Raw genomic sequence first — 115,343 nt, forward strand, 5'->3', positions numbered from 1 at the left:
TCATATTATTTAATCTTAATTCTATAGGAGATGAAAAATGCCAAAATATATCATCGAACGCGACATTCCTGGCGCCGGTTCCCTGACGTCACAGGATCTTCAGGCTATTTCACAGAAATCCTGCAGCATCCTGAACCATATGGGCTCACAAATTCAGTGGCTGGAAAGTTACGTAACGGACGATAAGGTTTATTGCCTCTACATCGCGCCCGACGAGGCTACCATCAGAGCGCATGCTGAACAGGGTGAATTTCCCGCTAATCGCATTTCTCGAATCCATTCCGTGATTGATCCCACTACTGCGGAGAATTAATTCTTGGGAGCGCAGAAATAAAATGTTCATGCTCATAAAAAATACCTACTAAGGAGGTAACGTTCATGCAACTCCGTGTCATTCATTCAATGATCATCAGCCTGACCCTGACCGTTGCAAGTGTTTCCAGCGCATTCGCAGAGACTGGCGAGGCGGCTTCGGCCAAAAAATACGAAGCGGCTGCAGGATCTGCAGGTGGCCACAAGCATGCTGCACCATCCGGTAGAGCGGATAACCCAGGCTCGGATGGTCAGCTTGCGCCAAGTTTGCAGAACCTGGGTTCTCATACATTTCCGGTCAGTACACGTAACCAATTAGCGCAACAGTACATCAACCAAGGCTTGAATCTCGCTTATGGATTCAACCATGCGGAAGCGCGCCGCGCATTCCGGGAAGCAGCACGGCTTGACCCCGCGCTGGCTATGGCTTATTGGGGCCAGGCGCTGGTGCTCGGCCCCAACATCAACGCACCCATGGATCCGCAGGATGAAGCGCAGGCTCTGGAACTCGTTCAAAAGGCTGTAGCAACCGCGGCTGAAGCGTCACCGCGGGAGCGGGCGCTTATCAGCGCGCTCGAGAAGCGCTATACAGGAAAGCCTGAGCAGCGCGCAGCAAACGACAAAGCCTATGCGGATGCAATGCGGGATGTGCACCAGCGTTTTCCGGACGATGATGATATTGCGACACTCTATATCGAATCGATGATGAACATCCATCCTTGGGATTATTGGATGCGTGATGGTTATTCGCGAGAAGGAACAACTCAAATCGTCGCACTCACTGAGAAAGTGATACAGCGCAATCCGCGGCATCCGGGCGCGCTGCATATGTATATTCACCTCGTCGAAGCAACAAATACACCGGAACGCGCAGAAAAGGCGGCTGATACGTTGCTGACGCTGATGCCCGCAGCAGGGCACATGATACATATGCCCTCGCACATCTATCTGCGCGTGGGTCGATATGCCGACGCGATGAAGAGCAATCAGCTTGCCATTGCTGCGGACGAGAATTACATCGCGCAGAGCCGCGCGCAGGGAATTTATCCGCTGGTCTATTATCCGCATAATCTCCATTTCCTGTCGTTCGCTGCGACGATAGATGGCCAAAGCAGGATTGCAATCGAATCAGCACGAGAGGCGGCCAGCAGAATAGACGATGCCACACTAAAAGATTTGCCGCTAACCGCACTGTTCCGCATGCAGCCATACTGGGCGCTTGCGAGATTCGGGCACTGGCAAGCGATCTTTGATGAACCTGCGCCGCCGTCTACCAACGCATTTCTGAAAGGAAGCTGGCATTATGTACGCGGCCTCGCATTTGTCGCTACAGGACAATTGCAGCAAGCCGGGCAGGAGCTGGAGGCGTTGCGCGAGATCATGAAAGACTCATCGCTGGGCGGTCCGCTATTGTCGAAAAATACCCCACGCACCGTGCTAAGCGTCGCGCCTGAAGTGCTCGCAGGCGAAATCGCCGCCGCGCGTGGACAGTTCGACCAGGCCATTGCACACCTTGAACGCGCGGTTCGCCTTGAGGATGCCCTAGTGTACACGGAACCATTGGAATTTCACTTTCCACCCCGGCTGGCACTGGGTGCTATTCTGCTGGAGTCAGGGCGCCCGGACGAAGCGGAAACAGTCTATTGGGAAGACCTGAAGAGGAATCGCAACAACGGCTGGGCGCTTTATGGCTTGATGCAGGCGCTACGCGCACAAAAGAAGGATGATCAGGCGGCGCTTATCGAAGCGCGTTTCAAAAAGGCTTGGGCGCGCGCCGATGTGGAACTCAATGCATCCCGCTTCGGACGTCAAGCTGTAAAGAGGTAAAACCTGTCCACATTTTCAATTCTTCTACCAAGGAAGCCTCTGATAATCTCTCGCTTCGCGGTTCGTTCAGAGGCTCAGAGGCTTTCTAGCCCGAATATTTCATAAATTCGCGTGATGATCACGCAGGATTTTGATTAGTCGGGAAGTTTTGAGAAGGAAGGGTCTAGTGATTCATACACCCGACTGAGCAAAATCTTTCTTATTAATCAAAAGACAAGTGAGGACACGTGCCAATTTATGAAATATTCGGGCTAGTGTAGCGTCTCTCAAATGACTGAGTCATCGTTAGCATAATCGTTTGGATTGGACTCGATCAATCTAGCCTCTAGTAAAACCACGCTGGTTTTCTCGGCTGATACGAAAAAATCAAACGCGAGTATAGAATCAGGGGCAGCCCTTGCATCCGTTCGTTTTCACCATGGTAAAAATAGCTTGATCGAGATTCGCCCCACTCAGATCGGCATCGGTTAGATCGACGCCGGTGAAATCTACCCCCTGTAAATTGGCGTTAACCAGAGAGGCTCCCCGCAAATTGGCTGCGCGCATATTAGCGCCTAGCAGGTTGGCATTGTTAAGCATAGCGCCGCCGAGTTTGGCGTTAGTGAGATCCGCGTTGGTCAACACGGATCCTGTCAAATTAGCACCGCTCAGATCCGCATTCTGTAGAATGGCACCTCGCAAATTTGCGCCAACAAGCTGCGCGTCATTGAAGCGCGCTCCCCGGGCATTCGTTTTTACCAGCGAGGCCTGGCTCAAATTGGCTCCACGCAGTTGAGCACTCGACAAATTCGCTTCATTCAGATTGGCCCCAGTCAGATTCGCCCCGGAAAGCACCGAACGGGTGAACTGGGAATTTGCCAGACTCGCACTTTGAAGATCGGCGCCATACAGATTCATGTCCACACAAAATGTGCCTCGCCGGATGCTGCACCCATCCACATTGCGCGCCCCTTGGGCAAATGTTTCAGCGCCGATGAGCAAAAGCAGCAAGAGAAAACTTTTAAAAACTATAATCGATGGCCGAGGGGTACGACGCCCGGCGTGCAGAATACGAGGCTTATCAGATGGATGGGCAAGGACCCGGGCGCTACGCAACCCGGTCATGCGATGACACAGTAGATTTTTCACGATGATCGATAGTGAAACGATTTTTCTTTTGAACATAAGTATCAGTGTGACTCCATTGGAAACGCATGGTTTAGGCAGGCTGTTCAAAAAAGATTTAATCTGTGGCTCACGCGCCAAGGCGCTCAAGGCTGCGCCTCCTGGCAACGCTTCTCGGAGTACTGCATAGACTGGCCGCTTCGAGTCTCGGCATAGGATCATGCAACGTGAGTCCGGCGGAGGTCTTGATATTGATTCTGATCAGCGCCGCACGGCCGTGCTTGAGAAGCTCCAACCCAGCTACATTCGCAGTAGGGAAATACAAACACCCTTTGCCTACTAGCAGGAATGTACCGAGGATCACCCATATTGTCAAACATCCTAAGGAATGATCTAAAAAAGGAATTTTGCCTCACTCATATTAACCCGAATATTTCATAAATTGGCACGTGCCCTCACTTGCCTTTTGATTAATAAGAAAGATTTTGCTCAGTCGGGCGTATGAATCACTACACCCCTCTTTCTCAAAACTTCCCTATTAATCAAAATCCTGCGTGATCATCACGCGAATTTATGAAATATTCGGGTTAAAAAGTACTCTGATGACTCTGGTACATTCAAGCGAATAACGACCAAGGGAAAGAGCCAGCTCAGAAAGGAAAGACGAAGACAGTGCGTCACCACACAATGAGTCAACGGGATCAAACGCTGAAGTATTTCCACGAATAGATAGTTAACTATCAATCCGTCAGGATTATTTTTAACCCAAGGGAACCTCCAGGATAACTTGCAAAGGCACTGCCAGGATAATTCGCAGCAAGAGCTTACATTTGACAGATTCCACCAAGCTTGACCCTTTTGATTCCAGGCTGATGCGGCTTTCATGGGGCAGATGCAGGGAGACACGTAACCGGCGTTTCAGCCCCCGGGAAAATGCCCAGCCGTGCGATGCCATCGTTACCGATGGCGCCGCGATACATGCCGCTGGTATTGAAGCGCATCGCATAATTGCCTGTTGCGTCCAATACAATCAAACCACCATCGCCACCGATGGCGGCGATTTCTGCCAGCACGTTATCGGCTGCCTCGGCAATCGGCGCGTGCTGCAGCCGCACCTGCGCCGCTGTGTTGAACGCAGCCAAAGTCCGAATAAACATTTCTCCGGTACCGGTCGCGGATACCGCAATCGAGCGGTTGTCTGCGTAGGTGCCGGCGCCGATGAGCGGCGAATCACCCACGCGTCCGAAGCGTTTATTGGTAAGCCCGCCGGTCGAGGTGCCGGCGGCAAGATTGCCGTAACGATCCAATGCTACGGCGCCGACCGTTCCACGCTTTTCATCCCTATCCGGCAGCGATGTAGTCGGGCCAGCATCGTGATCGCGCAACACATGTTCTTTGGCGATTGCTTTTTGCAACTGGTCCCAGCGGTATTGCGTGTAGAAATAGGATGGATCCACAATCTCCAGACCCTGCTCGGCAGCGAAGGCTTCGGCGCCCTCGCCGATCAGCATCACATGCGCGCTTTTCGTCATCACGGCGTGCGCAGCGCGAATCGGGTTACGGATCGTCGTAACCGCGGCAACAGCCCCTGCCATGAGCGTGGAACCCTCCATAATCGACGCTTCCAGTTCGTTGCGGCCAGCATGACTGAACACCGCGCCTCTGCCCGCATTGAACAAGGGTGAATCCTCCATCACCCCAATCGCTGCAATCACAGCATCAACGCTGCTGCCGCCAGCTTCCAGCACCGCATAGCCAGCAGCCAACGATTGCGCAAGCGCCTGCGTATAAGCTTGCTCGCGTTCCACTGTCAGCCTGCTGCGCGTAATCGCACCGGCGCCACCGTGGATCACCAAGCGAATTGGCAAAGTATCCGCCATTACCGAATTAGCACCCGCTTTTTCCCAAGGACAAACGCATCGATTGGGTCTTCAATACGCTTAAGCAATTTATAGTGGCGCCTCATCTTAAGCTCGCGGCATTATTCATCTAATAATTTTTTTGTAATCAATTTAATAACGCTCCACCAGCCTTCTTTTTCTTAGTTTCCTCAGATTATGGATGCATTAAACAAACGCCGCAAAGCGATTGTAAGCCTGCGGGATAGCCTGTAATCTTCTCATAATTTTGTATAATGATGCTGTAAAAAGATTTTCAGCAAGCTGATTGAAATCATTGAAATATCATTTGCTACAGGAATTTACGAATGAAGGAAAAACAGATACTGAGCATGGTGGCTTTCCTGATGATACTGCCCCTGCTATCCGGTTGCTGGACGTTGGTTGCGGCGGGTGCGGGCGCTTATGGAGGGTATAAGATGAAAGAGAATGGCTATACCTTACAAAATCCGGTTACGAAAGAAAAGGGTAGAAAATCAAGTCAGTAAGATTTCCAATATTACTACTGGCGAGAAGAGATTAATTATATTGACGCTATCATGAAACGGTGCAGCGTCATCCTCAGCAACGGTATAAAGGATTTTCATCCCGCCTATTTTGCCATGGTAATGGCCACCGGTATCATGTCGATTGCTTTTGAAGCCATGACTTTCCCCGGCATAGCGAAGGCGCTTTTCACGCTGAATCTGATTTTTTATCTGATCTTGTGCACCATCCTGGCTGCGCGGACGGCTTTTTTCCGGCCAGATTTAATGGTGGACTTGAGAACTCCGCGGCGTGCAGTACTTTTTCTGACGTTCGTGGTTGGCACCAATACCATCGGCATGCAGCTTGTCACCTTCCAGCAGGCAACGGGATGGGCCATTGGGTTAGGGCTGGTTGCCCTGATTGGCTGGTTCGGATGTCTCTATTTCATCGCGCTCGATTTTATCGCTATGCAAGGCAAACCCCTGCACGAAATCGTGAACGGCGCGACCTTGCTGGTGGTCGTCAGCACCGTATCGATATCCCTGCTGGGAATTCATCTTCTGGATGCAATGGAAGTCCATACCAGCTATGCCTATTTTATGGCAGGAAGTTTCTGGGTTGTAGGTTATATTCTGTATCTGCTGATCATAACAATATTGACCTATCGCCTGTTTTTCAGGCGATTTAAACCTGGAGATTGGGATGCGCCTTACTGGATCTGCATGGGGGCAGCGGCAATCATTGTTCTGGCGGGCTCCGAGCTCGTCATGCGCATGCCTACCCTGCCAGGATGGGAAGACATTCGGCAAACCGTTTTGTGGATGACCGGGGTTGCATGGAGTATGGGAACATTGTGGACTCCCTATCTACTGGTCATGGATATCCGGAAATTCACCCGCGTGGGGATCACAGCTTCAGCGCCCATGTGGATAAAAACTCTTCCGTGGTCAAGACTGGCGTTTGGCAGGCAATATCATGCCTACGATCCTCCTTCATGGAGCAGGGTTTTCCCCATGGGGATGTACGCGGCCTGCACACTTTCCCTGGCGAAAGCGACAAGCTTCGGATCGCTGGCGATAATTCCCCAATATTGGGGCTGGTTTGCGCTGCTGGTCTGGTCTCTGACATTGATTGGCATGCTACGCTTTGTAATTAATATGGTTATGATCTCCCCACATTAAGATGAATTCACATGTCTAATCTTTTCGAGTTGCAGATGAGTAGAACACTTTCATCGTCGTCGCGTTATGGTTGGGTGTGCAGTTTGCTCAGCGTCCTTTTTCTTCTGGGCGGCTGCCAGTCGTTTCTGACCAGCCAATCGGCATTGCCCACTCCAGCAACCAAGCCGTTACCCATTGCGGTGGCCAGCCATGAATTCAGCTTCGACCCCGTCCGCGAGGATGTGGTCGGCACACTGCGAGTCATCACCGTTAACGAAGAGGACACGCTCTCCGATATCGCCCGGCGATTCAACCTAGGTTATGAAGAGATCGTGAACGCCAACCCCGATGTCGATCCCTGGCTACCGGGAACAGGCACCGAAATCGTGATTCCCACCCAGTTCGTGCTGCCTGACGCACCGCGCAAAGGCATCGTGATCAATCTCGCGGCGATGCGGTTATTTTATTTTCCGAAGGCAGCGCCTGGCGAGCCGCAGAAGGTCATTACCCATCCGCTTGGTATCGGACGCGTGGAATGGAAAACACCGGAAGGTACGACCAAAATCGCCTCCAAGAAGGAGAATCCCACCTGGATACCGACACCTTCCATCCGCAAAGAACACGCGAAGAATGGTGATCCGCTGCCCGCCGTCGTACCGCCCGGCCCGGACAACCCGATGGGCAGCCATGTGCTGAAATTGGCCTGGCCGAACTACGCCATTCACGGCACCGACAAGCCGCCGAGCATCGGTCTGCGCGGTAGCCACGGCTGTCTGCGCATGTATCCCGAAGACATCGCGCGCATCTACGGCAAGGTCCCGGTTGGCACGCCGGTGCGAGTGGTGAATCAGCCCCGCCTGCTCGGCTGGCGCGGCCGGGCGCTGTACCTGCAAGCCTACCCCATCCTGGAAGACGACAAGCGCAATCACGATAAGCTGCTCAAGAAATCGTTGCGCGCCGCGCGCTCAACGCCCAAGGAAAAGCGCAATGCGCAACACCAGGTCCGGATCAACCAAATCTTGTTCAACGAAGTGATTCGCAGCCCGCGCGCCATAGCCATACCAGTCACACAACCGCATATGACCCTGCAGACCTATCTAGACCGCACCGCGCGCGCGCAGAATACGCTGCCGCTCAACGCCACCTGGAACGGTGACATGAGCGGACAGCTGACAGCAACCGAAGTGCTGGAAATGGCGGATCAGGAACCGTAGCCGTTCTCGCCACGCAGGATGGGCAAATCGTCGCCATTGGCCCGAATATTTCATAAATTCGCGTGATGATCACGCAGGATTTTGATTAATAGGGAAGTTTTGAAAAGGAGGGGTATAGTGATTCATACACCCGACTGAGCAAAATCTTTCTTATTAATCAAAAGGCAAGTGAAGACACGTGCCAATTTATGAAATATTCGGGCTAGCACTGTTAAACTGATTGCGCCGATAACGATGAGGAGATTGACTGGCAATATTACTGGGGAAATTGATTGACATTCAAATAACTTGAGAAACGGCCAGGAATGGCTCGTCAAGCCCCTCCAATGACAGGACTAACCATGACGTTCGAGCACTTCCGACACGCGCGCTCGAAGGGCAGGAATCAGCTCTTCCTCGAACCACGGATTGCGCTTGAGCCACAGATTATTGCGCGGGCTCGGATGAGGAAGGGGAACAATATCAGGCCAGTTCTTCCGCCATGCTCGAACGGTCTCGGTCAGCGATGCTCTTTCGTTTGGCAGGTGATAGGCTTGTGCGTACTGTCCCAGTACCAGCGTGAATTGGAGATTCTTTAAGTAGGACAGCAATGCCGCCCGCCACGCTAGCGCGCATTCGGGTCGCGGAGGCAAATCGCCGGATTGGCCTGTTCCGGGAAAGCAGAAACCCATCGGCAGGATGGCTACTTGCCTGGGGTCATAGAACGTTTCGCACGAGATCCCCAACCATGCGCGCAGCCTGTCACCGCTTGGATCATTGAACGGAATGCCCGTTTCGTGCACCCTCTTGCCTGGTGCCTGCCCTGCAATCAAGATGCGAGCCGACTCATGCACCTGGAAGACCGGACGCGGACCAAGCGGCAAATGTTCAGCGCAAAGCGTGCAGGCACGCACATCATTGATCAGCGAGGTGAAGGAAGTCATGTCATGCGAGTCTGATGGCTAACACCATGTTAAGCGACCATCGGCCGATAGTATTTGATTCACGCGAAGTTCTTCCTCCCAGGGGCGTTGCTTTTTAGCACCCAAGATAATTGGTGCCCCCCCTCTAATCCATGCTCATCAGCATTCTCATATAAGGCAGCGCCCTCAATCGTCAATTCCAAGCTGGCAAAATGGACTGGATTATTCCTGCCAAATTCATACAGCACCCACTTACCCGCACCGTCCTTGCGGAAGATTTCTGTTTTTCGTCGGAAGGAAACTGCCGGTATTTCTCAAATTTATTTCCTCCGTAAGAAGGGACAGGTCTATATTTAATATCATAAAATATAGACCTGTCCCCAACAATGGGTGTTTATATAAAAGTAGTGTGACTGCTGACTGCCATAACTTTTAAAAAAGCTTTTTAGCACTTTTCTTACATCAAATTTAGAATTCTGCTTATTTTATATTTCTTCAGAAAATTGTAACCTTTATTAAATTAAGCTATTAGAAGCTACAAGTTAAAAGTTAACACCAAATTTACACCAATCCCTACAAATTCATTGCTTTAGAGTTTTAAAAATTAATTAAAACATTGTTTGTAAATTCATTCGCTATAAAAAATTTTTGAGTGAGATCTGACTTTAAGTATCGACATAGTTAGAGCTTTAAGTTTTATTTGGCTTCGTTATAAGTTTGATCTTTAATTTCAATATTCTGTTAGGCGTATCTGGTAATCACCGATTGCACACCTAACAAACAAAGCCATCATCCAATTGCTGCTTATATTATGGGTGTTGGATCGAGGATGATGTGCAGTTGACGGTTAAGATTGTCGTGCTGTTCATCATGATATAGCTGGGGTATGTTGTTTTTGTACCTATTTATTTTGACTAAAATAGAAAAAGGTTTAACAATGACTAAGATTATCATTTCAGCAGCCATTTTGGTTTTTTCTGCGTTCGCGTTGCAAACACCCGCTTATGCTGATAATCCAGCGGGATCTTATCAGCAAACGTGCACTAATATCGTTCTGAAAGGAGAAACGCTGAGCGCGAGTTGTACCCGTTTCGATGGATCGAAGAAGAATAGCGAACTGCCATTCGCAACTTCTTGCGTGGGAATCATCAGTAACGTCGATGGTAACCTAGTTTGCACTGGCCCCACCGGTTCCTTTGCCAGAACTTGCAAAGATTCGTCAGTAGCAAACAACAAACTGTCTGCAACTTGTCAAAAAATTGATGGCAGTTGGGTGTCTTCCAGCACCAGTTTTAGCGGTTTTCAACATCCTGTAACCAACTGCAATGGTCAATTGGTTGACAAGCCGGATTGTTAATAAAGTATAGTTTGTATTTAGGGTAGTTCTATCCCTGAAAATTTGCGCTAAACTGGAGTCTCAGGAGCCACGAGAATCATGTGCGATTCCTGGGACATTTCCATATAAGCGCACTGAACCTTAATGTTGCTTACGCATTGTTCGGATCCCCCGTATTATTCATGATTCAACCTCTAGCTCGTAATCAAAGTAGTGGAATTCTATATAGAAATAGTGATAGCTACTACCTTCCTTACATGCCATAAGCATAATGAGTAAGGAGGGACAGGTCTATATTTAATATCATAAAATATAGACCTGTCCCCAACAATGCTGTTAGCTCCTGTGGATAAGGATATAAGTAATCAGCGTACTCAATTACGATTTTGGGGCATACGCATTACACCAACCTTCAGGGCTTATGCTGCCTTCTACAACTTTGCATTCGCCGCTAACTTCAGGTGTCTTGCCTGGGATGAATTGCATGCAATTACTACATTTTTCCTTCCCGTTTGGGTTGTTACGATACTGCATTGCTTCCTTGGAAGCTTTTGCCGCTTTCACCTGGTCAGTGAATGCACTCACAAAGGGAACGGTAGCACCTAATGCCATGAGTTTTATTATCTTACGACGCGAGAATTTCTTTTGATGATTCATAATCTCTCCTCGGATTCGGATAAGTTAAAATACAACAACGGCTAGGTATTTCTTCTGGCAAATAAATTTCTGAATTTGATTGATGTTTCATTCTCAAATCCAAAGAATTATTCTAATCCTTTTTTTTGTGATGTAAGACTTCAATTATTAATCGGCAAATCAACTTTCTCAATGCTTCATCTCATTGTTGACGTACTGCATCAAACGTTCGATCAGTAGATGAGCATACCGTTTTATCGTTAAAGCCATTCCGCAAAAATTTTTACACCCGCATGCGCGTAAGAAGGGACACGCGTAAGAAGGGACAGGTCTATATTTTATTATATAAAATATAGACCTGTCCCCAACAATATTAATTTTCCACACTATGCTCAATTGCAAGACGCGCCCCCATTTTTTTCACGACCCCATTTTTTCACGTTATTTTCTACATCAGGAAATTAGAAAATACCAAAACGTTTCTTTTTACCAACTCCGCTTCTAAGATACTCCAATAACTGACCTATTTTTATATGAAGAGCAACTTGAGCACCTGGGTTGAGGTTGGAAAAAAGCGCCATAATAGAAGTGGCTGCCGTAAGTCCATCTAACACTTGGCCCAAGGAATTATCTCCGCTTTTATTGTTAGGCGATATTAAAACGTATTCCGTGTGAAGGGTGCTTGGCGCAATCTCGACTACGATAAATGTGTCAAAAAAATTTATTAAGAATTCATACGGAAATTTTTTATGGACATCATACTGACTAACAAAATCATATTTTACAAGTATGTTACTGATATCGAATTTTGCTAAAAATCGATATTTCTCAAAGAAAAAACGAGCGGACTCCTTAGCGGGGCCTCCGTTAAGTATAATTTCTGGAATATGATCAGCTATTACATAATCACTAACCACATAATTATCTAAGAGCTTATCAATTGACGAATTAAAGAGCTTCTTAATGGGGATTTTTTTAGTAATTGCATCGTTTATCAATTCATGTGTAAGAAACATATTATTCGCTTCCGTAATTAAGTTATTCTTCTTTTACGGCGTGCGATCTTAGCCCTTTAGGGTTATCTAAAAATGCAGAAGGCTGAGAATCTTAGATATCTCTGTTTTACCCGCAACATGAACCTACCACCCTCTCTCTCCTTCATTATTCACGGTAGTAAGAAGGGACAGGTCTATATTTAATATCATAATATATAGACCTGTCCCCAACAATGCACTTTCATCCCAAACTGAACACGTCTTTAAGCTCGGCATTGCTTAGATTCCCCATCCATTTTTCCCCGATACCGACGGTCAGGTCAGCCAGCTCGCGTTTGGATTGAATCATGTCATTGATGCGTTCCTCGAAGGTGGCGCGGGTAATCAGGCGATGGACCTGGACATTATGCTGCTGGCCGATGCGATAGGCCCGATCGGTTGCTTGCGCTTCCACAGCGGGATTCCACCATAGATCGAAATGAATCACATTGGTGGCCGCTGTCAGATTAAGACCGGTGCCACCTGCCTTTAGCGACAACAAAAAAACGCGCTCGGTACGATCATGCTGGAATCGTTCCACCATGATATCGCGTGTTTTTCGTGCGACACCGCCATGCAGGAACTGGGGTTCCCGCCCATACCGCGTTTTGATCCATGCCGCCAGTAAATCTCCTGCTTCGCGAAATTGCGTAAATACCAGTACTTTTTCATGGGCTGCGAAGATGGGATCGAGCAGATCGAGAAACAGTTCTGCTTTGCCGGACAGGCTCGCGTCGCTGTCTCCTTTCTTGAGATACTGCGCCGGATGATTGCAGATTTGCTTCAAGGCCATGATCATTTGCAGAATTAGCCCCTCACGCTTGAAGGTGTCGGATTCGCCATTGATGACCTGCAACGCTTCACGCACGACGGATTCATACAAGGCCGCCTGTTTGTTAGTCAGCTCGCAATATTGATTCTGTTCGATCTTGTCGGGCAAATCACTGATAATGCTTTTATCTGATTTAAGGCGTCGCAGCAAGAACGGACTGGTGACGCGTTTGAAACGCTGCGCCACTTGCTGATCATGGTCGTTTTGTATGGGTACGGCAAACTCTTTGGTGAAATGAGTGAGATTGCCCAGAAAGCCGCGATTGGCAAAATCCATAATGCTCCAGTATTCAGCTAGCCGGTTTTCAACCGGTGTGCCCGTCAAGGCGACGAAGGAAGAGGCAGGAATGGATTTCACAGCCTTGGTTTGTGCAGCAACGGAGTTTTTGATGTTCTGCGCTTCATCGACAATGACGATGCGCCAGGAAAGCTTCTTGAGCTTGGCGAGATCGGTACGTACCCTGCCGTAGGTAGTGAGTAGCACATCCGCCCGCTCTTTTGCCAACATCCGCTCCGCACCATGAAAAAGGTGTACCGTCAGGGTCGGTGCAAATCGCGCAATTTCTTTGGTCCAGTTGGTAAGCAAACTGGTCGGCACAATCACCAGCGCCTTTGCCTCATGCAGGCTTCCTTCTTCTTTGAGTTTCAGTAAAGTAACAATTACCTGGAGTGTTTTTCCCAGCCCCATGTCATCGGCCATAACGCTGCCAAATCCGGCCCGAATATTGCGATACAGCCAGGCATAGCCGCGTTCCTGGTACGGCCGCAAGATTGCATTGAGCTCGCTGGGCAACGGCACATTGCTGATCTCAGTCAACTCACGAATGATATCCCGCGCTTTTGCGTCCAGACTGATAGGCGTGCCAAGATACTCCTCGCTCAGGGCGGTGCGTAACAGCTCAGCCGGGGTAATGCGAGGCGGTTTTTCTAGTTGCCGGCGCAACCGTTCAATGTCGGCAGGCTCGAGATAGACATATTCACCCTTGAAGCGCACGACGCCATGGGCAGTCTTGACCAATTCCTCAAACTCGGCCCTGGTGAGCTGGGTATTGCCAATCGCCACCGTCCAGTCAAAACCAAAAATATCATTCGCATTGAGAAAACCTGTGCTGCCGGTGTTTTTGCTGGATAACTTCATCGATAGCCGAGGCCGCAGGAGGTGATCGAGCGCTTTGGGCAGCAATGCGCGTATACCAAGCAGCCGGATTATCGGCAGCGTATCGAATAGAAAGGCGGGGAAAGTTTCAGGACTCAGTGCGACCGGGGCAGTAGCACCCGCACTGATATAGTGATTGAAGGCGGGAAAAAATTCGGCGAGTAATGATACCGTTTGCAGCACGCCGTAGCGATTTGTCTGCCATGCTTTATCCGTCAGCAAGCGAGCGAATGGCACAGGCTCCTGCAAAGGATTATCGCGTGCGACCACCCCCAGCGACAGACTGAATTCCGCTCCGTTATCCTCCAGCTGCAATACCGGCACATAAGTTTGCTGACCAACATGAAAGCGCGACAACCACAATTGCACGCCGGAGCCTACTTCCCCTTCGCCCGGTCCATCAAACCGGGCATGGCCGCGACCAAAAAACAGGTCGAGTAGTTTGTTGCCATACGGTTTCTGGTTGCGAGCATCGCCCCAATAGCGGATCAACTCACCTAAAAACAAGCTGCATAATGCAAGCACTTGCGCTTCACCAGTGGGATTAACCGCCTTCTTGCCGCTGCGATAAGCCAGCAATCCTGGCGGCAGCAGCGATGCCAGTCGATTGACCAAGGTCCTGACGGCCTCATCCAACATCGCTGGTAACCAGCGCAAGCCTGCTTCCGATTCGCCCACTGCGAACACTTGAGGCAAGACCGCGCCTTGTGCTAGCAGATGCAGGCTAACCATGCGAGCATGGTACATGGCGGCTACCTCTGGTTGGAGATCAGGCAAATCAGCTTCGACAAGCTGCTGCAGTGTGAATACCCAATCTATCCAGCGCGCCTGCACTGTTAATCCGGCAAGGGCGGGTTGATAGGTGTGATCAAGCACAACACGCGGTTTATCTGCCGGGGTAATGGCTACTGACTTGATATCAGCCATCGCTGCAACTGTTTTAAGCGCAAGACGAGCTTGCTTGATGACGCGCTTCATCACTTTTTCGTAGATGATGCGAAAATCGCCTTGCCGAAAGAAAGCGGGATTCGCAGGCAATACGCTCATCAGGGAAGCCGCAAGATCAGGCAAGATGGAATAATCGAGTGTGCTGTAATCCTCCAGGCCAGCACTATCCTGCACCAGGGCTGCCTGCTGCTGCGACGGCTGATCCAGCAAGGCCGTTACCGTCGGCAAAGTCGCCTTGGCCTCGCGCTCGATCGAAATATGACGTGCTGCCAGCTCCTTAGTAAGATCGACTCCCTTCAATGAAAATACCAGAAAGGGATTGCCATCGATTTCCCGACTGATCAGATAAATCACCGCGGCCAGGTGTTTACATGGCACAGCCCAATCCGGACAAGAGCAGGACATGGAAAGATCGGTCCAGCGCGCCGGGAAAATATCGACCTTAAGTGCTTTGGCACGTTCCAGAACTGCGGGATCTAGCTCACGATTGAGCATTTTCGAGATAATGACCGGATCGAGTGCCAGCGCATCAAGTAAAGCTTTAGCCTGTTGCTGAGGCATGGCCGGGACCTTGATTGCCACGTCATAAGGGCGAGGGCGCGAGCCTTTTACCTTGGCATGAATTTTTCCATGCTGAATTTCAATTTTCGTTACCGCTCCCTTGTTGGCATAACTGCGTCCACGTGGCAGGCGGTTGTCATAATCAATTTGTGAGAGGGAATTAAGCCACTGCGCTCCCCACCAGGTTTGGCCATAGCCTCTATGTGCTGTCATTGCTTAATAATCACCATTTCCGATGCCTTATCGCAAAGGCTGCACCGCTTCACAGCGCTCGCCTATCCATCGGCCTGTGGTATCGGCATGGGCGTAGATTGGCGTACCCTGCACTACGCTTTCAAACTCCGTTTGTCCCGAGAAGCTCTCAGGCGTCATAAAAACACCTTCCGCATGACCCTTTCCTTTGAATTGCGGGTTATCGCACATCAATTCCATCTGATAACGATTGCCCGTTCGGGTGGCATTTGTGACCGTGCAGCCAGACTGATTTTCGTAGAGATAAGAAGGTACCTCCTGCTTGGCCATTTCCGGCGTAATACAAACTTTGGAGGTCGCCGCGCCATTGCGGATTTGAGGCATCTCCAAGCCATACTGCCTGGCCAGGGCGGTAAGTTGCTGCATTTGCTCCGAAGGGATGTGAGGTACCAGTGCCAATAAATCAGACTGGGTCGTCACCTCCCATAATCCCGGCCGGATGATGTTCTCCGCCCAGCTCGCTGTCGACAGGGTTGCTGACAGTAATATGAATAAAACGATGCTGCGCATAGTGATTCCTTAAAACGATTAATACTAGCGCCGCTTCATGCCATTTTCCACACTTTTTATTTTCTTTCTGCCGCTAGCCAGCTCTTTATTGTCCATTCGGCACTGACTCCAGCCAAGTACACCGCTCGGCGACTTCGGGGTCCACTTCGCTATGGCCAATCCCTCTGGCGATAAGGCCGATCACTCTCGGATCATTGTCGTACTCGGTATGAGCAGCCAGGGGATTGGCAAACTGTCCCACGAAAATATCCGTTACATCAGACACGTTTAGGATAGCGTTGGTCAAGGTTGGACAAAGACGCGAATCCACATACTCATTGATAAAGCTGGGAGGAAGCGCGTAGCTAAATAAATCGTTAGGATCGCTTAAGGCAATGAGATGAGTATTGCGGAAGATTCTTTCCGTTTCATGGGCAGCCTCCGGGCCACAAATCTCAGCGATCCGGCCGGTAACCTGCGGCTTGGGTTGCCCCAACTGCAGCAACGGCAACTGGTTGGAAAGCATAAAAACGGTGAATTCCTTTTGCTGGAGGAGACGTTTTTGTGCCATAACAGTGCTCCTTGTTTTTGTGGGAAGATGGGTCACTGCAGCATGTTGCAGGGGCTGTAAATTACCGGCAACAGCGGCTTCCGGCTTGGTGATGTCACTGACGAGACTCGCTATCCATTGCAGCGCATCCACGGTAATCCGGCTGCCAAGACTGTGTGTGATAAAGACAAACTCATCATCCAGCCGGTCAATGCTGGTGGAAACGCTTGCATCGCAGAATTGCGCAGTCTTGGTCTGAAGTGACGCCCAGCTTTCACTCATGAGCCAGCAGAGAGACTGACCGACAGAAACATGGATCTGTTGCCGTGAGGTGCCATTGAACATCATCACATCCGGGATGGTGTCATTGACGAATACCTTCATGATATTGTTGATGGGTGCGCGCCGGAAGGAATATTCACCCGAGTTATCAAAGTTAATGGTTTGCTTTTCCTTCGCTATGATGGGATTCCAGGTAAGTTCTGCGAAAATAATCTCCCTGCCCTCATCGGTATTCAAGTAGCGTGTCAGGCGGAGCAATCCCAGCTCCTGATCCAAAAACCTCGGATGGGTGATAGTTATCTCCTTGACCGTCTCCTGAACACGATTGAGAGAAAGGGCCTGCGCCAGATTCTCGGCCAGGCGGGTAGAGTAACCTGGCTGATGAGAACCGATACCATGCACCACAAGCACCTTAAGCACGGGATGATCACCCTTGCTTATTTGAGCTGCCTGCTGCTGTCTCTTTAACTTGGTTTCCAATCCCTCGAACGGACGGCCACGCACATAGCACTTGCGGACATTCTCTTTCTTACCTTGTCCGCTCATGACTGCCTCCGTAACCCCTTTAGCGAAGCTGGCGCAACCTGAAGAGAGTATTGCAAAGATTAGCGGGGATATCATCGCGATAACCCTTGGAATCCAGACAAATCGACTGGGTATCATGTTCTTTTCCGGAAATATACTCATCATACTTCAAAATTCGGTATCAATCTTCTCCCGCTGGGAGAAGGCTGGATGAGGGATTATGAAGTATGATGAGTATAAATTAATGAAAATGACACCGGATATCCTCGTCAACTTGCCAGGCAAAACACAGGTTACCCGTGGTTTATCCGTTCCAGCAATTTATCGAAAGGCGCACTAAATTTTTGCACGCCTTCCGCTTCCAGTTGCTCGCCGACTGCCTCAAGGTCAATGCCGAATTCATGGAGTTTTCCTGGCAAGGCACGGGCCTCATCCAATCCCTGCCCGCTCCATAATACAGGGTGACCATGATCACGATAAGCAGCCAGTGTCTGGGGTGGCATCGTATTGATGGTATCCTTGATGATTAAAGGTTCGACATATTTGATATCGCTGTAAGCAGGATCTTTAGTACCCGTGCTCGCCCAGAGCAACCGCTGGGCTCGCGCGCCCCGGCTGGCCAAGGATTGCCAGCGGTTATCGTTAACCCAATGCTGGTAGTGCTGATAGGCAAGGTAGGCGCAGGCGATGGCAGCCTGACCACGTAAAGCACCGGCAGATTTGCCCTCCTCCGTTTTGACAAGCTCATCCAGGCGTTGATCCACCAACACATCAATGCGACTCAGGAAAAAGCTGGCGACGGAAGCAATGTGATCAACAGGCTTATGCTGCGCCACGCGGGTTTCCAGCCCCCTCATGAATGCATCGGCGACCTGTCGATAACGTTCCACACTGAACAATATGGTCACGTTGATGTTGATCCCCTCAGCAATGAGATGCTCAATCGCAACCAATCCTGCCTGGGTTGCCGGCACCTTGATCAAGACGTTAGGGCGGTTGAGGGCTGCCCATAACCGCTTAGCCTCGCTAATGGTTTGTTCAGTATCGTAAGCAAGATGGGGTGAAACCTCCAAACTGACAAAACCATCATGGCCGTTCGATTCATCGTAGAGACGCCGAAACAAATCGGCTGCCCGGCCCACATCGTCCAGGGCTAACGCCTCAAAAATCTCTTTGGGTGGCCTCCCACTGCGCTTAAGCGATGAAATCGCTTCATCGTAGTCATGATGTTCGCTGATCGCCTTTTCAAAAATAGCCGGGTTGGAAGTCATCCCCGCCAGTCCGTCTTCCTCTATCATTCTGCTGATCTCACCGTTTTCCAGCATGTTGCGCTGGATGTAGTCGAGCCAGATGCTCTGGCCAAGTGCCCTGATCTGCTGCAATGGATTAATCGTCATAACACACCTCCTTTTCTTTTTTAGGCCATCACATGACCATAGGGTTCCATGGATTGACAACATACATGGCCGCAGCTCAGGCTGAAGCCTCTGGGATCGCGCGATCAGGGTGAATTCCTGGACAATGTTGCCGTGCCTGACCACCACTGGATCAGGTTGTTCTCAATGGGGATGCAGGCATCTGCATGGTATGCTACACAGCGTGGCGTGAAATCGGTGTGAGGGCGCGTGACACGTAAATGACTTCTATAAAGATAGCCATTTAAAGCCCCTGGAATACTGGCATGGCGCTGCATCGCCTCGCAAACAGGCACGCCCTCACCTGCCGACTCTGCATAAAGCTGGATCTGCACAGACTCGGGCAAAATCTCCCCCAGATAAATCTGTACTTCAAATACCCAGCCCTCTTTTTCTGCGGACACAGTCAGATTGCCCCAATGCACTTGATGCCAGTTTCGCCTTAACCGTTCATCCCATAGGCGTAGTTCTTTGGCCACAACGCTTCCCTGGGCGGTTCGCTGTTGAAAGGTCATGGCGGCGGGAAGATACAGCTTTTCGACATATTCGCGCGCCATGCGATTGCTGCTGAACTGCGGGGCGAGACGGGCCATACTGGCGCGCATGCGGGCGACCCAGGCTCTGGGGATACCTCTTGCGTCGCGATCATAGAACATCGGCACAATCTCTTCCTCCAGAAGATGATAGAGTTGTTCGGCTTCCACGCCATCCCAACCGGGCTCGCTATGTTCCTTGCCATCCCCTATCGCCCAGCCAACTTCCGGGGTGTAGGCTTCCGCCCACCAGCCATCCAGTTCCGAAAGATTCAATCCGCCGTTCACCAGAATTTTCATGCCGCTGGTGCCACTGGCTTCCCACGGTCGGCGTGGCGTGTTGATCCATACATCCACGCCTTGCACTAGCTCCTGCGCCAGGGCAATGTCGTAATCTTCGAGAAATACGACATGGTTACGAATCACAGGCTGCGCAGCAAACTGCGCCCATTGCTGAATAAAGTGTTTTCCCTCATGGTCGGCGGGGTGGGCCTTGCCGGCGACAACGAGTTGCACCGGCCGTTCCGGATGGGAGAGGAGCCGAATCAGGCGTTCAACATCATGCAGCAACAGGTTGGGACGCTTGTAAGCGGTGAAGCGCCGCGCAAATCCGAGGGTTAACACATTGGGATCCAGAATCCGGTCAGCCTGATTAATGATCTCCGTCTCTGCGCCCCTTTGACCCAATTGCAAGCGAAGCCGTTGTCGCGCGTGGCGCACCAGGTCAGCACGCTCCTGACCACAGAGGGTCCAGAGCGTAGCGTCATCCAATTTGTTAATTTCCGCGGCAAGCGTTTCTGCCGTACCAAGCCAGCGATCCTTGCCACAAGAATGCGTCCAAATCTCGTCAGCCCAGGGAGAATCCCACGATGGCACATGCACGCCATTGGTTACATAGCTGACCGGTACTTCACACTCAGGCCAGTGGGGGTATAAATCCTGGAAAATACCTTGACTGACTTTGCCATGCAGACGGCTCACGCCATTCATCATGCCGCATGTTCGTGCCGCCAGATAAGCCATATTGAAGGACTCATTGTCATCATGCCCATTACGGCGGCCCAGCGCCACTAATTCGTCTGGCGCCACACCGAGATCTTTGGCGTAAATCAAGCCGTATTTTGCGAGCAATTCCCGTGGAAAGGTATCAAAACCGGCTGCTACCGGGGTATGGGTGGTGAAGATGTTGCCCGGCCGGGTCGCCCAAAGCGCTTCCCAGAAATCCACCTGCCGCTTTTCCCGAAAGCATCGGGCGCGCTCCAGCGTAACGAAAGCGGCATGGCCTTCATTCAAATGACAGATGTCGATTGCCAGACCCAATGCTTCAATTAACCGCCATCCCCCTATTCCCAGAACGATCTCCTGCACCAACCGGATTTCCTCTCCGCCACCATAGAGTTTGCTGGTAATGCCCCGATCAAGCGCACTGTTCAGAGGATTGTTGCTATCGAGTAAATACAAACTCACCCGCCCCACTTGCGCTTCCCAGACATGCAAGCGCACCGTGCGCCCGGGTAACTCGATGGGTATGGATAACCAGGTGCCATTATGGGTCAACACGGGACGTAGCGGCAGCGTGCTGGAATCGTTATAAGGATAAATCTCTTGCTGCCAACCGTTGCCATCCAATACCTGGCGAAAATAACCTTCCTGATACAGCAGACCGATCGCAGTCACGGGCACGGCCAGATCACTGGCAGCCTTGAGGTAATCGCCCGCCAATACACCCAGACCCCCCGCGTACAATGGTAAAGCCTCACCCAAACCGAATTCCATACTGAAATAGGCGATTCCCTTGAGTTTGGCCTCAGCGTGCACATCCCCGAACCAGCCACAGCACTCGCAGTAATTATTCCGCGCCTCGGTCAAACGATCGAGCTGTTGTTTAAACTGCGTGCTTCGATTTAGTTCTTCCAGCCGTTCATGAGACAAATTTTGCAACACCACAAATGGATTCTCACTTTGCTCCCATAATTGCGGGTCCATCATTTTCCATAGCGCATCACCCGCATGACTCCAGGTCCAGCGCAAGTCCGTCGCCAAGTCTGCGACTTGCTCGACCAGTGGCAACAATTCAGCGGGCAAGTGCTGCAAGTAATGCAGCATTAAGCGGGGCATCTTCATATGCTCTTCGTGCTCCTTTCTATAACGATAACATTGTTATGCGCGTACGGCTCATCTCAATGGCACCCCATCGTGATCAGCCGGTCACTTCAGCGTCGTGAGCCGCAATCTCAAGGCATTCCCAATGACACTCAACGAAGAGAGTGACATCGCGGCAGCGGCGATAATCGGAGAAAGCAGCATGCCGAACAACGGGTAGAGCATCCCTGCCGCCACGGGCACCCCGGCAGCGTTGTAAACAAACGCGAAGAACAAGTTTTGCCGGATATTGCGCATGGTTGCCATGGACAGTTTGCGGGCGCGAACGATACCGGTGAGGTCGCCTTTGAGCAGTGTGATCCCCGCGCTTTCCATGGCCACATCAGTGCCCGTCCCCATGGCAATACCCACATCGGCCGCTGCCAGCGCCGGTGCATCGTTGGTGCCGTCGCCAGCCATAGCGACAATGCGTCCTGCTTCACGCAGCTTTTTGACAATTTTGCCTTTGTCTTCAGGAAGAACTTCCGCTTCGACTTCTGTAATCGCCAGTTTTTTGGCCACCGCCTCAGCGGTGCGGCGGTTATCGCCAGTCAACATCAAAATATGTAACCCCTGTTGCTGCAGCGCCTGGATCGCCGCCGCTGTGGTCGCCTTGATTGGGTCGACTATCGCCAAAAGTCCGGCAGGATGACCGTTCACGGCAATAAAGATGACGGTCGCCCCCTCCGCACGCAAGGCATCGGCTTCTATCGTGAGTGACGACATATTGATGGCGTGTTCTTCCATCAGCAAGATATTTCCAAGGACAACCTGCTGCCCTTTTACTTTTCCGATCACGCCTTTACCGGTCGGTGAGTCAAACTCATCTGCTGAAGATAGCTCGAGCGCTTTTTCTTTCGCTGCGGTGACAATGGCATGCGCCAGCGGGTGCTCGCTGCCCTGCTCCAGTGAAGCAGCCAGCGCCAGCAGCGCGTCTTCAGTGAATCCTACTGTGGCAACAATCCTGGTTACTGTCGGTTTGCCTTCGGTCAGCGTGCCGGTTTTATCAATCACCAGCGTATCGACCTTTTCCATCCGTTCCAGCGCCTCGGCATTTTTAATGAGCACCCCCACTTGAGCGCCCTTGCCGACACCGACCATGATCGACATGGGCGTGGCCAGTCCCAACGCGCAGGGACAAGCGATAATCAGCACGCTGACCGCGGCAATGAGCGCATAGCTGAAGGCAGGCGCAGGCCCGTATACCGCCCAGAGCATAAAAGCCAGCAGCGCAATGAAAATCACCGCAGGCACAAACCAGGAAGAAACGACATCGGCCAGCCTTTGGATCGGGGCGCGGCTGCGCTGCGCTTCGGCCACCATGTGAACAATTTGCGCGAGCATCGTATCCTTACCCACGTGCTCGGCTTGCATCACAAAACTGCCGGTCTGATTCATCGTGCCGCCGATCACCTTGTTATTCGGTTCCTTCTTTACCGGCATGGATTCGCCCGTCACCATCGATTCATCCACTGCGCTACGTCCTTCGGTGACGACGCCGTCCAAAGGGACCTTTTCGCCAGGCCGGACCCGTAGCAGATCACCCACATGGATGTGTTCCAGGGGGACATCTTCTTCTCCGTCCGGGCTAATCCGCCGGGCCGTTTTGGGCGCCAGATCAAGTAGGGCACGGATTGCGCCGCCGGTCTGCTCGCGTGCCTTGAGTTCCAGCACCTGTCCCAGCAAGACCAGCACTGTAATCACAGCAGCCGCCTCAAAATAAACGGCCACGGCTCCGTCCGCCTGTCGAAAGGCATCAGGGAAAATACCGGGTGCCAGTGTCGCCACCATACTGTATAACCAGGCCACCCCTGTGCTCATGGCAATCAGGGTGAACATATTCAGTTTGCGCGTTTGCAACGAACTCCAGCCGCGCGCAAAGAAGGGCTCTCCAGCCCAAAGCACCACGGGGGTCGCCAGCACCAGTTGTATCCAATTGGATAACGAACCGTTAATGGCATGATGCCGATCGATAAAATGCGCGCCCATTTCCAGGATGAAAACGGGCAGGGTTAGCGTCAAACCGACCCAGAACCTTTTACGCATATCGGTCAGTTCCGGGTTTTCACCTTCTTCTCCCGTCATTGTGACTGGTTCCAGCGCCATGCCGCAGATCGGGCAGCTTCCCGGCGCTTTTTGCCGGATCTCGGGGTGCATGGGACAGGTGTAGATCGCTTCGCTATCAGCAGACAGGATGGATTGCATCGGGGTTTCACCTGACTTGTGCTCATGGCGACCGTTCTGTGCATTCATATAACCTCCTTGTGATGAATCTTCAGCACCCTCACTCTGTTTGAGAGCGTACTCAAAAACTGGTTCAACCTCCATCACTCAATTAGCCAGCGAGATTAGATTTTTTGGCTATCACGGTGATCAGCACCGATCATGCCATTGAGCTGATGACCTTACGGAAGCGGGCCAGCGCCAGCAAGAAAAAAATGCTACCGATTGCAATCAGCGCGAGAAACTCTGGCCAGACGATCCTGAAATCCGCTCCACGGTAGAGAATCGCCTGGGCGAGCGAAACGAAATGGGTGGTCGGCGCCATCAACATGATATTCTGCACCAGTTCTGGCATGCTCTCGCGCGGCGTTATGCTGCCGGATAGCATCTGCAGCGGCAGCAGAGAGATGATCATCAACAGGCCCATTTGCGGCATCGAGCGTGCCACCGTACCGAGAAAAATGCCCATCGAAGTAGTGGCGAAAAGATGCAGCATCATTCCGCCAACGAACAGTCCGATCGAACCTTCGATCGGCACCTCAAGCAGATCCTGTACCACAAAGACTATCGATGCTGTCGCCACGACCACCACGACCAGCCCCATAGCCCAGACCTTGGCCATCATAATTTCGAACGGAACCAGCGGCATCACCAGCAAGTGCTCGATGGTGCCGTGCTCGCGCTCGCGAATCAGGGCCGCGCCAGTGAGAATGATGGACAGCATGGTAACGCTGTTGATCACCTGCATAACCGCACCGAACCACATTGGATCCAAATTGGGATTGAAGCGCACACGTACTTCGAGCTCCGCGGGCAGCGTGATAATCGCGCGATGGCCCTGAACGAAGTCCGCGACCTCGCCAGTAATAATGTTCTGGATATAGCTGTTGCCGATGAAAGCTTGCGACATGCGCGTGGCGTCGATGTTGAGCTGGACCGTCGGTCGGCGCCCGGCCAGCACGTCGCGCTGAAAATCAGATGGAATATCGAGCACGAAAGTATACAGACCCACATCCAAGCCCGGATCGGTGGCGTACTGATCGATGATCACCGGCGCCAGGAAATAGGGCGGATAAAAAGCATTGAAGATGCGGGTCGACAATTGCGAGCGATCTTCGTCGACGACGGCGATGGGTACCTTATTCAACGAGCTGGGAAGACCGGTCGCAGCCAGATACACTTGGCCGGTGAAGGCGAACAGGATCAGCATCAACATCAGCGTATCACGCCCCAAACTGCGCAATTCCTTGATCCCGAGATGGAAGATGTTAAGCAGTGTGTGCAAGGCTAACGCTCCTGTTTCTTCAGCAACGCGATGCTCAGGCCCAGGAGCACGGGAATGGAGATGGCGAGGGGCAGCAGCGAGGGGCTAAGATCAGCGAAACCCAATGCCTTGGAGAAAGTGCCGCGGCTGATGGTCAGGAAATGAGTGGTAGGATAAATCTCGCCGATGAAGCGCGCCCCACCCTCCAACGAGGATACCGGATCAATCATGCCGGAAAACTGAGAGGCCGGAATCATGGTACCGAGCGCCGTGGCAAAGATGGCGGCAATCTGGCTGCGGGTGAAGGCCGAGATCAGCAATCCCAGGCCGGTGGCGGACGTAACGTAGAGCAGCGCAGCCGAGGTCAGCAGCAGGAAATCACCTTTGAGGGGCACGCCGAACACAAGCACGGCCAGCGCACATAGCAAAAAAAAGTTGACCATCCCCAAGGCGATGTAGGGCAGTTGCTTGCCGAGGAGAAATTCCAGTTTGGTCACCGGTGTAACATACAGATTGAGGATGGATCCGAGCTCCTTCTCGCGCACCACGCTCAACGCGCTGAGCATGGTCAGAATCAGCATCAGCAGCTCTGGGATCACTGCGGGCACGATGGCCGGCAGGCTCTTGACGTCGGGGTTATAACGAAAGCGCGTCTCGATCGTCACCCATCCGGCAAGCACATGACCTGCGGCATGACGGCGCGCCTGTTCCATCAACCAACCCTGGTGCATGGCCTGCACATAGCCGCGCACGTTCTCGGCGCGGCTTGGCATCGCGCCGTCGATCCAGGCGCCAATCCTGACGTTATCTCCACGTGCCAGATCGCGCGCAAAATTCGGTGGAATCTCCAGTGCCAGGCTCAGCTCTCCGCTGCGCATGCGCCAGTCAAGCTCGTCATAATCAGCAATGGGCGGCTGTGCGATGAAGTAACGTGAACCGCCCAGGTTAAGTGCATAGTTCTGACTGAGCGTAGTCTGATCACGATCGAGCACGGCAAAGCGCAGATTCTCCACATCCAAGCTGATGCCATAGCCCATGATGAACAGCAGTAACACCGTGCCGAGCAGCGCAATCGAGCCGCGAATCGGGTCACGGCGCAGTTCGAGCGACTCGCGCCGGGTGTAACTGAACAGTCGCAACAGACTGAAGCGAGTGCTGATTCTGGCGGCATGACCATGCGCCGGAGCAGCGGTGCCAGCGGCGGGTGTGAGTGGCCCGCTCACTGGTTCGTCCTCGCACCCACTCGCTTCCTTCAGGTAATCGATAAAGGCTTCTTCCAATGTGACATAGCCACTGCGCTTGATCAGCGCGGCGGGGGTGTCGCTGGCAAGCACCTTGCCGGCGTGCATCAGCGAGATGCGGTCGCAGCGCTCGGCTTCATTCATGAAGTGGGTAGAAATGAAAATGGTGACCTGGTCGCGACGGGCAAGATTGATGATGAGCTGCCAGAACATGTCGCGCGCTACCGGGTCGACACCGGAGGTTGGCTCATCGAGGATCAGCAGGTCCGGCCTGTGAATGACCGCCACCGCCAGAGACAGGCGCTGGCGCATGCCGAGCGGCATAGCGTCAGGAAGCCTGTCCATGACTGCACCGAGCACGAAACGCTCAGCCATCTCGGCAACACGTGCAGGAATATCGGTATCGGGCAAGTGAAACAGCTTTGCATGCAGCTCCAGGTTTTGCCGCACGGTCAATTCAGAATACAGCGAGAACGCTTGCGACATATAGCCTACACGCTTCCGCGTCGCCAGGTTAGCAGCGTCAAGAACCTGACCGAACAGCCGCGCTTCGCCTTCACTCGGGGACAGCAAGCCGGTTAGCATCTTCATCGTGGTTGATTTGCCACAACCGTTGGAGCCGAGAAAACCGAAGATCTCACCGCGCGCGATATGCAGATTGACCCGATCGACCGCAACAAAATCACCGAAACGCATGGTCAAATCATGCGCTTCGATGGCGATTTCCTGGACACCCTCAATGTCTCGCGGCGGAATCACCACGGCCTTGTGTTCCTTGCGTTTTTCCTCCGGTAGCAGCTGGATGAACGCTGCCTCCAGCGTGTCAACGCCGGTGCGTGCACGCAGTTCCAGCGCAGTGCCGGTGGCGAGGATCTTGCCCACATCCATCGCCACCAGCCAGTCGAAGCGCTCCGCCTCATCCATGTAGGCAGTGGAGACGAGCACGCTCATACCTTTATGGCGCCTGCGCAATCGCTCGATCAATTCCCAGAACTGGGCGCGCGACAGCGGATCAACTCCGGTGGTCGGCTCATCCAGCACCAGCAGGTCAGGATCGTGAATCAGTGCGCAACACAAACCCAGCTTCTGTTTCATGCCGCCTGATAGCTTGCCTGCTGGCCGGTCCCGGAACGGTGCAAGACCGGTATTTTCGAGCAGCTCATCAATACGCTGCTGGCGTTCGACCTGTTCATGACCAAATAAACGGCCGAAGAAATCGATGTTCTCGAATACCGACAAGGTGTGATAGAGATTCTTGCCCAATCCCTGTGGCATGTAAGCAATGCGTGGACACACCGTGCGACGATGCGCAGCATCACTAATGTCACCGCCCAACACTTCGATCTGGCCTTGCTGTATCGCCCTAGCACCGGTCAGCAATGACATCAGGCTGGATTTACCTACCCCGTCGGGGCCGATCAGGCCCACCATGTGGTTGGCAGGAATCTCCAGATTGAGACTATCGAGGGCAAGGTTATTGCCATAGCTTAGACTGACATCCTGCACGCGAATCACTGGCGCTGCTGCCATATCTAGAACACCGGTACTCATTGCGGCAACCTGACCTCAAGTTCTGCAGGCCAGGCAAGCGCAGGATCAAGCTTGACGTAAGCCATGCCGGGCACACCGGTCTTGATCTTTTCGAGATGCTGTTTCAGCAGTGCGGGATCGATTCTCGCACGCACGCGGAACATCAGTTTCAGGCGTTCACTCTCGGTCTCCACTGTTTTCGGGGTAAACTGGGCGACGCTGGCAACAAAACTGGCTTTCGCCGGAATCACATAGTTAGGCGCGGCATCCAGCACGAGGCGGATGTCGCTGCCGAGCGCTACTTTGCCTGCAGCCTCAGTAGGCAAAAAGAAAGTCATATAAACATCAGCAAGATCGACCATATTCAGCACCCGCCCGCCGGCATCCAGTACCTCACCGGGTTCAGCAACGCGATACTGTACGCGGCCATCACGTGGCGCCTTCAATTCACTGTCGTCGATATCTGCCTGCAGGCGCGTCACCGTCGCTTGGGTGGCGGCAATGACCGATTGCGATTCCACCACTTGCGATTTTGCTGCTTCGATCCCTGCGTTTGTCGCGGCAACCTGGGCTTGCGCCGCTCTGACAGCAGCCTGTGCACTCAGTACCCGGGCACGATCATCATCCAGTTCCTGTTTGGCCGCAGCGCCTTCACCCGCAAGTGTTTGCGTGCGCCTCAGGCGTTTGCGCGCGGCATCAAGCTCGGCATGGCGCTGGGCGACCACCGCCTGCGCAGCGGCTCGTTCACTTTCACGCTGTATCACGATGACTTGCGCCGTTTGATAGGCATACTCGGCGCGACGAACTTGCGCTTCTGCTTCAGCCTGCTGAGCGAGCAGTACTTGTGTATCCATACGTGCAAGTATCGTGTTGGCCTGTACAAAATCACCTTCCCTTGCCAGAATCTCGACGATACGACCGGCGGTCTTGGTGGCAATGTCGATTTCAGTTGCCTCGATACGGCCGTTACCTGCGGCAATCCCGGCAGGCAGGCCAGCAGGGCGAAGCACCCACCATGCCGTAACTACCACGATGACAGCAAAAACAACCATCAGCGCCGCTTTGATCTGTTTACTCATAGCCCCTCCGAAGTGGTTTCCGCTTGTGGCACGACAACATCCGCACCGCCGCCCAGCGCTTTATAGACTGCGATCAGATCAATAGAAGCCTTCTCTTCGGAACGAGCCAGCTCGATCTCGGCAGCGTAAAGCGTGCGCTGAGTGTCCAGCACATCCAGAAATGATATGGTGCCTACCTGAAAACGCAGCTGTGATAGCCGGACCGCTTCGCGCAAATCCGTCACAGCGCGCGCCAATGCCTGTCGCCGCGCTTCTTCCTTGAGATAGCGCGTCATGGCAGTCTCCATTTCCTGCAGCGCTTCCAGCACGGTTTTTTCAAATGCCAGATAAGCTTCCTGTTGCCGCGCATCTGCCAGATCGATTCCAGCCCGAATGCGGCCGAAATTGATCAATGGCTGCAAAAGACTAGCAGAAGCGCCATAGGAAAAAGCGGCCGATCTGAACAACGCATCGAGCTCCGTATTGCGCAAACCCAGAAAGGCTGACAGCGATAGCCGTGGAAAGAGCTCTGCGATCGCGGCCCCCTGCATGGCCGTGGCAGCAGCGAGCCGGCGCTCGGCAATGCGCAGATCAGGACGGTGACGCAGGGTCTCTGCAGGTGAAACCAGGATTGCTCGCCCGGGCGCCATCGGTACGGCGCCCGGCTCATCCAGCTCGATCACAAGCGCTCCCGGTTGTTGTCCTACCAGCACTTCCAATTGCCGAAGTGCTGCAATCAAACTTCCTTCTAAGCCAGGAATCTGAGCTCGGGTATTTTCAGTTTGCGCGCGCGCCCGCACAGCGTCATAGCGGGTTCCGACCCCTTCCTTGAAGAGCGTCTCCGTTAGCTCCTGCGTGGTTTGTTGGGCCGCCAGGTTGGCGCGGGTAATGCGCAATTGATTCTGAAAGCTGCGGTATTCGATATAGCTCCGCGCCAGATCGGCGGTTAACGTCACCAGGGCTTGGTTGTATTGCTCCTTTACGGCAGCCAGATCGGCGGAAGCCGCCTCCAATCGGCGCCGTAAACGACCGAACAGATCGATTTCCCACAAGGCATCAAAACCCAGCTCGAACAAATTGAATTTGATGTCGGGTGCCAAGCCGGGGAAGGGATTATCCTGACGCTGAGCACCTGCCGCTGCGTCAACACTGGGAAAAAGTTCCGCGCGAATGGCACGGCGATCGGCACGGGCCTGGTCGATGCGCGCCACGGCTATTTTGACATCAAGATTATCTGACAAAGCCCGATCCATCAGGCTGTCCAGCTGGGCATCCCCGAAACTCTTCCACCAATTTCTGAGCGTCTCTGGATCTATTGGTTTCAGTGCTACTGAACTGGGCCATTCATCGATCTCCCGTTGCGCTGCTTGCCAATGATCAGGAATTGCGGGTGCGGGCTGCCGGTAATCCGGCCCTACCGCACATCCGCTTAAGCCAACCATGACGAATAGCCAACTCGTCTTGTTCCTCAGCGTTATTTTCCTTGAATAACAGCAGAAAATATTCCATAGCTTCGACCATGCCCTCATGCTCATTCCTTTCTAACTATGGACGAGAAGTTACGCGTCGCACTGAAAGTAATTTGTCATTTAGGACAAGAGGCTCTATTGAAAACGTCCTTCAGACAAATGCTCGGGTACTCAATGTAGCATGTATGATCCGGACAATCTAGAAATTGCACGCTTTGCTTTCCAGGTATGAGATTTGTTTCCATCTCAATAGCGAAGATAACGCATTCAGCATTCATTCAGGATCAGCTCGATAAGATAAGATCAATGCCCTGCATAGCCCATGCATGCGGATTGCTAAGCCAGCAAACCAGACACAATGAAAATCACTCATGCTGTTTAATTTAATCATTTGCTTAACCCGAATATTTAATAAATTCACGTGATGATCACGCAGGATTTTGATTAATAGGGAAGTTTTGAGAAGGAGGGGTGTAGTGATTCATACACCCGACTGAGCAAAATCTTTCTTATTAATCAAAAGACAAGTGAGGGCACGTGCCAATTTGTGAAATATTCGGGTTAACTCCATCAGACCCAACTAGAGATTGATATGAAGAAACTCAAATTGATTTGTATGGCCATCGCTCTGGTTGGCTTGGTATCGGCAGGTCCACCATGGGCTGCTGATCGGGATGGGGGTGGTTTTGATGGGGGTGACTCCGGAGGTGATTTTGATGGGGGTGGAGATTCCGGGGGTGATTATGGCGGCGATTTCGATGGTGGTGACTTTGACCAGGGCGGAGACCTTGGAGGCAATTTTGACCAAGGTGCTTTTGGTCAAGGCGATGACGCTTACCAAGGTGGAGATTTCGATCAGAGCGATGCTTTTGACCCGGACGGTGGCTTTGATCAACAGGAAGATTTTGAATTAATGGATGATCCTGGCCAGGGTAGAGGCTTTGATCAAGCGGATGATTTTGAGCAACCGAACGATTTTGCGGTAGAGGATGGCTCAGGCCAGGATATTGAGCCTGCTCAAAGCGAAGAATTTACCCAAGAAGAAGTGTCGATTCAAGATGAGCAGGCTGTCGAGATGAGCGCATCTGATCAGGATAACCTGCCCATGCCAGAGAATGAATCTGCCGGGCTTGATCAATCCTCCGGGGAAGCCGAGCTTACTCAGGATGGTTCCTCCGCTGAAGCAACTGAGACCGACGAGTCCGCCCAGGTTGATCAAACCTCTCAGGATGGTGAATCGGCACCCGCAAATCAAGCTGCCCAGAACGATGAAACCACTCAGGATAGCTCGCCTGTACAGACTGGCGAATCTACCCAAATGGCTCAATCTACCCAGGAAGGGGGATCAGTTCAGGGAGATCAGTCTGCCCAAGGCCATGCCGCTGCCCAGGGTGATTCCCCTACTCAGAATATTAATATCCATAATGTTCAATCGGCTCAGAATAGCGGGCCTGATCATCACTCTGAACATCATCACAATAATTGGAACCCCCCTCATGGACATCATCATCACCACCACCATCATGGATTTGATATTGGCTTCGGCCTGGGTATCGGACTGGGGCTGGGATTGGGGCCTTTTAGTCCCTTTATGCCTTATGCACCTCCTTTCGGAAGCTTTGGTTATGATGGGTTGGGTGGTTTTGCTCCTGATAGAAGTTTTGGCATCTACAGCCGCTTCAGTTCTTTTGGGGGGATGGGTTTTTATAGTAGCCCTGTTCCTTTTGGCCGCGCTGGCTTTGGCCCCTATAACCGTTTGGGAGGTTACTATCCATTGGAGGGCTTCCCTGCAGTCGTTGCGGCCACGCCAGTATTGCCGGTTGCGATGATCATTGCCCCCCCTGGAAAACCGGCTTATATCCAGCAACAGCATGTTTCACGATCTGCTCCTGCGCCAAAAACCAATTATTGGTACTACTGTCGAAACCCAGAAGGGTATTATCCTTATGTCAGAAAGTGCCCGGGAGGCTGGCTAAAAGTTCCTCCACAGCCTTCTTAATCACCTCATTAAAGGAAATCTCGTTATGCCTGGAATTGCCAAATTATCGATTTTGCTGCCTCTCGCTCTGCTAACAGCCTGCGTACACGTACCAACGGGTCCGAGTGTCATGGTTTTACCTGCTGCCAATAAAACCTTTGATCAATTTAGAGCTGACGACTATCTCTGTAGGCAATTTGCCAACGAACAAATCAGTGGTCAGACACCCCGGCAGGCATCCATATTGAGTGGAATGGAAAGTGCCGCTGTTACCACTGCATTGGGTGCCATCGCAGGCGCCGCATTTGGAGGCGGACGTGGCGCTGCCATTGGTGCGGGCAGCGGATTATTAGCGGGAGGATTGACTGGAAGCAGCGCCGCACGATCTTCCGGCCAGATCGGTCAGCAACGCTATGATGCAGCTTATATGCAGTGTATGTATGCGAATGGTCATCGCATTCCCTCTCCAGGTCGATTCATCAATGAGGGATCCCCAAGTGGCGGGGGCTATGATGGATCTGCTCCCCAGCGCGCTCCTTCAGGGAGCTATCCACCGCCGCCGCCAGGTAGCCCTCCCCCCTCACCACCCTACTAAATTTATTCGATGACACTGCTTCCAGTGCACAAAAAGCAATAGTGAGGAATGATGATGTCGGCTCAAACAATGAGAAAAAGCCTGTAATCCCCTGATATCGCTGCTTTGTTTGAAGTCAGGTTTATATAAAATAAAAAAGGAGGAATCGCAAAATAATCCTACGTATACACCACCAGGTGTGCAATTTGATAGCTGAATTCAAAACCTTTTAACTTTTTAGGAAGCATATGAGAAATCTGTTTTTATCATTAAGTTTTGCAGTAATGGGCTCAGCCCTATCCCTGTCGAGTCATGCCGATATGATAGCCGTAGTCAAAGGGCATGCGGTTTTTATGGCAACGGGCTCCAGCTTGGCTATTCTGCCGAGTCCATCCGATGGTCAACTATCCTGCTCTTATGGTAATGGCGTTTTTAGTCCGGGAAGCTCAGCGGGCCTAGAAATTCCTCTGCCTGGCGCAACTGATATAAAATTAGTTGGGAACGACCTTTATATAGCAACACTTAAAGCGCCAGCAGGATTACCAATCCCCGGCGCGGCGGAAAACAGCTATGTCAAATATGATGTGAGCGCCTGCTTGCCAGATGTGCCCTTTACTCCTTCCATAGCACGCGCTGATCTCGCTGCGGGTGAATTAGTGATCCCCTGCGTGCTAGTCGATGGTCAAGAATACAATGTCGTCATGAATCAACGCGGCAACTCCATGAACTGGGAAGTTATTTTTGCAGACTCAGGCTGTCAATAATCCCACTTCACTCTTCGTGCCCCCGCCCTGTGGGCGGGGTTGCTTACCACTTGCACCGGTTATCTGGACTTTGCCGGTGATTGCCATAAAATATTCATATTTCCTATCGCGCCCCGTAAGGCGCCTTCTCCCTAGAAAGCGGCCCTGAAGCAAGCCGGCCCAAAGAAAGGATTGCACTTGTTATGAACTATACTGTGCACTCATAATCAAATTTTTGCTGATTTAGTTGAAAAAATGAGAATTCATTATGAAACGACGCACTTTGCTGGAAGGGTTCATTGCATTGGCAACGCTGCCTTTTATATCATCCTGTTCGCGTGAGTTAATCGCTGAAGAACAAAGGAGCACGAAAATCAAAATCGATCCCATTACGGTCACCCCCCTCAAGAAGCCGCACGAAGAGTGGCGTTCATTGGTATCCCCGGAAGCTTATCGCGTGCTATTCGAAGAAGACACCGAGCGCCCCGAAAGCAGTCCGCTCAATAAAGAGCATCGCAATGGCACTTACATTTGTGCTGCCTGCTATTTACCGTTATTCGAGAGCGAACATAAATATGAGAGTGGTACGGGCTGGCCTAGTTTTACCCAGCCCATTGCCGGTCACACAGGGACAAAACGTGATTTCATGCTGATCTGGCCTCGCACCGAATATCACTGCGCACGCTGCGGCGGGCATCAGGGGCATGTTTTCAATGATGGCCCGCCACCTCACGGCGAACGCTGGTGCAACAATGGCTTGGCGCTCCGGTTTATCCCGAAAGAAGAAGCGCTCCCTGAGCTTAGGGGATAACAAGGTGATAACGTGGTGGACGAAATTGCGCTGCATGACTTACCGAAGATCAGGCAGCGGGATACTCTTGACGGTGATTGCGCTTGCTGGGTGCCAGCAATCGGATCCTAAGCTTCTGGCCGGAGCTAACTATCAATCCAGAAACCCATCGGAAGAGACCACCCTGGAGATCGCAATCTTTGCAGGGGGGTGTTTCTGGTGTACAGAAGCGGATTTTGATAAGGTACCGGGCGTGGTGGCCACTATCTCGGGATACATTGGCGGAAAAGTAGCCAATCCTACTTATGAGCAGGTCAGCAAAGGCAAAACCGGTCACATCGAAGCCGTACAGATCTATTTTGATCCGGCTAAAACCAATTATGCCAGCTTGCTTGCCGCTTACTGGCCGACGATCGATCCCTTGACACCAGACGCTCAGTTTTGTGATCACGGCTCGCAATATCGTAGCGCCATTTTTTATCGTGATAGTCACCAACAACAGCTGGCAGAAGCCTCTAAATCAGAACTTGTCGCTTCCAGCCGTTTTAATCAACCTATCGCAACCGAAATATTGCCTGCCACAGCATTCTATCCAGCGGAGGAATATCACCAGGATTACTACCTCAAAAATCCTGTCCGCTACTCATACTATCGTAGCAGATGTGGTCGTGATGCACGCCTTACCCAACTGTGGGGAAACAAGCGATAAACTTGCTAGCAGGAAACCGGAATAGTCGATGTCTTCGTTAAAACCGGGCAATACAAAGGCTGGATTACTCAAGCCGCTCCTCGAGTGGAAGCTGGAGCAATGGCAGAAAGAATGCCCTTCTATTCAGGAAATCGAAATTCCTGACAAACATTTTCTTTATCGTCAGGGAGAGCGTTGCGCGGGTTTCTTCTGGATTAAAGAAGGTATCGTTAAACTCTCACATCTCACAATACAGGGAAACGAGCTGACGCTTGCCCTGCTACAGCGAGGAGACATCATCGGCCGCCTGCAGCGGGATGCTGTCAGTCAATCGATGGAAGAAAGCGCACAGGCCTTGGGAAAGGTCGTGTTTTATCAGATCGGACATGAGGATTTCAAGCAATTGATGTCTCGTTGGCCAGAGTGGTCATGGTCCGTTTTCGAGGCAATCTATACCCGTCAGCAACAAATCGAGCGCAAGCTCAGGGCTATTCTTACCCAGCCAGTCGAGAAACGGGTTATCGCAATGCTGCTGGAACTGGCCCAATTATTTGGAGCACGATGTACTCATGGATATGCCCTCGAAATTTTCCTCACGCAACAGGAGCTGGCGGATTTAGTCGGCGCCAGCCGTTCCGTGGTCAGCACGATCATGAATGATTTCAGAAGTCGAGGGATACTGGACTATACACGCGAGCAAATTTGTATCAACGACACCGCATTGATCAATGATACGCATGATTAAACTCCGCCGCAGCGATACTCACCCTGAACGACTGTTGTCTGGCTAACAGACACTGTCAATACGCTATATTAGAGTGCGGACTGTTACCCATCATCAATGAAAGGAGCAGTCAAATGAAAATAATTTCAGCACGCAACCATGGCTATTTGGATTTTCTGACAGTTGTCATATTCTTACTGGCCCCCACCCTATTAGATTTAAGTCAAATACCCGCCATGCTGGCATATGGATTGGCCGCGGTTCATCTGACGGTTACCCTGGCTTCAGATTTCTCCCTTGGCATTTTCAAGATGCTTGCTTTCACCCTGCATGGCTGGATCGAGCGCATTGTTGGCCCCGTTCTGGTGGCGATCCCCTTTATCCTGGGTTTTGCTGACGAAGCTGTCGCCCGGAATTTTTATATTGCCATGGGGCTCATTATTATCGTGGCGGGGTTACTGACAAACTATCGAGAAGAAAATCGCTGATCCTGGCTAAAAAAAACCCTCGTTAGACAATGATCATGTAAAGGGGCAAGCATTCCGCGCGAATAGGCCATAGTCCGACAGAAATTGCTCTCCGGGAAAGCAGGGAGTATTGCATAATATGATGCAGTACGCCCTGCGACAAAGAGCAACCCGGTCTCGAGGAAGCTGGAAGTGCTTTTCTGGAGAAAATGTTATGCCTATGCAAGCCGCCACATTGATGCGATCCTTACTGGTCATTTGTGCCATTCTATTCACGACCCCAATCAAACAGGCAGAAAGCGCCTCACCCTCTCTTTTTTACGCTGTGTTGCCGTTAAACTATGGTAAAAAAGACTGTCTGAATCGGGCATACACCGCTATCGCTTCTGAAATCACAGGGCAAGCCCTTAAACGTGCGGATGATGTTGCGCTTGTCAACAACGACTATAACCTTGCCGTGCATTGTCGACGGACCAGGGACAAAAAGAGTGTCGTTACGATTATCGTCACCCACCGATCAAGTTTCCAGGAAGCCAAAGGGCTTGCCCTGAACATCCTGCGCGGGATGGAAACGGGTCAGTTGGAATGAGGACTGAATGGTGATAGCAGGCACGCGTTTATTCACTGTAGCAGGGCGGCTACACAAACAGCTATGTATTTCTGGGCGCAAACATAATAATAGCCATACCCGTTAACGCAACCAGGGATCCAGCCAAGTCCCATGCCGTAGGTTTAATTCCATCCACCCCCCAAAGCCAGAGTATTGCCACAAAAACATAGACGCCGCCATATGCGGCATACACGCGGCCCGCCGCAGTGGGATGTAAAGCAAGCAGCCAGGCAAATAACGCAAGACTGAAGGCCGCCGGAATAAGCAGCCACACGCTTCTCCCCTCCTTGAGCCAGAGATAGGGCAAGTAGCAGCCGGCAATCTCGGCGACTGCCGTTACCAGAAAAAGCAAGAGGGTCTTGATTTCATGCATGGCTGGATATGACTCCTCTCAAAAATATAAAGTACGTCAATTAGATCTGGCGGATTACTCGGGTGCTTTGCCCGGCGCACGCTTGACAGTGCGCATCGCTTGCAGATAAGCAATGATTTCTTCCATCACCTTTTCCCGCGCCGGGGTCTCCGCTGCAAGCGCTGGCATGGCTGTGTTGTAGCGGATATTGGATGGATTATCCATCCAGCGCTTTAGGTATTCCGGCCGGATATACTCGGTCACGCTGAGCGGATAATTCAATTCAGGCGCCTTGCCGCCACCCTGACCATTGATCGTATGACAGGCGATACAGTATTTGCGAAAATGCAGAAAACCCCGTTGCACTTCTTGAGATGCATTGACGGGTGGAAACAGCTTGGGGAAACGAGCCGCAAAAGAGGTAAGTTCGATCCCCATCACTTGATAAGGCATGTCTACTGCCCCTTCTTCGCGTAATTCAGATGACTTCAGATTATCCCATACCAAATAAAGCGGCCCTAGTTTGACCATTTCATCGTTCTGCAGCACGTTAGTCAGCATAAACGGCGAATCATCTGCACTGGCAAAAGCGAAATAGGCATCATAAGCAAGAAACTTGGCCACCGAAATGCTGGGCTGATAGTTGTCTTCGCAGAGAAAGACGATCTCTTCTGCTGCTCTCCATTCTTCTCCAAAAACTTGATCGAAAAGTTGCCGGGCGGGATAAACCTGATAAATACGCGCCCTTTTCTCATGCGCCTCGAAAATCCTGAGAGGGCTTGCGGTTGCAATCTTATCAAACTCATCCAATCGCAGCGTTCTGATCATTTCCCCCTTATTTTTAAATTCGATCACAGCACTATTTTGGGCAGATACCAGGCCAGATAATCCGGCCGTCACCCACATAGAGACAATTACGAACCCGCGATACCAAAGATCTCTCATGCTTGCTTAACCTCGTGACTTACGTTCATTCGCTCATCGAATCATGCTGCTCCCAGATTAGACCAAAGTACGATGTACCTCGGTACGATAGGCGCAGTATGGGTAATTGGCCACAATGGCTGACATTGTGTAACCAACAGGAGTATTTTATAAATGGCGCCTCTAAGAACCCCCTTTAAGCCCGTGATACTGGCCGTGGCTTTAGCATTTAGCGCTAGCGTGCAAGCCATTCCTCTCACCACAACCGTAACGGGTGGCAACATCCTGCTAAGCGGCGCCAATCTGAGTGTCTCGGATAGCACCACCAGCTCAAGTTTTGTGAATACCAGCCAATCCGCAAGCCCTGTCATCAGCCAATTTAATTCGAGCTATGGCGTGCTGACGAGTGTCACCGCAACCATAACACCCGGCAGCAGCTCCACCTACTTGCGTGCTGACGGCAGTACGCCTACAGGAGGCACCGCAACGGTGAGCACTATATGGCATGGAATCGACGGGCTGAATGTGTCTGGCGCTCTGAATACCGCATCCAAGCACAACGGCCCAAACGATGGCACATCCAGTTCCTGGCTTTCCCCTTCACAAACCATCACCAATAGTACAGCTCTTAACAGTTGGGTTGGGTCAGGCAGCTTAAATACGCAGGTTGATACCTCACTGATTGCGAATCGGAGTCATGGGGGCCTACCTGGCGAAACGCTGACGGCGAGTATCAGCAGCTCGAATGTCAATAACGACCCTTCTTACCTGACTGATCTTACTACCAGCTACAGCCTGGTATATAACTATTTGCAACACGCGCAAGCCTCTTTTGCCGCAGACTCGGTGGTAACAGAGCTCAATCTAAACTTTGGTCATCTCTATGCAGGAGACCCCGTTGCTTCACTCAGCTTCAATCTGTTTAATCTGTTAGGTGAACGTGCCGGACTGGATCTGGATCTTATCAGTGGTGCTGGGCATACCTCGGTACTGACCACTAACCTGACTCAATTTTTCGGCCTGGAAGCAGGAGATAACAATGATTTCCTTGCCTTCATCGACACCTCCAATCCGGGAACATTCAATGCAACCTATCATCTCAGCTTGTCAGACGCAAATATTGGCGCATCCGCCAGTCGCTATCTCTTTGATAACTACCTGACGCTCAACCTGAGCGGCACTGTCATCGAGGCAGCGTCAGCCGCCGCTGTTCCTGAGCCTGACATGCTCGCTCTTGTTGGCATCGGCCTGCTCGGTTTCCTTGGAATAAGACGGACCGAACGCAAAGATGAAGAAGCGAACGTAGCGAGTTTCGATAACACCAGCCTGACGCCTTTCGGTGAAACAGAGTTTGAGCGTAGCACCTATCAAATAGATAGGCGGGAAACGAGTATTGCTCAACGCAGTGATTGGGACGCACAGTAGATTTATTCAGTAGATTTATTGGCAAAACCCCGTTTTAGCGAAACTTCGTTTTCACGGCCTCTCAGGTTATAAACCCAACTCAAAATCCTCGATATCAGCCGTTAGCTTGCAGATTAACTAGCCAACAGATAGACACAGGGCTGGATTATTCAGCTCCTATTCTGGATTCCGGCCTGCGCCGGAATGACGGTGCTTATGGCACACAATCGTATAGCCAGCAGTACCCGCTAAAATGGAATATCGTCTTCCAGATCGTCAAACCCGCTGCCCGTCTTGCTCTGACTAGCAGGTTTGTCAGCATAGCTCGCACTGTTGCTATATTCACTTTCTCGGTCGGCGGATTCGAAATTGCCTCCGCCCGCACGGCTGCCCAGCATTTGCATGCGATCAGCGACGATTTCGGTGGTATAACGCTCAATATTGGATTTATCCGTCCATTTGCGTGTTTGCAGACGTCCCTCGATGTAGACTTGTGAGCCTTTTTTAAGATATTCGCCCGCAATCTCGGCCTGTTTACCAAACATCACCACGCGATGCCATTCGGTTCGCTCCTGTTTTTCGCCCCCCTTGTCTTTCCAGGTGTCGGTCGTGGCGATATTCAGATTGGCCATGGCGTCACCGCTGGGCATATAGCGTACTTCCGGGTCCCGCCCCAGGTTTCCGACCAGGATAACTTTATTGACTGATGCCATTTATGCGCTCCCCTTTAATAATTGGACGACTCTCTCTTCATCAAACCCTTTGAGATCAACTTTCAGATAGGCCACCTGCTCATTGGCCAATACCAGTGCTTCATATACACCGGGCAATGCTGCCAGTTCACGCGACAGCCCGCTAGCCTGATTCGCATCCATCTCTTCGACATGATACATTTTGGAACGGACGGCGGCTGGCGCTTCCATGGTGACTGCCAGGTATAACCAGGTAATCAGCAATAGGACGCAGAAGGCAGCGATCGCATACACGCCATAATGCTGATACAAGTAGCCGCCCGCGCTGGCGCCGACAAACGCTCCCAGAAACTGGGTGCTGCTGTATACTCCAATGGCCGTGCCTTTGGCGCCAACAGGTGCGATCTTGGAAATCAGTGAAGGCAGGCTGGCTTCCAGCAAATTGAAGGCAGTAAAAAAAACCAGCAGCGCCACAGCCGTTCCCCATAAAGATTGATGCATCAGCGCCAGCAGAATCTGCCCTGTCAGCAGCAGGGCGACTGCAGCGACGAATACGGGCTTGAGCTTGGCCTTCTTTTCACCATAGATGATGGCCGGCACCATCAGCACGACCGATAACACCATCACGGGCAGATACATCTGCCAATGCTGCTCTGCCGCCAGCCCCGCATCGCGCAGCGATAGCGGCATAACCAGCCACAGCGCCATCAAGACCGCATGCAATGCGAAAATGCCGTAATTCAGGCGCAATAATTGCGGATTGCTCACGACATTGGCAAAGCGTCCGGTGGAGACTTCGGTATCGGAATGAAAACGGCTGATCACGGGATCCGGAATCGCCTTGTTAACCACGGCTATCGCCGCAATCGCCAATACGCCCGTCATGATGAAAATACCGGGCACCCCGATCCACTGATTCAAAAGCGGAGCAAGCATCATTGAAAGCGCAAAAGTGGCGCCAATGGTCATGCCGATCATGGCCATAGCTTTGGTGCGATGCTCCTCACGGGTCAGATCAGCGGCGAGCGCCATGACCGCTGCGGAAATCGCACCCGCACCCTGAATAATACGACCGGCAATGATCCAGTAAATATCAATGGCGGTGGCTGCCACGAAACTGCCGATGGCGAATAGCACCAGACCTAAATAAATGACAGGCTTACGTCCGATACGATCAGACATCCAGCCAAACGGAATTTGCAGAATTGCCTGAGTCAACCCATAGGCGCCCAGTGCAACTCCTACCAGGGTGTAATTATCGCCACCGGGAAGATGTTCCGCAAAAAGTGCGAAAACGGGCAAAATAATGAATAAGCCAAACATGCGCAATCCATAAACGCCGGCCAAGCCGACAGAAGCGCGCATTTCTACAGGGGACATTTTTTCAGGTATTGACATCGCAGATATGAACCAGATTGTGTGAAAACTGGAAAATTGGGTATATTAGCAGGTTGACCCATACTTAGGTAGCTGATGGAACTGATCAAAATTCGCGGAGCCCGCACGCATAATCTCAAAAATATCAACCTCGATTTGCCACGCAACAAGCTCGTCGTCATTACCGGTTTATCCGGCTCCGGTAAATCCTCACTAGCATTTGACACACTGTATGCAGAAGGGCAGCGACGCTATGTCGAGTCGCTTTCGGCCTATGCCCGGCAATTCCTGCAATTGATGGAAAAACCGGATGTCGATCTGATCGAGGGGCTCTCTCCTGCCATTGCCATCGAACAGAAAGCCACTTCGCATAATCCGCGCTCAACCGTTGGCACCGTCACCGAGATTCATGATTACCTGCGCTTGTTGTTTGCGCGCGCGGGCGACCCGCAATGCCCGGAACACGGCATTATCCTGACCGCACAGAGTGTCTCGCAAATGGTCGATCATGTGCTGCAATTGCCGGAAGACACCAAGCTGATGATTCTCGCCCCTAGTGTCATTGGGCGCAAAGGCGAGCAACTGGATTTGTTCGATGAGCTGCGTGCGCAGGGATTCGTGCGCGTGCGGCTTGATGGGGAAACCTATGAAATCGATAATTTGCCGAAACTGGAGAAAAACAAGAAACATACCATCGAAGTTGTGATCGACCGCCTGAAAGTCTCGCCTGACGCCAAGCAGCGATTGGCAGAATCGTTCGAAACCGCGCTGCGCCATGCCGATGGCCGCGCCCTGGCGGTGGAAATGGATACCGGCCAGGAACATCTGTTTTCTGCCAAATTCAGCTGCCCGGTATGCAACTATGCCCTGTCCGAACTGGAACCGCGCCTGTTTTCCTTCAACAACCCGGTCGGCGCCTGCCCTAAATGCGATGGGCTGGGGCAGATTACCTTCTTTGATCCAGCACGGATTGTCGCCTTTCCGCATTTGTCATTGGCTTCCGGTGCGATCAAGCATTGGGACCGGCGCAATCAGTTTTACTTCCAGATGCTGACAGCACTGGCCACGCATTATGATTTCGATCTGGAAGCGCCCTTCCAGCAGCTGGATGAAAAGATCCAGCACATCATTCTGCACGGCTCCGGCAAGGAGAAAATCCAGTTCTCCTACCTGAATGAAAGTAACCGGGCTTCTCAGCAAAAGCATCCCTTTGAAGGCGTGATCCCCAATCTGACGCGCCGCTACAAGGAAACCGATTCACAAACCGTGCGCGAGGAACTGGCGAAATTCATCAACTCGTGTACCTGTCCTGATTGCGAAGGCACGCGCTTATGCCGGGAAGCGCGCCATGTGCACGTCGATGAAAAAACCATCTATGAAATCAGCGCGTGGCCGCTCAAGCAGGCCAAGCTGTTTTTTGATCAGATGACGCTGGCGGGACACAAGCAAGCGATCGCCGAGCGCATCATCCAGGAAATCGCCAGCCGTCTGCAATTTCTCAACAATGTCGGACTCGATTATCTGTCACTCGATCGCTCTGCCGACACCTTATCAGGCGGAGAATCCCAGCGCATCCGCCTGGCGAGCCAGATCGGCTCCGGTCTGACGGGCGTCATGTATGTGCTCGATGAACCTTCGATCGGCTTGCATCAGCGCGACAATGGCCGCCTGCTGGAAACCCTCCAGCATCTGCGCAATCTCGGCAATAGCGTGATCGTGGTGGAACATGATCAGGATGCCATTCTGCTGGCCGATCATGTCGTCGATATGGGCCCCGGCGCCGGTGAACATGGCGGCCGCGTGATTGCTCAGGGTACCCCGGCAGCGATCCAGCAAAACCCCGACTCACTGACCGGCCAGTATCTTGCCGGCAAATTAACGATTCAGACGCCACTAGCCCGCACTCCCCCCAATCCTGAGCGCATGCTGAAAATCACGGGCGCATCGGGCAACAACCTGAAGAATGTCGAACTCAATCTCCCCGTCGGCTTATTGGTCTGTGTCACTGGCGTATCGGGCTCGGGCAAATCCACGCTGATCAATGACACGCTATATTGCGCCGTGGCGCGCCATCTCTACGGCAGCAACACGGAACCCGCGCCTTATCAAGAACTGGATGGCATGGCCTTTTTTGACAAAGTGATCAATATGGATCAAACACCGATTGGACGCACACCACGTTCCAATCCGGCCACTTATACCGGCCTGTTTACCCCGATCCGCGAATTGTTTGCCGGTGTTCCGCAGGCGCGGGAGCGCGGCTATAATCCCGGGCGCTTTTCGTTCAACGTCAAAGGCGGACGCTGCGAAGCTTGCCAGGGCGATGGCGTCATCAAGGTGGAAATGCACTTTCTGCCGGATATTTATGTTTCCTGCGATGTGTGCCACGGCAAGCGCTACAACCGCGAAACGCTGGAAATTCAGTACAAAGGCAAAAACATCAACGAGATTCTGCAAATGACCGTGGAAAACGCCTTTGCCTTTTTTGATTCCGTGCCGGTGGTGGCGCGCAAGCTGCGAACCTTGCTCGATGTGGGATTGGGCTATATCACCCTGGGACAATCGGCTACGACTCTATCAGGGGGCGAAGCGCAGCGCGTGAAACTATCACTGGAACTGTCCAAGCGCGACACTGGCCGCACGCTATATATCCTGGATGAACCCACCACCGGACTCCATTTCCAGGATATCGATCTATTGCTGAAAGTACTGCACCGGCTGCGTGACCACGGCAATACGGTAGTCGTCATCGAACATAACCTCGATGTGATTAAAACAGCCGACTGGATCATCGATCTTGGCCCCGAGGGAGGCTATGGCGGCGGCCAGATCATTGCTGAAGGCACGCCGGAAAGTATTGCACAAAACCCGGCCAGCGTTACGGGTGAATACTTGAAACCGATGCTTGCTACGCAAGCACAAAGGTAACCGCTTGAACCCACGCGAACTGCTGCTCAACAGTTTTCAGGCTGCGCTTGCCGCAGCCGACCCGTTGCAGATTGTCCCTGCTCATCTCCCCAGTCCACCCAAAGGACGCACGTTGGTGGTGGGCGCAGGCAAAGCTGCCGCAGCCATGGCCCAAGCAGTGGAAATGCATTGGCCTTTGGACGCGCCTCTGGAAGGCAGGGTTATCACGCGTTATGGCCACAGTGTGCCTACCCGAAAAATTGAAGTCGTCGAAGCGGGTCATCCGCTGCCCGATCAGCACGGCGAACTGGCCACACGAGCCATCCTGGAAAAGGTGCAAGCGCTCACCGCCGATGATCTGCTGCTCGGTCTATTCAGTGGCGGCGGATCAAGCCTGCTGTCGATGCCGATTGCCGGCGTGTCGATGGAGGAACTCAAGACTATCACCCACCAATTACTGCTTTGCGGTGCCTCGATCCAGGAAATCAACACGGTGCGCAAGCATCTCTCCGCCGTTCTCGGTGGCCGGCTGGCCGCCGCCTGCCATGCACCGATCCATTGCCTGATTATTTCCGATGTCACGGGAGATAACCCGACTCATGTGGCTTCAGGCCCTTGTGCGCCTGACCCGACGACATACGCCGACACGCTCGCCCTGATCAAGCAATATGCGATCAACGTTGCACCCTCTGTGATGACCATCCTGCAAAAAAGAAGCGAGCATGACGAAGACGAAACCCCTAAGCCAGGGAATGCTGTTTTCAGAAACGTGAAAAACCGCGTCATTGCCACTGCACACCAGTCGCTCGCGGCTGCCACACAATTTTTTCGCGCGCACCACATCACCCCGCTGATACTGGGCGATACCGTCACCGGTGAAGCGCGCGAAGTGGCCAAAGTCTACGCCGCGCTGGCTAGAGAAATCCGTTACTACAATGCGCCATTTAAATCACCGGTTGCGCTGATTTCCGGTGGCGAAACCACCGTGACAGTAAAAGGCCGTGGCCGCGGAGGACGCAATACCGAATTTTTACTGTCGCTCGCCATCGCGCTGAATGGCCTGGAAGATATCTATGCACTCGCCTGTGACACCGATGGCATTGACGGCACCGAGCAAAACGCCGGCGCCATCCTCACCCCCGACTCGCTTGCCCGCGCCCAACCACTCAGCCTCGATCCCACTGCCCTGCTGAATGACAACGATGCCTATGCCTTCTTTGAACGGCTCGATGACTTGATCATCACCGGTCCCACCCGCACCAATGTGAACGACTACCGGGTGATTCTGGTTTGGTAAAGAAGTAGTTTATCTATTTTGTTCCTTGAGATACGATCCAATGCCTCTTCGATGGATAGCAGAAGATTGGCCCCCAATCCTTTTGGTTGGGATTCATACCATGAATAAGCATCTTTAATATGCAGTTGCTCACACTTGATCTGACAGCTTCAAACCGTCGAGCATATGGATAGCAGGGTGGATGTGCTGCGGCGAAACCGGGGCGATTCAATAGTCCCGCGGCGATATGCCGGAAGGCAGACTCATGCGCATTCTCCTGCCTAATGCTCCCTCCAGCGGCGGTGTAAAGTGCCGTCTCCTGCAACCGGTTGTTAGCAAAAATTTTGCTTTTCTCGCTTATCTCCATCGTATGCCCTTTGCAGCGCAGCGAGGTCAAATTTCTTCATCTTGAGAAATGCTTGGGTAACTCGGGCCAATCGTTCAGGATCTTGATCCTCCATTATTCTGTCCATGATCGTGGGTACGATCTGCCATGAGAGACCATACTTATCCTTGAGCCAGCCGCACTGCTCAGCCTCCGGAACAGCTGAAAGCTTTTCCCAGTAGTAGTCCAATTCTTCTTGTGTCTCGCAATAGACCATAAAGGAAATGGACTCATTGAACTTGAACAAAGGTCCAGCGCTGATCGCCATGAATGGCTGGCCGGAAAGCGTAAACGAAACAACATCGCAGTCTCCCGACGGCGTGTTGGGCAGCGTAGTGATGCTCGTGATTCTTGAATCGGGAAAGACAGAGCAGTAGAAATTTGCTGCTTCCTTTGCTTCTTTGTCGAACCATAGATGTGGAACGATCTTCTGTTTAATTGTTGCCATGACATTTCCCCTCATAAGGTTAAATAATTAGAGCTTAGAACAAAATGGGGTTAAGTCTTGAAACATAACATCTATCTTTTCTCTGCTTTCTTAACGATTCGACTGACAGTAGTGTAATGCAGCCCAAATTCGTCTGCGATCTGTTTTATCGTGTAGTCACCTGTTTGATAGGCTGCCATAATTCCTTCATTTTTGTCGATAGAATTAGAGTTTAGAGTAAACCACCTCTCACACTTGGAATTTTTTCTAACTTGGATGATGTAAAGCGCTTGATCTTTTTGTTGTATTACATGCTGTTGCATTATTCATAGCAAGCCCTCAGGCTTTACATCCGAAATTGATCAGCAAGTATTTTGATGTGAGTTGGGCGATCGTGAGCCAGATAGTCAAATAGGCTGAAAGCACATACCTGCGGTCCAGAACTAAGAATTCTTATCCTTGCAAACAATAACCCCAATCGTCGCTCTTATTTTTCTTGATTCGCGCCCCCAATGCTTTTATAGGATCAACTGGTCATCCTACCAATTGCTGGTAAATAATAGGAAGAACATGCGAAAGGCGATCAGGCCGGCCCACAATGGCGTAACCCCCCTTACCGAATAGATAAGGGAAATAATCCTGCGCCTTGCGATCTATCGTAATGCCGAAAACTGCAAGGCCTGCTCTCCGGGCTTCCAGAATTGCCTGTCGGGTATCTTCAATACCGTAACGGCCTTCATAATAATCCAGATCGTTGGGTTTACCATCGCTTAACAAGAGAATAAGACGGTTACGTTCAGTTCGCTTGTTGAGTAGCTGCCGGACATGGCGCAAAGCCGTGCCCATACGGGTGTAGTAACCGGGACGCAAGGCGGCAATGCGCCGCAATACCTGACTATTGAAGGCTTCATCAAAATCTTTCACGGCAGCCACCCGTACATAGTGCCTTTTGCGTGAAGTGAAGGTATAAACCGCAAAGGCATCTCTACAAATGGCCAGACCGGAAGCCAGTGTGATCAAAGCCTCTTTCTCAATATCAAGAATACGCCGACCGTTAATCCAGCTATCCGTAGATAGTGATACATCCACCAATATGGCTACAGCCAGATCACGAGCCTGCTGGCGCGCCTTTAGATAGACTTGGTCAGAACCATTTCCATTAGCAAAGAAATCACAGTGTGCACGCACCAGAGCATCCATATCCAACTCAGCACCGTCCAGCTGGCTACGTAAAATCTCACGACGGGGCCTTAATGTTTCAAATTGGCGCTGGATTTTACGAAAACGACGCCTGGCTTCAAGATCAGGCACCCATAACTCATTTCCTTCCTCAGCATTCTGAAAAATAACCCGGCATTGTTGCGCATGATAATCTTTGCGTCGATAATCCCATTCAGGATAAGTCAATTCGGAAATCAGAATAGCCGGATTGACGTCGTCTGGCGCAAGATCAAGATCAAATTTGAGCTTGGTCGCAGCCTGGCGCTGATGTGGACTCAGCGTGATTTCTTCGATCGTCTCGGCGACCTCCTTGGCGGCATCTTCATCGTCATCCTGCACAGCGCGATTAACATTGACCATTTCGGACCAGCTCATGAGTTTCTCAAAGCGATTCAGCAACAGCGGATCATCCCGTTCGCTTTGCTCGTATTTTTCTCTTCGGCCCTTTTTCTTGCGATGATCCTCATTTTCCTGATGACTACTGCCGCCGTCATCCTGATCTGAGGACTCTGCCATCGCACTTGATGAAGTTTTACTTGAATGGATTTCTCCCCACAAAGGAACGGGCAGGAAAGTATGGTAGTGCTTCGCGGCTTGCCAGCGTTGGAAATCAGGCTCAGGCCGCATGACGGCCTGTAAGAATGCTTTACTGAGAGAATTTGAACCATGCTTCCCTAATAATGCCTGGATGACGATTTCGATTGCCTGCTCTTGCCCGGAAAGCAGTCGATGCGGTCGCTGCTCACACAGCGCCTTGCAGAGTTGCTGATAATCCTGAGCAAGCCCGGGATAACGCTCAACTACTTTTAAACAGTTCCAGTAGGCGCTATGCAGAAAAGCGATATCAGCTTGCAATGGATCATTCAGCGTCTCACCGAAGGAATCTTCAGCTACGGAAAAATAAGCAGCCAGCCAGAAATAAAGCCGCCGGTTTAATGCGGCTGATGGAAAACACGCAATGGTTGCAGGGAGTAACATCCGCTCGGCATTACATTCTATCCGGGGCAGGCATTCCTGATCCATGCCCAGGCGTTGTCGCAGTTTCAGGCGATGCCCTGATGATTGCGGCATCCCTGCTGCTAAAACTATGCCAAGCGCGCCACCCAGGCCTCTAAAAAAAACACTCAGCGCAGAACGCAGCGAATCCAGCGTGACAGCGGCTTCTTGATAATAGGGGTAGCTATCCGCCTTTCCGACGAGGTGGTGCCAATAGCGGCCAATTTGCTCTTCCAGCTCGATGAATTCCCACATACTTTAGCCGTAAGTGGCACGTATCAGTTCCAACAAACCTTCTTTGACGTCAAGATCATCACAAAGCGGTTCCACCAGGGCAGTTTCAGCCGCCTGGAAAGGATCCAATCCATTTTTAATCAGAATGGCACAATAGACGAGCAAACGAGTGGACACGACTTCTTCCAGATCAACCTCCTTCAGCGCCCGTAACCGTTTCCCAAGATTCACCAAGGGTATGCAATGTTCCACAGGCAAGCCGCTTTCACTGGATACGATTTCGACTTCTGCTTCAAGCGGGGCAAAATCAAAACTGATGGAAACAAAGCGCTGACGCGTACTCGGCTTTAATGATTTCAGGATATTCTGATAACCCGGATTATAGGATACCACCAGCATAAATCCGTCCGGTGCTTTCAGGATCTCACCGGTGCGCTCCAGCGGCAGAATCCGGCGATCATCTGTCAGTGGATGAAGCACCACGGTGACGTCTTTGCGCGCCTCCACGATTTCATCCAGATAACAGATGCCGCCTGTGCGCACGGCTTGTGTCAACGGGCCATCCACCCATACCGTCTCGCCTCCTTTGAGAAGATAGCGCCCCGTCAAATCAGCCGCGGTCATGTCATCGTGACAGGAAACTGTATGGAGTGGACGCCCCAGCCGAGCTGCCATATGGGCTATAAATCGGGTTTTGCCACAACCCGTTGGTCCCTTGATCAGCAGCGGCAGTTGCTGCCGATAAGCCACTTCAAATAATGTACATTCATTACCGACTGGCTTATAAAACGGGACTTCTTGCAGCACGGCTGGTGCGTGTAATGCCTGTTGAAGCTGGAAATGACTCATGATCAATGACTGTTATTGTGAGCGCGATTGTGAATACCTTGAAATCGTCACCTGTTCCCGGACGGGACCCAGCGCTGAATAAATAAAGAGTACCGCTCCAATCAGGAAACATAGACCTGCCCCTAGCCGGAACCAGTAGAACAATTCAATTTGTGACTGGATTTGCATAAAACCCATCGCCAGCACACGCTGAAGATGGGTCTGTAAGATACCCGCGAACGCAAGCGTCAGCGTCATGAATACCATGGCGCCTGTCATGAACCAGAAACTCCACATATTTAGAATCTGGTTGAATGGCTGCAATCCCCGTAAAGCAGGCAAAGCATAGGTAAAGAAAGCCAGATTTAACATCACATAGGCGCCATAAAAAGCCAGGTGCCCATGCGCCGCCGTCAACTGAGTGCCATGGGTATAGTAATTGATCGATGGAAAACTATGCATGAGACCTAATATTCCTGCCCCAAAAAAAGCCATGACCGGGCAGCCCAGGCTCCAGAGTGTTGCTGCTTTATTGGGATGGTTGCGCCCGCTTTGATAAACCAGATAAAAAGCCCACAGGATCATAGCGAAAAAAGGCACGACTTCCAGAATCGAGAATACTGCGCCAATCCAGTGCCAGTATTCCGGCGTACCTATCCAGTAATAGTGGTGGCCGGTTCCCAGCAAGCCACTAAACAGAGAGAAACCAACGATGACGTAAAGCCACTTTTCTATCACCTCACGATCTACACCGGTTAGTTTAATCAATAAGAAGGCCAGCATGGCTGCCATAATCAATTCCCATACCCCTTCAACCCAGACGTGCACAACCCACCACCAGTACAGCTTATCCAAGGCCAGATTGTCCGGATTGTAAAAAGCAAAGAGGAAAAATATTGCAGCGCCCCAGAGACCCAGCAGCAAAACAATGGAAACGACGGTTTTTCGCCCTTTAAGAACCGTCATCGTTACATTGTAAATAAACAATAAAAAAGCAATAACCATCAGAATCTTGATCCAAAAAGGCTGCTCCAGTAACTCGCGCCCCTCATGGATCCCGAAAAGATAACCGACAACGGCAGCTAAGGCGGCAAACACAAAGATCCCAAGCTGCAGCGAGGCTAGCTTGGGGCTATGGATTTCACATTCACTTTCTTCTGGTATCAGAAAATAACTGGCTCCAAAATAGCCTAGCAGCAGCCATACCAGAAGAGCGTTGGTATGTATCATTCGAATAATATGAAAAGGAACGGCTTCTGACAGAAAATTCGGAAAAACGTAAATGGTGCCAGCAAGCACCCCGGCTAATACCTGAACCAGGAATAACGCCAGCGCAGCTACAAAATAGGGATAAGCAAGTTTCTGGGTCTGATATTTCATCATGAATCTCCTTAAGTAAATCGTACATGCAATCAGCCAGCATCATTTGGGGGCCAGCCCAGTGTATCGATACGACTCGTCCATTCAAGAAAATCAATTAAGTCATCCAGTTCCTGTTCTGTCAGATTAAACTGTGGCATTTGCCGCCGCCCCGCTACGCCTGTAGGCTGGGCGCGCATCCAGGCTTTTAAGCCCATGCGCGCGCCTTCCGCGCTTTCCCGCCCTCCGTAGCGAACCCACACATTTCCTAATTCCGGGGCAAAGTAAGCACCCTCACCCAGTAGCGCATGACAATTAATACAGGAATGACGCTCCCATACATGCTTTCCTCTGACAACGGCCTCGGTCAGAGTGGATTCATCCGTTGAAACATTTTTGATATAGAAGTGGCTGTGAACTGTTAAAAGCGTGAAAACCACCAGAAAGAAAATTGAACCGCCATAGAAAATATTACGTGCTGCGGACTTGGTAAAATGCTCTGCCATACCTCCCCCTTGTTCACAAACGGTTAAAATTTACGTATCAGTTATATCCAATTTTGACCATAATAATCATATGGATAAATGATTTCTCTAGAAACCGTCTCAGATTCTAACGCAAGCTTCTTACAATGAGAAGCAATGTTTACTAAATCGATGCCGGGAGAAAAATAATTGCTTAAATGAGTGGATTCTCTCCCATTTTCCACATAATTTAACGTGAAAGAATCCGCTCAAAAGACGAAATCATGGCCTCCAGAAGTAAATTAATAAAGCTGGGGCTGGCGCACACCGACGTTAGCTTGTGTTCAAATCGACGGTCTGTTGATTATATGGGCCACTAGATTTTTCATCGACGTTTGCGGTGTGGGTAGGAGAATGCGCCGCAAATACCATACAAGCTTGCCGAACCGCTTCGTTAAATAGGTTACGGCAGCTTTCTTTGCTTCTTAAAAGAAACCACATTTGACCGCGAATGATTTGAATAGGTATCCCAGGTAGGGGCGTATTCCTCGGCTTGGTTACCCCATACAAACCACCCCTCTCTAGGTCCTCTCGCAAAAAGCTCAATATACGGACCTGGGCTGCACGATTCGATTATTTGATACTGTTCATCAGGTTTCCGGCTATGCTCCCGCTTCTGGGACGAAATGATATTTTCCTGGCTTCGTCCGGCTTGTAATGTTCGGGCGTTTTTCCCTCTTACGCCAAACAAAATCATTTCCGTCACATTGCGGAAGTAAAAGCCAACCCCTCGCCTATCGGGTCCGCCATCTTTTCTGATCTTGTACCAGATTAAATTTGTCTTGTAGGTAAAACCCCAGTGCTCCATCACTTGTAGCCCATCCGGCAACAGCGCATTCGGCACCCACAAATAAAGATGCGCGGTATCTTTTACGATCGCCTCAACAGGCAAATCTTTAATTTCCTGCAAGGTCATGGTCGGATACCGGGATAGTCGCTTATGTTCAGGCGCCATTTTCCCTGTGCGGTTTTGAAATTGCCAAGGGGGATCAGCAAGCACTGTAGCAAATTTTCTTTTTCCCACCTCTTCAAGGAGATCATCAGATGCACTCATATTATTCATCTTCTACATAGCATAATCTTGAAATACCCAAAACCAGCACAGGACATCCACCTCCACCGCCCCCTTCAATTCGTGGAAGAAGCTTACCCAGATGGGTTGTTGAAGCGCCATAGGATGCCCCTCTGCCAAGTTCATCAAAAATATCTTGAAGATCGCCGCAACGCGGCTCCGCAAGCAATCGCACAGAGCGCATAACCTGAGAAAATGAGCTTGCGCGTTTCGATACCACGAGTCAGTAGACGTCAGTAGACTTTAGCAAAATTTTGTTCTGGCGCAGCCACCTATTTAACGTGTACGTCTTAACACATTCTTCGATGAAGCTAGCAGTGATTAAGTCTGTTTAAAGCGTTATTCTCGAAGACAGATCAGTGTAGGTTTTCTTTTACGATCCGCCAGTAAGCTTTTATCCCTATATCTTAATTGGAAGAAACACTATGATCCCACGCTCTCGTTTATTGCTTAATATTCTGATGGGTATTGCCTTAAGCAGCCTGCTACCTGTTGTTCATGCGGATAGTTACAAGCCCACTGGCATCGATTCTATTTTGTATTTTCAAGCTGCTATCAAGGATGCTGAATACTGTTCGATGACCCTTAAAAAGGGTGAGTTGGTTGCCATCAATAGCAGTACCGGCAAGGTACTGAGCAACGCTGCCATGACCTGCCCGGATATGTTCTCCTGGAAACTCTTTGCCGATGTGATTCAGGCTAAATTCTGGTCAAACTGGGCTGACGAGAATGACAACTGGCCAGCGCAGCCTTATGCGCTTTGCCAGCCTGGCCAAGCACCTGGTAAAGATGCTTGTTGCCAACCTGGGTCAGCGAACAACGACTCTGATCATTGTCCAGTTTATCCGGGAACTCAGCACGCCACCAAACTCAAAAGTTTGACAGACGCTTTGGCAGAAGAAGCGCAAAAGCTGGCGCGTGATCCTGCCTTGCAGCGTGATACCCGCCTGCCATTCCATGACACGCTTAATCCCCTGAGTCGCATGGTCAAACTCCAGTCGATGAAAAAGGCTGCCGACACACCGGTACCTTCCTGTTCTGCGGTACCGGTTGAGGGTAAGACCGAGGATCTGGTAGCAGACATCATCAAGAAATTTAATCCAGCCGATGCAGAAAGTACTGGCCGCGTCATTCGTCAGACCAATGCTGAACTCACCATCCGCAACAAGGTATTCCATGATTACTTGTTCACCAATAATTTATATAATGCCAACGGTGTGATCGATATATTCAAGGTCAACCAGAAAAATCTGCAAACAGAAGCGCCCTACCGTCGTGCCAATCAATCTTCCCTGGATGGAAAACCGGGCTCGTTGTCCCGCGTGGATTTGCCGCCGGATGCCATCATGATCAAGAGCAACTGGCTGCACCATGATCTTGCTGTTGCTCTGGGGTTGCCAGATGATCCCAAGCAGTACATCAGCAAATTGCTGCAGACACAGATTGATCTGCAGGCGCTGGGTATTAGCAAATCACCGCTGACTTGCAATCTGGAAGGCATTCATCACCTGGTGGCGTTCCATATTTCCTCTAAAGATATTCCCAATTGGGTATGGACTACCTTCGAGCATACTAGCCTACCCGGCCGCTGCGATGTCACCGGCTGCAATGATGCTTATGGCTATGCAAGCGACGACAAGAATCGCCCGGCTGGTACCGCAGACAATTATGTCAAACCCAATCAACATAGCGATCAGTTGAACTCGCCCAGTATCGTGTTCAATCCAGACAAAGGTTATCCGTTGGAAATGATCCGTCCGGAATGGGATAAACTGCTCGCTCAATTGAATATCGGCGGCGGTAGCAGCACCAGTCAGGTTGAACCTGACCCAGAGGATATCGCCTGGCGTAACTTCCGCCTCAAAGGCTCGCAAGTGGAGTTTGTCAACTCAATGGGTCAATCGACGCTATTGGGTAATTCGGTGACCGAGGCAGGGTTTATGGATGGTTCGAGCTGCATTAGCTGTCACGCAAGAGCGGGTGCGGCACTGAAGAGCGATGGCTCAGCTAATTTCCTCGCACTCTCGGTGTTCGAACGCAATCTGACCGATTTTGGCTATGCGCGCAGCCATCATGGCATTCCTGATCCGTTCTGGTTCTACAACGATAACAACAACCGGCCAAATATGCTGGTAATGCAAACAGACTTCATCTGGGGGTTCCTCAACGCGAGCCCTATCGTGTCCAGTAAACCATAGAAGCAATCCCAAGCTGTTTTTCAACCTGCGCAGCTCGATTGCGCAGGTTGAAACGGCTGCACGTTACGATAGCGACTAACGGGTCGTCTCGAGAAAATGGGCTAAAAAATTTGTGGACAACAACGCTTATGAATTCAAATTGGCAAGATTGGTTGAATCATCCAATCCAGTAATATATGACATCCCAAAATTACTTTACGATGCCATTGCGTCGGTAGTCTACGGACATAATCCGGAAGTCGATCAATCGACATTACATACGAATTGGGTGAGTTCAAATATTTCCATACATCACCGTCAATTCCTTAAACGATCTCGCTTCTTACCGTCCAGTTAACCCGAATATTTCATAAAGTAACTGAGATCTCGTTACTGACCTGATCAAATAAAACAGGGTGCTTTATTACTCAGAATCATGCGGCGCTCCTGCATTTTTTGGCGGGTAACCAAGCCGTTCCATTAATTTTTCGAGAAACGCTTGCTGCCCTGCCAGGATCTTTTTCCTGGCCTCATGAATCTCAAACCACTGCCCTTTATCGACTTCGGGAAACTGCTGAATTACACCGCTCTTGGGTGGCCATTCAAGATTAAACGTGTTACTGACGATCTTGGAAATGTCGAAATCGTGCGCTAAGGCCCATGCATGCACAATTTTCCGACTGGGCTGCTTGACTTCCCCAAGATCGACAAACGCTCCATCAACCTCATCCCCTGTCTCTTCTCGAAACTCTCGCTTGGCCGCATCGAGCGGATCTTCATCTTCCTGGTAGATGCCTTTAGGTATTGACCACGCGCCATCGTCCTTCTTTGCCCAGAAAGGCCCGCCAGGATGAACCAGCATAACTTGCAGTTCGCTTTCAATAAAGCGGTACAGGATGATGCCTGCACTATGAACGCTCATGAGTCACCATTGCAAAACCGTTCATTTCCGGCCTTTTGCAACCCCTGAATCATGCTTCTGCGAACTCGCCGAGAACTTGCTCGTATAACTGTTGATCCGCATTGCTAAACAAAACAAAGCGAATATGCTTAACGGTCAGAAAATTGGGAAGCCTATCGAAGATTACCTTGAGAGCGATCCGCACAGCCGGTTCCAGAGGGTAGCCGAATGCGCCCGTCGAGATTGCAGGAAAAGCGATGGATCTGATGCCATGGTACTCGGCTAGTTGCAATGCATTACGATAACATAAGGACAGCAACTGATCAGAAGGCTCGTCTACACCATAGACCGGCCCAAGACAGTGGATAACATGGCGGTTCGGCAGATGATGCGCTCCAGTGATGACCGCCTGGCCGGGCTGGATAGGTGCGAGCTTGCGGCATTCTTCCTCGAGACCAGGGCCCGCCCCCCGATGGATTGCGCCTGCCACGCCGCCCCCGGTCTGCAGCATCGCATTGGCTGCGTTGACAATCGCCTCCATATCGGGTTGAACTGCAATGTTCCCCTGCACACATTCAATGGTGACGCCGAAGAATTCACGCTTTGTCATAAATTGCCGCCTCCTCTCGCAGGAAATTGCCTTAGCCTCATCGCAAAACCCCGATTGAATGACGCGTTCTATGTTTTATATTCGGAAGGCATTGACACGCGAGTCGTAGCTAAGTCCCTCGACATCTTCGCCACGCCGGCCATTCAGAACATGGTCAAAGAACTTCCTTACCGTGTCATTGGTGTCTTCACCCCACAATTGATGAGTCTTGCCGACCTTATCACCTTCTGTAAAATCAACATATATCGCATTGGTTGCGTCGAGTGCTCTTACCGTCCTGCCAAGCCGATCCTTTTGGAAGTTTGCGTCCGACCAGCCGAGAATTTTGTCGTTTTCATTGATGGTAATATAAGTCCTTTTCCCAACCTGGATATTCTCCACCCACTTTCTGTGCCCTTCATTGTCACAATCTGCCTGGCAAAGAACAGCATTGGTAAACATCCGCGTTTCGCCATCGTATATCGTACCTTGCACGTAATTCTGAAACAGGAAATTCCCCATGCTGTATGTCATGAAATTGAGAGAAACATCACATTCGAGCAGCGCCTCCTTATTAAAGGGGATCGCCAAATATGACGCCAACTTTTCAAATGCATTATCCAACGCGCCCGTAGACACTTGGGCAACCCGTTTTACTGTCTTATATTCTTTTATTGTGATGCCGCCGGTATTGGACGGCCAGGAAAAAAGAACAACTTCAATTTGGTAGCGCTCCTGCAAAAGCCATCCTTGCTCGATGGTTTCCGCGAATGGTTTATTGTATCCATGCACAAAGAACAAGCAATTCTTTTTGTTCTCCTTGCATCGGTCCAGAACGGCTTCAAACTGTGTTTTACTGGGCAAATTATCGGGACGAGGCGTTTTAGGCTCTTGAACCAGTTCCAGCTTCCATTGCCCTCCTTCCTTATAAGCGTTTGCCAGCCGAATTTCATTGGGCCCTTTGCTGTTAAGCTGTTCACCAAAAGCATTTTCGTTACTAAAACCACTTTTAGCAAATTCCGGTTTTAAATTACGATTGCTAATAACGAGCATGATCCATACTCCTTTATCGGTTAAGAACTATCAACGGCTGCAGACAGGCATCCCCTCTCGGTCAAGCATCACGCTTTGAGGTGAAGTCGGAGTCGCATAAAACCCTAAATAATTTTAACCACGGAACCCATTGCAGTCTGTGCGGTAGCGCACAGACTGCACTTGATGCTGTTGCTAGAATTTGAGCAGGGTTTTAAGGGTGCCGTGAATTTAAGCAGTGAGTTTTCTTTCTCTGACACTTTTTCGCTCACTTGAGTGCTCATTACGTAAGTTATGCGCACTTTCGGAGATCCATTAACAATTTAAGGAGAAACCAAATGAAAGCGACAAATGAGCGTGGGCTAGGTAGTTCAGCAAAAAGACTTTCTATGATTATGAGTTTACTTGCTGTTCTCGGACTAGCGAGCTGTCAACAGGAAGGTCCAGCGGAAAAGACGGGGAAAAAGTTAGATCGCTCGATTGAAAATGCTGAACAAAAGATTGAGCAAGGAACAGAAAAAGCAGAAAGCAAACTTGACGACGTCAAAGAGTCGATAATCGAGAAAACTGAAGCAAGTGGCCAGTACATCGATGACTCGGTTATTACCCTAAAAATTAAGACAGCAATTTTAAACGAACCCTCTCTGAAGGTATCCCAAATCAAAGTAACGACCGCTGATGGCGTAGTGCAGCTGAACGGAACGGTTGATTCCCAGCAAAGTATCGACAAGGCGATAGAGGTGGCCCAAAGCCAGGATGGCGTGAAATCAGTACAAAGCGACCTGACTGTAAATACAACCGGTGATTAAACTACCGCCGTTAGGCGCGTGCGGATATGTGAGGAAATATACTTTGCAGTTCATTTCATAGAGAAGCCCACAAGCAACGCGCCTATTGCCGTGCAAACTCCTTAGAAAGGTTGAGAGTGGACTATATCTTCCATTATGCACGGCACCACATAAACAGTGACAGTGGTCGGATTAACAAAAGGATAAACCAATGGACTTTGTTGGGTTATTAATTTTTCTCATAATCGGCGCAGTGACAGGTTGGCTGGCTGGAATATTTATGAAAGGAAGAGGCGCTGGTCTCCTGGGCAACATCATTCTTGGCATTGCCGGCACCGTTGTGGGCGGTCTTTTGTTCAGTCTATTAGGGCTCATCGGTTCAATAGTGACCGCTATAGCAGGCGCCGCAGTACTGCTACTTTTAGCTGGCGTTTTCATGAAGTCTAAGAATCAATCCTGAGCTCATAAACAAATCTGGGCATCGGGTCCCTGATCGGCGCAACGTATGTTGGCAATCTGGCTCAATCACTCCCAACAGCATTATGTGCGATACCGTACAGACAACGTTCGACCATACCTCTAAAGTGGTTCTATATTTTTGAGGTGAGGAAGGAATCTTCATGAATATCGCTATCGAACCTGTATTAGCACTCGTGATCGGTATATTAATTTTGCTGATACCAAGATTTTTAAATTATTTAGTGGCCGTGTATTTGATTGTCGTAGGTATCTTGGGATTAATTTAACATCACCTTGCGGTAAAGGAACGATCCCGGAGAGCAAAGCAGAGAACACTGATGATCAAAAAGGTTGCCCATAGGAGAAGCCTACGATCCAACCCAATGTGCCACGGGACTGGTCAGAAATTCACCCACGAGGACGCCATCACCGCCTGCCAACAATTTATACTGCGGTTTGGTACGCTGACAAACTGTACCGGCAACCCCACTGCCTCAACCATCTGCTGCGCCGGCATGATTTTACTCCTGCCGCACATCTATCATCTGAATAACGTATCGTGACTCCGTTAGTCGCTGAGCAAGGATTTTGCATTGAAGATCACGCAAGTAAAGCTATTTCCGACATTGTGTATTAACCCGAGTATTTCATAAATTGGCACGTGCCCTCACTTGTCTTTTGATTAATAAGAAAGATTTTGCTCAGTCGGGTGTATGAATCACTACACCCCTCTTTCTCAAAACTTCCCTATTAATCAAAACCCTGCGTGATCATCACGCGAATTTATGAAATATTCGGGTTAACCGTGGGAAGTCATGCAAATCTACTGGCCAGGCCCAATAGATTGCCCTGCTTATAAACGTTTGGAATTAGAATACGACGAAAATCAGGTGTAATCTCATCAAACATTTTGCGCACGAGGAGCAAAAATGCATGCATGGCGATACTAAACCCAGTTTGCCCGTTTTAGCCTGTTGCGCGGTTGATATCACCAATACCGTGTTAAAGCAAAACCGGCGGGTGCTACTGCATGGTCCGCCCGGCGTCGGCAAATCGACCTTGGCAGCACAACTGGCGCATGAGCTTTATAAGACTGGCCAAAACTGTTACTGCCTCTGCGCCGACCCTGGCTCACCCGCCTTTGGCCTGCCAGGCGCCGTTTCTCTCGGCAAGTGGCAAGCGGATGGCTGGCAGATGGGCAGTTATGAGGCTACCTGTAGTCTCGATGCAGGCCGTTTCCGCCTTCCGCTGGTTTTAGCAGTACGGCGCCTCATGCAATCATCCTCGTTGGATAACGAGGTGCTGTTAATCGATACGCCCGGCGTAGTACGGGGTGTTGCCGGCAGCGAATTGTTGCAGGGCTTATTCGAGGCGGTGGCCGCGAATGCTGTGCTCGCCTTGACTGTGGCTGATCGCGCCCCGTCGCTGCTTGATGAATTGCGCACCTTGACAACCCAGCTCTATGTCGTCCACGCCAGCACGGCGGCCAAGCGCCCGGGTAAACGCAGCCGCGCCCGCCAGCGTACTCAGCTTTGGGATAACTCTCTTAAGAACGGTATCGAACATACACTCGATCTCAATCAACTGAATATCATCGGCATGCCGCCGCCATTGGGCGAGGTCAGCGCTTGGGCAGGCCGGCAGATTGCGCTGTTATATCGCAATCAGACACAAGTCATGGCCGAAGTGAGACGTTTGCAAGGAAGTCAATTAACCGTCAGGCTACCCTACCTACCGCAAGTTTTTGATGGTTTATTGCTCCGGGATGCGCAACGTTCAATCAACGGCTTGATGGAAACAGCTGTCCCGTTTGCAGCGGAACCGCTTGAATACCGGTCTCCCTCCGATACCGCCGGATCAACCGTGCAAGATGGCGGATTGCGTGTCATGGGCCGGATCGGCCCAATCGACTTCTGCCTGGTCAATGGAATTCTGGGTGATCCGCTGCTGCACGTGCGCTTGCTGCAACAAAAGCGCAGTCTGCTGTTTGATCTGGGAGAGGGCGTGCGCCTGCCGGCACGCATTGCCCATCAGGTAACGGATGTCTTTATCAGTCATGCTCATATCGATCATATTGGTGGATTCATGATGTTACTGCGCTCGCGGATTGGCCCGTTTCCGCTCTGCCGTTTGTATGGACCGCCAGGATTGGCCCAGCACATCGAAGGATTCCTGCAAGGCATTCTGTGGGACCGAGTAGCGAAGCGCGCGCCTTGCTTTGAGGTAGGGGAATTACATGCGGATCATCTGCTGCGTTTTCGCCTGCAGGCAGGCCAGGGAGCGCCTGTGCCGCTCGGTGAGGTCAAGTTGAAAGCGGGCGTGATCCTGCAAGATGCAGGTTTCCGTATTCGCGCACAACGACTGGATCATCACACGCCGGTGCTCGCCTATGCATTCGAACCGACCATGGAGATCAATATCCGCAAGGATTATTTACAAGCACGTGGCTTAAAACCAGGGCCCTGGCTGGCTGCATTGAAAAACCACCTGCTGGCCGAAAATGACACAGCCATCATCACCTTGCCTGACGGAACGGTAGCGCGTGTCGCCGATGTCGCAGCGGACCTGACCCTGATCAAACCAGGCAAGAAACTGGTTTATGCGACCGATCTTGCCGACACTCCGGACAATCGCCAGCATCTACAGGCTTTAGCCCAATACGCCCATACCTTTCTCTGTGAAGCACGTTTTATGGAAGCCAATGCCGGGCAAGCAGCTCAGACTGGCCATTTAACCACGCGCGCGTGCGGTGAAATCGCCATGGCGGCTGAAGTTAGCCGACTGATACCCTTCCATTTTTCACAGCGCTACGCTGACAAACTACAAGAGGCTTATGACGAGATCCATGCCGCCTGTTCGCGCGTGACCATGCCGCCATCCATGGCAAGTTAAGCGAGGATACCTTTCCCAGTATCCTGCCCGCTCTGACGCCTTTTTTGGAGCATAAAATTTAACCTTGTGTTTTCTTTGCTCTTCTACGTGTTTGCACGTATTTATTTACCGCCTATTTCTCGATATCTTTCTATAAAACAAGCTAGGAACATACGCGGAGCCATCCTTTAGCCTGCCTAGAGCAATCGAAGCTGCTCCAATGAATCGGTTCATTGATTCCTCAGCAGAAAAAAACCAATAAATAACGACAAGGAGCGAAAATTTATAATGAAAAAAATAGTTAAAGCGCTTTGCTTAGGCGTGGCATTAGTTGGATTGCTATCAGCTTGCTCAACCACCCAGAAAATAACAAATTCGCTTAGAACCGCAACTGAACAACTGCTGATCAGTGAAGCGGCAATGCGTAGTCTTCCTAAACAGCCCGCGTTGTCTTTGCCTATTCCGCAGGGTGCAACTGTAAAACTTGATGTTTCCGGAATAAGTGCGGATAAGGATATTTTGCGGGGAATTATTGCCGGATGGTTGGGGCAGCAAGGCTATACGGCTCAGGAAGGTACGGAAAATGCTACCTACCGTATCAATGTCGTGGTAAATTCTCTGGGAACTGAACTGGGAAATACTTTTTTTGGAATTCCACCCATCCAAGGTTCTTTGATACCTATTTCATTGCCTGAATTAGCCTTCTATAAAGCAGAATACCAGACTGGCTACGCAAGTTACCATTTCGATATTTTTGAGTTGCCATCCGGCCGATTTGTTGGATCTTCTTCGCCGTTCCTTGCAGACACTTTTTATAATGCATACACGGTGTTATTCCTGTTCACTTTTAAAAGGACTGATCTGGTTTCTCCTCCGCTTCTTCGCAGATAGGAGCATCTCGTACCCCATTGCAGCAAGGCCAGACAAAACCTAATTTTTACCGACTTATATTGCTCACGAAGGCCAAAAAAGACTGTTAACCTGGGGCCGTAGCCATGCGACAACGTGAATGGATTGATGGCCTTTGGAATAAATCTAAAACATTTGATCTCCCCGTTAAACTTAACCCAATATTTACGCCTCAATTGGTTCTAATGGAAAATCCGGGTTAAATTTCCCTCTATTCTCACGAAAAATTGAAAAATTGGGAGCAGAGTAAAATTACAATTATTCTTTGCCCGCTTACGTGCTTGCACGTATTTGTTTATCTCTTATTTTTCGATATCTTTCTGGAAAATAGTCATGGGGACGCGTAGACCCACTGATTTCCATCGATTTTTACTCATTACAGGAGAACAACCGGTGAATCAAAGAGATTACCGCTATGATCGCGAGAAGAATCCCTTTAATCCTGCGGCGACCGGATTTGCGCCAAATAATGCACTGTGCCTCGCTGCGGCTTCGAATCTGGTCTATGAAGAATCCGATTCGTTGCGAGCGGAGGAGGTACACAAGTGGGGATTCAACCAGTTCAAGCTTATCAGCATTCCTAAGAAGCCGTTCATCGATACCCAGGCGTTTGTCTGCGCCGATCCCGATGTTCTGCTCGTCGCGTTTCGTGGTACGGAACCGGATGATCTAAAGGATTGGTTGACCGACGCGCAGTTCGATCTTACCGATGGACCGATAAAAAACATCAAGAACAAGGTTCATCGCGGCTTTCATGAGGCACTGAATGCGGCATGGCCGCAGTTGGAAGCTGCAATCGCCGACCTACGCACCCATAATCAAGCGATCTGGGTCACCGGCCATAGCCTGGGTGCAGCTTTGGCCACATTGGCCGTGGCTCGCCTGAGTCTTGGAGATGGCGTCAGGAGCCAGCAGCTCGACGTCCAGGGCCTTTACACATTCGGTCAGCCACGCACCGGGAACAGGAGCTTTGCAACGGCCTTCGATCAGCGGTTCAAAGGACGGTCTTTCAGGTTCGTGAATAACAATGACCTCATAGCCGAGGTACCACAGATGGATCTGCTGTTGAGATATTGGCATATTGACCAACTGATTTATATCGACGAGAGCGGGAAACTGCACCCAGGAGTTTCTATGTTTAGACGGGTGCTCGACGGACTAAAAGGCCTACGCAGAGACTTCGGAAGACTTGGCTTCGATACCTTGAAAGACCACAGTATGAATAACTATGTGCAGGCTGTGAGGAAATACGTGGAAGACTTGAAAACAGGACAGCAAACACCTATTTCATGATTTTATTGCTGCCGCCATTGGGGATTGACACCCGAAGCTGGGGGAAGGATTGACGCCTTACGCGCCTGTTGAATCATTATCGGTTCAATATCCGCTGCAAGGTGTCAAAATTTATAAAGCGCCGCCAGCCTGCGTTTTTTCCCAAAATTATGCATGCAGATTAACCATGTGTTCGGACCACCACGCATTCTATTCCCTGCCGGCTCAGATTCTGGCAGGCCGTGCGTGCCTGGCTTTCCTGCAAGCCCAGCAAACGGGCCCGATACAGCTTGCGGTTGCTGATTTCAACCTCGTTGATCACCACCTCGCCTGATACCCAGCGCGTGGCCACCTGGGCCTGGGCTTGGGCTCGGTCGCGCGTCAAATAAGAGCCTATCTGAACACCCCAACTGCTGTTACTGACCAAGGCAACTCTTTGTAGCTCAACTCTGGTCTCCGTCTGGGTGGCCTGTTGCATCATGACCGGAGTGGGTGCCTTTTCCAGTAAGGGGGCTGGTTTAGGCACGGGAGCCAATGTGCTGACCTTCATGGCTACGGCTGGCATCGCATCGGCATGACCGGTATTGCTGGCCAGCTGGGTTGCAGGCACTCGGGTAAAGCTGCGATCGAGCAGCTGAGCCATATGCTGATCTCGAGCGGCGGCAGTTTGTCCGCCCATTACCACCCCGATTACCCGGCGGTTACCCCGCCTGGCGGAAGTCGCGACATTGAACCCAGAGGTTCGGATATAACCGGTTTTCAGACCATCAACGCCCTGTGTGTTGCGCACCATGCGGTTGTGACTGTTATAGGTGATACCTTTGTAACGAAACGACTGGGTGGAGAAATAATGGTAGTGCTGGGGAAAATCCTTCATCAGCCGCCTGGACAAGGTCACCATGTCCCGAGCTGTGGTTTTCTGCTCATCGTTGGGCAGGCCGGAAGCATTGCGAAAGGTGGAAGAATGCATACCCAGTTTGCGGGCCTTATCGGTCATCATACGGCCAAAATTGGCTTCAGTACCGCCCAGCGCCTCGGCCACCACCGCTGCCACGTCATTGGCGGAGCGCACGATTAGCGCCGGAATCGCCTCGCGCACGCTGATGGTATCGCCCGACCGCAGGCGGATATTGGTCTGCGGCATGGACGCCGCGCGGTCCGACACCCGCATGCGGCTATCCAGGGTCAGCTTACGTTGCTCCATCGCGTCAAATAACATGTAGAGCGTCATCATCTTGGTCAGAGAGGCTGGGTAACGGCTGGCATCGGCCTGGGACTCATGAAGCACCTCACCTGTAGCCGCATCGATTACGATAGAGGCATGCCGGGAATTCGCCTGTGCCAGGTTTACCGGGGAGAACAACAACAGTACAGCAAGAGCAAGAAATCCTTCTCCCCCTGCGCGTTTCAAATCAAACATGAGGCCTATCCTCTCTGTAATCGATGCAAATCAAAGTAAAAATTGGGATCAGAGTATAACTTAATGTTTAGCTTTACCCGACCGCAATTTTTTCATACAAAAAGATAGTCAGCAATTAATTGATGAGGATTATTTCTGGATCAAAAAAACCTGCCAGTCCCAGCTGGCGCTCGATCTTCCGCAACCCGGGGCGGCCAAAAGCCGCTACCGGCAGGCGCCTACGCTCTACGGTTACCAAAAAAGACAGTAACCGATGAAGTTTGACGACACAGGTGTTATCAAGGATATGCAAATGACTTGCTTGGCAGATCTCATTGTTGAGGCCATGATCAGGATGAGATCCGCAAACGCCAAGCATGTCCCTCATTTATTGATAATAAGCTTCAGTAAACTATGTGTTCGAGAGAAACGTGGTGAGACAGCGGTGGCTTTCGGGTTCTGTTCGTGCCCCGCGCCGCTCAGCAAGGCGTTAGGGTCAATAAGAAGAATAAGAAGGGCCAAGTCTATATTTAATATCATAAAATATAGACCTGGTCCAATAATGCGCCCCTGTCAGCCCTGAGTCAGATGATTTGAACGGCGGTTCTATTTGGGGTGATTCGGGTCGGCCATCCGGTCGAGCACCAGCTCGGCAATGCGGTCTGCGCCATCGCAGTCTGCCATCATGCGTGCCTGTGCCGCTTTTAGACGTGAGACGAGCTGCGGCTCACCCAATGCCCAGCGCCATGCCTGCGCCAGAGCCTCCGCGCGTGCCGCGGGGACAATGGTGTATGCCAGTCCTAGTCGCTGCAGCCGATCAGCGTTATCGGGTTGATCATGTGCGGTCGGCACTAGCCACTGCGGCACGCCGGCGCGCAACGCCTCGGCTGCCGTGCCGATGCCGCCGTGGTGAACCACGAGTTGAACATGCGGCAGCAGCGTTTCGAAGGGTGCAAAGCGAACCTGGCATAGCGATGTCGATGACATCGGCACATTTGAGTCAGCTCCAATCACGATGACCCGTGCCCCTTGGGCAAGCGCAAAGCCGCTGACGCGATCGACCCAGCCCGGACGCGACGCGACCGCCGTGCCGGCCGTCACTACTACGATGGGATCGGATCCAGTGTGCAGAAAGGCTTCGATCTCGCTCGGCAGAGCGCGGATCGGGCCGGGCCACTGCGGAAACCCGGTATATACGCCCTGGGCCGGCCAGTCGTCGGCAGCCAAAGCTAGCCACTCGGGGAAAGCATAGGCGACACGGTGAGGCGAATGGATCCACTCAGAGAACAGCCGGCGCTGCGGCGGCAGGCCGAGTTGGGCGCGGAAGGGGTTCACCTCGGCACCGATGACGGGATCGACCATCCAGCGCTCTGCGGCCGAAACCAGTCCGTGCTGAAGCCAACGTGGCCAGCCCGGTGGTATCGAGCTTGCCGGCCATCGAGGTGGACGCGTTCGCGAGAACATCAGCGACGGCGACAGATGCACTGTGGTATTGGTGAAGCCGTCGCACTCCTGTGCCAGTCGCGCCGCAACGGCAAACGACGAGCTGACCAGCACAGTATCCGCCGGGTTCCACCCCCGCCGCAATATGGTTAGCCCAGTGCGCATCGCGGCGCCATAATAGCGCCATGAAGCTGCCAGGCCGCGGTTTGCGGTCCACAGGTCAGCGCCATCGAACACTTCTGCGAAGACATCGTCGGCACCGATCGATGCGAACTCGACCCCTGTGTCTGTGACGAGCTCTCCATAGCGCTGCGGCGCCAGTAGCGTCGTCTGCAGTCCGCGCGCGACCAGTCTGGTCGCCACCGCAACCAATGGGGCGACATCACCGGCTGAGCCAACCGCCAGTACCACCGCACGGCGAAAGGAGCCCACGGTTTCAACCATCCTGTTTTACTCCTGTCAGAACGGCACTTGGGTGCCGACTAGCCACCATCTGATAGGAAAAACAAATACCCTTTTTCATCAAAGATGACACTACTGAATGGCAGGTTGCTTGTCAAACACAATAATAACTAAAGTTTCACGTTATTTTATGAACCGATGATTCAATTCTCTGGAATTTTTGGATTAGCCCCAATATTGCACGAAGGGAAGTGGCAATTCCGTAATAATTCTTCATAAGGAGGGCCAGGTCTATATTATATGATATAAAATATAGACCCGGCCCCAACAATGCCTCTGTTTGATTCACGAGATGTATAATGACAAATTTATGGAAGATATATGGAATTATATAATTTCCTGTTGGGCCTTCAGGAAATCTATGAAACACTCACTCACCATGAAGCATTCACTGACCACGCTCGCCCTGTTGCTCTCGGGATGCGCGACCATATATCAAGCGCCAACCGATGGACCAATCGCGGAACTGGTCTTTGACATCGACAGTGGTGGTGCTTTTCCGGCAGTCGCCATATTCCGAGAAGCCGAGCGCTGTAGCCAGGGCGGCGATGATGTGAAGCTTCAAAAGGTCGGGAAGACGCGCTACCAAGCTTCAACAAAAATACCGGCGAATCGAGACTTAAGCTTCATGGTGTTGAATGTATTTATTTCGGAGTGCGTCGCCATCAGCACGTTCACTCCTGCTGAAGGGCAGCGGTACATCGCTTCGTTCTGGCTCAATCACGCTGAGGGGTACTGTTACAGCAACCTGCACCGCCTGACCGAAGCGGCTCCCGAGCTAGAACTGTCACGCCGACATAGAAAATTTACCCGGCCAATGACCGGGAGTGGAGCCTTCTGTTCAGAGGGTGACGTTCCGCCACGGGCAGCAAATCAGCAATGAAGGCCCAACCAGCGCTTCCAGCGGACGGTCCTCGCGCTGCGCGCTCGGCCCGCCGCTGAAGCGCGGCGTTAAGGCAGGTGGACTATCGTTGAAGTGTTGATAGATGAGCGCTGGAGTTTAAAGGAGGCTACGATGGCAAGCGAACGCGAGAAGATGGTGAGAGGCGAGCTGTACGATCCGCTCGACCCGCAGCTTGCATAATAAGGGCCAGGTCTATAATAAGGGCCAGGTCTATATTTTATATCATAAAATATAGACCTGGCCCCAACATTGTTTCTGACTGTCTCTTGCAGGCATCATCAGGATCGCTTTTCTGCCAACAGGCGCTAGAATTAAAAGTTCTTATTCTGGCAAACAAGCATCCCAATCACCGCTTTCATTTTTCTTTATTCTCGACCTGATGTTTCGTTCAGTCTCGCACTGGCGCCTTCTTTGATCATCACACCACCGAAAAACTCAACCGACCATGCTGCCTTTCTTCATGGCTCATCAACACACCTCGCGCACCCCAGGTCTCTAATTTTCTAGGCTACCCATCTGTTTTAGAAGAGAATTTAAAAAGAGAACGATCGGTATACTTTTTGCGATAAGTGCGCTAGAATGACAATCAGTAAAATATTTTTATCAGGCGGATAAAGGGAATTAATTTCCACCACCTGCGCTCATCATGGAGACTTAGCTATGATTAATTCAACCACCGACATTATCGTGAATGGACTCGACCTGAAACGGATACGGACAGCGCTCGATTCGATCAAAGCAGATGACAAAGGCGATATCGCCAACCCTGGCTACCGGGCGACAGTTGAGTGGGACAGCGGCTTTCATAGCACCACGCACACCACCGATGGCCAGGTGGTGCTTTCCGATGAACCCAAACGCTATGGCGGGGAAGAAATGGGCGCCACACCGGAAGATTTACTGCTGGCAGCTGTGGGCGCTTGCCTGGTCAATACTTATATCGCCGCTTTATCAGCCGCCCGCATCCATGTGGAATCCCTGCGCATGAACGTTTCGGGCCGAGTCAATTTCCGGACAGCCTTTGGTCTGGAGGCAGGCACGCCTGGTTACGAAAATATCAAAATCGTTGTCGATATCCAGACCGATGCCCCGGAAGAAAAGGTCATCGCGCTAATGGACAAAGTATTTCCAACCGCGCCCATCCCGGACACGATCATGCGACCGGTGCCGATCGATGTCGAGATTGTTCACCACGCTGAAGCAACCACAACGCATGCCTCCTGAGTACTTCATCCGCGCATCGGGATTTATGGCAGCCAGTCGCGTGCATTTTTGAGCATGAATAACTGCATATCAAACAAGGTGAACTATGAAAAATAATGATATTCACGATGTAGCCGTGGTCGGCGCAGGCCCGGCAGGATTGTCAGCCGCCTATGAGCTGGCCAGAGCGGGCCTGGAACCGCTGGTACTGGAACGCACCGCTGCGGTGGGGGATGTCTGGCGCAATCACTATGATGGCGTACGCCTGAATTCCGGCCGCTATTTCTCGGCCTTGTCAGGCAGCAAATTTCCCCTCTCCGCCGGCGCCTGGCCTTCGCGCGAGGAAGTGGTGCGCCTGCTGGAGACCTTCCCTGAGCGGGGAGGATTTACAGTACAAACAAACATCGATATCAAACAGGTCAATTACGATCCCGACCGCGACCTGTGGATCATCACCAGCATCGATGGCAAGCGTTTTGAATCACGCGCTGTGGTCATGGCCATTGGCGGGTGCCGCATTCCAGTCATACCCAAATGGGAAGGCATGGAAACTTTCCCCGGCGAGATCATTCACTCCTCGAAATTCAAGAACGCTCAAGATTTTGCCGGCAAGCATGTGCTGGTCATCGGCACCGGCAATTCTGCCGCCGAAATTGCCAGCAGGCTGACCGAACACGCCAGTCATGTCACCGTATCGGGCAGAACGCCCCCGCATATCCTGCCTAAAAGCGTTTATGGCATTCCACTGATCGGTATTGGCGTATGGACCCGCTACTGGCCCGGTACTATCGTGGATCGCATATTGAGCTTCCTGCAGCGCAGCATGATCGGCAACCTGAGCGCGCATGGTCTTCCCTATCCGACTCTGCCACTCTCCAAACAATACGCCATCAACAATGTCGTACCCATTCTCTATCGTCCTTTCGTGGACGATGTCCGGGCCGGCCGGATCAGAATCGTTGGCCCGATCCAGAAAATCACCGGGCGAACCGTACATGTCCTGCGCACGCTGACAACCGATCCCGGCAGCACCCATTCACTCACGACGCTGGAGCCCGATGTCATCATCGCTGGCACAGGTTTTCGCACCGGAATTTCCAAACTGGTTCAAGTGCCAGGCATCACCGACGAGAATGACAGATCGGTTATTTCGGGTGACCAGGAGTTCAAGGACGCCCCCCGCCTCTACTTCATCGGGCAAGTAAACCCATTAAGTGGTCTGCTACGGGAAATCCGTCTCGAGGCTGGCAGAATCGCAAAAAAAATCAAACAACAATTGGCGGCGGGACGATAATAGAAATTTTCAATCAAGCTTCGCTGCCGCTCTGAAGGCGAAGTACCCAATCGATCATTGCTATGTTAGACACCGGAACGCAGGCACGACCCAGACATCATTCACGGAAAGAAACCAATAAAAGAAAATTGCTGCAGACGGCCTGCCGCCTGTTTTGCAAGGAAGGCATACATGCCACGGGCATCGCCAGAATTATCGAAGAATCAGGCGTATCCCGCCGCACGCTGTATCTGCATTTCGGCTCGAAAGAAAACTTGCTCAAGGCAGTATTCGAGGCTGAAGCAAGTATCTGGTTTCGCTGGTTCGATCGGGATTTGCCGCAAATGCATTGCTCTCCCGTTGAGCGTATCCTGGCCTTGTTTGATCTGATGCAGAACTGGTTCAAAAGCGAGGATTTTTACGGCTGCGTGTTCATCAATGCGGTCGCCGAGCACGATAAGGGTAACAGTTGGATACAGGAAATTGCCAACCGGCACAGCGAAAAAATCAATGCCAGGCTGCAAGCAATGGTTGCGCAAAGTGGTATACAGGATCCCGAATTGGTCACGAAGAAATTGAGCCTCCTGATCGATGGCACCATCGTAACCGCGATGGTGACCGGCAATGGCGAAGTCGCCCATATCGGACGACTGACTGCAGAGGACATCCTGCGCAGCGCCCCTTCCACCAATAATCAGGCAACAAAGATGCACTCAATTTAAAAGAGGAACACCACCTTGAACTGGTCATTAAATTTGGACAAGAGGATACCCACACCTCTACGCATTTTGCTGAGGGGGGCCGGACAGGTCGTTTTCTGTAACAACGCCGTCACAGGATTGATCGTACTGGCGGCATTCTACGCGGGCGGAACGATCACAGGGCTGGCTGCAACCGTTGGCTTGATCAGCAGCACTGTGACTGCTCATGCCTGCAGATTCTGCAAAGCCGATATCGAAGCAGGATTATATGGCTTCAACGGTGTGCTGTCAGGCGCCTGCCTCTCAATATTTCTTGAACATACGCCCCAGCTCTGGCTCTATATTGTATTGGCATCCATGCTGTCGAGCCTCATGTGGACAGTTCTGACCAGAATGCTCCAGCTCTTTAACATACCAGCCGCAACTTCACCATTTGTCCTGGTCAGCTGGGTATTTCTGGTAACGATCTACGCCTTCGACAGCTACGCACTTGGCCCAGCGTTACCCGCAGCAAGCATGCAGTCAGCCGTCATGGATATAGGCACCCTCCCTCTGGAAACATGGTTCACTGCACTGGCAAGAGGCATAGGCCAGGTTATCTTTACCGACAATACGCTTGCCGGCGGCATGCTTCTTACCGGAATTGCCATCGCCTCCCTGCGCGGCGCGCTGATGGTGATTGGCGGCGCTTTCATCGGGGTTGTCGTACCCGCAATACTCGGCGTCCATGCAAGTGCTATCGAGGCGGGACTCTATGGATTCAATCCGGTCCTGGTCATGATTGCAATCGGCTGGGTTTTTCTCGAGCCCAGTGCCAAAAGTGCTTTGCTGGCGATCCTGGCTGGTATTCTGGCCGTGCTGTGCCAGGCAGTATTATCCAGTCTGCTGACACCCATGGGCCTGCCCGTTCTGGCATCCCCCTTTATTCTTACCTTATGGGTAGTCCTGTTTATTGCGAGCAAATCCAGATACTGGTTTTCGGCAGCAATGAGTTAAGCAAATTATCCCCTTTTCGACCCCAGCAAACCTTTCCAAGGAGGAGTTTATGACTGCAATCTGGCAAAATTTATCGATACTTACCCGACGCCTTATGATTGCTATCAGTACGCTAATGGGCATTATTCTGATCGGAATGCAGTTCCACGTAAGTTCTCAAGGCGACATGTCGGAAACATACCCCAAAGGGTTTCGTGGTGGTACTTGTACCATTGAGTCTGATACATTGTTAATTGGCTATTCTGCCTATTTTATTCCTAAAAACTATGAAATACCGCAGGATGCCTTAAGTGCAATGTCTGTTCCCATTTTGTGTGGAAAAGTACCCAGCCCAGGCATACTCAGTATCACCATTGACTTACTGTATCCTGTTTCCGCACGTGAGCGATCGGTGGCACTCAGCCTGTTCAGGGAGGTTGATGGCGAATTGGGAAAAGCGCTTTTTTCAATTCCCGCAAAAAATTATCATTCAGGCAGTATTTCTCATGAGATTCACGTGGATGAGCCGGGAGAATACGTGCTTCATCTTTCGGGCGTAGATGAGAATCAGCTGGATTTTAGATTAGTCATTCCGATCACCGTAGGTCCGCAATGGTACGAAGGCATCGTTCAGTTCTGGCCTTTACTTCTGCTTTGCGCAGCAGCTGTCTCTTTTTATAATTTTAGACGAATATTTGATTAATCTCCTTTTGCTGCCAACTTATGTTAGCAGGGTGGGTAGAAGAAATTATTTCTTTTTTCGATTTAGCACCCTGCAAGCTTCCGTATCAATAAAACCAGCCATATACTGGTAGATCAAGCGCTGGTATTGTGCGGCATATCGATGTCTTGAGTGGGCAACAATCCAGTTCGGTCCGCCGTGACCCTGCAGTGTGGCTTATCGCTTGCAATATCGAAATCATTATTCCAGTGAAATGGCTGCAGGTTTTCCAGGGAATCTGGACTGCCTGGTTTAACATTTACGATCTTCCAACCATATTCTGACTTCACATTATTATATTGTTGCCGGTTTATCCACGCGCCACATTGGTCCTTGCGCCACTCGGATGTATCTTGCTCCAGCATCCCTCGTCCTTTTTCCCAGACTGCCTGTACCAGATTCTCATCAATAGCCATTAGTCTTCTCCTTCATAAAAGGTTTTCTTAATATGACCTAATAGTCAGAATAAATGCTTTCTCCTCTACCCTATTGAAATGGATCAATTACCAATCCAGTTTATCATCTACTTTAATATTTGGAAAACAGTATAAGCAACGGGGAATCCCGCTTTCCAGAGGGAGGAATAGTTCGGATTTCTTGAGTGCCAAGGGTCATCAGTATCCTGGTTGATAATGCCTCAGCCGGCACGCGACCTGATAGCCAAAGCGGGCTGCTTTATGCATGGTTTAATGATTGATTGTTCAGTTAGTCTATCGAAACGACGTGATATGTTACGCCAACGAGCGGCCGATTAATGGGAAAGTGATCAGAAATGATCACCCATGCTCCGCTGCCATCACTTTGCTTTCACCAGCACTGCAAGCGCGCCAGCCAGCCCCTCGACCACGCGCGCCATCTCGGCATAGTTGAGCTCTTCAGGGGTGTCGGTAGCCCGATGATAGTGCGGGTAGCGATAAAATGCCGTGTCAGTGACCATTATTGCCTGATAGCCTTCCCGCCAGAATGAGAGCTGGTCGCTCCAGGAAACGCCAGGCACGATGACAGGGCTGGCGAGCGTCTCGAACGGGAAATCCGAGCTGGCAGCAAATGCGCTCGCAAATTCCTTGAGCGCGCGGCGCGATTTGAGGTTGGAAACGAAACCGATGAAGTTACCCTGATCGGGATAGAACCAGTGCATAAAGGGAGGATAGTTCTGGCTGCCTTTCTCATCGCTGTAGCAGCCGAGCATTTCGAGCGAAAGCATCAGGCGGATGTCATCCTTCCGTTCATGCGCAGCGCGTGCATAGACCTTGCTTCCCATTTCACCGAAATAAAAAAATGGGGGCTCTTCATTCACGAATGCGACCAACCGCAGCGTGCGCTCGGGTTTGATATCAGCGAGAAGCCGTGCGATCTCGAGCAGAGCCGCGACGCCCGAAGCGTTATCGTCTGCGCCCGGGCTGCCCGTCACGCTGTCGTAGTGCGCGCCGACGAGCACGATCTCATTTGTCCGTACATCACCATGAATCTCGATCTCAAGGTTCTCGCTCCATACGCCGCCCGCATCATAGCCCTGGGCGTGGATCTCGTAGCCTAGCTGGCCCCAGGTATCACGGATATAATCAGCAGCGGCATAGAGTGCCTTCGGCAGCCACACGTTGCGCTCGCCAATTTCACTGGCGAGTTTCTCAACATGCACCTGCAGGCGCTGTTCGAGTAATGGTTTCATTTTGTTTTCCCTCCTATCCCTGGGTGCCGTTCCCAGATGAGCACCCCATTCCGCCATACTTTCCGCACCCGATGAAACGGCACGGTGTGGCGTGTGCCATCGTCCTCCTCCGCCTCGAAAGCGAAGTGCTGCCCTGGCTCGATGTCTATCCGTTCGAGCGGCACGCGCTTAAGCTGGTGCTCGATCTTATCCTCGTAGGCGAGCTCAAATTTACCCTTGCCGAACTCGGGGTCCCAGCGGATGCGCGCGAGCAACTCGTGAATCGGCATCATGACCGTTTCTCACATGGTATCACGGTAATGTATGCAAGCCCTGCCAGTTCCGATATATCGAATGCCACCGGCAGAAACTGTTCGATCAGCCACATCGCCGTGCGCGCATGCAGCGAGACGCTACGGGTACTGAATAATCCACCTCCCGCAAGCGCAAGATAAACAAGCATCTGGTCAGCCGCGTGCACATCGAGCGCGGCGCCCGCTGCAAGGTCTGCAGCAAGCTCCTCCCCCACCGCCTCGCCAAGCACCTCCGCGGGAACCCCCCGCTCCGCGACGCGTGCCGCGCCCAGCACGGTATGTTCGCTCTCAGCCCAGCACACGATCGCCCCACCGGGGCCGAAAGCTGCTTCGTGACCAAGGACCTGTGTCCCGATAATCGCTTGAGTGGCATATACACCAAGCCGGTCGAGTGCCGACTGCTTCATCCGCAGTGCAATGTGCTCAGGAAGATTGGCTACATGGGCCACCCCGCGGATCGCCTGGCTGTGCCCGCATGCGTCAAATACCGCGGATGCGAGTGTTGCTGGCCTCACTGTAACCTCCAACTCGCCCCCACCCCGTGGGTAGTAGCCGCGCCGCAGCACCCGCATGGTCACCCGCGCACCGAGCCGCCCGATGAGCCGGATGAGCACTTCGCACAGATAATCCGCAGCAGGCGCCCGCCGGATGTCGGTGCCGCCCGTAATATGCACTTTGCAAGGCGTCGGTGCCGTCAGCATGACTGGCAGCAGCGCCTGCAGCACCAGTGTGATGCTACCCGCAGTGCCGACATCGAAGCGGTACTCGCCACCGCGCAACGCGGCCGGTTCGAAAGCGATTTCTTGTGAGCGCAGGTTGAGCCCTGCGATCTTGGCGTTGCAGAGCTGACCCACCGCCTGTACACCAGCGAGGTGCTGCGGCGCGAGACCAGGCTTATCGCGTCGCGCGCGGATATGGGCGATGCACACCCCGATGCCGGTAATGGCAGACAGCGCCACGGCGAGCCGCAGTAGCTGGCCGCCGCCTTCGCCATAGCTGCCATCAATTTCGAGCATGCGTTATCCCCACAGGGAATAGCGATGCGCACCCGGCTTAAGGCCCGGAATACGCTTTGCGGCATCGACCATGACCCGCGCAGTGAATGTCGGCACGTCAAACCGTCCCTCGAGCAGCAATGCGGCGTGCGCGCCTGTGCGCTCCGTGCCGACACGTTCGAGCAGGATGCCTCGCTCCTCCTCAAGGGCAGCGATGCTGTCGACTTCAAACACGCAAGTCTGTTCGCCTACGAAGAGCGGATCGGCAGCCAGCGCCGCCTTGACCGCTTCGAGTGAGGTTCCCGCCGAGCCCTTTGTACTCTTTACAAGTTCAACGTAGACATAGCGGGCCAGCTGTCCCTGCGTATCGCGCGTTTCGGTGGCCAGCGCTCCCTTCACGCCTTGGATGCTTTCTGCCGCTTCGGTATGATGAAGGCTCGCGCCCGGCCGGTTAGTACGCTTGGTGTAGCCATCAGGAACCAGTGTCGTGAACGCGCCCTCGAAAAGCGGCAGGATACCGGGATTCCATCCCGCCCCAACAATGGCAGGCACACTGTGGTGACGCGCCGCATCGCCAATCGCACTGTAATGCCTCTCAAGCGTAGGCCCTTCGAGCACCGCGCATTCGACGATCGGGATTTGCGCCTGCAGCAATTCTCGCGCAACACCGAGGACAGCACCTGCAGGCACGCAGATCAGCGCCATGTCGACACGCTTCAGATCACGAACATGTGTAACTACCGGGACCTCGCCAAGCGGATCGCGCAGTTTCATCGGCGAGCTCGGGCGTCGTACCACGCCAGCCAATGCAAGCTCGTCCGCATGACGCAGCGCCAGTGCACAAGCGCCCCCTACCCGCCCAAAGCCGATGATTGCGATATGAAGTTTCACCATATGGATATTCCTCCCTCTTCCCTCCGTATTCGTAGCTTTGGGCACGGACCTGGCTGCTAAGCTGCTGTCAACTACCAGCAATAGCTGGCGACGGTATCCGTTTACATGACTACACCAACCACTCCGGATGAAAAATCAGCATACCTCCCAATCCCAGCATGACTAACCCGCTAATCAATTTGAGTAAACGACCCGCCCGTTCTGTAAGTTTATGACTGCTCAATGCCATCACAGCCATTCCGACCATGAGTGCGTCATCAGCCAGATAGCCGAGAATATAAAGACCCAAGTACGCCTGATAGGTGATTGGATTTAAATCCTGCTGCGTGAGTATCGCCGTATAGATAGCCGGGAAACCCGCTGTACAAAGCAATTCGATAAAATTAACCATAACAGCCAGTATGGTAACGGCGGTCAAAGCAGGTAATGTTCTTTCTTCAGCCAGAATCGCTCTCATCCGGGCATATACGCCGGGTTTGGCGGAATCGGGTATGGATAATGAAAAACCCTGTTTCCATGCGATAAAATCCTTCACGTTTAATCCGCCAATCGCTAACGCCATGCCGCCCAGCGTCCATCTTATTGCGGTCGAAAGGCCGACCAATAAAAAAATATTGAGCCAGGCTGCCATGAATGCATAATAAACTGCACCGCTAACGATAACGAAAGTGCCTGCAATAAGCGCCATTTTTTTGCGATCTTGCAGATGAATCAGCATGGATAACAGGAATAACAGCACCCACATCGCACAGGGATTAAAACCATCGAGCAAGCCTATTGCCAAGGTAAATAACGGCAGACCTAGATTTGAGACGCTGAGCGTACCAAATAGCGTGGTTTCAATATGATCCGGTTTCGTTTCTTTGTGCTCCACCGCCTGATCTACCAAAGATGCCAATACCAAGCCCATGTGATCCGCATTATCGAAACCAACAAGCAACTGATCTCTGAAGAGAAAGGAAGGTACCCCAGGAGGCCAAACACCCGCTCTTTGAGAATACCGCACCAGATCATCACGAGCATTCTCATCATGATCTACAGAACGATAGACAATCTGTAACCAGGGTCGCTCGCCTCTTAATTCTATAAGAAATGCTTTAGCCTTCGCACAATGCGGGCAACCATCCCGAATAAAAACTTCAAGTACATTTTCTTTGGCAAGCGGCGGGGTGGCTTCACCCGTAACCATTGATGATTGAAAAATCAGCAATACAGTAAACAAGACACCTCTTGCAAACAGAATACAGCGATTTTTGCAGAGGAGATGATGCAATATCACGTAGGCACCTTTCGGGCACCCTCATTCCAGCCGGCAATCGCCCTCCCTGCACCCAAAGCTGCTTTATGACCGGGAAGCTGCGCCTTAATGCTTGCTTCCACACCATCAGCGCCAAACTGATACGCCCCCACGAAATGCGTCCCTGTCTCTAGGGTTTAATTTTCGTTCCCAATACTTGCAGGAATTTGGCGAGCCAATCAGGATGCGCAGGCCAACCTGGAGCCGTGACCAACTTGCCATCGACGTGAGCCTGGTCCATTGGAATATCCACATACTGGCCGCCGCCGCGCGTGACATCCGGCCCCACCGCCGGGTAAGCAGAACACGTCTTACCCTCGACGACTCCAGCTGCCACCAGTAGCTGCGCACCGTGACAGATAGAGGCGATGGGCTTATCTGCCAGCGAAAAGTGCCGCACCATCTTGATGACTTTTTCGTTAAGGCGCAGGTATTCCGGCGCCCGCCCACCAGGAATAACCAGGGCATCGTAGTCTACGGCCTTGACCTTGGCAAAAGTCGCGTTCAGCGTAAAATGATGGCCTGGCTTTTCGCTGTACGTCTGGTCTCCCTCGAAATCGTGTACTGCCGTACGCACTGTCTCGCCTGCCTTCTTGTTGGGACAAACCACGTGGACGGTATGCCCCACCATCAAGAGCACTTGGAAAGGCACCATCACCTCGTAATCTTCCACATAATCACCGGCCAGCATCAAGATCTTCTTTGCACTCATCATGAACTCCTTTCTATTGTGTTTTTGAGTTGTCTCTCTAATAACTATTGTAACGAATAGGCTGTGATGATGAATCGGCCGGCCGTCAACTGATCCAACCGACTCTGGGGAAACGACGGAAAAGCCAATTACTGCGCTTTATCGCTTGTCCGCCGATCGAAGAGATAAGAAGCTGCTTCCGAAAAATGGCTTTTTGTCAGTACTTTTTTCAGAATCCCAAGGCAGCGTCTAAGGCTTGAGACCGGTTACAATGCTGTAATAGCCAAAGGCTTTATGGATCTGAATTTCCTCAAATCCGATTTCCTTCAACATCGCAGACAATTCCTGGCCGGAATATTGTTTGCCTTCCGTCCAGCCCATCATCATCATGCTGAATGCTGCGGAGGCAAAGGGGCCGGTTTTGTCATCGTTATAGAGCATCTCATGGATAACGATCCGCCCTCCGGATTCAAGACTGTTGAAGCTTTTCGCTGTCAAAAAATGACATTTTTCTGGCATAAAATCATGATACATGTTTGAGAAAAAGTGAAGATCCGCTGTAGGCCACCGATCCTGCCAGATGTTCCCTTCGCATGTCTTAATGCGATCTTGTAATCCGTACTCGGCAATATATCCTTGAGCGACTTCACATACCTGCAGAAAATCCAGAATGAGCGCTTGTAAATGGGGTATTCGCAATGTGGCGCCAATCGAATGTGCACCAGATCCCCCTCCAATATCGAGCATCACGCGGTGCCGGGAAAAATCCATGACGCCCGGCCAGAAGAGAGCTGAGGCCATACTCATGCTATGCATGCCACAGGTGAAGCGGTGGAGCAATTCGATTTGCTCTTCATGAGATTTAAAAATATCACCTCCTCCATAAGCCTGAGGCGCATCGGTGAGAATAGCCTTTTCCAGGCCGGCAAAGGTACTCACCTGATAATTGTCGATCATCAGATCCCAGAAAAATCCGAAGTAACTTGGACTGCTTTCGAGCAGATATTCTTCGGTAACCGGCGTCAGGGCATAGCGCCCCGTTTGCAAAGACAGGAAGCCCAAGGCAGTCGCCGCCGTCAATATTGCCTCGGCCGGACGCGGCTTAATGTTCAGTGCATCGCAAATTTCCGGCAGCGTACGCGCCCCCTCCGCCAGCAAGGAAAAGACCTTCAACCGGTGCGCCAGGAGCAATGCTGGATAACCATAAATCGCAAAGATCACATCCCATACCGGGCGATCATCGACTCGCGGTACCTGAATGTTGGATAAAGTATCTTGCGCCATCACGCCTCCTTTTACTTCCATTGACTGGCAAAACCGGCCAATCGTAGGTATTCATTATTTATTAACCATCGTTGGATACTTGAATTTCTATACCGCATCAGTTAGCAGAAGTTCCCATGGATTTCTCAGTCTCAACCAGGCGTTTGATATTCTGAACGGTTCGCTCAGCGCCATCTTTTATGGCAGCGCGCACTAATGCCTCGAAGGGCCGCATGACTACCAACAGCTCAAGCAACTCAAAAGTAAACGTCAGCTTGGTTGATTGCTCAGGATTGGCATCCTGCAACTCATAGGTACAGCGAAACGGATCAGACACGCCAACCAGCGTTAAACGCTCACCCGGTTTATAAGCAAAAATTTTAAAACGGGATTCCGTACGACGCCCCTGATCGACGCGCACTTGCCGCCCTATCGTTCCCAGGTGCACCGGGCCAGGCGTAATTTGCTCAAGCTCTTTGACCTCCGGTGACCATTTTGGATAATTCTGAAACAGATCTTCGCCAAGATATTTGAATAACTCTCTGGCTGAACATTCTACTAAAGTAGAAGCTTTACCAACGACGGGATCAGTAGAACCCAAGTTGAGCATGGAGCCTAAATTGAACATGTTACATAGTCCTTTCTGGCTGGGTTGATGTCCGACTCAGCGTCTGTGAAAACGAAGTTTCGATAAAACGAAGTCTCGCTAATAAATCCACCGCATAGCACTCACTATGACTTGTTTACGATCTTCCAGCTTATTGATTGACAATCAATCCAAACCTTAAACGAATCGAGGATCAGTTTCAAGCTCTCCGTATAAAAAAATGCAGCATGGATGAATCAGATCTTGGGTTAGAAAGTAACAGAATGATGCAAGATCAATGGTATAGTCTGGCTGTTCGTTCAATTAAAACTTCATTTCAAGATATCCTAAAAACTTATGATATGGAGTCTGAAAAATTGGCAGCGACACGCTATCCTCCAGCGTGAACCGATAACTGAAGCCATCTGGCGGGATGTGCTGGCGCGATTGCACTTTCTGCGTGGATTGACCCAGTCTGAAATCACCCAGCTGCGGCAATGGGCAACTATTTTCTTGCATGACAAGCATATCAATGGCGCACAAGGTTTAACCATCACAGAAGAAATGCGCGTGACGATTGCAGCGCAGGCTTGCATCCTGATTCTGAAGCTGGACTTGGATTATTACCACGACTGGCTAGAGATCATTGTCTATCCAGGAAAATTCATTCTTGACCATGAATATACTGACGAACAGGGTATCGTCCATGCCGTGCAGATGGTGGCATCCGGCGAATCCTGGCTCGCTGGACCGGTCATCCTTTCCTGGGAAGATGTCGCCGATACCGATAATAAACGGGGATATAATGTAGTCATACATGAATTTGCCCATAAGCTGGATATGCTAAACGGTGCTGCCAATGGTTTTCCTCCGCTTCATAGAAATATGGATCCGCAGGCCTGGACTGCGATCTTCAGTGAAGCTTTTGAGGTTTTCTGCGAGCAGGTCGAGAGAGCGGATGAGTGGGTTATCGACCCCTATGCCGCCACAAGTCCTGCCGAATTCTTTGCGGTATTGAGTGAAGCTTTTTTTGTCAAACCGTGCGAAATAAAGCAATTTTTCCCGCGGGTCTACCAGCAGTTGGCTGCATTTTATCAGCAGGATCCGGCGATGCGCTGGACAACAGAGGAAGTGGCTTATGAGTAACTATTTGATTTATGGTGATATAGGCGGCACCAAGACATTATTACGCATAGCCGTATCAGATGGGGACAAAACTAAATCCTATTACGAACAGCGATATGACAGCCAAGCTCATGCTGATTTCAATGAAATACTCGCCGATTTTCTTGTTAATGCAGGCATGGATAAAGCAAAGCGCTATCCAGCATCAGCCTGTTTTGCGATAGCCGGGCCGATTGTTGCACAACAGGCCAAATTGACCAATCTACCCTGGTTAATGGATGCAACGGCCCTCTCTGCAGAATTTTCTATTCCCAAGGTAAAGCTCATCAATGATTTTGAAGCCGTGGCACTTGGTATTGAAATATTGTCCCAGGATGATCTGGCAACACTGCAATGTGGGGTAACGAATTCACCCGCAATGCGCGTCGTGCTAGGCGCTGGTACCGGCATGGGCGTTGCCTGGCTTCATTGGCAAGGAGATCGCTATCTCCCGCTTCCCACCGAGGGAGGGCATATCGATTTTGCACCGACCACCCCTCTGCAGATGGAATTACTTAATCATCTGACAAAAAAATTCGGCCATGTCTCGATCGAACGGGTTCTTTCAGGGTGGGGGCTAACCAATATTTTCAATTTTTTGCAAGCCGATGCCACCAGGTTTCCTGGTATCGCTGTAATGGAATTGACAGAAGACAGCGGTGCCATCATCACTAGGCTGGCATTCGAACAAAAGCATCCGGTTGCTCTGCAAGCGCTGGAATTATTTGTTGAAATCTATGGCGCCTTTGCCGGAAATCTGGCGCTCTTGGGATTATGCCGGGGCGGTGTCTATATTGCCGGGGGAATTGCGCCCAGAATCATCGATTCCCTGAAGAAAGGCAGCTTCATGTGTGCTTTTCGGAACAAAGGACGTTACACAGGGATGATGAGTGAAATTCCGGTCCATGTCATCACGAACCCTCAAGTGGGTCTATTGGGCGCTGGACTCGAAGCGCAACGGCTGATAGATACTGCAATTTAACATCAATCCAGTCGCTTTTATCGCTCCCCTGAAAAACCTCACGTATTTCCTGCTATAAACAATCACATTATTAAAGAGCTATTAATATGAATGGGTACGAAGCCTTAATCGCCACCCTGGCGCTGACCATGGGCACATCGTGGGCAAGCGGAATCAATTTGTATGCAGTCATGCTGGTGCTGGGTATCGGAGGCGCTACTGACAACATTCACTTACCGGCGGAGCTCATTGTTCTGGAGAATCCATTAGTGATCGGTGCGGCAGTGCTGATGTATGTGATCCAATTTTTTGTCGATAAAGTGCCAGGTTTGGATAGCGCCTGGGATACCCTGCACACATTCGTTCGTATCCCTGCGGGCGCCATGCTGGCAGCCGGTATGGTGGGGGATGTTTCCCCCGCTCTGGAAATAGCCGCAGGGATTCTAGGCGGCGGGGCTGCCGCCACCAGCCACGCCACCAAGACAGGCACACGCTTAATGATCAATACTTCACCAGAACCGGTAACGAACTGGTCTGCCTCCATCAGCGAAGATGTGCTGGTGATAGGAGGCTTATGGACTGCATTGAATCACCCGGCGCTATTTCTGGTGCTGTTCATTATTTTTATTGGCTTGGCCATCTGGCTATTGCCCAAATTGTGGTACTTGATCAAAGAGGTTTTACTCAAAATAGGCAGGTTCTTTGGAATAGCAAAACATAACGTTGTTGAAACCAGCCATGCTGCTGTGCCGGGGGCCGAAACCAACAAACCCGACAAATAAAATAGCGGCGACCTAAAAACGACTATTCCCGCCGCCGCAAGTAGCGAAGAGTAGCGAAGAATTGAAGCCGAAGAGATTAAATCGATGAGAAAACTTTCGCATTCTATTCGGCGCAATCATCGCTATCGCACTCGACCTCAGCACTTTCATGACAAAAAGGTTTTGTCTGACTTTAATCGCTTCTCCTCCAGACAGGAATATCCATAACGCCATCGCCTTGAAAGTATAGATAATAATCTATATTATCTGGGTCATGAACGTTGTGTGGAATGAGGCCAAGCGACGAGCTAATCTAAAGAAGCACGGGCTGGATTTTACTGATGCTGAGCTGGTTTTTTCTGGGCATACCCATACCTTGACCAAGCCAGATACACGATTCGCCTATGATGAATTTCGATTTTCCACGATAGCTTTGCTTGGGATTAAGGTAGTGGTTATTGCATACACTGAGACCGTTGGCGAGATTCATATTATCTCTATGCGAAAGGCGGAACGTTATGAGCAAAAAAACTACTTTGCCAGCATCTAATGAAGCGGATGATGCTCCTATCTGAACAGATGATGACTCTAACTCTAACCCGGATATTTCATAAATTGGCACGTGCCCTCACTTATCTTTTGATTAATAAGAAAGATTTTGCTCAGTCGGGTGTATGAATCACTACACCACTCCCTCTCAAAACTTCCCTATTAATCAAAATCCTGCGTGATCATCACGCGAATTTATGAAATATTCGGGCTACGCACTTCAGAAGCGATGAATCAGTGAGACCAAACTTGATCGTTCCAGCCACACCAATGCATAACCTTGCGCATGCTTTTATCAGCCAATGTGGACAAATGAGGAAATGCTTGCTTTACCCACCTACGCAGGTTTGCGATCGAGCACCACAAAATGGTATTCGAGCCCACCGTCTTCTTCCTGGGTATGCATTTCGCGCGAGACTTCATACCAGTCGTGTCGGTTAAATTCTGGAAAAAAGGCGTCTCCTTCGAACTCTTTCTGGATTTCGGTTAGATAAAGGCGCTGGCAACGCATTAATGTTTGCTGATACAGCTCCGCTCCGCCAATAATAAATATTTCCTTATCCTGATAAGGCGAGCAGGCAGCCAACGCCTCTTCAACTGAGCCTATTACTGTCGCGCCTGAAACCGAAAAACCTGATTGTCTGCTAACAATCAGGTTAATCCGCCCTGGCAACGGCCTGCCAATCGATTCATAGGTTTTCCGTCCCATGATGATGATCTGACCCATGGTAAGCGATTTGAAGCGCTTGAGATCCGCCGATAGATGCCAGGGCAAGGCGTTATTCCAGCCAATGACGTGATTGCTGGCCATTGCAGCCAAAATGGATAAGCGCGGCAAGTTCATACTGCAACCGGTGCTTTAATGGCTGGATGGGGATCGTAATTATCCAGCATAAAATCTTCATATTTAAAATCAAAAATATTTCTGACCGATGGATTGAGCTTCATTGCCGGAAGCTTTCTGGGCTCACGCCCTAACTGCCCCCGGGCCTGCTCAAGATGATTCAGATAGAGATGCGCATCGCCAAACGAGTGCACAAAATCACCTGGCTTTAAATCACAAACTTGCGCAATCATCAGGGTCAGTAACGCATAAGAAGCGATGTTAAACGGCACACCCAGGAAAATATCCGCACTACGCTGGTAAAGTTGACAAGAAAGCTTGCCATCGGCGACATAAAACTGAAACAGCACATGGCAAGGGGCCAGTTTCATTTTGTCCAGATCATGGACATTCCAGGCAGAAACAATCAGCCGCCTCGAATCAGGCGTTTTCCTGATTTGTTCGATGACCTGTGAGATTTGATCAACTGAATTCCCCTCCGGGCTTGACCAGGAGCGCCATTGATGACCATAAATAGGGCCCAAATCGCCGTTCAGGTCGGCCCATTCATCCCAGATGGAAACACCATTTTCCTTGAGATAGGTAATGTTGGTGTCGCCACGCAGAAACCATAGCAATTCATGAATAATCGATTTGACGTGGCATTTCTTGGTCGTTACCAGCGGGAAACCCTGTCCCAAATCAAAGCGCATCTGATAGCCAAAAACAGACAGCGTACCGGTTCCGGTACGATCCGATTTTTGATGGCCATGCTGAAGCACATATTGCATAAGTTCAAGATATTGATGCATGCGTAATGAACAAAAATAAGGCAGTAATAAAAAACCATGCTAAACATCGCTAGGATAGCAGATATAATAGCGCCAACTATACTGGCAGGGACTCTAATGCTTGCAACACTTTTACAAAACAACTCACCTCTCGATGAATCTATTAAAACCACACACATTCTGGTGCTCCTTCCCAAGCTAGAAAAACTGCCCAGCAAAATTAATCTGCCCGGCGAATATGCACTCAACGCGTTGCTGCTTCGGCGTGAGATGCAGGTATACCAGATTAGTGAGACACCTGTCTGCGCCAATTTACAAAATGGTGCGCTTTGTACCTGGGCAATGGTGGATTTAAATAAATCCATATTTGAGCAGCACACTTATGTTCGCAAAGCCTTGCACTTATTATTGGAAGAAGGGCCTGCCCAGCTCCATGTGTCGGTTCATGGCAATGCGCACCAAAAACAGATCTTGGCAAAATTGGCAGTATACGTCTCCTGGATCAATGGCGCAGTTTTACCGGTACGTAAACTTAAGCCTGACAGAAAACCACTCGAGTCGATCATTCTCCATGGGCACGAAGACCCCGATCATTTCTTACCGTTACGCGCACAAGCAGAAGGAAATCTGCTCGCCCGCGGATTGACTGGATTGCCACCCAATGAGCTAACGCCCAAAACCTATCGGGAGCAAATCGAAAAACTCGCAATCAATGAAAATTGGAAACATGAAGAATATGATTTATCGATATTGCGGAAACTGGGTGCGGGTGCATTTGTTGCGGTAGCGCAAGGTAGTGACACGGAAGATGCCGCTATCGTGCATTTACAGCGGCATACCGGCAAAAAACCGAGTAAAACAATCGCACTCGTCGGTAAAGGTATTTGCTTCGATACCGGCGGGCATAATTTAAAACCCGCACGCTTCATGCATGGCATGCATGAAGACATGAACGGCTCGGCGGTCGCTCTGGGCGTTTTATTGGCGGCTACTCGGGCTGATCTACCCGTCAATATCGATTGCTGGCTAGCAATTGCACAAAATCATATCAGCCCGCGCGCTTACAAGCAGAATGATGTCATTACTGCATTAAATGGCACAACGATAGAAATTATCCATACGGATGCGGAAGGCCGCCTGGTACTGGCTGATACCCTGACTTTGGCAGAAAAACAAAAGCCTGACCTGATTATCGATTTTGCAACCTTAACAGGCAGTCTTTATACCGCACTGGGATCGCGTTATAGCGGTATCTTCAGTAATCGCGAGCATCTGATCCAGAAGGCGCTGACTGTTGGAAAATCAAGTGGTGAACGCGTTTGTGCTTTTCCTATGGATACTGATTACGAAGTCGACCTTGAAAGCAAAATTGCTGATATCAAACAATGCCTGCTGGATAGCGACTATGATCATATTCTTGCAGCCCGTTTCCTCAGTCAATTTGTCAATGAGGTGCCCTGGCTGCACATGGATCTCTCCGCATGCAATCATAAAGGCGGTCTCGGTGCTGTTGGGACGGATATTACGGGTTTTGGCGTTGCCTGGGCGATGGCGTTCCTCCAAAAATTTCTTACAAGCTGATTGATAAAATTGACCTTACTTCTAAGAATTTCCAGCTAAACGGATTCTATTTGAGCTACTCAATCTGAGGGTAAGTTCCTGACCAATGGAAAGGCGCTCGCTATTACCATTCCATGATTTGATTTCTTTTATATCAATACCATATCGTTTGGCTATATCGTCTAAAGTATCACCCTTCTTGACTATATAGATAATTGAGTCATTCAATAACGAATTAGTGTTATGCTGATTGTTATCTTGTGCTAGATAATCATTTTCCCTGGTTCTATTTTTGCTACGTGGTACTAATAAAGTTTGTCTCTTTTTCAGGGTATCATTTATGGAAATACCATTGATCTCGGCAAGCTCAGCCACATTAATCGCGTATCTACTGGATAAGTCCTCGATTGTTTCTCCTTCCTTTACCTTATAAACACGCCATGAAACAAGCGATTCATCGTAATTCTCAAGATTGGCTATGAAGGTTTTCGCCTTATTGACCGGTAACAAAAGCGTACGGGGCGAGTCATCAATTCTGATAATAGGCCTATGGTATGCCGGGTTAAGTGCGGTGAATTCTTTTTCTGGCACCCCTGCAAGCTCGGCTGCCAGTTTCACATCGATATGTTGAGTAATTTCAACTTGCTTGAAATAAGGTCGATTAGGAAGAGGTTTAAGCTTGACACCGAAATTTTCTGGATTAGCAATAATATTCCTTACGGCAATGAGTTTCGCAACATGATTTCTCGTTTCATTGGGTAATTCAAGGTCACGAAAGTTAATACCATCATTCTCCTTATGATTTTCATCTATGGATCTTTTTAGCACGCCCTCCCCACAGTTGTATGCAGCCAACGTCAATTTCCAATCACCAAACATTTTATAAAGCTTCTGCAGATAGTCCAAGGCAGCTCGTGTCGCCGCAACAACATCGCGACGCTCATCATACCACCAGTTTTGTTCAAGGCCGAATGCTTTACCGGTAGAAGGAATAAGCTGCCAAAGACCCGAAGCATGGCGGTGAGAATAGGCTGCTGGATCAAACGCGCTTTCTACAATAGGAATAAGCGCAATCTCAGTGGGCATGCCACGCCGCTCCACTTCTTCCACAATATGAAACAAATAGCGCCTGCTTCGCTCAACGATGCGATCAATATATTTTTGATGGCGCGTAAAATGGTTTTCATTATGGCGTACTTCCTGGCTGCGCATACCAGCAACGGCAAAACCACTGCGTATACGTGCCCATAAATCATCCAAATGCTTATCTGAACTGGCAGAATCCCTCTTTATTACTGAGGTAGAGCGGTTTTTATTATTTTCTAAAGTTCCCTGCGCTTCTGCCGCAGTTGGTAAGAAAGCCAATATCATACTGGCTATAAGTACTAATATCAGATTTGGTATGTTTTTTGTTTCTAGCATGAGTGTGTTGCATCCTTAATTTTCAAAATGATCGATATCTCTGAAAATTCAGATTCGATCATGCCTGCATGACTTACGACTCGACCTCCGCCGACTATTAGTCAGATAACGTAACCGTTATATTCTGCAGGCAAGTTGCTACATCATTGCTTTCGCATTTACTCCTAAAACTCCTAAATTGTTAATGAACCCCTAACTTATAGGGTATTGAACTTCAAAAGAACGATCCAGAAAATAAAAGAGATTTTGCTGTTAACGCTACTCCCAACTCAAAACACCACCAGTCTGGTACTCAATGACACGTGTCTCAAAGAAATTCTTTTCTTTTTTTAGATCAATCATTTCCGACATCCAGGGAAATGGATTGCTTGCGTCTGAAAACAGAATATCGAGACCAATTTGCTGACAGCGGCGATTTGCAATAAATCGCAAATATTCCTTGAACATCGATGCATTCAAGCCCAAGACGCCACGTGGCATCGTATCCTCAGCATAGCGATATTCGAGCTCGACGGCTTTCTGCATCAAAGCGCCAATCTCTTCACGAAACTCTCTTGTCCAGAGATGAGGATTTTCCAACTTGATCTGATTGATGACATCAATACCAAAATTACAGTGCATGGACTCATCACGCAAAATATACTGATACTGTTCGGCAGCCCCCATCATTTTATTCTGCCTTCCCAGCGCCAGAATCTGCGTAAACCCTACATAGAAAAACAATCCCTCCATAATGCACGCAAACACAATCAAACTTTTTAGTAATTGCTGATCAGATTCCAATGTGCCTGTTTTAAATTTTGGATCCGTCAAGGTATCGATGAAAGGAATCAGAAATTCATCCTTATCGCGAATTGATTCGATCTCATGATAAGCATTAAAAATCTCACCTTCATTCAACCCCAGTGATTCAACGATATATTGATAGGCATGGGTATGAATGGCTTCCTCGAAAGCCTGTCGCAAAAGATATTGACGACATTCCGGATTAGTAATGTGGCGATAAGTACCGAGCACAATATTATTGGCTGCCAATGAATCGGCTGTTACAAAAAAACCAAGATTACGCTTGATCAGACGACGCTCGTCTTCAGTCAATCCATTCGGATCTTTCCAAAGCGCAATATCACGGCTCATGTTGATTTCCTGAGGCATCCAGTGATTGGCGCAAGCTGACAGATATTTCTCCCACGCCCATTTATATTTGAACGGGACCAGTTGATTGACATCTGCCTTGCAATTGATAATGCGCTTATCTTCTACAGAGATGCGACGATGGGCATCCTCCATTGAACTCTCATTCGATGTATCAATGCAGGCGCCATCCTTTGTTGTATTGCTTGCAGCAGGAGAATACAAGATCGAATCATCATCTAACACTCCGCTCAATAGATCTTTCTTCCGGATACTTTCTGGTTGCAGGGATTCATCATCAAATGTCAGCATTATTGCCACTCCTTATTCTTATATAGTTGCATTCATACATTAATTAATTATCATTGGCATGATTCACATCCAGGATCATCAATCGCGCAATACTTGATTTCCGCTGTCATTTGTTGAGCGTTTGCCGCGGTTACACCGCCACTGGCCGGCACGGCATTGAGTGCACCGGTATATACCGTAGACTTTTCTGCTGTCGTTGCGCCTAATGAGCGCAAATAGTAGGTTGTCTTGAGCCCCCGCAGCCAAGCAAGCTTATAAAGCTCATCGAGCTTCTTTCCAGAAACACCGGCCATATAAATATTGAGGGATTGCGCCTGATCGATCCATTTCTGCCGTCTCGCTGCCGCCTCAACCAACCAGCGAGGATCCATTTCGAATGCGGTCGCATACATGTCCCGCATGCTTGCAGGTATTCTGTCTATTTTGCCGATCGCACCATCGTAATACTTGAGATCAGCAATCATCACCTCGTCCCATAGATCGCGTTGCTTCAGATCATTGACCAGCCATTTATTGGCGATGGTAAACTCTCCAGACAAATTGGATTTAACGTAAAGATTCTGATAAGTGGGCTCGATGCTCGCTGAAATGCCGACGATATTTGAAATCGTCGCAGTAGGCGCAATGGCTAGACAATTTGAATTTCTCATGCCGTGCTTCTTGATACGCGCACGAAGTTTATCCCACTGAAAAGCCGCTGAAGTATCCACCTCAACAAAATTACCGCGCTCTTCACGTAATAGCTCGAGGGTATCCTGCGGCAAAATCCCGCGATCCCATAAACTGCCACGATAGGAAGCGTAACAGCCACGCTCTTCCGCTAATTCGGTGGAAGACCAATAAGCATAGTACGCAATAGCCTCCATTGATCGATCTGCAAACTCCACCGCTTCTTCTGAAGAATAGGGAATACCCAGCTTATATAAACAGTCCTGGAATCCCATGATGCCAAGCCCAACTGGCCGGTGCCTCAGATTAGCATTACGCGCTTTAGCAACCGCATAGAAATTAATATCGATGACGTTATCAAGCATCCGCATCGCCGTGCTGATCGTACGCTTGAGCTTACCCATATCAAGTTTGCCATCGTTGACGTGCGCCGGCAAATTGATTGATCCCAGATTGCAGACAGCGATCTCTTGTTCATTGGTATTCAAGGTAATCTCTGTACAGAGATTGGAACTATGCACCACCCCGACATGATTCTGAGGTGAGCGTATGTTGCAGGGATCCTTGAAGGTGATCCATGGATGTCCTGTCTCGAACAGCATGGTCAGCATTTTCCGCCACAATTGCTGAGCAGGAATCTTCCTATGTAGGGCAATTTCACCCTCCGCCGCTTTTTTCTCGTATGTGAGATAAGCTTGCTCAAATACCTTGCCATACTTGTCATGGAGATCCGGCACATCAGAGGGCGAAAACAGTGTCCAGTCCTCCCCCTCCATTACCCGTTTCATGAACAAATCGGGCACCCAGATCGCCGTATTCATATCATGCGTACGACGACGATCATCACCGGTATTTTTGCGAAGTTCAAGAAACTCCTCGACATCAAGGTGCCAGCACTCCAGATAAGCGCATACCGCTCCCTTACGTTTACCGCCCTGATTAACCGCTACAGCGGTGTCAGACACTACTTTGAGGAAAGGAACGACGCCTTGTGATTTGCCATTGGTTCCCTTGATACGTGATCCCATCGCCCGGACGGGTGTCCAGTCATTGCCCAGCCCACCTGCAAACTTTGAAAGCAAGGCGTTTTCCTTAATCGCTTCATAGATACTATCCAAACTATCCGACACGGTGGTCAGATAGCACGAAGACAGCTGCGGACGGCACGTACCCGAATTGAATAATGTCGGCGTCGAGCTCATGAAATCAAATTTGGATAATACCTGATAGAACTCTATGGTACGCGCCTCACGATCAATTTCATTGAGCGCCAGCCCCATGGCCACCCGCATGAAAAAGGCCTGCGGCAGCTCGATACGTTTTTCGTTGACATGGAGAAAATAACGATCATAGAGGGTCTGCAAACCAAGATAACCAAACTGCATATCACGATCTGCATCCAGCACCTCTGCCAAACGGCTCAAGTCAAACTGGGCCAGACGCTCATCCAATAATCCAGCCTCGATACCTCGCTTGATAAAGCCTGGAAAATATTCCGCATAACGAGATTTCATCTCGTTATGCGTCACATCCTCTCCCAGCACCTCAAAGCGGATAGTATGTAGCAACAGTCTCGCCGTAACGTAACTATATGCCGGGTCTTTTTCTATCAATGAACGCGCCGATAGAATAATCGATTTCCTTACCTCTTCCGCCGGCACTCCATCGTATAAATCTTTTAGCGTTGATTTAAGAATCAATGCGCTATTCACCGCCTCGCCAAGATCGATACAAGCCGCATCCACCAACGCTGCCAGTCGCGCAACATCCAGAGGAATTCTGTGGCCATTTTCTACCACATGTAAAACGTGGACCTGTTTCTCGGCAGTCAGCTTTTCTTGCTGCTTTGCCCGTTCACGCGCTCGCTCCTCGCGATACAGTACATAGGAGCGAGCCACATCGTGTTCGCCCGAACGCATCAACGCCAGTTCTACCTGATCCTGAATATCCTCGATATGAAATGTGCCCCCTTCGGGCTGGCGTCGCGTCAGCGCGCCCACCACATCCTGAGTCAAATGCGCCACCACCTCACGTACCCGTGCAGACGCAGCGCCTTGCCCGCCTTCCACCGCGATAAAGGCTTTGGTCATCGCAACAGAAATCTTGCTGGGCTCAAATGCAACCACCGCACCGTTACGACGAATCACTTTATATTGAGCATATTGCGAGCCGGGTGAAACTGGAATTTCTGGAAAACCACTTTGAAGGACAGGGTTTAAGTTTGCACTGTCGGCCGTAAGTTGCATAGTCGACTTCTCCTTGTTTATGGATGCAAAAATACAGGCAAATTAGTATGGCCATACTACCTGTAGTAGCAGGCCATGGATCATAGTGTGCCTATTGTACTAGCTTTTGGAAAAACGAAATACTTTTCTGCATTGAAAAATATTCTTTTTTTATTAACCAGTTGATAAAAATCAATAATTAGAAAAGCGATTAATCTATCGGTATTCCTATTTTGTTCGGATTACAAGATGGGTCATGTTATGAGAAACTACGAACGACTAATTATTAATTATCACGGATTTTCTTCATGCACCAAAGTCAATGGCACCTGCTTACCAGTAAACGTTTTCTGCCTCTTTTCCTCACCCAGTTCCTGGGGGCACTGAATGACAATGCTTTCAAGAATGCACTCGTCATCCTGATTACCTATACAGCGATGGATAGCGCAGGCCTCAGTCCACAAATCATGGTGACCCTTGCGGCTGGCATCTTCATCCTGCCTTTCTTTCTTTTTTCTGCCACCGCAGGTCAGCTTGCAGATAAATGGAACAAAGCAAAGCTGATCAGAATCATCAAATTCATAGAAATCCTGTTGATGGGCGGCGCAGCGGTAGGCTTCTTTCTAGGGAATGCAGCTTTTCTGCTGTGCATTCTTTTTTTAATGGGAGCCCAATCAGCATTTTTTGGACCACTCAAATATGGCATTCTGCCAGACCACCTCCATGAGAATGAGTTGATTGGCGGCAATGCCCTGATTGAAGCAGGCACATTCTTAGCGATACTGTTCGGCACGATGCTAGGGGGTTTGCTCATTCTAGCTGAAAATGGCGCCGCCATTATTTCAACATTGGCCATCATCACCGCATTCACTGGTTGGTTATTCAGTCTATTCATTCCACCAGCCAAGCCGGCATCACCCAAGATTAAAGTCGGCTACAACCTGCTATACGAGACAGGCGCCATCCTGCAGCACATCCGTCAGAACACCATTCTATTCCGCTCAATACTGGGCATCTCGTGGTTCTGGCTGTTTGGTGCAACCTTTTTATCTCAGTTTCCTGTTTTTGCGAAAGAGATCATTGGCGGCAGTGAGCAAATTGTCACGCTGTTTCTAGTCGTTTTTTCCATCGGTATTGGCATTGGCTCGCTGTTTTGCAATAAATTGCTGAAAAGCGAAATTGCGGCAACGTATACGCCGCTGAGCATTCTGAGCATGACCATTTTTACTATTGACTTGTTTTTTGCCAGTGAAAATATCCTTCCTCCAGGAGAAGGTGAGCTGATCGGTGCAGTCGCCTTTCTGAATTCATTGGCACATTGGCGTATCTTGCTGGATCTACTGGCCATTTCCATTTGCGGTGGTATCTATGTTGTCCCACTTTATGCCATTGTTCAGCGTTATTCAGAAACCTCTCACCTATCACGTGTCATTGCTGGCAATAACATCATGAATGCATTATTCATGGTGTTATCAGCCCTAGGCATCGGCTTGATGCTGGCCAGCGATTTCACCGTGACTCAAGTTTTTCTTACCATCGCGATTCTGAATGGTCTCGTGGCAATCTACATCGCTAGCCTGTTGCCGCAAGCACTGGTCAGATCGATTCTGCAAGGAATTTTTCATACTTTCTACCGACTGGAAGTCAAAGGACTGGAAAACTATCAGAAAGCAGGAGAAAAAACGATCATCATTGCCAATCACCTATCATTCCTGGATGCCATCCTGTTAAGCATTGGTATCCCTGAGCCACTGTGTTTTGCCATCAACACACACATCGCACGACGATGGTGGATTAGGCCATTTCTATTTCTGGCTGACACCGTCACAATCGACCCTGCTAACCCGATGTCTACCCGGCTATTGATTAATAAAGTAAAAAGTGGTCAGAGAGTCGTCATTTTTCCAGAGGGCAGGCTGACGCTAACCGGATCACTCATGAAAGTTTATGAAGGTCCTGCCATCATTGCCGATAAATCTGGCGCGCTACTCCTCCCGATCAGAATTTCAGGTGCTCAATACACCCCTTTCTCCAGACTGAAAGGTAAAATTCGGATTCGCTGGTTCCCCAAAATCACCCTTACCTGCATGCCACCCGAATCATTTGATCTGCCGCCGCAAATCCACGGAAAGCAACGAAGACGTCTAGCCGGAATCAAGCTTTACGACATCATGACAACCATGATGTTTCAAAGCAATGAACTCAAGCAAACCTTATTTCAGTCCCTTCTGGATGCAACCGCCATTCATGGTAAAAAACATATCGTCGCTGAAGATATCAAACGCATGACATTGACCTACTCTCAGTTAATCACCCGCAGTTTTATTCTAGGAAACAATCTGCGAAAGCTTACGCGGGCAGGAGAAAACGTGGGAGTGTTATTGCCTAACATGACTGGCACGCTGATCAGTTTCTTTGCCTTACAAGCCTTTGGCCGCACCCCTGCCATGTTAAATTTCTCCGCCAGCAAAAAGAATCTGGTGGACGCATGTCAACTGGCACAAATCAAATCGGTCATCACGTCCAGACAGTTCATTGAAGCTGGGAAACTCACTGAAATGATCGATGGATTGCAAGCGCAACGTGTTGCGCTACTTTACCTGGAAGATATTCACAAACACCTTCACTGGTGGAACAAGTTCGCAGGATTCTTAGCCGGATGGATTCCGCGACTTACTTATCGCGTCACCAGTCCCTCACAGGATCCCAATGCTCCGGCGGTGGTTTTATTTACTTCTGGCTCTGAAGGGACTCCTAAAGGCGTAGTGCTTAGTCACATCAATTTACAGGCGAACCGCTTCCAGGTGTCCTCCCTTATCGATTTTGGTCCAACGGATATCGTATTCAATGCGTTACCGATTTTTCATTCATTTGGTCTGACAGGCGGCATGCTCTTACCCGTTTTATCCGGAATAAAGACATTTTTTTATGCTTCACCACTGCATTATCGGGCTATCCCGGAACTGGTATATGACACCAACGCCACACTTCTATTTGGTACCGATACCTTCCTGGCTGGCTATGCACGTCATGCTAATCCCTATGATTTTTACAGTCTTCGCTATGTATTCGCAGGCGCAGAAAAATTAAGGGAAAGTACGCGTAGAACATGGTCAGAAAATTTCGGCGTCCGTATTTTCGAAGGGTATGGCGCTACTGAAACAGCGCCCATCCTGAGTATCAATACCCCCATGCACAACCGAGCAGGATCGGTAGGTCGCATGCTGCCAGGGATTAGCTACCAGTTGGAAAAAATTCCAGGTATTAAAAATGGCGGTAAGTTACTAGTCTCTGCTCCTAATGTCATGAAAGGGTATTATCTGATCGACTCGCCCGGGCAGGTTACGCCCCTACTTAACAGCTGGTATGACACGGGCGATATCGTCGAAATAGATAATGAAGGCTATATATTTATTAAAGGTCGCGCCAAGCGTTTCGCCAAAATCGGGGGTGAAATGGTTTCTTTAGCTGCGGTAGAAGAGTATGTCAGCAAACTCTGGCCCGATTATATCCATGCCGTGGTGCAGATTCCCGATGCAAAAAAAGGAGAACGGTTGGTTCTCATTACGACCAATCCCACCGCCAATCGAAATGACTTGATTAGCTATGTTCAGGAACAGGGAATTGGAGAGTTGAGTATCCCAAAAACTATTTTAGTAATCAATGAAATGCCTATTCTGGGCACTGGAAAAACAGATTATGTCACCCTTCACGATTGGGTTCTGCAACAGACGGCAAACCTTTAATCTGTGCACTTTCAGGTTTTGATCTTTCTGATATCCATAAATCTCATCGACCATATTTCTTCCTGTTCCGGCGACGGCGATTATGCGCACGCCGGGCTTCTTCTTCGGTCGGTGGCGCAGGTTTCTTATTGGCGTAGGGATTATGGCCTGTCCTGAATTCTACGCGTAACGGCGTACCTTCCAGCCGGAAAGTTTCACGAAATGTGCTTTCCAGGTAGCGGCGGTAAGTTTCTGGCACATGATCCAGCATGCTGCCATGAACAATGATTAAGGGAGGATTGGAACCTCCCTGGTGAGCATAGCGCAATTTGGGACGAGACATCCCTCCCCGTGGAGGAGATTGTTTTGCGACAGCTGCCAGCAAAGCACGTGTCAGCTTGGGTGTGGGCAAATTCGCCATTGCGGCGGCATAAGCGGTATTAATCGATGGAAATAATCCTTTTATGCCGCTTCCCTGTAACGCAGAAATGTAGTGATATTTAGCAAAATCAAGAAACGCGAACTTTCGGGCTATCTCCCGCTTGACAGCATCTCGCTGATAATCATCCAGACCATCCCACTTATTTATAGCGATGACCAATGCTCTGCCCGTTTCCAGAATAAATCCGGCAATATGGGCATCCTGGTCAGAAATATCATTTCTTGCATCAAGAACCAGGACCACTACATTTGCATCCTCGATGGCTTGCAGTGTTTTGATGACTGAAAATTTCTCGATCGTCTCGAATACTTTGCCTCGACGACGCAGACCCGCTGTATCGATCAAAGTGTAATGATGCTGACGGTACTCAAAATCAATATAAATACTGTCCCGGGTCGTACCCGGCTGATCAAATGCAATGACACGCTCTTCACCCAACAACGTATTGATCAGCGTGGACTTGCCTACGTTGGGCCGTCCGACAATGGCGATTTTGGGATATTTTTCTGCTCTCTCCTCAATTTCTTCTGGAGGAGGAAGAAAATCGGCCAAAGCCAATTCGACCAGCTCACCCACGTGATCGCCATGAATAGCTGAAATTGCACAAGGCTCACCCAGACCGAGCTCATAAAATTCCGAAGTGACAATAGCGGTTCTCATTCCTTCGGTTTTATTCACTACCAGCAGAATTTTGCGACCTGTTTGACGCAGATGCTCCGCAATAATCTTGTCATGCGGCGCCAATCCTTGCCGGCCATCAACCACAAACAAAACAATATCCGCTTCATCGACTGCCTGCAATGTCTGCTTCGCCATCGCATGCAGCACGCCCGACTTTACAACAGGTTCAAAACCGCCCGTATCTACAACGATATAAGGCTTATCGCCTATCTTGCCATGACCATAATGCCGATCACGGGTCAACCCTGGAATGTCTGCCACGATGGCATCACGACTGCGCGTGAGACGATTAAACAGTGTTGATTTACCGACATTGGGTCGCCCAACCAGCACAAGCGTAGGTTTCATGATTATAGGAAATGATAATGGCTGAAAAAATGCATGCCCGCTCCCATTACTGGAAGAAAGCATCTCTGAAATTTATTGTGAAGAGTGGATTACCAACAACCGTTACTGCGCAGCAAAAGCGTAAATTCCACCCTTTGAGGTCTGCACGACAAACCCATCAGGAATATACTCCGGACGGCTCAAAATAGCACTGCCATCCGTGGCCGCTCGTGCCACCAGACTGCCATCATGGCGCCTGAGTAGTGAGACGTTACCTTCTGCATCACCCACTGCCAAGAGTGCACCACGAACAACCAAGGGCGCAGATAATTTACGGCTACCCAGTTTAGCCTGCTTCCACATCATGGCACCACTTCTTTTGTCATAAGCGACGACTGCACCACGATCTTCACTTACATAGACATTGTTGTTATCCATAGTAAGACCAACATTGCTAGATGCATCTCTCGCCCAAATCTGATTACCATCCGCGATCTCAAAGCAGGCAATGCGCCCATTATAGGCTACGGCACAAACTTGTTGATCATCAATAACGGGTAGACCAGCAATATCCGTCATACGCTCCAGCTCGGTGACCCCGCGTGGTTGTGAAACAGTCGCCTCCCAGCCTACATTGCCGTTTACTAAATTCATGGCTATCAGTTTGCCACCGGCTAATCCAGCAAATACAGCACCTCGATAAATTAACACGCTGGTAAAATTTCTCATCGTCAATGCAGGCGTAGGCCCTTGATAAACCCATTTACGTTTGCCATCCGCCGCATCTAATCCAAAAATCCTGCCATCACCGCTCCGTGCAATCACGACACCGCTATCGACCTGGGGCGGACTTAATACTTCGCTGGTCACGCGCGCTTTCCAGCGCTCATTACCCATTTCGTCAAACGCAAGCACTTCACCCTTGAATGTTCCGATCAGGATCATTCCATGGCCTGCACCCACTCCCCCTGATAACTTATGCTCAGTCTCTACCTGCCAGTTCTCTTTTCCAGTAGCCGGATCGAGGCGAACCAGCTGTCCTTTTGCATCAGCCACGTATACTGCGCCATTCTCATAAATGGGAGAGAATACGGCTATCTCGCTCTTATTCAGGCCGAGCTGCCACAATATCGGTATCTGCGGTAGTGCTTCTAATGCCGCAATTTCTTCCTCATTAACCTCAACTTCATCTTTATTACTCAATAGATCAACAAAATTACTAATCCCCAGATCACCCATACTGGCGCATCCGGTCAGTAAAACCAACACGACGGATAATACGAGGTGTCGTAAGAAGAAACCTCCTGCTCTAAGCAACAAAAGATACTCCAGATACAAATTGACGATCACCTACTGCTTGGTCTCTCTCAAAGCATCCAGCTTCATCTGGACAATATTCTGATAGGCGCTTCTACCACCACCCAATTTATCGATTGCTTGTTGATAAGCTATACGCGCTTCAGCTATTTTTCCCGATGCAGTGAGAATATCTCCTTTCAAATCAGTATAAAGTCCTGTAAAAGATTCTCCATGCTGAGCATTTAGCAGACTCAGAGCTTCATCATATTTCTTCTCATCCAACAATATGCCAGCAAGGCGTAATCGCGCGATATCCTTTATCTCCGACTCCTTACTCACATCCAGAATCCACTGCAATTTACTTTTAGTCCCTTGTATCTCACCAGCATTGATATTTGCATGCGCTGCAATCAGAGCTGCGCGTGAAGCATACCCGCTAGCAGGGAAGCCCTCCATCAACAAATGCGCGGCATCATTAATCTTCCCGGAGTTACTATTTTTCTCAACTTGCTGTTGCAATATAGCAAACAAGTCAGCAGCCTGCTGTGCTTGCTGCCTTTTATAATAATTCCAAGTCTGCGTTCCGACGATCGTTGCAATCAAGGTTGTTACGATGATAATCATCGTATTACCATGCGCTGCCCACCAGGCTTTTAGCCCTTCTATTTTTTCCTGTTCTTCCGGATTATAAGCTGCCATTTTTTCTTGACCTGCCTAGATAATTAACTATTAAATTCGTTTGAGTAGTGGGCCTGCTTCCGCTAGCCCTATTCTCACCTGCTCAGCTGCCTCACGCAACGGCTTGATGCTCACTTCCCCTGCTTTTGCTTCATCATCACCAATAATGACAGCAAAACGAGCGCCACTGGCATCCGCTTTCTTCATTTGCGATTTAAAACTTCCGCCGCCGCAATGCAAAATAACGCTGAGCCCTTCATTACGAAACCATTCTACTGCTTTCCAGGAAAAATTCGCAGCGATCTCTCCCTGATGAGCAACATAAATATCGACGGCAGGGTTTGGAATTTCACTTTCGCCTATCAAAGCAAGAATTCGTTCAATTCCCATCGCAAACCCACAGGCAGGCGCCGGCTTTCCGCCCATTTGCGCGATCAACCCATCATAGCGCCCTCCTGCGCATATCGTCCCTTGTGCACCCAGCTTATCGGTCACCCATTCGAATACGGTGCGATTGTAATAATCCAATCCCCTCACAAGCTGGAGATTAATCTCAAAATCAACACCTTGCTCGTGCAGCACTCGCTGCAACGCTTCAAAATGCTTTAGTGATTCCTCATCCAGATCATCCAATAACCGTGGTGCTCCAAGCAGGATCTCGCGCATGAGCGGATTCTTACTATCCAGGATACGCAGGGGATTGCTATGCAGGCGCCTGCGTGCATCTTCATCCAGTTCATCCCAATACTGCTCAAAATACTTGATGAGTCTTGCCCGATAAATGGCACGTGATTCGGTGCTGCCAAGCGTGCCAATTTCCAGGTGCACACCTGAAATGCCCAATTGACGCCAAAGCCGCGCGCACATGATGATCAGCTCTGCATCGATATCAGCGCCCGCATATCCCAGCGCCTCCACGCCAACTTGGTGAAATTGCCGGTACCGCCCTTTTTGTGGACGTTCATGCCGAAACATCGGTCCATAGTAATATAATCTCTGCGGCCCTGCATAAAGAAGATTATGCTCAAGCACTGCACGCACACAGGAAGCTGTTCCTTCCGGACGCAATGTCAGACTATCTCCATTAAGATGGTCCACAAACGTGTACATTTCCTTTTCGACGATATCAGTCACCGCACCGATCGAGCGTATGAATAAATCAGTCTGCTCGACGATGGGAGTACGAATATTACGGTAACCATAACTGGCGAGCCAGGTACGCACTGCATCCTCAAAAAACTCCCAACGATGCGCTTCATCTGGCAGGATATCATTCATCCCGCGGATAGCCTGAATCACATTAGGCATGGATTGATTTTCTTTGGTATTTGGTGCGTACATATTCATCAACGATGTGACGAAATTCGCCCGCGATGTTGTCCCCCTTCAGGGTGACTGTCTTTTGTCCATCCACATAAACCGGTGCCACCGGATTTTCTCCTGAGCCAGGCAAGCTAATACCAATATTGGCATGCTTACTTTCCCCCGGACCATTGACCACGCATCCCATCACCGCCAGCGTCATGTTTTCCACTCCATCATATTGTTCACGCCAGGTGGTCATTTGCTCTCGCACATAAGCTTGGATACTTTCAGCTAACTCTTGAAAATAAGTACTCGTTGTTCGTCCGCAACCTGGGCATGCTGCCACCAGCGGAACAAATGCCCGCAAACCCATTGTCTGCAGGATTTCCTGCGCCACGATGACCTCACGCGTGCGATCCCCTCCAGGCTCAGGCGTCAGTGATATCCGTATGGTATCGCCTATCCCTTCAAACAACAGCACCGACAATGCTGCAGTCGATGCAACGATCCCCTTCGACCCCATCCCTGCCTCTGTCAACCCCAGGTGCAGTGCATAATCACACTGAGCTGCCAGGTCACGATAGACCGCTATCAAGTCTTGCACACCGCTTACCTTGCAAGACAGCACGATGTGATCTCGTGGAAGCCCAAGCTCTTCAGCCTTGGTTGCACTCTCCAAAGCAGAAGTAATGAGAGCCTTGCGCATTACTTGACCAGCATCCATTGGTTCAGCAGATTTGGCATTTTCATCCATGATGCGTGCCAGCATTTCCGGATCCAAACTACCCCAATTGACGCCAATTCGCACAGGCTTGTCGTATTTACAAGCTATCTCAATCAGCGTAGCAAACTGCTCATCGCGCTTCTTGCCATGACCTACATTTCCTGGATTGATACGATACTTGGCCAATGCTCTGGCGCAATCCGGGTAGGCGGTCAGTAATTTGTGGCCATTAAAATGAAAGTCGCCTACCAGTGGCACATGACAGCCCATATTGTCCAATCTTGCACGAATCGCTGGCACTGCATTGGCTGCTTCTGCAGTATTGACTGTAATTCGCACCAATTCTGAACCAGCATGCGCCAATTGCGCAACCTGTATGGCGGTAGCCACTTCATCTGCTGTATCAGTATTAGTCATCGATTGTACAACGACAGGTGCATTACCACCGATCATGATTGAATCTACGCGAACCCCAACACTTCTGCGCCGGGGTAAAGAAATATTATTTTGAGACATTATTCTATAAAGCCTGAAAAAGAACTAAAATTTGACAAATAAAACGAGAAATTCATTCAAGTGAAAAACGAGCTACATCATCGTTTCTCCGGGTATAGGGAGCTAGATCAACCGGCTTGCCATTATAGGTAAGATTAACGCCCGTAGCATTACCAATCACTAAATACAAAGGTGGCATCCCTTTTATCACTTGCTCCGTACCTTTGGCATTCGTTTTGACAAAAATCACTTTTCTATTGCTGTCCTTTATCTCCACCCATGACTCCTTGGAAAAAATGAAATGCAGTGTTTTTTCATTACTCTCAATCACCTCGGTTACAGCAGACCCAGCCACCGCCGACACGACCGGAGCAGGTACGATTCCTGATGGACTCTTCTCTGATGGCCCCATGCCGCGCGAAAGAACTGAAGGTGTCTGTGGCAGCAATAATTCCATTGTGACCTGACCATTTTCTGCTTGCGAATCAAACGAAGCATTTGCATCAATATCATGCTCCATAACCGACTCTTGCCCCCAATCTCCGCTCTGATACACACCGTAACCCAACAAAGCCAGAATTAAAACCATAGCCGAAAGCAATACTCCGCGCGCGCCGCCCGCTCGTTTCGACGAAACCAGTGGAGTCGTTTTTATCTGCCTTGCGGGACCTTGATGAGCCAGCAGGGGCGCGGATTGAGTCAATAAACGAAGCAATGAATTAGTGTCAAGCTGTAGCAAGCTACCATAATTACGAACAAAGCCTCGTAAGAATGTACCGGAAGGAAGCTTACTGTAATCTTCTTCCTCAAGGGCATTTATTTGCTGTATTGACAATCGCAATCGCCTCGCCACCTCACCTACACTCAAGCCGCGCCTCAGTCTTTCAGCACGTAGTCGCTGTCCGTACCCAATTACTGCATTAAACTCTTCCCCTGCACTTGCCCCATGACCAGCAAGAAGCTTGCTGGTCGCCTCAATACTAGCCTCACGTCCATCAATCTGAACAAGTGTGCTTTCACGAACGCCGCCATCAGAAGAGATCGCCCCTTCTAGATGGATATCAAACGCTTCTAGTCCATTTTTGGAACCATCATTCATGATTTAATCTCCCTTCACGCAGCGCCATCGCCTCACTGGAATCAGGAAAACGCCTTTGTAACTGAGAAGCATAGCTGGTCTCAGCCTGATAATCTCCGATTGCATGTTCAATTTGAATGGCCAGCCATAAACTTTCTGGCGTAAGTGGATAAGCCTGCATATAGGAAGTAATGCTGGATTTAGCCGTTTTGAGATTACCACGCTTGAAAGCGATCTCAATTAACCCAAGTACTGCCAGTGGATAGTCGGGGCGAATGACCAAGGCTTTCTGGAAGAATACTTTAGCGCGTTCGAATTCATTACGTTTAAGCACACAAATTCCTGCATTCGAGTATGTTTTTTCAGGCATTTCATAAAGGGGATCTCTGATTGCACTCATAAAATGGTCCACTGCCAGATCCATCTGTTCAGGCTGGCGCTGACAAAGAAACCAGCCAAAGTTATTATGGCTGTCAGAGTCGTTAGGTGCAATTCTGAGCGCATGCTCAAAATTCCATCGCGCACGCCCATCTTCGCGCAAATCCATATATACTAATCCGAGTACATTATAGGCCGGCGCATAATTTGGGTTTGTCCGCAATGCGATTTCAGCTTCTTCTATTGCCACTCTGTACCGACCACGACTGTAATATTGTCCAGCTAGTTCCGTATGAATTTTTGCACTTTGTTGCGCTCGTTTTCTTGCTTCTTCCGAAGCCTGTGCTGTCTCTTTAACGGGTGATTGCGTGCATCCAGTGATCAGCACCATAAACACTCCCACCAAACCAGCCAGCACCTTTTTCACCCTGTTACCCTTGTCATGCCACGATTTGTTCGTCGGGTTTTATCCAGTACCTGCCCAGCCAATTGACCACAAGCTGCATCGATATCATCACCTCGTGTTTTACGCACCGTGGTCATGATATCTGCTTGCATCAACACATCACGAAAAACTCGAATCGCTTCTGATGATGAACGCTTATAACCCGATCCAGAAAAGGAATTAAACGGGATCAGATTCAGCTTACAGGGAATTTTTTTTACCAGTCGCACCAACTCATGCGCATGCTCCACGCTGTCATTTACGCTGTTAAGCATGACGTATTCGAATGTAATGAAGTCTCTAGGCGCAGCTTGAAGATAACGCTCACATGCAGCCAACAACATCTCGATTGGATACTTCTTATTAATCGGCACCAATTGATCACGCAATGTATCATTGGGTGCATGCAAAGAAACTGCCAAAGCAACGGGGCAGCGCTCGCGCAACCGATCCATTGCGGGTACCAGACCGGAAGTACTGACCGTTACTCTCCGCCTGGATAATCCATAAGCGCTATCATCGAGCATCAAATCCAGTGCCGTAACGACATTTTCGAAATTGGCCAATGGTTCACCCATCCCCATCAGTACAACATTGCTAATCGCCCGAGCAGCGTTTTTTTTCTGATCGTGTATCCTTCCATTGACAACACTTTCTGGCGTAAAACAAGCTTCATGACCACTTTCAGTTTTGAGCATCTTATTTGCCCACCACAACTGACCGATGATCTCCGCAACCGTTAGATTACGATTAAAACCTTGCTTCCCAGTCGAACAGAAACTACATGCCAGCGCGCACCCCACCTGACTGGAAACACAGAGTGTGCCACGATTAGCTTCAGGAATGAAAACCATTTCTACAGCATTGCCGACACCCGTTGATAATAACCATTTCCGGGTGCCATCTGCAGCGATATGATCATTGATAACTTCGGGTGATTGAATGATGGCAAGCGCAGCAAGCTTCTCTCGAAATGCTTTTGCCAGATCACTCATCTCCGCAAAATCTGACATGCCTAATTGATGTATCCAGCGCAACAATTGTTTTGCACGATAGGGTTTTTCTCCAATATCCATGCAGAAACGCGCAAGACCCGCCGAATCAAGATCAAGTAAATTAATCGCCACATTCATACCAAGTTACCCTGGTTATAGACTATTTTTAACGTGAATAAATATCTAAAGCAGGAAAAAAGCAGGCGATTTCCACTGCCGCAGTCTCAGGCGCATCAGAACCATGCACCGCATTCGCATCGATATTTTCCGCGAAATCAGCACGGATAGTTCCTTTTTCAGCTTTCTGTGGGTCTGTTGCTCCCATCAATTCACGGTTCTTTCTGACAGCGTCTTCTCCTTCAAGCACCTGAATCATGACAGGTCCAGAAGTCATAAATTCCACCAGATCATTAAAAAAAGGGCGCCCTCGATGAACCCCATAGAAGGTCTCAGCCTCAATCCGGGATAGCTGCATCATACGCGCAGCGATAATTCTTAACCCGGCCTCCTCAAATCTTGAATAAATCTGGCCAATGACATTTTTTGCAACCGCATCCGGTTTAATAATAGACAACGTTCTTTCAACAGCCATTAAATACTCCACGAAATTAACAGATTAAAATAAAGGGGTATTCTAACAAAAAATATATATACAGATTCTGAAAAAGAGCGCTTAAGACAAGATGTTATGAATGGCCAAATAATCATGCGCATCCCATTTAATTAACTCATCTCACTTCAGTATTGACAGCTTGAGGACTAGGCAAGGATAATGTCATGATTCTCAAAAGAAAGCACTCCTGGTCGCTCAGCATGAACCGCCCTAGACCCTTGCATTTTCCTTAACTTTATTATCTGAATATCAGACACATTCATGGTATTTTCCTCATCATTGCCACCTCCGTTTAAATATCAATAATAAGGTCTCTAAACTAGAAGACCCCCCTGATCCCACAAGATTCAAACATGTTTTTTCAACTTTTCACATGCAACCTTGTCACGGAGCCTGGTTTATGAATATTCAGGAACTCATTCAGCAACGCGGCAAAGAGAATTTCGCTTTACACGATCATTATCTCAATAGCCAGATGGTGAAAGTGCTCAAAACAATAGGCTTTGATCGCCATTATGTAAAAGCTGAAGGGGCCTACCTTATTGACGATCGAGGCAATCGCTACCTTGATTTGCTGAGTGGTTTCGGTGTCTTTGCGCTCGGACGCAATCACCCGAAAATCGTCCAGGTGCTTAAAGATGTTCTCAGTGCAGATCTCCCTAATCTTGTACAACTGGATGTATCGTTGCTGTCCGGGTTACTCGCCGAAAAGCTGGTAGCCATCAGTCCAGAAGGTTTGGGGCGCGTTTTCTTTGCCAACTCTGGAACTGAAACGATCGAAGCTGCAATTAAATTTAGTCGTTATGCAACAGGCAAATCCAAAATTATTTACTGTCAGGGAGGTTATCACGGTCTCAGCCTCGGTTCACTTTCGGCTACCGGAGATTCTCACTACAAGCAAGGATTTGGTCCACTTTTACCAGATTTTATTGAGATTCCATTCGGAGATCTGGCCGCTTTAGAAGAAGCGCTCTCCCAAAAAGATGTCGCCGCCTTTATTACCGAGCCGATACAAGGGCATGGTGTCTGGATACCGGATGATCATTATTTACCAGAAGCTGCTGAGCTGACTCGTCGTTATGGTGCATTATTTATAGCGGATGAAGTACAAACAGGATTGGGACGCACTGGCAAATGGTGGGCCGTAGAACACTGGTCGGTTGTTCCGGATATTCTCTGCATGGCAAAAGCACTGTCAGGAGGATTCGTTCCCATCGGCGCACTGATCTGCAAGGAATGGATCTTTGATCGTGTTTTCAATCGTATGGACCGGGCTGTTGTTCATGGCAGCACCTTCGGCAAAAATAATCTTGCCATGGCAGCCGGATTAGCCACCCTCGAAGTACTGGAATCAGAAAATCTGATCGAAAAATCTGCTCAATCTGGGCAAGCAATCATCGAAGCACTGCGGCCCCTTGTCGGAGAATATGAATGCCTGAAGGAAATCCGGGGAAAAGGCATGATGATTGCCTTAGAATTTACTGAACCGAAAAGCCTATCTCTGAGAATGTCCTGGAAAATGCTGGAAGCGGCTAACAAGGGGTTGTTCTCGCAAATGATTACTGTCCCCTTGTTTTCCCGGCATCGTATTCTGTCCCAGGTAGCGGGCCGCGGCATGAATATCGTCAAGTTTATTCCGCCACTCATTCTTACCGAATCCGATATAAAGTGGATCGTAGACGCAGTTAAAAATGTTGTCAGTGACGCACATCGCGGTCCGGCTGCAGTTTGGGATTTGGGCAGAACACTTGCAACCAAGGCTTTACGAATAAAAGCCGGCACTTAACGATTTTATAAAAAAGCATGAGATCGCATATGATATATGTGATTTCATACTATGCGCTGAATTCCGCATGTTTCCACAAGCACTTTCCTTTACTTTCTTTATCAATATGCTCAAGTTGCCGCACGTGTAATTCAAGCTCTTGCTCACTAGCAGACAGTACAGTCAAATGCAGATTTTCCACACTGACTGCTGTATCGATTGACAATGGCGCGATATCCAATTCCATCAATAAACTTTCTTGCCCTCTGGTCATAGCCAAATAGACTTCGGCCAAAAGCTCCGCATCCAGTAATGCGCCATGTAAGGTGCGCCTCGAATGATCAATCTGATAGCGCTCGCACAACGCATCCAGGTTATTCCGTTTACCAGGATGCATCTCTTTGGCGAGAACAAGGGTATCAGTAATCTCGGTGCAGTAATTTTTCAGAGGTTGCAACCTGATCAACCCTAATTCATGATCGAGAAATCCTACATCAAACGGTGCATTATGAATAAGAAGCTCCGCATCCCCGATGAACTCCAGCAAGGCTTTATAAATATCACGAAATTTATGTTTGTCTTGCAAAAACGCTCTAGTCAGACCATGGATTTGCAGCGCGCTCGCATCACTTTCCCGTTCAGGATTCAGGTAGTAATGAAAATGACGGCCTGTCAATTGCCGGTTGCACATTTCAATCGCCGCTATTTCAACAATGCGGTGACCCAATTTAGGATCTAAGCCGGTTGTCTCAGTATCCAGAAAAATTTGCCGCATCAATCGCCTGCCTTACCACCTAAGTTACTCTTTTTTGGGATCACCGATTCAACTCCCCGATTAGCCAGCTCGTCTGCTCGCTCATTACCGTCATGGCCAGCATGTCCCCGCACCCAGAACCACTCAATTTGATATTGCTGCGCCAATTGATCAAGCTCTCTCCATAATTCTTCATTCTTCACTGGCTTCCTGTCAGCCGTGCGCCATCCTTTTCTTTTCCAGCCGTGTATCCACTCACTGATTCCTTTCTGGACATACTGGGAATCAGTATGAAGCTGTATTTTGCAAGATTCCCCTAAAACAGGCAGCGATGCTAATGCCTGCAATGCACGAATTGCCGCGAGCAATTCCATCCGATTATTGGTAGTCCTTTCTTCACCGCCAAATAATTCCTGCGCCCCTCCCTGGTATTTTAGCAAAACCCCCCAGCCACCAATACCAGGATTGCCCTTGCAGGCACCATCGGTAAAAATCTCCACCACGCATGTAGCGTCTTGCATGTTCATCTCTGATTTGTATTTTTACTTGATGATTAATAGTCCAGCGTGATTATACTCACTCCACAGTATCTTTGAATTTCTGCGTCACCGGAGCAATCTTTCTTTTGCTAGCCAAGCTATTTTCCCAGCAAGGCTTAATAATACGCATACCATGGATTTGCTTGATCGCCTGTAAGAAATAAACCCCTCCCGAAATCGGCCACCAACGATCTCCCGCAGCCTCCATAAAATGAAAACGCTTTATCCATCTTTCTTTACTAAAGGGAGGAACATAGCAGCCGAGTCGCCCCCCGACAATCTCGAAATCAAGCAGTTTCAACCAATCCTTGAGCCGAGATAACGCGATAAATCGACCCCACCACGGAAATTCATTTTTCGCTGCCTTGAAATACTGGTGCGCCCCCCAAAGGCTGAACGGATTAAAACCACTGATTACGACATGGCCCTCTGGCATCAAAACACGGTGTACTTCGCGAAGAATCTGATGTGGATTAGAATTGAACTCCAATACATGCGGCAACAAAACCAGATCCATACTGCCACTGTCGATTGGCAGAAAATCAGGTAACGCATGGAAGGATGCACCATGGCTGATGCCCAGGCGAAACTGAAAAGGGATACGATTAGCGCGCAAAAAATTAAACTGAGAAAATCCGATTTGCAAAGCGTGATAGCCAAAAATATTGATAACCGCTTGATCAAAATAGCTCTGCTCCTCTGCCAACAAGTATTGGCCCAGTGAGGTTGCAAACCATTGCTGCATGTCCTGCGCTTGCGTGGAGAGAGTCATGATATTGTTAGCGCTCAATCTCATCATAAATATATACTGTAACTAAACCGAGAGAAACACCATGCTCAATATTTACCCTGTTCGCGCCTTTAAAGACAACTATATCTGGATAATTCATGATCAGCATTACGCTGCCATTGTCGATCCGGGAAGCGCAACGCCCGTGCTAACCTATCTCCAGCAACAGAAATTGCAACCCATCGCCATCCTCAGCACGCACCATCATCACGATCATACCGCAGGCAATGTTACCTTATTGCAGGCATTTACCATGCCAGTGTATGGTCCCGCACATGAAAATATTCCCGGGCTGACACACGGTCTCAGAGAGGGGGATACTCTCCACCTAACTGAGCTATCACTTGATCTTGCCGTACTGGATATACCCGGCCATACGGCAGGCCATATTGCGTATTATGGCGGAAAATCGTTATTTTGTGGCGACACCCTGTTTGCCTGTGGCTGTGGACGCATTTTTGAAGGCACCGCACAACAGATGTATGCTTCATTACAGAAACTAGCCAATCTGCCTAATGAAACTCTTGTCTACTGCACTCATGAATACACGCTGTCCAATGTCCGCTTTGCAAAGGTGGTCGATGCTGATAACCCAGTCTTAGCACAACGCGCAAACGAAATAGAAGCGCAAAGAAAGCATAATACCCCCACGCTTCCCTCAACGTTAGCCATCGAAAAAGTGACGAATCCTTTTTTGCGATGTACTCAGCCAGCCATCATTCACGCTGCTAACCAGCATTCTGGCAAAATACTGCCAGACTCCATCAGTGTTTTTACAGAAATTCGCAAATGGAAAGATACATTTTAATTCTCAGAATTTATATAGTTAAACTGGGCAACCATCTGAACCACAACTCGCAGATTCAGCGTCACTTTGTTTACTTTGAGGAGCAGATTGTACGAGTCCCGTTTCGTCAATCTCTTCCGCCAGCAATGTCCCTATGGATACGCCCAATATAAAATCATTGACATGACCAAATTTGTGCAAACGCAGATGACCAGTTTTATCAATTAAGATAGTCGTGGGTGTACCTTGCATCTGATAGGTCATCATGGTGTGCGGAATGACGTGCTGATCGCTCGGTTTATCGATCCCGATTGGAAAACGTAATCGATATTCATAGGAAAATACTTCAAGCGCTTCACGCCCCATAACTGAATGATGCTCAAAGACTGTATGGAGGCCAATCACGGCAACTTGATCTGGATTAAATTCTTCGAATATCCGTTGCGTTTGAGGAATGCCAACCTGCACACAACCAGGGCATAGCATCTGAAAAGCATGCAACAACACAACCTTACCGCGCAATGAAGTAAGTGTAATAGGGTGAGGAGTATTGAGCCAACCCACTGTCTGGAGCTCTGGCGCCAGAATTTTTTCAACTGCTTGATTAGTTTTCATTAATTAACTACCTCTTGCTTTTGTTTTAGAAGCTGCATATTACGCCAATTCTAAAGCAAAACTTGCTTTGTCGGCTTCTCCTTACCGTATTGTCCATACTGTCTAGCTTACCGTCGCATCATCCTTCATTTAGAGATAATGGCATTAGAAAGCAATAGATACGAATATACACAACCCGCATACCTATCTCTTTAAATTTTATTAAAAAATAAAGGGCAAATTATTCTGCGCCAAGAAGCGCCAGGAATAAAATACCCTTCTCATTCTAAAGCTTAGAGGTAACTATTATAGCCTTGGCAAACCCTCTCTCCTGTTTATCAACTTGCCAAGCTGCTTTGCTCACTTCCCAGGCTTGCCAGCACGCAATACCGGGTAGTACTGGGTAAACACATGGTCTTCAGCGGCATTTTCTTTATGACAAGTATTGCAAGATTTATCAGTTTGTGGGGCGGCACTCTTGCTTTCATAGCTTTCATAGCCAAAGTATGCCCAATTGTTGGGTCGATCAGCAAAACGCTTCGAATCCTTTACTGTAGCAGCTATGCCGAGGTATTCACCCTGAAAGTAACCCTTGCCACTGGGTGCTTCTTTGGTACCGACACTAACCAACTCCTTGACGATAATGGTACCATCACGGAATTTACCGGTTTTTTTCCAGTGCGCCCAGCTTGCAGGATCAATGTACACATTGTGAAACTCAGGAAATGCTGGATTGTCATCGTTCATGTCTTTGGGTGTCACGGGCGAACCGACGAAAATCCATTCACGATAATTTCTTGGGGTTAGCAACTCTCCTTCTTTATTGAAATGAGCATACGTTTTTACATGTCCATGATGCTCATCGTGCTCACCGGCAGTAACAGAAGTTGCCTGACCAACCAACAGACTTGATAACAATAATGGCGCAAAACCACTTAACAACGTTCTTTTAAGCCGTGACATAATCAATCCCTAAAGTAATTAAATTAGAATGTCCAGAAAACAGTTATAAACAAAGATTACTTTTTTATGTTAGACAGAGCTGCACGCCACGTCAAGGCAAGAATTTATTACACCTACCACACCCAATGATAGCTGTGAAAATTTTATTGTATGGCTTAAAAAAATCTTACAATTAAAGCTCTTAACCTCAAACACACAAATAAGTGATGCTTAGATAACGTGTGTTCGACGCAAGAAAAGCTGTAAAAGGAATCCGAATTCCTTATGATGAAACGATTTTGGGAAAGAGCTTCATCACGAGAGGAGTCGGATTCCGCTGAATACTATAGCGATTTTTTGTGCGAGTGACGATTTTTGCCAGGAGTTTGAGTCGTGGTAGGGTTTCATCTGCCGGGTTACCGGACGTTTAAGCACTATTACCTGAATCAGGTATTGAGGAGTTGGTGAGTTACAATCGCTTTGTTGAGCTGTTTTCTGATCAGCCGTTTTGGGCGCTGCAGTGGGATGAGCTTCATTGATTCGACCGAGATCAGTGCATGTCACAATCGCCGCATCTGGTCACATAAAGTGATGGCGGTGTTTGCTGCCAGGGGAAAGACCCGCGTGGATTGGTTTTATGGATTCAAGCTGCACTTAGTCATTAACGACCAGGGCTACATCTCCCAGCTACTGTTTGACAAACTTTTGTTGCGTAAACGCTCGATCATGGAGACTGTCAACGATCAACTGAAAAACATCTTGCAAATCGAGCCTTCCCGTCATCGCAGCCCATTTAACTTTTTTGTTAATCTGATAGCTTACGCATTCCGGGAGAAAAAACCCTCACTTAATATCAGACCCTCCCAAGCTCTTCCAGTTGTGCTGATGTGATCCTTATGTCGAACTCACGATAGCTATTTAATGTCGCCCATGCTTCCTTGTAATGCTTTGTAGTTGAGAATCTCTGAGAATAGACAGAAGCCAATAAAAAACGGCAAATTAGACTAATTTCTTGCGGCCCGTATCGCCTTAAGATTTTCTTTAGCATCTTCATTCCCTTGTGCTGCAGCTTTTTCGAACCATTCCACTGCTTTATTCACATCTTTTGGTACGCCCTCGCCAACAAGATTCATCACACCCAGGTTATTCTGGGCATCCACATTACCTTGCTCAGCCGCTTTGGTAAACCACTCCACTGCTTTGGCCGCATCTTGAGGAACACCTTGACCTTCTGCATACAGCAGACCTAGATTAAATTGGGCACCCGGGTGTCCCTGTTCAGCAGCACGATAAAACCAGCCTGCAGCTGCCTCGAGATCATAGTCCATAACTTTCCCCGTCGCATCCTTGGATATGGCCTCTCCAGAATAGAACAAAGCGCCCAGAGCATTCTGTGCTTCAGCATCACCGGCGTCTGCATCCTGGCGTAACTTCAGAAATCGTTCTTCTGGCGTTAAATTATCGTCTCCCGTCGGCATGATCTTTTTCAGCAGATCAGCCTTTTGTTCCGGCGTTAATCCTTCTTGGAATATGGATGGCAATTCATTGATCGGAGTGATCTCATCCGGTAACTTCTTCCAAGATCCTTCTGTCTCGGATTTTCCTGATGATGTTCCATCACCACATCCAGAAAGCATTAACAAAGCAAACAATATAAAAACACGCGTATTCATCAAATAATTCCACCCTGCTTATTAGGTAGGTAAAAAATAATGGAAATTATAACATTTTGGTTATATTAACGTGAGTTCGACATAAGGATCACATCAGCACAACTGGAAGAGCTTGGGAGGGTCTGATATTAAGTGAGGGTTTTTCTCCCGGAATGCGTAAGCTACCAGCCCGGCTATCAGATTAACAAAAAAGTTAAATGGGCTGCGATGACGGGAAGGCTCGATTTGGGAGATGTTTTTCAGTTGGTCGTTGACAGTCTCCATGATCGAGCGTTTACGCAACAAAAGTTTGTCAAACAGTAGCTGGGAGATGTAGCCCCGGTCACCAAAGAGTTTCCCAAATAAGGAACGTGCTAGCTCTGACACCGGGTCACGATCATCGACATTACCTTGCCACTATTTTCACGCTCATTAATTCCCTCTGGTCATTAATGATTAAGTACAGCTTGAATCCATAAAACCAATCCACGCGGGTCTTTCCCCTGGCAGCAAACACCGCCATCACTTTATGTGACCAGATGCGGCGATTGTGACATGCACTGATCTCGGTCGAATCAATGAAGCTCATCCCACTGCAGCGCCCAAAGCGGCTGATCAGAAAATAGCTCAACAAAGCGATTGTAACTCACCAACTCCTCAATGCCTGATTTAGGTAATAGTGCTTAAACGTCCGGTAACCCGGCAGATGAAACCCCACCACGACTCAAACTTCTGGCAAAAATCGTCACTCGCACAAAAAATCGCTATAGTGTCCAGCGGAGCCTGACTCCTCTAGTGATGAAGCTCTTTCCTAAAATTGTTTCATCATAAGGAATTCCGATTCCTTTTACAGCTTTTCTTGCGTCGAACTCACGTTGTTTTACAGTCAGATACACTCACCAATCTCAAGATTAATAAGAAGTTCATAGGATCATTACCCAGATACTAACACCAGCAGTTCGTTCCGATAATTGATTTGCAAATTTGCGTATGTTTGCCATGACTGTTCGGAGGACAACAACGAAAGTGGAGATGGCGAATGGCGCATGGCAAGAGGAACGAATCGGGCGGATTTGGTATTGCCGGAATCTCATAGACAGATGCTGACCGAATTGAGCGGATCAAGGGCGGCACCTGCACGCGAGGTAGAGCTCGCCAAGATATTGCTGCGATATGCGGAGGGGATTTCGATTTCCGATATCCAGCGGCAGGTTGGTATCTCCCGTCCGACTATATAAATGTATCGACAAGGCGCTTGCTGCGGGCGTTCCTGTGGGCTTGAAAG

104 protein-coding genes and 2 pseudogenes (1 of these 106 only partly in view) are annotated in these 115,343 nt (G+C 49.9%); 40 read left to right on the forward strand and 66 right to left on the reverse strand.

All coding sequences use genetic code 11. The features are described from left to right. Positions 1–37 precede the first annotated feature (37 nt). Positions 38–313: a DUF4242 domain-containing protein gene (locus BLP80_RS00215; RefSeq protein ID WP_090538951.1), complete on the forward strand. Its 276-nt coding sequence runs from the start codon at positions 38–40 to the stop codon at positions 311–313. Between the two features lie 65 nt (positions 314–378). Next, positions 379–2,139, forward strand: coding sequence for a tetratricopeptide repeat protein (locus BLP80_RS00220; protein ID WP_090538953.1), 1,761 nt, complete (start codon positions 379–381; stop codon positions 2,137–2,139). A 384-nt stretch (positions 2,140–2,523) separates the two neighbouring features. Here the strand turns inward: BLP80_RS00220 and BLP80_RS00225 are convergent, their stop codons facing one another. The 3 genes from BLP80_RS00225 to BLP80_RS00230 form a co-directional block, all read right to left on the reverse strand. Further along, a complete protein-coding gene (locus BLP80_RS00225; RefSeq protein WP_218120328.1) occupies positions 2,524–3,303 on the reverse strand; it encodes a pentapeptide repeat-containing protein in 780 nt (259 codons plus the stop codon). Between the two features lie 70 nt (positions 3,304–3,373). Then, positions 3,374–3,607 carry a hypothetical protein gene (locus BLP80_RS15045; RefSeq protein ID WP_176754215.1) on the reverse strand — a complete coding sequence of 78 codons (234 nt, stop codon included), beginning with the start codon at positions 3,605–3,607 and terminating at the stop codon, positions 3,374–3,376. Positions 3,608–4,124: 517 nt separating this feature from the next. After that, positions 4,125–5,123, reverse strand: a complete 999-nt coding sequence (locus tag BLP80_RS00230) for an isoaspartyl peptidase/L-asparaginase family protein (RefSeq protein ID WP_090538955.1) — start codon at positions 5,121–5,123, stop codon at positions 4,125–4,127. A gap of 326 nt (positions 5,124–5,449) precedes the next feature. Here BLP80_RS00230 and BLP80_RS00235 point away from each other — a divergent pair, with 326 nt between their 5' ends. The 3 genes from BLP80_RS00235 to BLP80_RS00245 are packed head-to-tail and all read left to right on the forward strand — an operon-like array spanning position 5,450 to position 7,983. Next, positions 5,450–5,629, forward strand: a complete 180-nt coding sequence (locus tag BLP80_RS00235; RefSeq protein ID WP_090538958.1) for a hypothetical protein — start codon at positions 5,450–5,452, stop codon at positions 5,627–5,629. 51 nt (positions 5,630–5,680) lie between these two features. Beyond that, the gene (locus BLP80_RS00240) at positions 5,681–6,790 is read left to right on the forward strand and encodes a tellurite resistance/C4-dicarboxylate transporter family protein (RefSeq protein WP_090538960.1); all 1,110 of its coding nucleotides are present in this window, start codon (positions 5,681–5,683) and stop codon (positions 6,788–6,790) included. An 11-nt stretch (positions 6,791–6,801) separates the two neighbouring features. Next, on the forward strand, positions 6,802–7,983 hold the full coding sequence (locus BLP80_RS00245; RefSeq protein ID WP_256324889.1) for a L,D-transpeptidase family protein: 1,182 nt from the start codon (positions 6,802–6,804) through the stop codon (positions 7,981–7,983). Positions 7,984–8,318: 335 nt separating this feature from the next. Here the strand turns inward: BLP80_RS00245 and BLP80_RS00250 are convergent, their stop codons facing one another. Beyond that, positions 8,319–8,816 (reverse strand): uracil-DNA glycosylase family protein, encoded by a 498-nt coding sequence (locus tag BLP80_RS00250; RefSeq protein ID WP_256324890.1) that lies wholly within the window; start codon positions 8,814–8,816, stop codon positions 8,319–8,321. Between the two features lie 1,006 nt (positions 8,817–9,822). Between BLP80_RS00250 and BLP80_RS00255 the strand changes: the two genes are divergently transcribed. After that, the gene (locus BLP80_RS00255) at positions 9,823–10,242 is read left to right on the forward strand and encodes a CVNH domain-containing protein (RefSeq protein ID WP_176754216.1); all 420 of its coding nucleotides are present in this window, start codon (positions 9,823–9,825) and stop codon (positions 10,240–10,242) included. Positions 10,243–10,599: 357 nt separating this feature from the next. On the opposite strand, the gene BLP80_RS00260 is transcribed toward BLP80_RS00255, so the two are convergent. The 12 genes from BLP80_RS00260 to BLP80_RS00320 all read right to left on the reverse strand — a co-directional run bounded on the left by BLP80_RS00260 (position 10,600) and on the right by BLP80_RS00320 (position 30,420). Next, positions 10,600–10,878 (reverse strand): high-potential iron-sulfur protein, encoded by a 279-nt coding sequence (locus tag BLP80_RS00260; RefSeq protein WP_090538966.1) that lies wholly within the window; start codon positions 10,876–10,878, stop codon positions 10,600–10,602. 440 nt (positions 10,879–11,318) lie between these two features. Beyond that, positions 11,319–11,873, reverse strand: coding sequence for a hypothetical protein (locus BLP80_RS00265; protein WP_090538968.1), 555 nt, complete (start codon positions 11,871–11,873; stop codon positions 11,319–11,321). Between the two features lie 220 nt (positions 11,874–12,093). Beyond that, positions 12,094–15,600: a DEAD/DEAH box helicase gene (locus BLP80_RS00270; RefSeq protein ID WP_090538970.1), complete on the reverse strand. Its 3,507-nt coding sequence runs from the start codon at positions 15,598–15,600 to the stop codon at positions 12,094–12,096. A 27-nt stretch (positions 15,601–15,627) separates the two neighbouring features. Next, positions 15,628–16,149 carry a DUF3617 domain-containing protein gene (locus BLP80_RS00275; RefSeq protein ID WP_090538972.1) on the reverse strand — a complete coding sequence of 174 codons (522 nt, stop codon included), beginning with the start codon at positions 16,147–16,149 and terminating at the stop codon, positions 15,628–15,630. Between the two features lie 85 nt (positions 16,150–16,234). Further along, positions 16,235–17,506, reverse strand: a complete 1,272-nt coding sequence (locus tag BLP80_RS00280; RefSeq protein ID WP_090538973.1) for a hypothetical protein — start codon at positions 17,504–17,506, stop codon at positions 16,235–16,237. A gap of 272 nt (positions 17,507–17,778) precedes the next feature. After that, the gene (tal, locus tag BLP80_RS00290; RefSeq protein WP_090538976.1) at positions 17,779–18,882 is read right to left on the reverse strand and encodes a transaldolase; all 1,104 of its coding nucleotides are present in this window, start codon (positions 18,880–18,882) and stop codon (positions 17,779–17,781) included. Between the two features lie 104 nt (positions 18,883–18,986). Continuing rightward, positions 18,987–21,551, reverse strand: a complete 2,565-nt coding sequence (gene glgP / locus BLP80_RS00295; RefSeq protein WP_256324891.1) for an alpha-glucan family phosphorylase — start codon at positions 21,549–21,551, stop codon at positions 18,987–18,989. Positions 21,552–21,641: 90 nt separating this feature from the next. Continuing rightward, a complete protein-coding gene (locus BLP80_RS00300) occupies positions 21,642–23,828 on the reverse strand; it encodes a copper-transporting P-type ATPase (RefSeq protein ID WP_090539216.1) in 2,187 nt (728 codons plus the stop codon). A 130-nt stretch (positions 23,829–23,958) separates the two neighbouring features. After that, positions 23,959–25,083, reverse strand: coding sequence for an ABC transporter permease (locus BLP80_RS00305; RefSeq protein WP_090538980.1), 1,125 nt, complete (start codon positions 25,081–25,083; stop codon positions 23,959–23,961). Positions 25,084–25,085: 2 nt separating this feature from the next. After that, positions 25,086–27,854 carry a ribosome-associated ATPase/putative transporter RbbA gene (gene rbbA / locus BLP80_RS00310; RefSeq protein WP_090538982.1) on the reverse strand — a complete coding sequence of 923 codons (2,769 nt, stop codon included), beginning with the start codon at positions 27,852–27,854 and terminating at the stop codon, positions 25,086–25,088. Continuing rightward, positions 27,851–28,912, reverse strand: a complete 1,062-nt coding sequence (locus BLP80_RS00315) for an HlyD family secretion protein (protein WP_090538984.1) — start codon at positions 28,910–28,912, stop codon at positions 27,851–27,853. The genes rbbA and BLP80_RS00315 overlap by 4 nt, the downstream gene beginning before the upstream one ends. After that, complete coding sequence (locus BLP80_RS00320) at positions 28,909–30,420, reverse strand: efflux transporter outer membrane subunit (RefSeq protein WP_090538986.1); 1,512 nt, start codon at positions 30,418–30,420, stop codon at positions 28,909–28,911. The genes BLP80_RS00315 and BLP80_RS00320 overlap by 4 nt, the downstream gene beginning before the upstream one ends. A 532-nt stretch (positions 30,421–30,952) precedes the next feature. Here BLP80_RS00320 and BLP80_RS00325 point away from each other — a divergent pair. The 8 genes from BLP80_RS00325 to BLP80_RS00360 all read left to right on the forward strand — a co-directional run bounded on the left by BLP80_RS00325 (position 30,953) and on the right by BLP80_RS00360 (position 36,913). Next, the gene (locus tag BLP80_RS00325) at positions 30,953–32,359 is read left to right on the forward strand and encodes a midas domain-containing protein (RefSeq protein ID WP_090538988.1); all 1,407 of its coding nucleotides are present in this window, start codon (positions 30,953–30,955) and stop codon (positions 32,357–32,359) included. A gap of 25 nt (positions 32,360–32,384) precedes the next feature. Further along, positions 32,385–32,933, forward strand: a complete 549-nt coding sequence (locus BLP80_RS00330) for a YMGG-like glycine zipper-containing protein (protein ID WP_090538990.1) — start codon at positions 32,385–32,387, stop codon at positions 32,931–32,933. A gap of 227 nt (positions 32,934–33,160) precedes the next feature. Beyond that, positions 33,161–33,676, forward strand: a complete 516-nt coding sequence (locus tag BLP80_RS00335) for a hypothetical protein (protein ID WP_090538992.1) — start codon at positions 33,161–33,163, stop codon at positions 33,674–33,676. Between the two features lie 247 nt (positions 33,677–33,923). Beyond that, a complete protein-coding gene (gene msrB, locus BLP80_RS00340; RefSeq protein ID WP_090538994.1) occupies positions 33,924–34,466 on the forward strand; it encodes a peptide-methionine (R)-S-oxide reductase MsrB in 543 nt (180 codons plus the stop codon). Positions 34,467–34,500: 34 nt separating this feature from the next. Beyond that, positions 34,501–35,154, forward strand: coding sequence for a peptide-methionine (S)-S-oxide reductase MsrA (gene msrA, locus BLP80_RS00345; RefSeq protein WP_090538996.1), 654 nt, complete (start codon positions 34,501–34,503; stop codon positions 35,152–35,154). 28 nt (positions 35,155–35,182) lie between these two features. Beyond that, on the forward strand, positions 35,183–35,878 hold the full coding sequence (locus BLP80_RS00350; RefSeq protein ID WP_090538998.1) for a Crp/Fnr family transcriptional regulator: 696 nt from the start codon (positions 35,183–35,185) through the stop codon (positions 35,876–35,878). Positions 35,879–35,991: 113 nt separating this feature from the next. Beyond that, entirely contained in the window at positions 35,992–36,345 is a 354-nt protein-coding gene (locus BLP80_RS00355) for a hypothetical protein (protein WP_090539000.1), read from the forward strand. Between the two features lie 193 nt (positions 36,346–36,538). Then, positions 36,539–36,913: a hypothetical protein gene (locus tag BLP80_RS00360; RefSeq protein WP_090539003.1), complete on the forward strand. Its 375-nt coding sequence runs from the start codon at positions 36,539–36,541 to the stop codon at positions 36,911–36,913. Positions 36,914–36,974: 61 nt separating this feature from the next. Here the strand turns inward: BLP80_RS00360 and BLP80_RS00365 are convergent, their stop codons facing one another. Both BLP80_RS00365 and BLP80_RS00370 read right to left on the reverse strand, forming a co-directional pair. Continuing rightward, complete coding sequence (locus BLP80_RS00365; RefSeq protein WP_090539004.1) at positions 36,975–37,307, reverse strand: YnfA family protein; 333 nt, start codon at positions 37,305–37,307, stop codon at positions 36,975–36,977. Positions 37,308–37,361: 54 nt separating this feature from the next. Further along, positions 37,362–38,231, reverse strand: coding sequence for a c-type cytochrome (locus BLP80_RS00370; protein ID WP_143002198.1), 870 nt, complete (start codon positions 38,229–38,231; stop codon positions 37,362–37,364). 153 nt (positions 38,232–38,384) lie between these two features. Here BLP80_RS00370 and BLP80_RS00375 point away from each other — a divergent pair, with 153 nt between their 5' ends. Then, complete coding sequence (locus BLP80_RS00375) at positions 38,385–39,635, forward strand: PEP-CTERM sorting domain-containing protein (protein ID WP_090539008.1); 1,251 nt, start codon at positions 38,385–38,387, stop codon at positions 39,633–39,635. 227 nt (positions 39,636–39,862) lie between these two features. On the opposite strand, the gene ssb is transcribed toward BLP80_RS00375, so the two are convergent. Together ssb and BLP80_RS00385 are read right to left on the reverse strand one after the other, a co-directional pair. Continuing rightward, a complete protein-coding gene (gene ssb / locus BLP80_RS00380) occupies positions 39,863–40,327 on the reverse strand; it encodes a single-stranded DNA-binding protein (RefSeq protein WP_090539010.1) in 465 nt (154 codons plus the stop codon). Beyond that, the gene (locus tag BLP80_RS00385; protein ID WP_090539217.1) at positions 40,328–41,686 is read right to left on the reverse strand and encodes an MFS transporter; all 1,359 of its coding nucleotides are present in this window, start codon (positions 41,684–41,686) and stop codon (positions 40,328–40,330) included. Positions 41,687–41,779: 93 nt separating this feature from the next. Here BLP80_RS00385 and uvrA point away from each other — a divergent pair, with 93 nt between their 5' ends. Together uvrA and BLP80_RS00395 are read left to right on the forward strand one after the other, a co-directional pair. Then, positions 41,780–44,611 carry an excinuclease ABC subunit UvrA gene (gene uvrA / locus BLP80_RS00390; RefSeq protein WP_090539012.1) on the forward strand — a complete coding sequence of 944 codons (2,832 nt, stop codon included), beginning with the start codon at positions 41,780–41,782 and terminating at the stop codon, positions 44,609–44,611. 4 nt (positions 44,612–44,615) lie between these two features. Then, entirely contained in the window at positions 44,616–45,887 is a 1,272-nt protein-coding gene (locus BLP80_RS00395) for a glycerate kinase type-2 family protein (RefSeq protein WP_090539219.1), read from the forward strand. A 311-nt stretch (positions 45,888–46,198) separates the two neighbouring features. Here the strand turns inward: BLP80_RS00395 and BLP80_RS00400 are convergent, their stop codons facing one another. The 8 genes from BLP80_RS00400 to BLP80_RS00435 all read right to left on the reverse strand — a co-directional run bounded on the left by BLP80_RS00400 (position 46,199) and on the right by BLP80_RS00435 (position 53,087). Then, entirely contained in the window at positions 46,199–46,699 is a 501-nt protein-coding gene (locus tag BLP80_RS00400; protein WP_090539014.1) for a VOC family protein, read from the reverse strand. 71 nt (positions 46,700–46,770) lie between these two features. Further along, complete coding sequence (locus BLP80_RS00405; RefSeq protein ID WP_090539016.1) at positions 46,771–47,001, reverse strand: MarR family transcriptional regulator; 231 nt, start codon at positions 46,999–47,001, stop codon at positions 46,771–46,773. A 211-nt stretch (positions 47,002–47,212) separates the two neighbouring features. Beyond that, positions 47,213–49,150 carry a nitric oxide reductase activation protein NorD gene (locus tag BLP80_RS00410; protein ID WP_090539018.1) on the reverse strand — a complete coding sequence of 646 codons (1,938 nt, stop codon included), beginning with the start codon at positions 49,148–49,150 and terminating at the stop codon, positions 47,213–47,215. 3 nt (positions 49,151–49,153) lie between these two features. Continuing rightward, positions 49,154–49,978 carry a CbbQ/NirQ/NorQ/GpvN family protein gene (locus tag BLP80_RS00415; RefSeq protein WP_090539020.1) on the reverse strand — a complete coding sequence of 275 codons (825 nt, stop codon included), beginning with the start codon at positions 49,976–49,978 and terminating at the stop codon, positions 49,154–49,156. A gap of 12 nt (positions 49,979–49,990) precedes the next feature. Then, positions 49,991–51,337, reverse strand: a complete 1,347-nt coding sequence (locus BLP80_RS00420; protein ID WP_090539022.1) for a cbb3-type cytochrome c oxidase subunit I — start codon at positions 51,335–51,337, stop codon at positions 49,991–49,993. 32 nt (positions 51,338–51,369) lie between these two features. Next, complete coding sequence (locus BLP80_RS00425; RefSeq protein WP_090539025.1) at positions 51,370–51,822, reverse strand: c-type cytochrome; 453 nt, start codon at positions 51,820–51,822, stop codon at positions 51,370–51,372. A 421-nt stretch (positions 51,823–52,243) separates the two neighbouring features. Then, positions 52,244–52,894 (reverse strand): MT-A70 family methyltransferase, encoded by a 651-nt coding sequence (locus BLP80_RS00430; RefSeq protein WP_090539027.1) that lies wholly within the window; start codon positions 52,892–52,894, stop codon positions 52,244–52,246. A 1-nt stretch (position 52,895) separates the two neighbouring features. After that, complete coding sequence (locus BLP80_RS00435) at positions 52,896–53,087, reverse strand: BglII/BstYI family type II restriction endonuclease (protein WP_256324892.1); 192 nt, start codon at positions 53,085–53,087, stop codon at positions 52,896–52,898. Positions 53,088–53,337: 250 nt separating this feature from the next. Between BLP80_RS00435 and BLP80_RS00440 the strand changes: the two genes are divergently transcribed. Continuing rightward, complete coding sequence (locus BLP80_RS00440) at positions 53,338–55,110, forward strand: hypothetical protein (protein WP_090539032.1); 1,773 nt, start codon at positions 53,338–53,340, stop codon at positions 55,108–55,110. 403 nt (positions 55,111–55,513) lie between these two features. Here BLP80_RS00440 and BLP80_RS00445 read toward each other — a convergent pair whose 3' ends face one another. From BLP80_RS00445 to BLP80_RS00455, 3 genes are all read right to left on the reverse strand, one after another. Then, complete coding sequence (locus BLP80_RS00445; RefSeq protein WP_090539034.1) at positions 55,514–56,011, reverse strand: NUDIX hydrolase; 498 nt, start codon at positions 56,009–56,011, stop codon at positions 55,514–55,516. Positions 56,012–56,060: 49 nt separating this feature from the next. Then, on the reverse strand, positions 56,061–56,561 hold the full coding sequence (locus BLP80_RS00450; protein ID WP_218120331.1) for a macro domain-containing protein: 501 nt from the start codon (positions 56,559–56,561) through the stop codon (positions 56,061–56,063). A gap of 114 nt (positions 56,562–56,675) precedes the next feature. Beyond that, complete coding sequence (locus BLP80_RS00455; protein ID WP_090539038.1) at positions 56,676–57,632, reverse strand: alpha/beta hydrolase; 957 nt, start codon at positions 57,630–57,632, stop codon at positions 56,676–56,678. A gap of 317 nt (positions 57,633–57,949) precedes the next feature. Between BLP80_RS00455 and BLP80_RS00460 the strand changes: the two genes are divergently transcribed. The 6 genes from BLP80_RS00460 to BLP80_RS00485 all read left to right on the forward strand — a co-directional run bounded on the left by BLP80_RS00460 (position 57,950) and on the right by BLP80_RS00485 (position 63,931). Continuing rightward, the gene (locus tag BLP80_RS00460; RefSeq protein WP_090539040.1) at positions 57,950–58,420 is read left to right on the forward strand and encodes a BON domain-containing protein; all 471 of its coding nucleotides are present in this window, start codon (positions 57,950–57,952) and stop codon (positions 58,418–58,420) included. 190 nt (positions 58,421–58,610) lie between these two features. Next, positions 58,611–58,859, forward strand: a complete 249-nt coding sequence (locus BLP80_RS00465; protein WP_090539042.1) for a GlsB/YeaQ/YmgE family stress response membrane protein — start codon at positions 58,611–58,613, stop codon at positions 58,857–58,859. Positions 58,860–59,019: 160 nt separating this feature from the next. Next, entirely contained in the window at positions 59,020–59,145 is a 126-nt protein-coding gene (locus BLP80_RS00470) for a DUF3096 domain-containing protein (RefSeq protein WP_090539043.1), read from the forward strand. A 646-nt stretch (positions 59,146–59,791) separates the two neighbouring features. Then, on the forward strand, positions 59,792–61,750 hold the full coding sequence (locus tag BLP80_RS00475) for an nSTAND3 domain-containing NTPase (RefSeq protein WP_090539045.1): 1,959 nt from the start codon (positions 59,792–59,794) through the stop codon (positions 61,748–61,750). Positions 61,751–62,017: 267 nt separating this feature from the next. Then, positions 62,018–62,620 carry a hypothetical protein gene (locus tag BLP80_RS00480; RefSeq protein WP_256324893.1) on the forward strand — a complete coding sequence of 201 codons (603 nt, stop codon included), beginning with the start codon at positions 62,018–62,020 and terminating at the stop codon, positions 62,618–62,620. A gap of 351 nt (positions 62,621–62,971) precedes the next feature. Beyond that, positions 62,972–63,931 carry a lipase family protein gene (locus BLP80_RS00485; RefSeq protein WP_090539049.1) on the forward strand — a complete coding sequence of 320 codons (960 nt, stop codon included), beginning with the start codon at positions 62,972–62,974 and terminating at the stop codon, positions 63,929–63,931. A 160-nt stretch (positions 63,932–64,091) separates the two neighbouring features. Here the strand turns inward: BLP80_RS00485 and BLP80_RS00490 are convergent, their stop codons facing one another. The 3 genes from BLP80_RS00490 to BLP80_RS00500 form a co-directional block, all read right to left on the reverse strand. Then, entirely contained in the window at positions 64,092–65,330 is a 1,239-nt protein-coding gene (locus BLP80_RS00490; RefSeq protein WP_090539052.1) for a D-alanyl-D-alanine carboxypeptidase, read from the reverse strand. A gap of 115 nt (positions 65,331–65,445) precedes the next feature. Next, a complete protein-coding gene (locus tag BLP80_RS00495) occupies positions 65,446–65,697 on the reverse strand; it encodes a hypothetical protein (protein WP_143002199.1) in 252 nt (83 codons plus the stop codon). A gap of 218 nt (positions 65,698–65,915) precedes the next feature. Continuing rightward, positions 65,916–67,196, reverse strand: a complete 1,281-nt coding sequence (locus BLP80_RS00500) for a glycosyltransferase (protein ID WP_090539056.1) — start codon at positions 67,194–67,196, stop codon at positions 65,916–65,918. Between the two features lie 379 nt (positions 67,197–67,575). Between BLP80_RS00500 and BLP80_RS00505 the strand changes: the two genes are divergently transcribed. From BLP80_RS00505 to BLP80_RS00530, 6 genes are all read left to right on the forward strand, one after another. Beyond that, on the forward strand, positions 67,576–68,097 hold the full coding sequence (locus tag BLP80_RS00505) for a hypothetical protein (protein WP_143002200.1): 522 nt from the start codon (positions 67,576–67,578) through the stop codon (positions 68,095–68,097). Positions 68,098–68,778: 681 nt separating this feature from the next. Continuing rightward, positions 68,779–69,342, forward strand: a complete 564-nt coding sequence (locus BLP80_RS00510; protein WP_090539061.1) for an OsmC family protein — start codon at positions 68,779–68,781, stop codon at positions 69,340–69,342. A gap of 85 nt (positions 69,343–69,427) precedes the next feature. Next, positions 69,428–70,615, forward strand: a complete 1,188-nt coding sequence (locus BLP80_RS00515) for a flavin-containing monooxygenase (protein ID WP_090539063.1) — start codon at positions 69,428–69,430, stop codon at positions 70,613–70,615. 62 nt (positions 70,616–70,677) lie between these two features. Further along, positions 70,678–71,316, forward strand: coding sequence for a TetR/AcrR family transcriptional regulator (locus tag BLP80_RS00520; RefSeq protein WP_090539065.1), 639 nt, complete (start codon positions 70,678–70,680; stop codon positions 71,314–71,316). 15 nt (positions 71,317–71,331) lie between these two features. Next, complete coding sequence (yut, locus tag BLP80_RS00525) at positions 71,332–72,291, forward strand: urea transporter (RefSeq protein ID WP_090539067.1); 960 nt, start codon at positions 71,332–71,334, stop codon at positions 72,289–72,291. Between the two features lie 49 nt (positions 72,292–72,340). Beyond that, positions 72,341–72,973, forward strand: coding sequence for a hypothetical protein (locus tag BLP80_RS00530; protein ID WP_090539069.1), 633 nt, complete (start codon positions 72,341–72,343; stop codon positions 72,971–72,973). Positions 72,974–73,086: 113 nt separating this feature from the next. Here BLP80_RS00530 and BLP80_RS00535 read toward each other — a convergent pair whose 3' ends face one another. The 10 genes from BLP80_RS00535 to BLP80_RS00575 all read right to left on the reverse strand — a co-directional run bounded on the left by BLP80_RS00535 (position 73,087) and on the right by BLP80_RS00575 (position 80,721). Then, positions 73,087–73,407 carry a hypothetical protein gene (locus BLP80_RS00535; RefSeq protein WP_090539071.1) on the reverse strand — a complete coding sequence of 107 codons (321 nt, stop codon included), beginning with the start codon at positions 73,405–73,407 and terminating at the stop codon, positions 73,087–73,089. Positions 73,408–73,787: 380 nt separating this feature from the next. Beyond that, the gene (locus BLP80_RS00540) at positions 73,788–74,660 is read right to left on the reverse strand and encodes a M28 family peptidase (RefSeq protein ID WP_090539073.1); all 873 of its coding nucleotides are present in this window, start codon (positions 74,658–74,660) and stop codon (positions 73,788–73,790) included. After that, the gene (locus tag BLP80_RS00545) at positions 74,657–74,932 is read right to left on the reverse strand and encodes a DUF504 domain-containing protein (RefSeq protein ID WP_090539075.1); all 276 of its coding nucleotides are present in this window, start codon (positions 74,930–74,932) and stop codon (positions 74,657–74,659) included. Before BLP80_RS00545 ends, BLP80_RS00540 begins: the two co-directional genes overlap by 4 nt. After that, positions 74,929–75,969, reverse strand: coding sequence for an RNA 3'-terminal phosphate cyclase (gene rtcA / locus BLP80_RS00550; protein WP_090539077.1), 1,041 nt, complete (start codon positions 75,967–75,969; stop codon positions 74,929–74,931). Before rtcA ends, BLP80_RS00545 begins: the two co-directional genes overlap by 4 nt. Before the next feature lie 3 nt (positions 75,970–75,972). Beyond that, on the reverse strand, positions 75,973–76,842 hold the full coding sequence (locus BLP80_RS00555; RefSeq protein WP_090539079.1) for an NAD(P)-binding domain-containing protein: 870 nt from the start codon (positions 76,840–76,842) through the stop codon (positions 75,973–75,975). Between the two features lie 109 nt (positions 76,843–76,951). Further along, on the reverse strand, positions 76,952–78,064 hold the full coding sequence (locus BLP80_RS00560; RefSeq protein ID WP_256324894.1) for a glutaredoxin domain-containing protein: 1,113 nt from the start codon (positions 78,062–78,064) through the stop codon (positions 76,952–76,954). Positions 78,065–78,117: 53 nt separating this feature from the next. After that, positions 78,118–78,252, reverse strand: coding sequence for a hypothetical protein (locus BLP80_RS16030; protein WP_256324895.1), 135 nt, complete (start codon positions 78,250–78,252; stop codon positions 78,118–78,120). A gap of 17 nt (positions 78,253–78,269) precedes the next feature. Next, positions 78,270–78,851, reverse strand: a complete 582-nt coding sequence (locus BLP80_RS00565) for a DJ-1/PfpI family protein (RefSeq protein ID WP_090539081.1) — start codon at positions 78,849–78,851, stop codon at positions 78,270–78,272. A 228-nt stretch (positions 78,852–79,079) separates the two neighbouring features. Further along, positions 79,080–80,114 carry a methyltransferase gene (locus BLP80_RS00570; RefSeq protein WP_090539083.1) on the reverse strand — a complete coding sequence of 345 codons (1,035 nt, stop codon included), beginning with the start codon at positions 80,112–80,114 and terminating at the stop codon, positions 79,080–79,082. Positions 80,115–80,211: 97 nt separating this feature from the next. Further along, positions 80,212–80,721: an SRPBCC family protein gene (locus BLP80_RS00575; protein WP_090539086.1), complete on the reverse strand. Its 510-nt coding sequence runs from the start codon at positions 80,719–80,721 to the stop codon at positions 80,212–80,214. 315 nt (positions 80,722–81,036) lie between these two features. On the opposite strand from BLP80_RS00575, the gene BLP80_RS00580 reads away from it, so the two are divergent. The 4 genes from BLP80_RS00580 to BLP80_RS00595 all read left to right on the forward strand — a co-directional run bounded on the left by BLP80_RS00580 (position 81,037) and on the right by BLP80_RS00595 (position 84,115). Then, positions 81,037–81,825 (forward strand): M90 family metallopeptidase, encoded by a 789-nt coding sequence (locus tag BLP80_RS00580; protein ID WP_090539088.1) that lies wholly within the window; start codon positions 81,037–81,039, stop codon positions 81,823–81,825. Further along, entirely contained in the window at positions 81,818–82,825 is a 1,008-nt protein-coding gene (locus tag BLP80_RS00585) for a glucokinase (RefSeq protein WP_090539091.1), read from the forward strand. The genes BLP80_RS00580 and BLP80_RS00585 overlap by 8 nt, the downstream gene beginning before the upstream one ends. Positions 82,826–82,911: 86 nt before the next feature. Then, entirely contained in the window at positions 82,912–83,586 is a 675-nt protein-coding gene (locus tag BLP80_RS00590) for a DUF4126 domain-containing protein (RefSeq protein WP_090539094.1), read from the forward strand. A gap of 253 nt (positions 83,587–83,839) precedes the next feature. Continuing rightward, complete coding sequence (locus BLP80_RS00595) at positions 83,840–84,115, forward strand: BrnT family toxin (RefSeq protein WP_090539096.1); 276 nt, start codon at positions 83,840–83,842, stop codon at positions 84,113–84,115. Positions 84,116–84,451: 336 nt separating this feature from the next. Here the strand turns inward: BLP80_RS00595 and BLP80_RS00600 are convergent, their stop codons facing one another. Together BLP80_RS00600 and BLP80_RS00605 are read right to left on the reverse strand one after the other, a co-directional pair. After that, a complete protein-coding gene (locus tag BLP80_RS00600; RefSeq protein ID WP_090539098.1) occupies positions 84,452–84,958 on the reverse strand; it encodes a dihydrofolate reductase in 507 nt (168 codons plus the stop codon). Continuing rightward, a complete protein-coding gene (locus BLP80_RS00605) occupies positions 84,955–85,749 on the reverse strand; it encodes a thymidylate synthase (protein ID WP_090539100.1) in 795 nt (264 codons plus the stop codon). Before BLP80_RS00605 ends, BLP80_RS00600 begins: the two co-directional genes overlap by 4 nt. A gap of 96 nt (positions 85,750–85,845) precedes the next feature. Between BLP80_RS00605 and BLP80_RS00610 the strand changes: the two genes are divergently transcribed. Then, positions 85,846–87,309, forward strand: a complete 1,464-nt coding sequence (locus BLP80_RS00610) for a M17 family metallopeptidase (protein WP_090539102.1) — start codon at positions 85,846–85,848, stop codon at positions 87,307–87,309. Positions 87,310–87,330: 21 nt separating this feature from the next. Here BLP80_RS00610 and BLP80_RS00615 read toward each other — a convergent pair whose 3' ends face one another. From BLP80_RS00615 to BLP80_RS00625, 3 genes are all read right to left on the reverse strand, one after another. Next, entirely contained in the window at positions 87,331–88,710 is a 1,380-nt protein-coding gene (locus BLP80_RS00615; RefSeq protein ID WP_090539103.1) for a transglycosylase SLT domain-containing protein, read from the reverse strand. A gap of 258 nt (positions 88,711–88,968) precedes the next feature. Continuing rightward, entirely contained in the window at positions 88,969–90,156 is a 1,188-nt protein-coding gene (locus tag BLP80_RS00620) for a ribonucleotide-diphosphate reductase subunit beta (RefSeq protein WP_090539106.1), read from the reverse strand. Positions 90,157–90,206: 50 nt separating this feature from the next. Continuing rightward, entirely contained in the window at positions 90,207–93,071 is a 2,865-nt protein-coding gene (locus BLP80_RS00625; RefSeq protein WP_090539108.1) for a ribonucleoside-diphosphate reductase subunit alpha, read from the reverse strand. Positions 93,072–93,358: 287 nt separating this feature from the next. Here BLP80_RS00625 and BLP80_RS00630 point away from each other — a divergent pair, with 287 nt between their 5' ends. Continuing rightward, positions 93,359–96,796 carry an acyl-[ACP]--phospholipid O-acyltransferase gene (locus BLP80_RS00630; protein ID WP_090539110.1) on the forward strand — a complete coding sequence of 1,146 codons (3,438 nt, stop codon included), beginning with the start codon at positions 93,359–93,361 and terminating at the stop codon, positions 96,794–96,796. A gap of 43 nt (positions 96,797–96,839) precedes the next feature. Here BLP80_RS00630 and der read toward each other — a convergent pair whose 3' ends face one another. From der to ndk, 9 genes are all read right to left on the reverse strand, one after another. Next, a complete protein-coding gene (gene der, locus BLP80_RS00635; RefSeq protein WP_090539223.1) occupies positions 96,840–98,246 on the reverse strand; it encodes a ribosome biogenesis GTPase Der in 1,407 nt (468 codons plus the stop codon). 102 nt (positions 98,247–98,348) lie between these two features. Further along, positions 98,349–99,575 (reverse strand): outer membrane protein assembly factor BamB, encoded by a 1,227-nt coding sequence (gene bamB, locus BLP80_RS00640; RefSeq protein ID WP_090539112.1) that lies wholly within the window; start codon positions 99,573–99,575, stop codon positions 98,349–98,351. Continuing rightward, complete coding sequence (locus tag BLP80_RS00645; RefSeq protein WP_090539114.1) at positions 99,576–100,223, reverse strand: tetratricopeptide repeat protein; 648 nt, start codon at positions 100,221–100,223, stop codon at positions 99,576–99,578. It abuts the gene before it with no gap. 30 nt (positions 100,224–100,253) lie between these two features. Next, positions 100,254–101,510 carry a histidine--tRNA ligase gene (hisS, locus tag BLP80_RS00650; RefSeq protein ID WP_090539116.1) on the reverse strand — a complete coding sequence of 419 codons (1,257 nt, stop codon included), beginning with the start codon at positions 101,508–101,510 and terminating at the stop codon, positions 100,254–100,256. Next, positions 101,503–102,747 carry a flavodoxin-dependent (E)-4-hydroxy-3-methylbut-2-enyl-diphosphate synthase gene (ispG, locus tag BLP80_RS00655; protein ID WP_090539118.1) on the reverse strand — a complete coding sequence of 415 codons (1,245 nt, stop codon included), beginning with the start codon at positions 102,745–102,747 and terminating at the stop codon, positions 101,503–101,505. Before ispG ends, hisS begins: the two co-directional genes overlap by 8 nt. Before the next feature lie 52 nt (positions 102,748–102,799). After that, positions 102,800–103,825, reverse strand: coding sequence for a RodZ domain-containing protein (locus BLP80_RS00660; RefSeq protein ID WP_090539120.1), 1,026 nt, complete (start codon positions 103,823–103,825; stop codon positions 102,800–102,802). Beyond that, the gene (gene pilW, locus BLP80_RS00665) at positions 103,818–104,609 is read right to left on the reverse strand and encodes a type IV pilus biogenesis/stability protein PilW (RefSeq protein ID WP_256324897.1); all 792 of its coding nucleotides are present in this window, start codon (positions 104,607–104,609) and stop codon (positions 103,818–103,820) included. The genes BLP80_RS00660 and pilW overlap by 8 nt, the downstream gene beginning before the upstream one ends. Further along, positions 104,606–105,754: a dual-specificity RNA methyltransferase RlmN gene (gene rlmN / locus BLP80_RS00670; protein WP_256324902.1), complete on the reverse strand. Its 1,149-nt coding sequence runs from the start codon at positions 105,752–105,754 to the stop codon at positions 104,606–104,608. Before rlmN ends, pilW begins: the two co-directional genes overlap by 4 nt. A gap of 34 nt (positions 105,755–105,788) precedes the next feature. Continuing rightward, on the reverse strand, positions 105,789–106,214 hold the full coding sequence (gene ndk / locus BLP80_RS00675) for a nucleoside-diphosphate kinase (RefSeq protein WP_090539124.1): 426 nt from the start codon (positions 106,212–106,214) through the stop codon (positions 105,789–105,791). A gap of 421 nt (positions 106,215–106,635) precedes the next feature. Between ndk and BLP80_RS00680 the strand changes: the two genes are divergently transcribed. After that, on the forward strand, positions 106,636–108,021 hold the full coding sequence (locus tag BLP80_RS00680; RefSeq protein ID WP_090539126.1) for an aspartate aminotransferase family protein: 1,386 nt from the start codon (positions 106,636–106,638) through the stop codon (positions 108,019–108,021). Positions 108,022–108,070: 49 nt separating this feature from the next. Here the strand turns inward: BLP80_RS00680 and dnaQ are convergent, their stop codons facing one another. From dnaQ to BLP80_RS00695, 3 genes are read right to left on the reverse strand one after another with little or no spacing between them, the layout of a single operon-like run. After that, positions 108,071–108,775: a DNA polymerase III subunit epsilon gene (gene dnaQ / locus BLP80_RS00685; protein ID WP_090539128.1), complete on the reverse strand. Its 705-nt coding sequence runs from the start codon at positions 108,773–108,775 to the stop codon at positions 108,071–108,073. Further along, positions 108,775–109,275 carry a ribonuclease HI gene (gene rnhA, locus BLP80_RS00690; protein ID WP_371128791.1) on the reverse strand — a complete coding sequence of 167 codons (501 nt, stop codon included), beginning with the start codon at positions 109,273–109,275 and terminating at the stop codon, positions 108,775–108,777. The genes dnaQ and rnhA overlap by 1 nt, the downstream gene beginning before the upstream one ends. A 55-nt stretch (positions 109,276–109,330) precedes the next feature. Then, entirely contained in the window at positions 109,331–110,092 is a 762-nt protein-coding gene (locus BLP80_RS00695; protein WP_371128792.1) for a class I SAM-dependent methyltransferase, read from the reverse strand. A 34-nt stretch (positions 110,093–110,126) separates the two neighbouring features. Here BLP80_RS00695 and gloB point away from each other — a divergent pair, with 34 nt between their 5' ends. Then, entirely contained in the window at positions 110,127–110,891 is a 765-nt protein-coding gene (gene gloB, locus BLP80_RS00700; RefSeq protein WP_090539132.1) for a hydroxyacylglutathione hydrolase, read from the forward strand. 18 nt (positions 110,892–110,909) lie between these two features. On the opposite strand, the gene BLP80_RS00705 is transcribed toward gloB, so the two are convergent. Together BLP80_RS00705 and BLP80_RS00710 are read right to left on the reverse strand one after the other, a co-directional pair. Beyond that, a complete protein-coding gene (locus BLP80_RS00705; protein WP_090539134.1) occupies positions 110,910–111,485 on the reverse strand; it encodes a peroxiredoxin family protein in 576 nt (191 codons plus the stop codon). A gap of 339 nt (positions 111,486–111,824) precedes the next feature. Next, complete coding sequence (locus BLP80_RS00710; RefSeq protein WP_090539136.1) at positions 111,825–112,427, reverse strand: cytochrome P460 family protein; 603 nt, start codon at positions 112,425–112,427, stop codon at positions 111,825–111,827. A gap of 462 nt (positions 112,428–112,889) precedes the next feature. On the opposite strand from BLP80_RS00710, the gene BLP80_RS00715 reads away from it, so the two are divergent. Further along, a complete protein-coding gene (locus BLP80_RS00715; protein WP_371128795.1) occupies positions 112,890–113,297 on the forward strand; it encodes a transposase in 408 nt (135 codons plus the stop codon). Between the two features lie 113 nt (positions 113,298–113,410). On the opposite strand, the gene BLP80_RS00720 is transcribed toward BLP80_RS00715, so the two are convergent. The 3 genes and pseudogenes from BLP80_RS00720 to BLP80_RS16535 form a co-directional block, all read right to left on the reverse strand. Next, a complete protein-coding gene (locus BLP80_RS00720) occupies positions 113,411–114,079 on the reverse strand; it encodes a tetratricopeptide repeat protein (protein WP_090539138.1) in 669 nt (222 codons plus the stop codon). A gap of 93 nt (positions 114,080–114,172) precedes the next feature. Then, a pseudogene (locus BLP80_RS16530) lies at positions 114,173–114,460 on the reverse strand (transposase); the annotation flags it as partial. A gap of 4 nt (positions 114,461–114,464) precedes the next feature. Next, positions 114,465–114,692 carry a transposase gene (locus tag BLP80_RS16535; protein ID WP_371128793.1) on the reverse strand — a complete coding sequence of 76 codons (228 nt, stop codon included), beginning with the start codon at positions 114,690–114,692 and terminating at the stop codon, positions 114,465–114,467. A gap of 412 nt (positions 114,693–115,104) precedes the next feature. Here BLP80_RS16535 and BLP80_RS00730 point away from each other — a divergent pair. Then, positions 115,105–115,343: pseudogene (locus tag BLP80_RS00730) on the forward strand (IS630 family transposase); it runs 645 nt beyond the window's last position.

This window comes from Nitrosomonas sp. Nm132, assembly GCF_900100485.1.
In the GTDB taxonomy this organism is placed as follows: Bacteria; Pseudomonadota; Gammaproteobacteria; order Burkholderiales; family Nitrosomonadaceae; genus Nitrosomonas.

Bases quoted from the DNA above. Each gene is read 5' to 3' on its own strand.
- BLP80_RS00215 (WP_090538951.1), top strand. From the start codon at position 38: ATGCCAAAATATATCATCGAACGCGACATTCCTGGCGCCGGTTCCCTG.
- BLP80_RS00220 (WP_090538953.1), top strand. From the start codon at position 379: ATGCAACTCCGTGTCATTCATTCAATGATCATCAGCCTGACCCTGACC.
- BLP80_RS00225 (WP_218120328.1), bottom strand. From the start codon at position 3,303: ATGTTCAAAAGAAAAATCGTTTCACTATCGATCATCGTGAAAAATCTA.
- BLP80_RS00230 (WP_090538955.1), bottom strand. From the start codon at position 5,123: ATGGCGGATACTTTGCCAATTCGCTTGGTGATCCACGGTGGCGCCGGT.
- BLP80_RS00235 (WP_090538958.1), top strand. From the start codon at position 5,450: ATGAAGGAAAAACAGATACTGAGCATGGTGGCTTTCCTGATGATACTG.
- BLP80_RS00240 (WP_090538960.1), top strand. From the start codon at position 5,681: ATGAAACGGTGCAGCGTCATCCTCAGCAACGGTATAAAGGATTTTCAT.
- BLP80_RS00245 (WP_256324889.1), top strand. From the start codon at position 6,802: ATGTCTAATCTTTTCGAGTTGCAGATGAGTAGAACACTTTCATCGTCG.
- BLP80_RS00255 (WP_176754216.1), top strand. From the start codon at position 9,823: ATGACTAAGATTATCATTTCAGCAGCCATTTTGGTTTTTTCTGCGTTC.
- BLP80_RS00260 (WP_090538966.1), bottom strand. From the start codon at position 10,878: ATGAATCATCAAAAGAAATTCTCGCGTCGTAAGATAATAAAACTCATG.
- BLP80_RS00265 (WP_090538968.1), bottom strand. From the start codon at position 11,873: ATGTTTCTTACACATGAATTGATAAACGATGCAATTACTAAAAAAATC.
- BLP80_RS00270 (WP_090538970.1), bottom strand. From the start codon at position 15,600: ATGACAGCACATAGAGGCTATGGCCAAACCTGGTGGGGAGCGCAGTGG.
- BLP80_RS00275 (WP_090538972.1), bottom strand. From the start codon at position 16,149: ATGCGCAGCATCGTTTTATTCATATTACTGTCAGCAACCCTGTCGACA.
- BLP80_RS00280 (WP_090538973.1), bottom strand. From the start codon at position 17,506: ATGAGCGGACAAGGTAAGAAAGAGAATGTCCGCAAGTGCTATGTGCGT.
- tal (WP_090538976.1), bottom strand. From the start codon at position 18,882: ATGACGATTAATCCATTGCAGCAGATCAGGGCACTTGGCCAGAGCATC.
- glgP (WP_256324891.1), bottom strand. From the start codon at position 21,551: ATGCCCCGCTTAATGCTGCATTACTTGCAGCACTTGCCCGCTGAATTG.
- BLP80_RS00300 (WP_090539216.1), bottom strand. From the start codon at position 23,828: ATGAATGCACAGAACGGTCGCCATGAGCACAAGTCAGGTGAAACCCCG.
- rbbA (WP_090538982.1), bottom strand. From the start codon at position 27,854: ATGAGTACCGGTGTTCTAGATATGGCAGCAGCGCCAGTGATTCGCGTG.
- BLP80_RS00315 (WP_090538984.1), bottom strand. From the start codon at position 28,912: ATGAGTAAACAGATCAAAGCGGCGCTGATGGTTGTTTTTGCTGTCATC.
- BLP80_RS00320 (WP_090538986.1), bottom strand. From the start codon at position 30,420: ATGAGGGCATGGTCGAAGCTATGGAATATTTTCTGCTGTTATTCAAGG.
- BLP80_RS00325 (WP_090538988.1), top strand. From the start codon at position 30,953: ATGAAGAAACTCAAATTGATTTGTATGGCCATCGCTCTGGTTGGCTTG.
- BLP80_RS00330 (WP_090538990.1), top strand. From the start codon at position 32,385: ATGCCTGGAATTGCCAAATTATCGATTTTGCTGCCTCTCGCTCTGCTA.
- BLP80_RS00335 (WP_090538992.1), top strand. From the start codon at position 33,161: ATGAGAAATCTGTTTTTATCATTAAGTTTTGCAGTAATGGGCTCAGCC.
- msrB (WP_090538994.1), top strand. From the start codon at position 33,924: ATGAAACGACGCACTTTGCTGGAAGGGTTCATTGCATTGGCAACGCTG.
- msrA (WP_090538996.1), top strand. From the start codon at position 34,501: ATGACTTACCGAAGATCAGGCAGCGGGATACTCTTGACGGTGATTGCG.
- BLP80_RS00350 (WP_090538998.1), top strand. From the start codon at position 35,183: ATGTCTTCGTTAAAACCGGGCAATACAAAGGCTGGATTACTCAAGCCG.
- BLP80_RS00355 (WP_090539000.1), top strand. From the start codon at position 35,992: ATGAAAATAATTTCAGCACGCAACCATGGCTATTTGGATTTTCTGACA.
- BLP80_RS00360 (WP_090539003.1), top strand. From the start codon at position 36,539: ATGCCTATGCAAGCCGCCACATTGATGCGATCCTTACTGGTCATTTGT.
- BLP80_RS00365 (WP_090539004.1), bottom strand. From the start codon at position 37,307: ATGCATGAAATCAAGACCCTCTTGCTTTTTCTGGTAACGGCAGTCGCC.
- BLP80_RS00370 (WP_143002198.1), bottom strand. From the start codon at position 38,231: ATGAGAGATCTTTGGTATCGCGGGTTCGTAATTGTCTCTATGTGGGTG.
- BLP80_RS00375 (WP_090539008.1), top strand. From the start codon at position 38,385: ATGGCGCCTCTAAGAACCCCCTTTAAGCCCGTGATACTGGCCGTGGCT.
- ssb (WP_090539010.1), bottom strand. From the start codon at position 40,327: ATGGCATCAGTCAATAAAGTTATCCTGGTCGGAAACCTGGGGCGGGAC.
- BLP80_RS00385 (WP_090539217.1), bottom strand. From the start codon at position 41,686: ATGTCCCCTGTAGAAATGCGCGCTTCTGTCGGCTTGGCCGGCGTTTAT.
- uvrA (WP_090539012.1), top strand. From the start codon at position 41,780: ATGGAACTGATCAAAATTCGCGGAGCCCGCACGCATAATCTCAAAAAT.
- BLP80_RS00400 (WP_090539014.1), bottom strand. From the start codon at position 46,699: ATGGCAACAATTAAACAGAAGATCGTTCCACATCTATGGTTCGACAAA.
- BLP80_RS00405 (WP_090539016.1), bottom strand. From the start codon at position 47,001: ATGCAACAGCATGTAATACAACAAAAAGATCAAGCGCTTTACATCATC.
- BLP80_RS00410 (WP_090539018.1), bottom strand. From the start codon at position 49,150: ATGTGGGAATTCATCGAGCTGGAAGAGCAAATTGGCCGCTATTGGCAC.
- BLP80_RS00415 (WP_090539020.1), bottom strand. From the start codon at position 49,978: ATGAGTCATTTCCAGCTTCAACAGGCATTACACGCACCAGCCGTGCTG.
- BLP80_RS00420 (WP_090539022.1), bottom strand. From the start codon at position 51,337: ATGAAATATCAGACCCAGAAACTTGCTTATCCCTATTTTGTAGCTGCG.
- BLP80_RS00425 (WP_090539025.1), bottom strand. From the start codon at position 51,822: ATGGCAGAGCATTTTACCAAGTCCGCAGCACGTAATATTTTCTATGGC.
- BLP80_RS00430 (WP_090539027.1), bottom strand. From the start codon at position 52,894: ATGAGTGCATCTGATGATCTCCTTGAAGAGGTGGGAAAAAGAAAATTT.
- BLP80_RS00440 (WP_090539032.1), top strand. From the start codon at position 53,338: ATGATCCCACGCTCTCGTTTATTGCTTAATATTCTGATGGGTATTGCC.
- BLP80_RS00445 (WP_090539034.1), bottom strand. From the start codon at position 56,011: ATGAGCGTTCATAGTGCAGGCATCATCCTGTACCGCTTTATTGAAAGC.
- BLP80_RS00455 (WP_090539038.1), bottom strand. From the start codon at position 57,632: ATGCTCGTTATTAGCAATCGTAATTTAAAACCGGAATTTGCTAAAAGT.
- BLP80_RS00460 (WP_090539040.1), top strand. From the start codon at position 57,950: ATGAAAGCGACAAATGAGCGTGGGCTAGGTAGTTCAGCAAAAAGACTT.
- BLP80_RS00465 (WP_090539042.1), top strand. From the start codon at position 58,611: ATGGACTTTGTTGGGTTATTAATTTTTCTCATAATCGGCGCAGTGACA.
- BLP80_RS00470 (WP_090539043.1), top strand. From the start codon at position 59,020: ATGAATATCGCTATCGAACCTGTATTAGCACTCGTGATCGGTATATTA.
- BLP80_RS00475 (WP_090539045.1), top strand. From the start codon at position 59,792: ATGCATGGCGATACTAAACCCAGTTTGCCCGTTTTAGCCTGTTGCGCG.
- BLP80_RS00480 (WP_256324893.1), top strand. From the start codon at position 62,018: ATGAAAAAAATAGTTAAAGCGCTTTGCTTAGGCGTGGCATTAGTTGGA.
- BLP80_RS00485 (WP_090539049.1), top strand. From the start codon at position 62,972: ATGGGGACGCGTAGACCCACTGATTTCCATCGATTTTTACTCATTACA.
- BLP80_RS00490 (WP_090539052.1), bottom strand. From the start codon at position 65,330: ATGTTTGATTTGAAACGCGCAGGGGGAGAAGGATTTCTTGCTCTTGCT.
- BLP80_RS00495 (WP_143002199.1), bottom strand. From the start codon at position 65,697: ATGAGGGACATGCTTGGCGTTTGCGGATCTCATCCTGATCATGGCCTC.
- BLP80_RS00500 (WP_090539056.1), bottom strand. From the start codon at position 67,196: ATGGTTGAAACCGTGGGCTCCTTTCGCCGTGCGGTGGTACTGGCGGTT.
- BLP80_RS00505 (WP_143002200.1), top strand. From the start codon at position 67,576: ATGAAACACTCACTCACCATGAAGCATTCACTGACCACGCTCGCCCTG.
- BLP80_RS00510 (WP_090539061.1), top strand. From the start codon at position 68,779: ATGATTAATTCAACCACCGACATTATCGTGAATGGACTCGACCTGAAA.
- BLP80_RS00515 (WP_090539063.1), top strand. From the start codon at position 69,428: ATGAAAAATAATGATATTCACGATGTAGCCGTGGTCGGCGCAGGCCCG.
- BLP80_RS00520 (WP_090539065.1), top strand. From the start codon at position 70,678: ATGTTAGACACCGGAACGCAGGCACGACCCAGACATCATTCACGGAAA.
- BLP80_RS00530 (WP_090539069.1), top strand. From the start codon at position 72,341: ATGACTGCAATCTGGCAAAATTTATCGATACTTACCCGACGCCTTATG.
- BLP80_RS00535 (WP_090539071.1), bottom strand. From the start codon at position 73,407: ATGGCTATTGATGAGAATCTGGTACAGGCAGTCTGGGAAAAAGGACGA.
- BLP80_RS00540 (WP_090539073.1), bottom strand. From the start codon at position 74,660: ATGAAACCATTACTCGAACAGCGCCTGCAGGTGCATGTTGAGAAACTC.
- BLP80_RS00545 (WP_090539075.1), bottom strand. From the start codon at position 74,932: ATGATGCCGATTCACGAGTTGCTCGCGCGCATCCGCTGGGACCCCGAG.
- rtcA (WP_090539077.1), bottom strand. From the start codon at position 75,969: ATGCTCGAAATTGATGGCAGCTATGGCGAAGGCGGCGGCCAGCTACTG.
- BLP80_RS00555 (WP_090539079.1), bottom strand. From the start codon at position 76,842: ATGGTGAAACTTCATATCGCAATCATCGGCTTTGGGCGGGTAGGGGGC.
- BLP80_RS00565 (WP_090539081.1), bottom strand. From the start codon at position 78,851: ATGAGTGCAAAGAAGATCTTGATGCTGGCCGGTGATTATGTGGAAGAT.
- BLP80_RS00570 (WP_090539083.1), bottom strand. From the start codon at position 80,114: ATGGCGCAAGATACTTTATCCAACATTCAGGTACCGCGAGTCGATGAT.
- BLP80_RS00575 (WP_090539086.1), bottom strand. From the start codon at position 80,721: ATGTTCAATTTAGGCTCCATGCTCAACTTGGGTTCTACTGATCCCGTC.
- BLP80_RS00580 (WP_090539088.1), top strand. From the start codon at position 81,037: ATGATATGGAGTCTGAAAAATTGGCAGCGACACGCTATCCTCCAGCGT.
- BLP80_RS00585 (WP_090539091.1), top strand. From the start codon at position 81,818: ATGAGTAACTATTTGATTTATGGTGATATAGGCGGCACCAAGACATTA.
- BLP80_RS00590 (WP_090539094.1), top strand. From the start codon at position 82,912: ATGAATGGGTACGAAGCCTTAATCGCCACCCTGGCGCTGACCATGGGC.
- BLP80_RS00595 (WP_090539096.1), top strand. From the start codon at position 83,840: ATGAACGTTGTGTGGAATGAGGCCAAGCGACGAGCTAATCTAAAGAAG.
- BLP80_RS00600 (WP_090539098.1), bottom strand. From the start codon at position 84,958: ATGAACTTGCCGCGCTTATCCATTTTGGCTGCAATGGCCAGCAATCAC.
- BLP80_RS00605 (WP_090539100.1), bottom strand. From the start codon at position 85,749: ATGCATCAATATCTTGAACTTATGCAATATGTGCTTCAGCATGGCCAT.
- BLP80_RS00610 (WP_090539102.1), top strand. From the start codon at position 85,846: ATGCTTGCAACACTTTTACAAAACAACTCACCTCTCGATGAATCTATT.
- BLP80_RS00615 (WP_090539103.1), bottom strand. From the start codon at position 88,710: ATGCTAGAAACAAAAAACATACCAAATCTGATATTAGTACTTATAGCC.
- BLP80_RS00620 (WP_090539106.1), bottom strand. From the start codon at position 90,156: ATGCTGACATTTGATGATGAATCCCTGCAACCAGAAAGTATCCGGAAG.
- BLP80_RS00625 (WP_090539108.1), bottom strand. From the start codon at position 93,071: ATGCAACTTACGGCCGACAGTGCAAACTTAAACCCTGTCCTTCAAAGT.
- BLP80_RS00630 (WP_090539110.1), top strand. From the start codon at position 93,359: ATGCACCAAAGTCAATGGCACCTGCTTACCAGTAAACGTTTTCTGCCT.
- der (WP_090539223.1), bottom strand. From the start codon at position 98,246: ATGAAACCTACGCTTGTGCTGGTTGGGCGACCCAATGTCGGTAAATCA.
- BLP80_RS00645 (WP_090539114.1), bottom strand. From the start codon at position 100,223: ATGGCAGCTTATAATCCGGAAGAACAGGAAAAAATAGAAGGGCTAAAA.
- hisS (WP_090539116.1), bottom strand. From the start codon at position 101,510: ATGCCTAATGTGATTCAGGCTATCCGCGGGATGAATGATATCCTGCCA.
- ispG (WP_090539118.1), bottom strand. From the start codon at position 102,747: ATGTCTCAAAATAATATTTCTTTACCCCGGCGCAGAAGTGTTGGGGTT.
- BLP80_RS00660 (WP_090539120.1), bottom strand. From the start codon at position 103,825: ATGAATGATGGTTCCAAAAATGGACTAGAAGCGTTTGATATCCATCTA.
- ndk (WP_090539124.1), bottom strand. From the start codon at position 106,214: ATGGCTGTTGAAAGAACGTTGTCTATTATTAAACCGGATGCGGTTGCA.
- BLP80_RS00680 (WP_090539126.1), top strand. From the start codon at position 106,636: ATGAATATTCAGGAACTCATTCAGCAACGCGGCAAAGAGAATTTCGCT.
- dnaQ (WP_090539128.1), bottom strand. From the start codon at position 108,775: ATGCGGCAAATTTTTCTGGATACTGAGACAACCGGCTTAGATCCTAAA.
- rnhA (WP_371128791.1), bottom strand. From the start codon at position 109,275: ATGCAAGACGCTACATGCGTGGTGGAGATTTTTACCGATGGTGCCTGC.
- BLP80_RS00695 (WP_371128792.1), bottom strand. From the start codon at position 110,092: ATGATGAGATTGAGCGCTAACAATATCATGACTCTCTCCACGCAAGCG.
- gloB (WP_090539132.1), top strand. From the start codon at position 110,127: ATGCTCAATATTTACCCTGTTCGCGCCTTTAAAGACAACTATATCTGG.
- BLP80_RS00705 (WP_090539134.1), bottom strand. From the start codon at position 111,485: ATGAAAACTAATCAAGCAGTTGAAAAAATTCTGGCGCCAGAGCTCCAG.
- BLP80_RS00710 (WP_090539136.1), bottom strand. From the start codon at position 112,427: ATGTCACGGCTTAAAAGAACGTTGTTAAGTGGTTTTGCGCCATTATTG.
- BLP80_RS00720 (WP_090539138.1), bottom strand. From the start codon at position 114,079: ATGAATACGCGTGTTTTTATATTGTTTGCTTTGTTAATGCTTTCTGGA.